Origin of the sequence: Mesorhizobium sp. B2-3-2 (genome assembly GCF_006442295.1) — a bacterium.
Taxonomy (GTDB): Bacteria; Pseudomonadota; Alphaproteobacteria; order Rhizobiales; family Rhizobiaceae; genus Mesorhizobium.
Window position 1 is genome coordinate 1 of sequence record NZ_VFWA01000011.1, and the last position, 114,324, is coordinate 114,324.

Annotated in this window: 104 protein-coding genes and 3 pseudogenes (1 of these 107 only partly in view); 52 read left to right on the plus strand and 55 right to left on the minus strand. The window is 63.8% G+C overall.

Translation table 11 applies throughout. The features are described from left to right. The 3 genes and pseudogenes from FJ964_RS22005 to FJ964_RS22015 form a co-directional block, all read left to right on the plus strand. Positions 1-122: pseudogene (locus FJ964_RS22005) on the plus strand (molybdate ABC transporter permease subunit); the annotation flags it as partial. Next, positions 115-999: a sulfate ABC transporter permease subunit CysW gene (cysW, locus tag FJ964_RS22010; protein WP_140552357.1), complete on the plus strand. Its 885-nt coding sequence runs from the start codon at positions 115-117 to the stop codon at positions 997-999. The pseudogene FJ964_RS22005 and the gene cysW, both read left to right, overlap by 8 nt. A gap of 125 nt (positions 1,000-1,124) precedes the next feature. Then, positions 1,125-2,273: a sulfate/molybdate ABC transporter ATP-binding protein gene (locus tag FJ964_RS22015; RefSeq protein ID WP_246676209.1), complete on the plus strand. Its 1,149-nt coding sequence runs from the start codon at positions 1,125-1,127 to the stop codon at positions 2,271-2,273. Between the two features lie 308 nt (positions 2,274-2,581). Here the strand turns inward: FJ964_RS22015 and FJ964_RS22020 are convergent, their stop codons facing one another. From FJ964_RS22020 to FJ964_RS22065, 10 genes are all read right to left on the minus strand, one after another. Then, positions 2,582-3,817, minus strand: a complete 1,236-nt coding sequence (locus tag FJ964_RS22020) for a UxaA family hydrolase (RefSeq protein ID WP_140552358.1) — start codon at positions 3,815-3,817, stop codon at positions 2,582-2,584. After that, on the minus strand, positions 3,814-4,110 hold the full coding sequence (locus tag FJ964_RS22025; RefSeq protein WP_140552359.1) for a UxaA family hydrolase: 297 nt from the start codon (positions 4,108-4,110) through the stop codon (positions 3,814-3,816). The genes FJ964_RS22020 and FJ964_RS22025 overlap by 4 nt, the downstream gene beginning before the upstream one ends. Positions 4,111-4,117: 7 nt before the next feature. Then, on the minus strand, positions 4,118-4,807 hold the full coding sequence (locus tag FJ964_RS22030; RefSeq protein ID WP_140552360.1) for an RraA family protein: 690 nt from the start codon (positions 4,805-4,807) through the stop codon (positions 4,118-4,120). A 28-nt stretch (positions 4,808-4,835) separates the two neighbouring features. Then, complete coding sequence (locus tag FJ964_RS22035; RefSeq protein ID WP_140552361.1) at positions 4,836-5,597, minus strand: SDR family oxidoreductase; 762 nt, start codon at positions 5,595-5,597, stop codon at positions 4,836-4,838. Next, positions 5,594-6,625: a zinc-binding alcohol dehydrogenase family protein gene (locus FJ964_RS22040; RefSeq protein WP_140552362.1), complete on the minus strand. Its 1,032-nt coding sequence runs from the start codon at positions 6,623-6,625 to the stop codon at positions 5,594-5,596. Before FJ964_RS22040 ends, FJ964_RS22035 begins: the two co-directional genes overlap by 4 nt. A gap of 7 nt (positions 6,626-6,632) precedes the next feature. Then, positions 6,633-7,742, minus strand: a complete 1,110-nt coding sequence (locus FJ964_RS22045) for an enolase C-terminal domain-like protein (RefSeq protein WP_140552363.1) — start codon at positions 7,740-7,742, stop codon at positions 6,633-6,635. A gap of 70 nt (positions 7,743-7,812) precedes the next feature. Further along, a complete protein-coding gene (locus FJ964_RS22050; RefSeq protein WP_140552364.1) occupies positions 7,813-8,589 on the minus strand; it encodes a transporter substrate-binding domain-containing protein in 777 nt (258 codons plus the stop codon). Between the two features lie 35 nt (positions 8,590-8,624). Further along, on the minus strand, positions 8,625-9,284 hold the full coding sequence (locus tag FJ964_RS22055; protein WP_210243380.1) for an amino acid ABC transporter permease: 660 nt from the start codon (positions 9,282-9,284) through the stop codon (positions 8,625-8,627). Continuing rightward, a complete protein-coding gene (locus FJ964_RS22060) occupies positions 9,281-9,952 on the minus strand; it encodes an amino acid ABC transporter permease (RefSeq protein WP_140552366.1) in 672 nt (223 codons plus the stop codon). Before FJ964_RS22060 ends, FJ964_RS22055 begins: the two co-directional genes overlap by 4 nt. A gap of 15 nt (positions 9,953-9,967) precedes the next feature. Then, positions 9,968-10,651, minus strand: a complete 684-nt coding sequence (locus tag FJ964_RS22065; RefSeq protein ID WP_140552367.1) for a GntR family transcriptional regulator — start codon at positions 10,649-10,651, stop codon at positions 9,968-9,970. 120 nt (positions 10,652-10,771) lie between these two features. Between FJ964_RS22065 and FJ964_RS22070 the strand changes: the two genes are divergently transcribed. Then, entirely contained in the window at positions 10,772-11,518 is a 747-nt protein-coding gene (locus FJ964_RS22070; RefSeq protein ID WP_140498412.1) for an amino acid ABC transporter ATP-binding protein, read from the plus strand. 28 nt (positions 11,519-11,546) lie between these two features. After that, positions 11,547-12,665, plus strand: a complete 1,119-nt coding sequence (locus tag FJ964_RS22075) for a mandelate racemase/muconate lactonizing enzyme family protein (protein ID WP_140552368.1) — start codon at positions 11,547-11,549, stop codon at positions 12,663-12,665. Between the two features lie 241 nt (positions 12,666-12,906). Here the strand turns inward: FJ964_RS22075 and FJ964_RS22080 are convergent, their stop codons facing one another. From FJ964_RS22080 to FJ964_RS22140, 13 genes are all read right to left on the minus strand, one after another. Next, complete coding sequence (locus FJ964_RS22080; protein ID WP_140498410.1) at positions 12,907-13,800, minus strand: carbohydrate ABC transporter permease; 894 nt, start codon at positions 13,798-13,800, stop codon at positions 12,907-12,909. Between the two features lies 1 nt (position 13,801). After that, positions 13,802-14,740 (minus strand): sugar ABC transporter permease, encoded by a 939-nt coding sequence (locus FJ964_RS22085; protein ID WP_140552369.1) that lies wholly within the window; start codon positions 14,738-14,740, stop codon positions 13,802-13,804. Positions 14,741-14,844: 104 nt separating this feature from the next. Then, positions 14,845-16,170 carry an ABC transporter substrate-binding protein gene (locus FJ964_RS22090; protein WP_140498408.1) on the minus strand — a complete coding sequence of 442 codons (1,326 nt, stop codon included), beginning with the start codon at positions 16,168-16,170 and terminating at the stop codon, positions 14,845-14,847. A gap of 38 nt (positions 16,171-16,208) precedes the next feature. Further along, complete coding sequence (ugpC, locus tag FJ964_RS22095) at positions 16,209-17,291, minus strand: sn-glycerol-3-phosphate ABC transporter ATP-binding protein UgpC (RefSeq protein ID WP_140552370.1); 1,083 nt, start codon at positions 17,289-17,291, stop codon at positions 16,209-16,211. A gap of 227 nt (positions 17,292-17,518) precedes the next feature. Continuing rightward, complete coding sequence (locus FJ964_RS22100) at positions 17,519-18,496, minus strand: branched-chain amino acid ABC transporter permease (RefSeq protein WP_140552371.1); 978 nt, start codon at positions 18,494-18,496, stop codon at positions 17,519-17,521. A 1-nt stretch (position 18,497) separates the two neighbouring features. Further along, the gene (locus FJ964_RS22105) at positions 18,498-19,385 is read right to left on the minus strand and encodes a branched-chain amino acid ABC transporter permease (RefSeq protein WP_140498405.1); all 888 of its coding nucleotides are present in this window, start codon (positions 19,383-19,385) and stop codon (positions 18,498-18,500) included. A gap of 7 nt (positions 19,386-19,392) precedes the next feature. Continuing rightward, positions 19,393-20,097 (minus strand): ABC transporter ATP-binding protein, encoded by a 705-nt coding sequence (locus FJ964_RS22110; RefSeq protein ID WP_140552372.1) that lies wholly within the window; start codon positions 20,095-20,097, stop codon positions 19,393-19,395. After that, a complete protein-coding gene (locus tag FJ964_RS22115; RefSeq protein ID WP_181172572.1) occupies positions 20,090-20,890 on the minus strand; it encodes an ABC transporter ATP-binding protein in 801 nt (266 codons plus the stop codon). Before FJ964_RS22115 ends, FJ964_RS22110 begins: the two co-directional genes overlap by 8 nt. Continuing rightward, complete coding sequence (locus tag FJ964_RS22120) at positions 20,887-22,095, minus strand: ABC transporter substrate-binding protein (RefSeq protein ID WP_140552373.1); 1,209 nt, start codon at positions 22,093-22,095, stop codon at positions 20,887-20,889. The genes FJ964_RS22115 and FJ964_RS22120 overlap by 4 nt, the downstream gene beginning before the upstream one ends. 230 nt (positions 22,096-22,325) lie before the next feature. Next, positions 22,326-23,435: an ABC transporter ATP-binding protein gene (locus tag FJ964_RS22125; protein WP_224713297.1), complete on the minus strand. Its 1,110-nt coding sequence runs from the start codon at positions 23,433-23,435 to the stop codon at positions 22,326-22,328. Between the two features lie 13 nt (positions 23,436-23,448). Beyond that, positions 23,449-25,659 (minus strand): iron ABC transporter permease, encoded by a 2,211-nt coding sequence (locus FJ964_RS22130; protein ID WP_224713298.1) that lies wholly within the window; start codon positions 25,657-25,659, stop codon positions 23,449-23,451. 78 nt (positions 25,660-25,737) lie between these two features. Continuing rightward, positions 25,738-26,778, minus strand: coding sequence for an ABC transporter substrate-binding protein (locus FJ964_RS22135; protein ID WP_140552374.1), 1,041 nt, complete (start codon positions 26,776-26,778; stop codon positions 25,738-25,740). 35 nt (positions 26,779-26,813) lie between these two features. Then, entirely contained in the window at positions 26,814-27,650 is an 837-nt protein-coding gene (locus FJ964_RS22140) for an inositol monophosphatase (RefSeq protein WP_140552375.1), read from the minus strand. Positions 27,651-27,850: 200 nt separating this feature from the next. Between FJ964_RS22140 and FJ964_RS22145 the strand changes: the two genes are divergently transcribed. Further along, positions 27,851-28,876, plus strand: coding sequence for a substrate-binding domain-containing protein (locus tag FJ964_RS22145; RefSeq protein WP_140552376.1), 1,026 nt, complete (start codon positions 27,851-27,853; stop codon positions 28,874-28,876). Positions 28,877-28,901: 25 nt separating this feature from the next. Here FJ964_RS22145 and FJ964_RS22150 read toward each other — a convergent pair whose 3' ends face one another. Together FJ964_RS22150 and FJ964_RS22155 are read right to left on the minus strand one after the other, a co-directional pair. Beyond that, positions 28,902-30,233, minus strand: coding sequence for an aspartate aminotransferase family protein (locus FJ964_RS22150; protein ID WP_140552377.1), 1,332 nt, complete (start codon positions 30,231-30,233; stop codon positions 28,902-28,904). Next, complete coding sequence (locus FJ964_RS22155; protein WP_140552378.1) at positions 30,230-31,114, minus strand: MurR/RpiR family transcriptional regulator; 885 nt, start codon at positions 31,112-31,114, stop codon at positions 30,230-30,232. The genes FJ964_RS22150 and FJ964_RS22155 overlap by 4 nt, the downstream gene beginning before the upstream one ends. A 107-nt stretch (positions 31,115-31,221) precedes the next feature. Here FJ964_RS22155 and FJ964_RS22160 point away from each other — a divergent pair, with 107 nt between their 5' ends. The 5 genes from FJ964_RS22160 (at position 31,222) to FJ964_RS22180 (ending at position 35,922) form a co-directional block, all read left to right on the plus strand. Next, entirely contained in the window at positions 31,222-32,451 is a 1,230-nt protein-coding gene (locus tag FJ964_RS22160; RefSeq protein WP_140552379.1) for an ABC transporter substrate-binding protein, read from the plus strand. 77 nt (positions 32,452-32,528) lie between these two features. After that, a complete protein-coding gene (locus tag FJ964_RS22165; RefSeq protein ID WP_140552380.1) occupies positions 32,529-33,428 on the plus strand; it encodes a branched-chain amino acid ABC transporter permease in 900 nt (299 codons plus the stop codon). 10 nt (positions 33,429-33,438) lie between these two features. Further along, positions 33,439-34,419 (plus strand): branched-chain amino acid ABC transporter permease, encoded by a 981-nt coding sequence (locus tag FJ964_RS22170; protein ID WP_140552381.1) that lies wholly within the window; start codon positions 33,439-33,441, stop codon positions 34,417-34,419. Continuing rightward, complete coding sequence (locus FJ964_RS22175; protein ID WP_140552382.1) at positions 34,409-35,164, plus strand: ATP-binding cassette domain-containing protein; 756 nt, start codon at positions 34,409-34,411, stop codon at positions 35,162-35,164. Before FJ964_RS22170 ends, FJ964_RS22175 begins: the two co-directional genes overlap by 11 nt. Further along, positions 35,164-35,922: an ABC transporter ATP-binding protein gene (locus FJ964_RS22180; protein ID WP_181172573.1), complete on the plus strand. Its 759-nt coding sequence runs from the start codon at positions 35,164-35,166 to the stop codon at positions 35,920-35,922. The genes FJ964_RS22175 and FJ964_RS22180 overlap by 1 nt, the downstream gene beginning before the upstream one ends. A 9-nt stretch (positions 35,923-35,931) precedes the next feature. Here the strand turns inward: FJ964_RS22180 and FJ964_RS22185 are convergent, their stop codons facing one another. Further along, a complete protein-coding gene (locus FJ964_RS22185; RefSeq protein WP_181172574.1) occupies positions 35,932-37,347 on the minus strand; it encodes an amidase in 1,416 nt (471 codons plus the stop codon). An 80-nt stretch (positions 37,348-37,427) separates the two neighbouring features. On the opposite strand from FJ964_RS22185, the gene FJ964_RS22190 reads away from it, so the two are divergent. From FJ964_RS22190 to FJ964_RS22205, 4 genes are all read left to right on the plus strand, one after another. Further along, the gene (locus tag FJ964_RS22190) at positions 37,428-38,261 is read left to right on the plus strand and encodes a 3-keto-5-aminohexanoate cleavage protein (protein WP_210243381.1); all 834 of its coding nucleotides are present in this window, start codon (positions 37,428-37,430) and stop codon (positions 38,259-38,261) included. 215 nt (positions 38,262-38,476) lie between these two features. Beyond that, on the plus strand, positions 38,477-39,097 hold the full coding sequence (locus FJ964_RS22195) for a (2Fe-2S)-binding protein (RefSeq protein WP_140552386.1): 621 nt from the start codon (positions 38,477-38,479) through the stop codon (positions 39,095-39,097). 1 nt (position 39,098) lies between these two features. Beyond that, the gene (locus FJ964_RS22200) at positions 39,099-40,118 is read left to right on the plus strand and encodes a xanthine dehydrogenase family protein subunit M (RefSeq protein WP_140552387.1); all 1,020 of its coding nucleotides are present in this window, start codon (positions 39,099-39,101) and stop codon (positions 40,116-40,118) included. 2 nt (positions 40,119-40,120) lie between these two features. Further along, complete coding sequence (locus FJ964_RS22205; protein ID WP_140552388.1) at positions 40,121-42,400, plus strand: xanthine dehydrogenase family protein molybdopterin-binding subunit; 2,280 nt, start codon at positions 40,121-40,123, stop codon at positions 42,398-42,400. Positions 42,401-42,600: 200 nt separating this feature from the next. Here the strand turns inward: FJ964_RS22205 and FJ964_RS22210 are convergent, their stop codons facing one another. Both FJ964_RS22210 and FJ964_RS22215 read right to left on the minus strand, forming a co-directional pair. Continuing rightward, positions 42,601-44,493 (minus strand): ABC transporter ATP-binding protein, encoded by a 1,893-nt coding sequence (locus tag FJ964_RS22210; RefSeq protein ID WP_140552389.1) that lies wholly within the window; start codon positions 44,491-44,493, stop codon positions 42,601-42,603. Then, positions 44,493-46,349 carry an ABC transporter ATP-binding protein gene (locus FJ964_RS22215; RefSeq protein ID WP_140552390.1) on the minus strand — a complete coding sequence of 619 codons (1,857 nt, stop codon included), beginning with the start codon at positions 46,347-46,349 and terminating at the stop codon, positions 44,493-44,495. The genes FJ964_RS22210 and FJ964_RS22215 overlap by 1 nt, the downstream gene beginning before the upstream one ends. 373 nt (positions 46,350-46,722) lie before the next feature. On the opposite strand from FJ964_RS22215, the gene FJ964_RS22220 reads away from it, so the two are divergent. The 3 genes from FJ964_RS22220 (at position 46,723) to FJ964_RS22230 (ending at position 49,419) form a co-directional block, all read left to right on the plus strand. Continuing rightward, positions 46,723-47,742 (plus strand): isopenicillin N synthase family oxygenase, encoded by a 1,020-nt coding sequence (locus FJ964_RS22220; protein ID WP_140552391.1) that lies wholly within the window; start codon positions 46,723-46,725, stop codon positions 47,740-47,742. A gap of 326 nt (positions 47,743-48,068) precedes the next feature. Then, complete coding sequence (locus tag FJ964_RS22225; protein ID WP_140552392.1) at positions 48,069-48,758, plus strand: SDR family NAD(P)-dependent oxidoreductase; 690 nt, start codon at positions 48,069-48,071, stop codon at positions 48,756-48,758. 409 nt (positions 48,759-49,167) lie between these two features. Further along, positions 49,168-49,419, plus strand: coding sequence for a DUF768 domain-containing protein (locus FJ964_RS22230; RefSeq protein WP_140498383.1), 252 nt, complete (start codon positions 49,168-49,170; stop codon positions 49,417-49,419). 52 nt (positions 49,420-49,471) lie between these two features. On the opposite strand, the gene FJ964_RS22235 is transcribed toward FJ964_RS22230, so the two are convergent. The 3 genes from FJ964_RS22235 to FJ964_RS22245 all read right to left on the minus strand — a co-directional run bounded on the left by FJ964_RS22235 (position 49,472) and on the right by FJ964_RS22245 (position 53,264). After that, a complete protein-coding gene (locus tag FJ964_RS22235) occupies positions 49,472-50,590 on the minus strand; it encodes a P1 family peptidase (RefSeq protein WP_140552393.1) in 1,119 nt (372 codons plus the stop codon). Positions 50,591-50,599: 9 nt separating this feature from the next. Next, a complete protein-coding gene (xseA, locus tag FJ964_RS22240) occupies positions 50,600-52,231 on the minus strand; it encodes an exodeoxyribonuclease VII large subunit (RefSeq protein WP_140552394.1) in 1,632 nt (543 codons plus the stop codon). Positions 52,232-52,307: 76 nt separating this feature from the next. Next, entirely contained in the window at positions 52,308-53,264 is a 957-nt protein-coding gene (locus tag FJ964_RS22245; protein ID WP_140552395.1) for a LysR substrate-binding domain-containing protein, read from the minus strand. Positions 53,265-53,498: 234 nt separating this feature from the next. Here FJ964_RS22245 and FJ964_RS22250 point away from each other — a divergent pair, with 234 nt between their 5' ends. After that, entirely contained in the window at positions 53,499-53,789 is a 291-nt protein-coding gene (locus tag FJ964_RS22250; RefSeq protein ID WP_140552396.1) for a DUF1127 domain-containing protein, read from the plus strand. Positions 53,790-53,953: 164 nt separating this feature from the next. Here the strand turns inward: FJ964_RS22250 and FJ964_RS22255 are convergent, their stop codons facing one another. From FJ964_RS22255 to FJ964_RS22270, 4 genes are all read right to left on the minus strand, one after another. Continuing rightward, positions 53,954-54,970: a DUF937 domain-containing protein gene (locus tag FJ964_RS22255; RefSeq protein ID WP_140552397.1), complete on the minus strand. Its 1,017-nt coding sequence runs from the start codon at positions 54,968-54,970 to the stop codon at positions 53,954-53,956. Between the two features lie 98 nt (positions 54,971-55,068). Continuing rightward, positions 55,069-56,442 (minus strand): glutamate--cysteine ligase, encoded by a 1,374-nt coding sequence (locus FJ964_RS22260; protein WP_140552398.1) that lies wholly within the window; start codon positions 56,440-56,442, stop codon positions 55,069-55,071. A gap of 237 nt (positions 56,443-56,679) precedes the next feature. After that, positions 56,680-57,414 (minus strand): 16S rRNA (uracil(1498)-N(3))-methyltransferase, encoded by a 735-nt coding sequence (locus tag FJ964_RS22265; protein ID WP_140552399.1) that lies wholly within the window; start codon positions 57,412-57,414, stop codon positions 56,680-56,682. 31 nt (positions 57,415-57,445) lie between these two features. Continuing rightward, positions 57,446-58,093, minus strand: coding sequence for a hypothetical protein (locus tag FJ964_RS22270; RefSeq protein WP_140552400.1), 648 nt, complete (start codon positions 58,091-58,093; stop codon positions 57,446-57,448). 88 nt (positions 58,094-58,181) lie between these two features. On the opposite strand from FJ964_RS22270, the gene FJ964_RS22275 reads away from it, so the two are divergent. Together FJ964_RS22275 and FJ964_RS22280 are read left to right on the plus strand one after the other, a co-directional pair. Beyond that, entirely contained in the window at positions 58,182-58,880 is a 699-nt protein-coding gene (locus FJ964_RS22275; RefSeq protein ID WP_140552401.1) for a type 1 glutamine amidotransferase, read from the plus strand. A gap of 282 nt (positions 58,881-59,162) precedes the next feature. After that, positions 59,163-59,303, plus strand: a complete 141-nt coding sequence (locus FJ964_RS22280; protein ID WP_181165325.1) for a hypothetical protein — start codon at positions 59,163-59,165, stop codon at positions 59,301-59,303. A gap of 41 nt (positions 59,304-59,344) precedes the next feature. Here the strand turns inward: FJ964_RS22280 and FJ964_RS22285 are convergent, their stop codons facing one another. Genes FJ964_RS22285 through FJ964_RS22295 form a run of 3 tightly spaced genes read right to left on the minus strand, consistent with a single transcriptional unit; the run spans position 59,345 to position 62,117 of the window. Then, positions 59,345-60,112 carry a metallophosphoesterase family protein gene (locus tag FJ964_RS22285; RefSeq protein ID WP_140552402.1) on the minus strand — a complete coding sequence of 256 codons (768 nt, stop codon included), beginning with the start codon at positions 60,110-60,112 and terminating at the stop codon, positions 59,345-59,347. Positions 60,113-60,151: 39 nt separating this feature from the next. Then, a complete protein-coding gene (locus FJ964_RS22290; RefSeq protein WP_140552403.1) occupies positions 60,152-61,288 on the minus strand; it encodes an alpha-hydroxy acid oxidase in 1,137 nt (378 codons plus the stop codon). A 25-nt stretch (positions 61,289-61,313) separates the two neighbouring features. Further along, the gene (locus FJ964_RS22295) at positions 61,314-62,117 is read right to left on the minus strand and encodes an FCD domain-containing protein (protein ID WP_140552404.1); all 804 of its coding nucleotides are present in this window, start codon (positions 62,115-62,117) and stop codon (positions 61,314-61,316) included. A 210-nt stretch (positions 62,118-62,327) separates the two neighbouring features. Here FJ964_RS22295 and FJ964_RS22300 point away from each other — a divergent pair, with 210 nt between their 5' ends. The 4 genes from FJ964_RS22300 to glcF all read left to right on the plus strand — a co-directional run bounded on the left by FJ964_RS22300 (position 62,328) and on the right by glcF (position 68,078). Beyond that, a complete protein-coding gene (locus FJ964_RS22300) occupies positions 62,328-63,650 on the plus strand; it encodes a DUF3422 family protein (RefSeq protein ID WP_140552405.1) in 1,323 nt (440 codons plus the stop codon). Positions 63,651-63,809: 159 nt separating this feature from the next. Next, on the plus strand, positions 63,810-65,306 hold the full coding sequence (locus FJ964_RS22305; protein WP_140552406.1) for an FAD-linked oxidase C-terminal domain-containing protein: 1,497 nt from the start codon (positions 63,810-63,812) through the stop codon (positions 65,304-65,306). Between the two features lie 225 nt (positions 65,307-65,531). Then, positions 65,532-66,737, plus strand: coding sequence for a glycolate oxidase subunit GlcE (glcE, locus tag FJ964_RS22315; protein WP_140552407.1), 1,206 nt, complete (start codon positions 65,532-65,534; stop codon positions 66,735-66,737). A gap of 12 nt (positions 66,738-66,749) precedes the next feature. Beyond that, positions 66,750-68,078 (plus strand): glycolate oxidase subunit GlcF, encoded by a 1,329-nt coding sequence (glcF, locus tag FJ964_RS22320; RefSeq protein ID WP_140552408.1) that lies wholly within the window; start codon positions 66,750-66,752, stop codon positions 68,076-68,078. A gap of 165 nt (positions 68,079-68,243) precedes the next feature. Here the strand turns inward: glcF and FJ964_RS22325 are convergent, their stop codons facing one another. Together FJ964_RS22325 and FJ964_RS22330 are read right to left on the minus strand one after the other, a co-directional pair. Next, entirely contained in the window at positions 68,244-69,164 is a 921-nt protein-coding gene (locus FJ964_RS22325; RefSeq protein WP_140552409.1) for a bifunctional 5,10-methylenetetrahydrofolate dehydrogenase/5,10-methenyltetrahydrofolate cyclohydrolase, read from the minus strand. Between the two features lie 252 nt (positions 69,165-69,416). Further along, positions 69,417-70,160: a L,D-transpeptidase gene (locus FJ964_RS22330; RefSeq protein ID WP_140552410.1), complete on the minus strand. Its 744-nt coding sequence runs from the start codon at positions 70,158-70,160 to the stop codon at positions 69,417-69,419. Positions 70,161-70,373: 213 nt separating this feature from the next. On the opposite strand from FJ964_RS22330, the gene FJ964_RS22335 reads away from it, so the two are divergent. Continuing rightward, the gene (locus FJ964_RS22335; RefSeq protein ID WP_140552411.1) at positions 70,374-71,012 is read left to right on the plus strand and encodes a DNA-3-methyladenine glycosylase I; all 639 of its coding nucleotides are present in this window, start codon (positions 70,374-70,376) and stop codon (positions 71,010-71,012) included. Positions 71,013-71,014: 2 nt separating this feature from the next. On the opposite strand, the gene FJ964_RS22340 is transcribed toward FJ964_RS22335, so the two are convergent. After that, entirely contained in the window at positions 71,015-71,266 is a 252-nt protein-coding gene (locus tag FJ964_RS22340; RefSeq protein ID WP_140552412.1) for a hypothetical protein, read from the minus strand. Between the two features lie 251 nt (positions 71,267-71,517). Here FJ964_RS22340 and hisS point away from each other — a divergent pair, with 251 nt between their 5' ends. The 7 genes from hisS (at position 71,518) to FJ964_RS22380 (ending at position 79,642) form a co-directional block, all read left to right on the plus strand. Next, positions 71,518-73,023: a histidine--tRNA ligase gene (gene hisS / locus FJ964_RS22345; protein ID WP_140552413.1), complete on the plus strand. Its 1,506-nt coding sequence runs from the start codon at positions 71,518-71,520 to the stop codon at positions 73,021-73,023. Positions 73,024-73,198: 175 nt separating this feature from the next. Next, positions 73,199-74,320 (plus strand): ATP phosphoribosyltransferase regulatory subunit, encoded by a 1,122-nt coding sequence (locus FJ964_RS22355; RefSeq protein WP_140552415.1) that lies wholly within the window; start codon positions 73,199-73,201, stop codon positions 74,318-74,320. After that, entirely contained in the window at positions 74,317-75,015 is a 699-nt protein-coding gene (gene hisG, locus FJ964_RS22360; RefSeq protein WP_140552416.1) for an ATP phosphoribosyltransferase, read from the plus strand. The genes FJ964_RS22355 and hisG overlap by 4 nt, the downstream gene beginning before the upstream one ends. A gap of 260 nt (positions 75,016-75,275) precedes the next feature. Next, positions 75,276-77,048 (plus strand): AMP-binding protein, encoded by a 1,773-nt coding sequence (locus FJ964_RS22365; RefSeq protein WP_140552417.1) that lies wholly within the window; start codon positions 75,276-75,278, stop codon positions 77,046-77,048. 385 nt (positions 77,049-77,433) lie between these two features. Continuing rightward, complete coding sequence (locus FJ964_RS22370; protein ID WP_140552418.1) at positions 77,434-78,105, plus strand: amino acid ABC transporter permease; 672 nt, start codon at positions 77,434-77,436, stop codon at positions 78,103-78,105. A 9-nt stretch (positions 78,106-78,114) separates the two neighbouring features. Continuing rightward, a complete protein-coding gene (locus FJ964_RS22375) occupies positions 78,115-78,765 on the plus strand; it encodes an amino acid ABC transporter permease (protein WP_140552419.1) in 651 nt (216 codons plus the stop codon). A gap of 55 nt (positions 78,766-78,820) precedes the next feature. Further along, positions 78,821-79,642, plus strand: coding sequence for a transporter substrate-binding domain-containing protein (locus tag FJ964_RS22380; protein ID WP_140552420.1), 822 nt, complete (start codon positions 78,821-78,823; stop codon positions 79,640-79,642). A gap of 257 nt (positions 79,643-79,899) precedes the next feature. Here FJ964_RS22380 and FJ964_RS22385 read toward each other — a convergent pair whose 3' ends face one another. Together FJ964_RS22385 and FJ964_RS22390 are read right to left on the minus strand one after the other, a co-directional pair. Then, the gene (locus tag FJ964_RS22385; RefSeq protein ID WP_140552421.1) at positions 79,900-80,772 is read right to left on the minus strand and encodes an NmrA family NAD(P)-binding protein; all 873 of its coding nucleotides are present in this window, start codon (positions 80,770-80,772) and stop codon (positions 79,900-79,902) included. A 45-nt stretch (positions 80,773-80,817) separates the two neighbouring features. Continuing rightward, positions 80,818-81,240: a DoxX family protein gene (locus FJ964_RS22390; protein WP_140552422.1), complete on the minus strand. Its 423-nt coding sequence runs from the start codon at positions 81,238-81,240 to the stop codon at positions 80,818-80,820. A gap of 118 nt (positions 81,241-81,358) precedes the next feature. On the opposite strand from FJ964_RS22390, the gene FJ964_RS22395 reads away from it, so the two are divergent. Beyond that, positions 81,359-82,264 carry a LysR family transcriptional regulator gene (locus FJ964_RS22395; protein ID WP_140552423.1) on the plus strand — a complete coding sequence of 302 codons (906 nt, stop codon included), beginning with the start codon at positions 81,359-81,361 and terminating at the stop codon, positions 82,262-82,264. A gap of 193 nt (positions 82,265-82,457) precedes the next feature. On the opposite strand, the gene FJ964_RS22400 is transcribed toward FJ964_RS22395, so the two are convergent. From FJ964_RS22400 to FJ964_RS22410, 3 genes are all read right to left on the minus strand, one after another. Then, the gene (locus tag FJ964_RS22400) at positions 82,458-83,375 is read right to left on the minus strand and encodes an NADP-dependent oxidoreductase (RefSeq protein WP_140552424.1); all 918 of its coding nucleotides are present in this window, start codon (positions 83,373-83,375) and stop codon (positions 82,458-82,460) included. 120 nt (positions 83,376-83,495) lie between these two features. Further along, positions 83,496-84,197 carry a nitroreductase family protein gene (locus FJ964_RS22405; RefSeq protein ID WP_224660392.1) on the minus strand — a complete coding sequence of 234 codons (702 nt, stop codon included), beginning with the start codon at positions 84,195-84,197 and terminating at the stop codon, positions 83,496-83,498. A 129-nt stretch (positions 84,198-84,326) separates the two neighbouring features. Beyond that, entirely contained in the window at positions 84,327-85,283 is a 957-nt protein-coding gene (locus tag FJ964_RS22410) for an AraC family transcriptional regulator (RefSeq protein WP_140552425.1), read from the minus strand. Positions 85,284-85,542: 259 nt separating this feature from the next. Between FJ964_RS22410 and FJ964_RS22415 the strand changes: the two genes are divergently transcribed. Next, positions 85,543-86,502, plus strand: coding sequence for an EamA family transporter (locus tag FJ964_RS22415; protein ID WP_140552426.1), 960 nt, complete (start codon positions 85,543-85,545; stop codon positions 86,500-86,502). A 12-nt stretch (positions 86,503-86,514) separates the two neighbouring features. Here the strand turns inward: FJ964_RS22415 and FJ964_RS22420 are convergent, their stop codons facing one another. Further along, positions 86,515-87,951 (minus strand): PLP-dependent aminotransferase family protein, encoded by a 1,437-nt coding sequence (locus FJ964_RS22420; RefSeq protein WP_140552427.1) that lies wholly within the window; start codon positions 87,949-87,951, stop codon positions 86,515-86,517. An 891-nt stretch (positions 87,952-88,842) separates the two neighbouring features. Between FJ964_RS22420 and FJ964_RS22430 the strand changes: the two genes are divergently transcribed. Beyond that, positions 88,843-89,829, plus strand: a complete 987-nt coding sequence (locus FJ964_RS22430; protein ID WP_181172575.1) for a methyltransferase — start codon at positions 88,843-88,845, stop codon at positions 89,827-89,829. 187 nt (positions 89,830-90,016) lie between these two features. Next, positions 90,017-90,475 (plus strand): c-type cytochrome, encoded by a 459-nt coding sequence (locus FJ964_RS22435; protein WP_224713312.1) that lies wholly within the window; start codon positions 90,017-90,019, stop codon positions 90,473-90,475. 157 nt (positions 90,476-90,632) lie between these two features. Here the strand turns inward: FJ964_RS22435 and FJ964_RS22440 are convergent, their stop codons facing one another. After that, positions 90,633-92,177, minus strand: a complete 1,545-nt coding sequence (locus FJ964_RS22440; RefSeq protein WP_140552429.1) for an alpha/beta hydrolase — start codon at positions 92,175-92,177, stop codon at positions 90,633-90,635. Positions 92,178-92,495: 318 nt separating this feature from the next. Between FJ964_RS22440 and FJ964_RS22445 the strand changes: the two genes are divergently transcribed. Continuing rightward, positions 92,496-93,275, plus strand: a complete 780-nt coding sequence (locus FJ964_RS22445; protein ID WP_224713300.1) for a class I SAM-dependent methyltransferase — start codon at positions 92,496-92,498, stop codon at positions 93,273-93,275. Here the strand turns inward: FJ964_RS22445 and FJ964_RS22450 are convergent. Both FJ964_RS22450 and FJ964_RS22455 read right to left on the minus strand, forming a co-directional pair. Beyond that, entirely contained in the window at positions 93,262-94,356 is a 1,095-nt protein-coding gene (locus tag FJ964_RS22450) for an ROK family transcriptional regulator (protein ID WP_140552507.1), read from the minus strand. The genes FJ964_RS22445 and FJ964_RS22450 overlap by 14 nt on opposite strands. A gap of 57 nt (positions 94,357-94,413) precedes the next feature. Next, positions 94,414-95,064 carry an SGNH/GDSL hydrolase family protein gene (locus FJ964_RS22455; RefSeq protein WP_140552430.1) on the minus strand — a complete coding sequence of 217 codons (651 nt, stop codon included), beginning with the start codon at positions 95,062-95,064 and terminating at the stop codon, positions 94,414-94,416. Positions 95,065-95,384: 320 nt separating this feature from the next. On the opposite strand from FJ964_RS22455, the gene FJ964_RS22460 reads away from it, so the two are divergent. From FJ964_RS22460 to FJ964_RS22480, 5 genes are all read left to right on the plus strand, one after another. Next, entirely contained in the window at positions 95,385-96,464 is a 1,080-nt protein-coding gene (locus tag FJ964_RS22460) for a substrate-binding domain-containing protein (protein WP_140552431.1), read from the plus strand. A gap of 68 nt (positions 96,465-96,532) precedes the next feature. Beyond that, positions 96,533-98,044 (plus strand): sugar ABC transporter ATP-binding protein, encoded by a 1,512-nt coding sequence (locus tag FJ964_RS22465; protein WP_140552432.1) that lies wholly within the window; start codon positions 96,533-96,535, stop codon positions 98,042-98,044. 9 nt (positions 98,045-98,053) lie between these two features. Then, a complete protein-coding gene (locus FJ964_RS22470; protein WP_140552433.1) occupies positions 98,054-99,016 on the plus strand; it encodes an ABC transporter permease in 963 nt (320 codons plus the stop codon). A gap of 3 nt (positions 99,017-99,019) precedes the next feature. Then, entirely contained in the window at positions 99,020-99,973 is a 954-nt protein-coding gene (locus FJ964_RS22475; RefSeq protein ID WP_140552434.1) for an ABC transporter permease, read from the plus strand. Positions 99,974-100,065: 92 nt separating this feature from the next. Beyond that, positions 100,066-100,749, plus strand: a complete 684-nt coding sequence (locus FJ964_RS22480) for an SGNH/GDSL hydrolase family protein (RefSeq protein ID WP_140552435.1) — start codon at positions 100,066-100,068, stop codon at positions 100,747-100,749. 224 nt (positions 100,750-100,973) lie between these two features. On the opposite strand, the gene FJ964_RS22485 is transcribed toward FJ964_RS22480, so the two are convergent. Further along, the gene (locus FJ964_RS22485; RefSeq protein ID WP_140552436.1) at positions 100,974-101,882 is read right to left on the minus strand and encodes a hydrogen peroxide-inducible genes activator; all 909 of its coding nucleotides are present in this window, start codon (positions 101,880-101,882) and stop codon (positions 100,974-100,976) included. Positions 101,883-102,010: 128 nt separating this feature from the next. Between FJ964_RS22485 and katG the strand changes: the two genes are divergently transcribed. Further along, complete coding sequence (katG, locus tag FJ964_RS22490; protein ID WP_140552437.1) at positions 102,011-104,209, plus strand: catalase/peroxidase HPI; 2,199 nt, start codon at positions 102,011-102,013, stop codon at positions 104,207-104,209. A gap of 76 nt (positions 104,210-104,285) precedes the next feature. Here the strand turns inward: katG and FJ964_RS22495 are convergent, their stop codons facing one another. Beyond that, complete coding sequence (locus FJ964_RS22495) at positions 104,286-104,963, minus strand: MIP family channel protein (protein ID WP_140552438.1); 678 nt, start codon at positions 104,961-104,963, stop codon at positions 104,286-104,288. Positions 104,964-105,281: 318 nt separating this feature from the next. Between FJ964_RS22495 and FJ964_RS22500 the strand changes: the two genes are divergently transcribed. From FJ964_RS22500 to guaA, 4 genes are all read left to right on the plus strand, one after another. Continuing rightward, a complete protein-coding gene (locus tag FJ964_RS22500; protein ID WP_140552439.1) occupies positions 105,282-106,571 on the plus strand; it encodes an RsmB/NOP family class I SAM-dependent RNA methyltransferase in 1,290 nt (429 codons plus the stop codon). 128 nt (positions 106,572-106,699) lie between these two features. Further along, positions 106,700-107,158, plus strand: coding sequence for a PaaI family thioesterase (locus FJ964_RS22505; protein ID WP_027146613.1), 459 nt, complete (start codon positions 106,700-106,702; stop codon positions 107,156-107,158). 179 nt (positions 107,159-107,337) lie between these two features. After that, positions 107,338-108,006, plus strand: a complete 669-nt coding sequence (locus tag FJ964_RS22510; protein ID WP_140552440.1) for a 5'-methylthioadenosine/S-adenosylhomocysteine nucleosidase — start codon at positions 107,338-107,340, stop codon at positions 108,004-108,006. A 55-nt stretch (positions 108,007-108,061) separates the two neighbouring features. Then, positions 108,062-109,624 carry a glutamine-hydrolyzing GMP synthase gene (gene guaA, locus FJ964_RS22515; protein WP_140552441.1) on the plus strand — a complete coding sequence of 521 codons (1,563 nt, stop codon included), beginning with the start codon at positions 108,062-108,064 and terminating at the stop codon, positions 109,622-109,624. Positions 109,625-109,697: 73 nt separating this feature from the next. Here the strand turns inward: guaA and FJ964_RS22520 are convergent, their stop codons facing one another. Together FJ964_RS22520 and FJ964_RS31050 are read right to left on the minus strand one after the other, a co-directional pair. Next, entirely contained in the window at positions 109,698-110,345 is a 648-nt protein-coding gene (locus FJ964_RS22520) for a TetR/AcrR family transcriptional regulator (RefSeq protein WP_140552442.1), read from the minus strand. A gap of 29 nt (positions 110,346-110,374) precedes the next feature. After that, positions 110,375-110,626 (minus strand): hypothetical protein, encoded by a 252-nt coding sequence (locus FJ964_RS31050; RefSeq protein ID WP_181172576.1) that lies wholly within the window; start codon positions 110,624-110,626, stop codon positions 110,375-110,377. Here FJ964_RS31050 and FJ964_RS22530 point away from each other — a divergent pair. Then, positions 110,625-111,518, plus strand: a complete 894-nt coding sequence (locus FJ964_RS22530) for an NAD(P)/FAD-dependent oxidoreductase (protein ID WP_140552443.1) — start codon at positions 110,625-110,627, stop codon at positions 111,516-111,518. The two genes, FJ964_RS31050 and FJ964_RS22530, sit on opposite strands and share 2 nt — an antisense overlap. A gap of 46 nt (positions 111,519-111,564) precedes the next feature. Beyond that, positions 111,565-111,954, plus strand: a pseudogene (locus FJ964_RS22535) (LysR substrate-binding domain-containing protein); the annotation flags it as partial. Between the two features lie 267 nt (positions 111,955-112,221). Here the strand turns inward: FJ964_RS22535 and FJ964_RS22540 are convergent. Then, the gene (locus FJ964_RS22540) at positions 112,222-112,800 is read right to left on the minus strand and encodes a TetR/AcrR family transcriptional regulator (protein ID WP_140552444.1); all 579 of its coding nucleotides are present in this window, start codon (positions 112,798-112,800) and stop codon (positions 112,222-112,224) included. A gap of 106 nt (positions 112,801-112,906) precedes the next feature. Between FJ964_RS22540 and FJ964_RS22545 the strand changes: the two are divergent. Both FJ964_RS22545 and FJ964_RS22550 read left to right on the plus strand, forming a co-directional pair. Next, a pseudogene (locus FJ964_RS22545) lies at positions 112,907-113,554 on the plus strand (NAD(P)-binding domain-containing protein); the annotation flags it as partial. Between the two features lie 46 nt (positions 113,555-113,600). Beyond that, positions 113,601-114,324, plus strand: partial view of an SDR family oxidoreductase gene (locus tag FJ964_RS22550; protein WP_140552446.1) — the 5' portion only. It continues 230 nt past the right edge of the window; 724 of the gene's 954 nt are visible here — the first part of the coding sequence; its start codon is at positions 113,601-113,603; the stop codon falls past the right edge of the window.

Sequence of the window (114,324 nt, forward strand, 5' to 3'; positions counted from 1 at the left end):
GGCTGGAGGAGTACAATTACCCGGCGGCGACCGCCATCGCCGCGATCATGCTGGCCTTGTCATTCCTCATGCTGCTCGTCGTCAACCTGGCGCAGACATGGAGCCGCAAGCGCTATGGCTGATCCGGAGATCAAATCCTACGAGCCGCATCACGACAGCCGCTCGGCGGCGGTGACCGAAAGCCGCCCGGCGCAGGCCGTGCTGATGGCGATCGCCTTCGCCTTCCTCGGCATCTTCCTGCTGTTGCCGCTGATCATCGTCTTCAACGAAGCCTTCGCCAAGGGCGTCGGCGCCTACACCGAGGCGCTTGCCCATCCCGACACGCGCTCGGCGATCCGGCTGACGCTGCTGGTGGCGGCGATTTCGGTGCCGCTCAATGTCGTCTTCGGCATCTCGGCCGCCTGGGCGATCGCCAAGTTCGAGTTCAAGGGCAAGGCCTTCCTGACCACGCTGATCGACCTGCCGTTCTCGGTCTCGCCGGTCATCTCGGGCCTGGTCTACGTGCTTCTGTTCGGCGCCCAGGGGCTGCTCGGCGCCTGGCTGAAGGCGCACGGCATCGTCATCCTGTTCGCCGTGCCCGGCATTGTGCTGGCCACCATCTTCGTCACCTTCCCCTTCGTGGCCCGCGAGCTGATCCCGCTGATGCAGGAACAGGGCAATGGCGACGAGGAGGCCGCGCTGTCGCTCGGCGCCAATGGCTGGCAGGCCTTCTGGTATGTGACGCTGCCCAACGTCAAATGGGGGCTGCTTTACGGCGTGCTGTTGTGCAATGCGCGCGCCATGGGCGAGTTCGGCGCCGTCTCGGTGGTGTCGGGCCATATACGCGGCCTGACCAACACCATGCCGCTGCATGTCGAAATCCTCTACAATGAATACAACGCCGTCGGCGCCTTTGCCGTCGCCTCGCTGCTGGCCGGCCTGGCGCTGGTGACGCTGGTCCTGAAGACACTGCTCGAGATGCGTTACGGCGCCGAGATCGCCGCAGCGCGTGGACATTGATGCATGTCGCCCAAAAGCGGCAACCGGTTTTGGGATAACGCCATGCAGCCACTACAAAGCATGCCGCCCAAAAGTGGCAACCGGTTTTGGGATAACGACATGCAGCCACTACAAAGGGACTGTTGATGGAAGTTCGCGTTGCCAATGTGCGCAAGGAGTTCGAGCGGTTTCCCGCGCTCCATGACGTGTCGCTCGACATCAAGTCGGGCGAGCTGATCGCATTGCTGGGGCCGTCGGGCTCGGGCAAGACGACGCTGCTCAGGCTGATTGCCGGGCTGGAGCGGCCGACGCGCGGCAAGATCTTCTTCGGCGACGAGGACGCCTCGCAGAAATCGATCCAGGAGCGCAATGTCGGCTTCGTCTTCCAGCACTACGCGCTGTTCCGGCACATGACGGTCTCGGACAATATCGGCTTCGGCCTCAAGGTCCGGCAGGGCTCGACGCGGCCGCCGGCGCAGGAGATCCGCCGCCGCGCCTCCGAGCTGCTCGACCTGGTCCAGCTCTCGGGCCTGGAAAAGCGCTATCCGGCGCAGCTTTCCGGCGGCCAGCGCCAGCGCGTCGCGCTGGCGCGCGCCATGGCGATCGAACCCAAAGTGCTTCTGCTCGACGAACCGTTCGGCGCGCTCGACGCGCAGGTGCGCCGGGAACTGCGCCGCTGGCTGCGCGACATCCATGACGCCACCGGCCACACCACCGTCTTCGTCACCCACGACCAGGAAGAGGCGCTGGAGCTTGCCGACCGCGTCGTGGTGATGAGCCAGGGCCGCATCGAGCAGGTCGGCACCGCCGACGACATCTATGACAGGCCGAACTCGCCTTTCGTCTACGGCTTCATCGGCGAATCGAGCTCGCTTCCGGTCAAGGTCGAGAATGGCGAGGTCTGGCTCGCCGATCGCCCGGTCGGGCTGTCGGCCCCGGACGCCGCCAGCGGCAACGCCACGCTGTACTTCCGCCCGCACGACGTCGAATTGCTGAGCGGCTGCTCCGGCTGCATCGCCGGCACGGTGGTCGCCAGCCGCCGCGTCGCCGGCACCCGCCGGGTGGAACTCGAGATCGGCGGCGAACGCCAGCGCGTCGAGATCGAGCTGCCCGTCGACCATCCCGCCGCGCAGAAGAGCCGGGTAGCGTTCCGCCCGGGCCGCTGGAAGCTGTTTTTTTCCGACCAGGCAGGCAGCTCATTCGCGCCCCCGGAACAGAACCCTCGCCAAAACGAGAAGACGCTTCCCCCCGATATCAGGAAGCGGCGTATGGCTGACGCAGGCCCGCTGATTTGAATTGTCCGCATGGGGGTGAGGCGGTTGCGAGCCGCCAGCCCAATGCTGGTTTGCCGCGACCCTTTTTTGCGCACCTCGTTTCCAATGCACGTTGCCCAAGCAACCTCGGTTCGGTGTAGCGACATGCAAAACAAAACCTAAAGCGGCTCGCATGAATCCGTTTCGGCGTGCCGCGCTTCAAACAAACGAGTGAGCTTGTCGCCAGATTGTTCGGCCCGCCATGCATTGCTCCTGCGCTGGTCAAGGATCGCGCAGCTTCAGCACAGACGCAAACAGCGCTCGCAGGCACACGGCAAACGCCGGCAGCTTCAGCCTCGGTGACCAGCTCTCGGCTGTGCGCCCGGCAGGCATGCGGGCCCGATCGGCTCGAAAGTCTTGTAGGTCAGGATGAATTCGCGGTGCCCGAGTTGTTCGGATTTCGTCGCATGGCCATTGGCGACAGCAAGAACCAGATTGAAGATTTCGTCGCCGACATCCGACAAGGTTGCGGCCCCTTCGAGAATACGTCCGGCATCGACGTCCATGTCGCCCGACAGGCGACGGTATGTTTCGGGATTGGCGCAAATCTTTATGACCGGCGCGACCGCCGACCCCGACACCGAACCGCGGCCGGTGACGAACAGCGTGAGGTGACAACCGGAAGCGATGAGCTCCACGATCTCGGCATTGTCCGAGATGTTGGGGAAGCCAAAACGCACGTCCCCGTCCGGCACGACATCCATGAGGTAGAGCCCGCCGCTAGGAGGAATGTCGCCCGGCTTGATGAGGCCCGAAATCGGCGACGAGCCCGATTTGGCATAAGCACCCATCGATTTCTCCTCGATGGTGGATAGGCCGCCATCGGCATTGCCCGGAGCGAAACTGCCATAGCCTAACGTCGCGTAGTATTGCGCTGCCTTTGCCACGGAGGCGCGCAGCTCGACGCCGAGTTCAGGCGTCACGGCGCGGCTCGCCATGATCTCTTCGCAGCCGATCAGCTCGCCGGTCTCCTCGAAAATACAGGCCGCTCCCGCACGGACCAGCCGATCGAAGGCAAGGCCGGCGGCGGGGTTGCCGGTCATGCCGCTGGTGCCGTCCGACCCGCCGCAGATCGTGCCGACGATGAGTTCACTCGCATCCATTGGCACTCGCGCGACCGCGCCCAACTCTTGCAGGCGTTGCCCGACCCATTCGATGCCGTCGGAAATCGTCGACAATGTGCCGCCGTTTTCCTGGATCGTCAGCGTTGCCACGGGTCGCCCGCTTGCCTCGACGGTGCGGGCGAGCGAGAATTTGTTGAAGCTTTCGCATCCCAGTGACAGCAGCAATACCGCGGCGACATTGGGATGCGTACACAGACGCTCCATCATCCGCTGCGCATAGGGATTGGGAAAGCAGCCTGGAAAGCCGATCAGATGCACGTCCCTGCCGCGGAAATGGGAGACGATTTCGCGACCGACATGATGCGCGCACTCTACCAGATAGGCCACGACCACAATGTTGCGGATGCCCTTGCGACCGTCCGGCCTGAGGTAGCCGAGGATGGTGGGCTGTTCGCCGGTCATGATCCGGTCTCCGCTATTACGTGCGTTTTGGTGTAGTCGCTCTTCAGATTGTGAATATGGACGTGCTCGCCGGGTCCGATCGACTGCGTCGCCGAGCCGATCGGGACGCCGTATTTGACGACCTTCACTCCCGGGGCGATCGGCAGCCGCGCCAGCTTGTGGCCGAGCTCCACGGTCTTGACCAGGATGTGCGGCTCGCCGCCGACGATGATGGTTTCACCGGCTTCGATGCGCCGGCAGGCGACCAGCACATTGTCTTGGTCGCAGAGCAGGAGCAGACGAGGATCGTCCATCGCCGGCTCACATGACGCCGAAGGTACGGAAGGCTTCGCAGGCGCTCATGCCGCCGCGGATCGCGGTTGCGACCTTATTCTCGGTGCTGACCTTCTCGAGCGCGCGCTCGATCGCTTCCTTTTCCGCCTCGCGCGGGATCACAAGCACGCCCTCGCGGTCGCCGAAGATCAGGTCGCCGGGCGTTACCAGGATGCCTTCGATCTCGATTGGGCAGCCATAGTCGATCACCTTGCCTCGCGGGCCCTGGTCCTGGGCATAGATGCCGCGCGAGAAGACCGAAAAGCCAAGCTTTTCGATTTCCCAGGAGTCGCGGATATACCCGTTGAGGACGGCGCCGGCAGCCTTCAGCTTCTGGGCCCTGGTGGACATCAGCCCGCCCCACAGCGCGTAGCGGAAGGAGGAACCGCTGGCGATATAGACATCGTTCTCCGTCAGGCTGTCCAGCGCTTCCATCATGAGGCCGAACGGTTTGTTCGCGAGCGGACCGTGCGCATCCGGCGAACCGTCGGAAAACACGTCCGCCTCCAGCACCGGCATTGCACGGCCGATGACTTTCATCTCCGGCTGCAACGGCGCGATCCCGGCCGGCAGGAACTGCCGGCGGTGGCCCATTACATCAAGCACGTCGCCGACAACGGCCGTGAAGAGTTGCTTGCGGATGACTTCGAAGATCGCCTTGTCAGTATCGGTCGTCATCTGTTTTCTCCCTCGAAAAACTATAGTGTCAGAAGCCGTGCAGCGCGCCGCCGTCGACCACCAGTATATGGCCGGTCACATAGGCCGAGGCGCGTGAGGCGAGATATGTCATGGCCCAGCCGATGTCGGCGCCCTCGCCGAAACGACCCATGGGAATGCGGCTGTTGATCTTGCGCGCCCTTTCCGGATCGGCTGCGGTGGCCTGGCGTAGAAGCGCGGTGTCGATCCAGCCTGGTGCCACACCGTTGACGCGCACCCCGCTAGGCGCAAGTTCGGTCGCCAGCGCCCTCACCATGCCGACATAGGCGGCTTTCGCGGCCGAATAGCCGATGACGTTGGGAATGCCGAGGAAGGAGCTCATCGAGGCGGTGAAAAGAATGCTGCCCTTTGCTTCCGTCACCTGCGGCAGGAAGGCGCGCGAGAGGGCGAAGGCGCCGCCGACATGGACGTTCAGCACCGAATTGAAGTTCTCGACGCTCATCTCGCCGAGCGGCTTCTTGACCGTGTTGCCGGCATTGTTGACGAGGATCGAGACGCGTCCGAATTTTTTTGCCACGTCGCTGGCGAAACCCGTGGCACCGGCAGTGTCGGTCACGTCGAAGACATGGCTCGTGGCGGAAGGCCCCAGCGTCTCGCAGGCGGAAGCGAGCTTCGCGGCGTTGGTGCCGACGATCGTCACCCTGGCGCCGGCTTCGACGAAACAGGTGGCGATCGCAAGGCCGAGGCCGCTTCCGCCGCCGGTCACCAGCGCATGCTGCCCCTCCAGCCCGAAGACATCCTTGATTCTCATGCGTCTTCCTTCGCTTCGATCCGGATCACGATCTTGGTGAAGCCTCCGGGGTTCTTGTCCCAGGCTTGCATGGCCGCACCGGCTTCCTCGATTGGCACGACGCGTGAGACGATGCGGTCGCCGGCGTCCCGATGTTGCTTCAGATAGCCGATGACGTCGTGGAAATCGGCGATCTCGGAGCCGCGTGACCCGCGGATATCCATCTCCTTGAGCAGGAAGAACTTGGTGTCATAGGCGATCTTGTTCTTGGCGTAGCCGACATAGACGACGCGGCCGCAGGACGCCACGAGATCGATCGCCTGCCGAAAGGTCGCATCCGCGCCGACCGCCTCGATGACGACCTGCGGACCGTCCCCATTGGTCAGTTCCAGGACATGCGCCAGGACATCTTCGCGCGACGCATCGATGATGTCAGCGGCGCCGAGCGCCTTGGCAATGGCGAGTTTGTCGGAGCTAAGGTCCACTGCGATAACGCGTGAGCCCCGCCTGACAGCGCCGAGCAAGGCGCCGAGCCCGATGACGCCGCAGCCCAGTATAACGACGGTTTCTCCAGCCGAAAGCTCGGAGCGGCGGACGGCATGGAATCCGACGGCAAGCGGCTCGATCAGCGCGAGGTCCCGCTGGCGCATGCCCTCGACCGGAATGACCTTGCCCGCGGGAACGACGATGATCGAGGCCATCGCGCCCTCGCGCTGGACGCCCATCGTCCGGTTGTCCTTGCAGGCGTTCGGCCTGCCAAGGCGGCAGGCATGGCACTTGCCGCAATTGAAATAGGGAAGAATGGTCACGGACCGGCCGACCGCAAGCGCGCTGACGCCGTCGCCGAGCGCCGAGATGGTGCCGGAGATTTCATGGCCCAGAACGCGCGGGTAGGAGATCAGCGGATTGAGGCCGCGAAACGACGTCAGGTCGGAACCGCAATACCCGACATACTCCATCCGCACCGCGACTTCGCCCGGGCCGGGTTTTGGTTCGGGCAATTCGACCAGCGAGATCTTGCCGGGTTCCTCGAGGCAAACAGCTTTCATATGGCGCTCAGACCTCACAGATCGTGCTGTTGTCGATGGCGTCCCAGTCGATCTCGATGCCGAGGCCGGGGGCTGACGGCGGCGTTGCGTAGCCGTCCTTGATCGGCAGCGGCTGTTTGAGGCCGAAGGCGAAGTTCTCCATCGGATAGAGCACTTCGAAGAAGTCGCAGTTCTTGATCGCCGCGGCGCAATGCAGGTTGACGATCTCCATCGGGTGAAAGATGGCGGTATGGATCTCGCAATTGACGCCGAAGGCTTCAGCGAGGCGGGCCGTCTTCATGACGCCTGTGACGCCGCCCGTCCAGGAAACGTCTGCCCGAACGCGATCGACGACACGCGTCGAGATGCATTCGGCGATGCTGTAAGGGTGCTTCGCAAGGACTTCCGTCCCGACGAGCGGGATTTCGAGGGTGCGGGCGAGCTCCCGCAGCGAATGAACGTCCTCGTCGTATAAAGGCTCTTCCAGCCAGTAGAAGTCGAGCCGTTCCAGTTCGCGGCCGAAGCGGATCGACTGCTCGAGATTGAACATCGAGACCGGGTCCGACATCAGCGTGAAATCCGGCCCGACGGCGGCGCGGACCTGGCGGTGGACGTCGATGTCGTAGTCGAGGTCGAGTCCCGGTGTATGGAGCTTGTAGGCCCGCAACCCTTCGGCCTTGGCGCGCAGCGCCTCGTTCACATAGTCCTGCGGCCCCGACAGGATCATCGAGCTGCCATAGACCGGCACGCTTTCGCGGAAGGCGCCAAGATATTTATAGAGAGGCTGCCCGGCGGCGGTGGCCGACAGCAGCCAGAGGCAGGTGTCGAACGGTCCGTAGGCATAGATCGGCAAATGGCCCCACCAGCGGTCGGCGACCCGGAAATCGTGCCATGCCTTTTCCCGGTCGAGCGGGTCGCGGCCGATGAAGAACGGACGCAGCGTGTCGGCGATCAGCCTGCCGGCGCCTGCCGCCGAACGACCGGCGAACCCGAAGGCGGTTGCCTCGAGCCCGGTGTCCGTCGTCATGGTGACGGTGAGAAATTCGAACTTCGCGAAATCCCCGGTTCGAAACGCGCTGGCGGCAAAATCGCCTGGTTTGCGCTGGCAGCAGCGCACCTTCACATCCGTGATTTTCATGGAAAAACCTTCGATAAACCGATCGCAGCGGCGTGTGTGGATCCGGGGGAGCCCCGGATCCAGGTCATTCTCAGAAGCGGGGCAGGTCGACTTCGACACCCATCCATTTTTTCTGCAGGGCCTGCAGCTCACCTGTCGACTGGAGCATGAAGAGTTCGGTATTAAGCCAGTGCAGGAAGTCCGGGTCGTTGCGGCGCAGGCCTATGCCCATCGGCGCCTGCGCCACGACGAACTGCTTCTTGAGGTTCGGGTCGTGCTCCTCGACGGCGCGGGCAAGCGCGCCGCTAGTCACGATGCCTTCGACCTGGCCTGCGAACAGCGCCTGGGATGTCGACGCGTCATCGTCATAGCGCTGGATCTGTGAGCCTTCGACGGCCTTTTTGGTCATGACGATGTCGTTCGTGCTGGCCCGCGTCACGCCGATCTTCCTGCCGGCCAGATCCTCGATCTTGGTGATCGGCTGGTCGGCGGGACCGACATAGACCTGCTGGTCGACATAGTAGGTGTTGGTGAACGCGATGGCCTTGGCGCGCTCGGCGGTGATCGAGAACGAATAGATCACGATGTCGAGCTTGCCCGAAGTCAGGTTCGGGATGCGGTTGGCTGCCGTGGTGTCGACGATGTTGACCTTGACGCCGAGATCGCGGGCGATTGCCTTTGCCACGGACACGTCATAGCCGTCGGGCTGCATGCTGCTGTCCATCAGGCCATAAGGCGGCGTTCCAAGGCCGACGCCGACATTGATCGTGCCGCGCTGCACGATGGCGTCCAGCGTGCTCTCGGCCTTTGCGGGCAACATCATCGCCAGCATGGCGGCGAGCCCGACAGCAAGTCTCTTCAGTAGCATGATACTTTCCTCCCTGGTGTGATGAACCGGAATCTTCAGTTGGCTGCCTGGTGCAGGCGGCGCTCCAGGCGGCGGCTGGCATGGGACAGTATGGAGCAGATGCAGAAGTAGATGGCCGCGACCGTCAGATAGACGGGCAGCGGCTGGAACGTGGCGCTGGAGACGATCTGTCCTGCTCTCGTCAGTTCGATGAAGCCGACGACCGAAGCAAGCGCGGTGTTCTTGACGACCTGAACGGAGAAGCCGACCGTCGGAGGAATGGCGACGCGAAGCGCCTGCGGGATGATGACGTCGGTCATCGTGTGCCGCCAGCCAAGCGCCAGCACGAACGACGCCTCCCATTGCCCCTTGCTGATCGACTGGATCGACCCGCGCCAGATCTCGCCGAGGAACGCGCTGCTGTAGAGCGTAAATCCAAGGCCGGCCGCGTAGATCGCCGGAAGGTCATAGCCGAGATTGGCGACGCCGAAATAGGCGATGAAGAGAATGACGAGCAGGGGCGTTCCCTGGATGACATAGATATAGGCCTGCGCGATCCAACGCAGCCAGGCGAAACGGGAGAGGCGAATGAGGGCGATAATCGATCCGCCGATGGCGCCGCCTGCAAGCGCAATTCCCGAGAGGACGACCGTCCACGTCGCACATTGCAGCAGAAACCCGACATGATGGAGATTGAATGTCTGGAACATCGTCATCGCCCTGCAAAGCGGAAGGAGAAGAGGGCACGGTCAATCAGCGCGAAGACGCCTTTGAATGCAGCCGTCAGGACAAGGTAGATAGCCGCGACCACGAGATAGGCTTCCAGGCTTCGGAAGGTCAGGCCCTGCACATCATTGGCGACGCCGGTCAGTTCCGGGACGGAGATGACGGAAACGACGCTGGAGGCCAGCATGATCAGGATGAACTGACTGGTCAGTGCCGGGAAGATCGCTGAAATCGCCGGCAGCAGAACGACATAGCGGAAGGTGAGATACGGTGACATGCCAAGCGTGTGCGCCGCCTCACGCTGTCCCTTGCCGATCGTCTGGATGCCGGCACGGACGATCTCGGTGATATAGGCGCCCGCGTAGAGCGTCAGGGAGAGGATGGCCGCCGTCACTTCGGAGATGCGGATGCCGACCGAGGGCAGGCCGAAATAGATGATGTAGATCTGCACCAGAAACGGCGTGTTGCGGATGATTTCCACATAGGCGGCCGCCATTGAGGAGAGGACTTTCGAACTCGAAAGTCTCATCAGGGCGCCGACGATGCCGACGCACATGCCCAGAACCAGCGCGGCGGCCGACAGGCCGACGGTCAGCATGGCGGCGTGCACGAACAGGTCGCCGCGCGCGAATGTCCCGGAAAAATCTAGATACTCCACACTCGTCCCCGGTCTTTAAACAAGGTTCGGTTCGATCGCTCGCGCAAGGACTTTCACCTGGCGCAAGGTGTTCTGCCGGCTTCTCTCGAGATGTCGCTGAAGCGCCGCGAGGATCTGGCTCTTCTTGCCGGCGACGATCGCATCGAGAATATCCTGGTGCTCCTCGACCGAGCGGCTGTAGTCGCCTGGAATCGAGACGAAGACCGTATGCGTCTGGCCGACGATGCGGGAATGAGCCTCGGAGATCATCGGTATTCCCGCCGCGCCGACGAGCGAACTGTGGAAGGCGCGGTCATGGGAGAGCGCCTTGGCCAGGTCGTCGAGCGACGACCCCTTGGCAAAGCGCCTGTGGTTTTCCAGGCTGTCATGGAGCTTCACCCGCAGAGCCTCATCGAGTCGCCCTGCGTCGAAGGCTGCTTCCACGGCCCCTTTCTCGAGCAGTGTCCTGGCCGCGTATAATTCCTCGACGGCCTCCTCGTTGAAGCTGCGGACCACCATGCCGCGCCGCGAGGAATTGACGAGAAGCCCGTCCGCCTCCAGCCGCAGGCAGGCTTCCTTGACAGGCGTGGGACTGATGCCCAGTTCCGCCGCCAATTCGTTTGGCAACAGGCGCTGCCCGCCTGCCAGCCTGCCGCCGACAATCCGCGACCGCAGCTCCTGATAGGCCTGCTCGGCCAATGTTGTCTTGATCATGCTCATGGCCCAAGCATCGATCAGGTTCCGGTTCGGCGCAACAGAAAAATTAAAAATAGAAAATTTTTTATTTTCGAATTGCGATCTTTCGGGTTACAAGCCAGACCTCGCAACAAGGAGGAGTTCATGGACGCCAACGGCAGCGCCTTTGTGAAACTGCGCGATGCGGTGAAAATGTTCGGCGGGTTTCAGGCGCTCGATCACGTCAGCCTTGAGGTGGCGAAGGGCGAAAAGATTGTCGTCTGCGGGCCGTCGGGCTCAGGCAAGTCGACCTTGATCCGCTGCATCAACGGCTTGGAAGACCTGCAGCAAGGCTCGGTGGAAATCGACGGCAAACCGCTGGTCGAGAAGTCCCATGGACGTATGGTTCCGCGCCGGGACATCGGCATGGTGTTCCAGCAGTTCAACCTCTTCCCGCATCTCAAGGTGATCGAGAACTGTACGCTGGCGCCGGTCCGCGTGCTCGGAAAATCCCGCAAGGACGCTTCGGAGAGAGCGCTGGAGATGTTGCACAAGGTACGGATCGCAGATCAGGCGGACAAGTATCCGTCCCAGCTTTCCGGCGGCCAGCAGCAGCGCGTCGCGATCGCTCGCGCGCTCTGCATGCAGCCCAAGATCATGCTCTTCGATGAACCGACCTCGGCTCTCGATCCGGAAATGGTCAAGGAAGTGCTCGACACCATGGTCTCGCTGGCATCCGAAGGCATGACGATGATCTGCGTGACGCACGAAATGGGCTTCGCCAGCCAGGTGGCCGACCGGGTCGTGTTCATGGACAAGGGTCGGATACTCGAGGAGGCCACGCCGAAGGAGTTCTTCGCAGCCCCGAAGCATCAGCGTGCACGCGAATTCCTCTCACAGCTCCTTCATTGACAAAATTCATATCCGCCAGGGATCATAGATGAAAATCGCCTCCGTCCGCCCGTTTATTCTTCATCTTCCACTCACCTCCGACTCCATTTCGGACTCGACCCACAGCATTACCCATTGGGGTGTCGTGGGTACGAAGATCGTCACCACGGATGGGCTGGAAGGTTATGGCTTCACCGGCACGCATGCCCATCTGGCCTCCGACCGGCTGATAACGTCCTGCATCGGTGAGTGTTACGCGCCGCTTCTGTTGGGCGAGGACGCCTCGGACCATCAGCGTCTATGGACCAGGCTTGCGCGCCATCCTTCGCTTCAATGGGTCGGTCGGGCCGGCATCACGCATCTGGCGCTGGCCGCAATCGATATCGCGTTGTGGGATCTGAAGGCGAAACGGGCGGGCCTGCCGCTGTGGAGTTATCTCGGTGGCGCGCGCACCGATGCCCTGGAGGCTTACAATACCGATATCGGCTGGATTTCGTTCGATCTGGACACGTTGCTGCGCGGTTCCGCGAAAGCCGTCGAGGAGGATGGATTCACGCGCATCAAGATCAAGGTCGGCCATGACGACCCAAATGTCGACGTCGAGCGCCTGGCGGCTGTGCGCAAACGTGTCGGATCAAGGATCCGGATCGCGATCGACGGCAACGGCAAGTGGGATCTTCCGACCTGCCAGCGATTCTGCGCGCTGGCGCGCGACCTCGACATCTACTGGTTCGAGGAGCCGCTCTGGTATGACGACGTCGCCAGTCACGCCACGCTCGCGCGCAATACATCGATCCCGATCGCGCTCGGCGAGCAGCTCTACACGATCGACGCGTTCCGCTCCTTTGTCGATGCAGGAGCCGTCGCCTACGTCCAGCCGGACGTCACGCGGCTCGGAGGAATAACCGAATACATCCAGGTCGCGGACCTGGCACTGGCGCATCGGCTTCCCGTCGTTCCGCATGCAGGCGAGATGAGCCAGGTGCATGTGCATCTGAGCTACTGGCACCCTACATCCACGATCCTCGAATACATCCCTTGGATCAAGGATCACTTCGAGGAGCCGATCCGCGTCGAAGGCGGCATCTACAAACGGCCCGAACGGGCCGGTGCGAGCACGACCGTCCTGGCCGAAAGCTTTGCCCGCTACGGCAAAAGCCTGGGCTAGAGCAATTCCAGGAAAAGTGTGGACGGTTTTCCGTCCGGAATTGCGTCAAAACAAAGAGGTAGAGCAGTTCGCCGTTTCCGTGAAAGGGTGAACTGCGCTAGAGCAATTCCAGGAAAAGTGTGGACGGTTTTCCGTCTGGAATTGCGTCAAAACAAAGAGGTAGGGCAGTTCGCCGTTTCGGTGAAACGGTGAACTGCGCTAGGACAATTCCAGGAAAAGCGCCCGCGGCATCGGGACGGCGCTATTCCTTCACCGCGCCGGTCATCGAGGAGACGTAGTGCTCGACGAAGAACGAATAAAGCACGACGACCGGCAGGGATCCGATCAGCGCGCCCGCCATCAGGGCACCCCACTCATAGACGTCGGAGCGGACGAGTTCGGTGAGCACCCCGACCGGCACGGTCTTGTTTTCGGACGACTGAATGAACGTCAAGGCATAGATGAATTCGTTCCATGACAGGGTGAATGCGAATATGCCCGCCGAGATCAGGCCAGGCACCGACAGGGGCAGCACGATCTTGCTCAGGATCTGCCAGCGGCTTGCCCCGTCTATGAGCGCGCATTCTTCCAGTTCGAAGGGGATGGAGCGGAAGTAACCCATCAGCAGCCAGGTGCAGAAGGGGATCAGGAAGGTCGGGTAGGTGAGGATGAGCGCGAAGGGTGTGTCGTAAAGCCCGAGGTTGAACACCATCACCGATAAGGGGATGAACAATATCGAGGGCGGCACGAGATAGGCGAGGAACACCGCGAGGCCGACCTGCCGTGCCCCGGAGAACCGCAGCCGCTCGATCGCATAGGCCGCGAAAACCGACGCCACCAGCGACAGGAAAGTGGCGGCGGTCGAGATGATGATCGTGTTGAGTAGCCAGCCCGGATAGGACGTCTCGAAGAGAAGATAGCGGATGTGCTCCAACGTCGGATGCACGACCCAAAGCGGGTTGAAATTGGCATAGTCGGTCATTTCGACATTGGGCTTAACCGCTGTGATCGTCATCCAGTAGAACGGGAACAAGAGCACGATGACGAATACGAGCAGGGGGAGATAGACCGTCACCACACGACGCGGCACGCTCTGCAAATAGCCCATGCCGCCTTCGTCGAGCTGCGGCTGTTTTGTCTTCCTGGTCGCAGCCATGTCAGTCTCCGCCCCCCTGCTGCCATTTGCGGCGCTGCAAGCCGAAATAACTGAACAGGATCGCGGCAAGGAGGAATGGGATCATGGCGACCGCGATCGCGGCGCCCTCGCCGAGCTGGCCGCCCGAAATGCCGCGCTGGAACGACAGCGTCGCCATCAGATGGGTGGCATTTACCGGTCCGCCGCGGGTCAGCACATAGATCAGCTGGAAATCCGTGAACGTGAACAGCACCGAGAACGTCATGGTGATGGCGATGATGGGGGTGAGCAGCGGCAGCGTCACATGGCGAAACAATTGCCAGCGGTTGGCGCCATCGAGCGTGGCGGCCTCGTAAAGCGACTGGGGGATCGTCTGCAAGCCGGCAAGCAGCGTGATGGCCACGAAAGGGATGCCGCGCCAGACATTGGCCGCGATCACCGAAGCGCGTGCGTTCTGCGGATCGCCGAGGAAATTGATGCGGTGGTCGATCAGGCCCATCTGCTGGAGCGCCCAGGACAGGATCGAGAACTGCGAATCGTAAATCCACCAGAAGGCGATTGCCGAGAGCACCGTCGGCACCACCCACGGCAGCAGGACAATCGCGCGGAAGAACGATTTGAAGGGAAGGTTCTGGTTGAGGATGAGCGCCAGCCAGAGGCCGAGCGCGAATTTCAGGATCGAGGCGCTGACGGTGTAGAGCAGGGTATTGAAGACGGCGAGCCAGAAGACGGCGTCGCTCCACAGATATTCATAGTTCTCGATGCCGATGAAGATGCCGGGACGGCCGATGCGGGCATCGGTGAAGCCGAGCCAGACGCCAAGCCCGAGCGGATAGGTCAGGAAGACAAGCAGCAATGCCGCTGCCGGCAGCATGAAGCCGAAGCCAAGCGCGTTCCTGCTCTCGGCCAGGCGCGACAGCATCGAGGAACGCGGCTGAGCGGCGACGGACGGCACGGCCATGGGCGGGCTCCCTGCAAGGTCTCGTTGAACGGTCTGGCGGCCGCCCCGCGCTTCCGGAGGGTCCGATAGCGCGGGGCAGAGCCGCCAGGCTCAGCTGGCATGGATCAAACGCGGTAATACCGGTTTGCGCGCTTCTCCGCCTCTTCCATTGCCTCCTGGGGCGTTGCCTGTCCCGTGACGGCCTTGGCGAACATGTCGACCAGGACATAGTCGGCCATGGTCGCCGCGGAGGCATAGCCGAGCGGCCCGGCATAGCCGTTGGGCCGCAGCGTCGCCGAAGCCTTGGCATAAGCGGCATTGTTCGGATCGGCTGTCCACACCGGATTGTTGTCGAACGCCTTGAGCGTCTGGCAGCAGTAACCCGCCGAGGAGGTGATCCAGTCCGGCATTTGCGGGTCCTCGAACATGAATTGCAGATAGGCTTTGGCCGCGTTGGGGTAGGGCGTGTAGTCGAAGATGACGGCCGTGGTCACCTGGAACAGTTCGACGGATTTGCCGACAGGGCCGATCGGTAGGTTGGTGGTGCGTATGTCCTTGGCCATTTCCGCCAGCTTCGGATCATTGTCCTTGTTGATCTTGGCCGTGTTGTAGGCGGAAATGCCATTGGCGATCACACTGAGTTCGCCAGCCAGGAAGGCGCGATTGTTGTTGACGTCGAGCCAGCTTTCGGTGCCTGGAATAAAAGTCTTGTAGAGTTCCTGCGCGTATTCGATCGCCTTGAGGGTCTCGGGGCTGTTGATCGTCACCTTGCCGCTCTCGTCGACCATCTGGCCGCCATGGCTCCACAGCAGCCAGTGCGCATAGTTGTTGCCGTCGCCGACACCATGGCCGTGCGTGAAGCCGGCCGGATGCCCCTTCGCCTGCAGGGCCTTGCAAAGTTCGAGAAAGCCTTTCGTGTCCTTGGGGAACTCCGAAAAGCCGGCCTCTTTTACCCAGCTTTCCCGATAGACGATGGCATTTCCGATGGTGGCCAGCGGCAGGCCGATGAATTTACCTTCCCGCGTTGCATATTGCTTTGGTCCGTCGTGCCAGCCGCCGTATTTCGACCCCAGATACTCGCCCAGTTCCGTCACGTCATGCAGCTTGTCGGGATACTGATGCGGGTCGTCGAACCAGACGAACATCAGATCCGGACCTGAGCCGACATTGGCGGCGACCGCTGCCTTGGGGCGAATGTCTTCCCAGCTTTCCTTGTCGACACGCACCTCCACGCCCGTCGCTTCGGTGAACCGCTTGGTGTTTTTCAGCCACTGGTCCTCGTCGCCCTGCACGAAAGGCGACCAGCGCAGCAGCCTGAGCTTTGCACCGTCCTCCGGCTTGTACTTCAGGCCTTCCTGGGCGAATGCTGGGGAGCCGGCGAAGCGGCTTCCCAAGACGCCAGCAGCAGCGCCGGCCGTCGTGCGGATCACATCACGTCTGGTGAATTTCATGCTCGTTCCTCCTGTTTGTTTCTCTTGCCCTTTGGTCTCTACAGCTTGCTGCGCGTTTGAAGCCGCTGCCCGGTTTCGCCGTGGAAGAGATGAATGAGCCCGGGTTCGGCGGTGAGCCGGATGGTTTCGCCCGGCGTGAAGGAATGACGTTCCCGGAAGTTGGCCACGATCTCTTCACCGCCGGCTGTCCGGCCGATGAGCTGTACCTCCGACCCGGTCGGCTCGATGACCGCGATGGTGACCGCAATGCCCTGATCGGACAGCCGCAAATGCTCGGGCCGTATACCCAGCACCACCGGCTCGCCGCCTTTGACGGACGATGCTGCGTCCAACGGCACGGAAATTCCGCCGGCGCCCCGAAAGGACGGCGACCCGTCCGTCGCGATTTCGCCCCGCAGCAAATTCATGGCGGGCGAGCCGATGAAACTGGCGACGAAGAGATTGTCCGGCCTGTCATAGAGTTCCAGCGGCGGCCCGATCTGCTCGACGATGCCATCGTGCATGACCACGATCTTGTCTGCCATGGTCATGGCTTCGATCTGGTCGTGGGTGACATAGACCGTCGTGGTTTTCAGGCGCTGGTGCAGTTCCTTGATCTCGGCGCGCATCTGCACCCTGAGCTTGGCGTCAAGATTGGACAGCGGCTCGTCGAACAGGAAAACCGCCGGATCGCGCACGATCGCCCGCCCCATGGCAACCCGCTGGCGCTGTCCGCCGGAAAGCTGGCGGGGATAGCGCGCCAGCAGCGGCACGAGCCCCAGAATCTCCGCAGCGCGCTGAACGCCGGCGCCGCTCTCAGCCTTCGAAACGCCCTTGAGCATGAGCGAGAACGCCATGTTCTCGGCGACGGTCATATGCGGGTACAGCGCATAGTTCTGGAAGACCATGGCGACGTCGCGTTCCTTCGGCGCAACGTTGTTGACGACACGCTCGCCAATCGCGATATGGCCCCGCGAAATCTTTTCCAGGCCCGCGATCATCCTGAGCAGGGTTGATTTCCCGCAACCCGACGGCCCGACCAGCGTGACGAATTCGCCGTCGTCGATGTTCACGCTGACGCCGTGCAGAACCTCGGTGGTCCCGAATGATTTGTAAACCTCGCTAATCGCGACAGACGCCATCGATCCTCCTCCCGAACGATTCCCGCGACGTCTTCGAAGGAACCGCTGACCTCTCCCGGCGACGGCCTCCAACCTCCATGTGGTCACGCGGCATGGCGACGGTAGCGCTACCAAACCTGCCTGTAAAGCAGGCGCTTCGATAAACATCCAGGCTGCATTCCCGGTTGCTCACTGGACTGCCCACCACATGGCTGGAGACAGCAGGGAGATCGGCCACGGGATGAATATCAACCACTTGCACCGTCCGCCGGCCTGGGCAGCCGCGCATGGAATTCGCCGACGATGCCGCGCCGGAAGACAAGCACGCAGACCATGAATATCAGGCCGGTGGCGATGGTCACCGGAAAGCCTGAGGTGGCGAGTGTGTTTTCAAGGCCGACGACGAAGCCGGCGCCGACGACCGGCCCGACCATGGTACCGATGCCGCCAAGCAGCGACATCAGGATCACCTCGCCCGACATCTGCCATGTCACGTCGGTCAGCGTCGCGAACTGGAACACGATTGCCTTGACCGCGCCGGCAAGCCCGGCTAGCGCGGCCGACATGACGAAAGCGGCGAGTTTATACCGGGCGACGGAATAGCCGAGCGAGATGGCGCGGTTCTCGTTCTCGCGGATCGAGCGCAGGATCATGCCGAAGGGCGAGTTGACGATCCGCCAAATCGCGAAGACGCCGATCAGGAAGATGGCCAGCACGACATAGTACATGTTGACCGTGGCGTTCAAATCGATGATGCCGAAGAGGTTGCCGCGCGGAACGCCCTGGATGCCATCCTCGCCTTGCGTGAACGGTGCCTGCACGCAGAAGAAGAAGAACATCTGCGCCAGCGCCAGCGTGATCATGGCGAAATAGATGCCTTGCCGGCGGATGGCAAAGAAGCCCATGACCAGACCGAGCAGCGCCGCGCCGGCGGTACCCAGCAGAATGCCTGCCTCCGGCGGCCAGCCCCAGACCTTGACGGCATGCGCGCAGAAATAGGCTGCGCCGCCGAAGAAGGTCGCGTGGCCGAAGGACAGCAGGCCGGTGTAGCCGAGCAACAGGTTGAAGGCGCAGGCAAACAGCGCAAAGCACAGCATCTTCATGAGGAAGAACGGGTAGACGAAGAACGGCGCGGCGATGAGCGCCAATACCGCCAGCGCCACCAGGGCCCGTTCCAGCCGCACGGAGGCCGCGGCGCGCTTTTCGAGAACCGTCAACTCGCTCATCTCAGGCGTCCCTTCCGAACAGGCCGGCCGGCCGCAGCAGAAGCACGATCGCCATGATGACGAAGACGACAAGGTTCGACGCCTCGGGATAGAACACCTTGGTCAGGCCCTCGGCGAGGCCGAGCATGTAGCCGGTGACGATGGCGCCCAGGATCGAGCCCATGCCGCCGACCACGACGACGGCGAAGACGACGATGATCAGATCCGATCCCATCAGCGGACTGACCTGGTAGACGGGAGCAGCCAGGATTCCGGCAAGCCCGGCAAGTGCGGCGCCCAGTCCGTAGGTGAGTGTCAAAAGCAGTGGCACGTTGACGCCGAAAGCCTGGACCAGTTCTGGATTTTCGGTCGCGGCGCGCAGATAGGAACCAAGCCTGGTCTTCTCGATCAAAAGCCATGTGCCCAGGCAGACGAGAAGCGATGCCAGCACCACCCAGCCGCGATAGTTGGGCAGGAACATGAAGCCGAGATTGGTGCCGCCCGCAAGCAGCGCCGGCACGGCATAGGGATTTCCCGAGACGCCGTAATAATAGCGGAAGACGCCCTCGATGACCAAGGCCAGGCCGAAGGTGAAGAGCAGGCCGTAGAGAGGGTCGAGCTGGTAGAGCCGCGAGAGCGCTGCACGCTCGACCACAATGCCGAACAGCCCGACGGCGAGTGGCACCAGGATCAGCGCCGGCCAATAGCCGATGCCGAGATGGACAAGCAGCAGATAGCCGATGAAGGCGCCCAGCATGTAGAGCGCGCCGTGGGCAAAATTGATGATGCGCAGGAGGCCGAAGATGACGGCGAGGCCAAGGCTCAGCATCGCGTAGAAGGAACCGTTGATCAGCCCGACCAGCAACTGCCCCAGAAAGGCCTGGATGGGGATGCCGAAGATCATCGTCATGGCGCCATCATACTCCGAGCACTTCGTGCAGTTGAGCGTCGTGGGCGGCCAGTTCGCCGACAGGAAACCCGCTCAGCACCTTGCCGTGCTCCATCAGGTAGAAGCGGTCGGCAATGCGGGCGGCGAAACGGAAATTCTGCTCCACGAGCAGGATCGTCATGCCGCGCTTCTTCAACGTCGCAAGCAATTCGCCGATGCGCTGCACGATGACCGGCGCCAGGCCCTCGGTAGGCTCGTCGAGGAGCAGCATCCGGACGCCCGTCCTCAGGATGCGGGCGATCGCCAGCATCTGCTGCTCGCCGCCGGACAGCCTGGTGCCCGGGCTGTTGCGGCGCTCCTTCAGGTTGGGGAAGAGCTCGAAGATCTCTTCGACGCTCATGCCGCCCTTGGCCACCACCGGTGGCAGGATCAGGTTCTCGTCGACTGTCAGCGTGGCGAAGATGCCGCGCTCCTCGGGAACGAAACCGATGCCTTGGTGGGCGACACGGTGCAAGGGCAGGCCGATCAAATCATTGCCGTTGAAGACGACACTGCCGGTGCGCTTGCGGATCAGCCCCATGATGGCGCGCAGCGTCGTGGTCTTGCCGACGCCGTTGCGGCCAAGCAGCGTCACGGTTTCGCCGCGGAACACATCGAGGTCGACGCCGTGCAGCGCGTGGCCCTCGCCGTACCAGGCATGGAGATCGCGCACGGCAAGCAGCGGCTCACTCATGCTCGGTTCCCATATAGGCTATCCGGACGCGTTCATCCTGGCTGACCGTCGGATAGTCGCCGGCGGCGAGCACCTTGCCGCGCTGCATCACGGTGATCCAGTCGCAAAGATCGGCAACGACGGTCAGATTGTGCTCCACCATGAGCACGGCCCGATCGCGGGCCAAGGCGCGGATGATCCCGGAGATCATGCTGACATCCTCGTGCCCCATGCCGGCCATCGGCTCGTCGAGCAGCAGCACCTTTGGATCGAGCGCCAGCGTGGTGGCGATCTCGAGCACGCGCTTGCGGCCATAGGAGAGATCGCCGGCGAGCCGGTGCGCCGCGTCGTCGAGGCCGACCGTGCAGAGAAGCTCGCGCGCCCGCGGCGTCAGCTGGTCGAGCGCCGAAAGCGGACGCCAGAACTGGAAGCCCAGCCCGCCTGGCCGCTGCAGCGCGACCCGCACATTGTCGAGCACGCTCAGATGCGGAAAGATCGCCGATATCTGGAACGAGCGCACGAGGCCCATCCGCGCCACCTTGGCCGGCGGTGTCCGGGTAATGTCGGTGCCGAGCAGTTCGATCGTGCCGCTGGTCGGCTGCAGGAACTTGGTCAAAAGGTTGAAGATCGTCGTCTTGCCCGCGCCGTTGGGTCCAATCAAGGCGTGAATCCTGCCGTGGTGAACGTCGAGATCGACATCCTTTACCGCGACGAACCCGGCGAAATCGCGCCTGAGGCCGCGGGCGGAAAGCACCACCCGCGGCACGTTTCCATCGCCGTCAGGCCTGACGGCCGCGGCGGTTGCCGTCGTCACTTGCTGACGAGCGGGCAGCCGCTATCGGTGGCCTTCATGAAGGCCTGGTCGCCCGGAATGGTCGCAAGATAGGTATAGTAGTCCCAATCCTTCTTGCTCTCCTCGGGCTTCTTGACCTGATAGAGGTACATGTCGTGCACCATGGAGCCGTCGGCCTGCACCTTGCCATTGGCGGTGAAGACGTCATTGACCGGCATCGAATGCAATTCCTTGGCCACCGCTTCGGTTTCGTCTGTGCCGGCCTTGTCGATGGCCTTGAGATACTGCGACACCGCCGAATAGGTGCCGGCCTGGATCATGTTCGGCATCCTGCCGGTGCGTTTGAAGAAGCGGTTGGCGAACTCGCGGCTCTTGTCGTCGCGATCCCAGTAAAAGCCTTCGGTCAGCACGACGCCCTGGGCCGCCTGCAGGCCGAGGCCATGCACTTCGGCCAGCGTGAACAGAAGTGCCGCGAGCCGCTGGCCGCCGGCGACGATGCCGAATTCGGCCGCCTGCTTGATCGAGTTGGAAGTGTCGAGACCGGCATTGGCAAGGCCGACGATCTTGGCGCCGGAGGATTGCGCCTGCAGCAGGAAGGATGAGTAGTCGGTCGAGCCGAGCGGATAGCGCACTTCACCAAGCACCTTGCCGCCGCGATCCTTGACGAGCTTGGCGGTCTGCTCCTCGAGCGAATAGCCGAAGGCGTAGTCGACGGTGATGAAATACCAGCTGTCGCCGCCTTGCTGCACCAGGGCACCGCCTGTGCCGACGGCCTGGGAATGGGTGTCGTACGCCCAATGGAAACCGTAGGGCGAGCACTGCTTGCCGGTCAGGTCGGTCGCGGCCGCGCCGGTGACGATGTCGATCTTCTTCTTTTCCTTGGAAAGTCCCTGCACGGCGAGCGCCACCGAGGAGGTGGTCAGTTCCATTATGGCGTCGACCTGCTCGGTGTCGTACCACTGGCGCGCGATGTTGGAGGCGATGTCCGGCTTGTTCTGGTGGTCGGCGCTGATGACCTCGATAGGCGCATTCTGGACCTTGCCGCCGAAATCCTCGACAGCCATCTTGGCCGCCTCGACCGACCATTTGCCGCCGAAATCGGCATAGACACCCGACTGGTCGTTGAGGATGCCGATCTTGACCTTGCCGTCGGAAATTTCGGCTGCTGCCGCTGGCATCGCGGTCCCCACAAGCAGCGCGGCTGAGATGAGATAGGATGCTTTCACTGGTATTTCCTCCCTTGTGGCCACTGTCGAAAACGCCCATCGCGGCCCTGTGACGGCTTCGAGTGCACCGTCTGGTCCCGCGTGAAGAATACGTCCTGTGCTCGCCACAGCTCCAAAGTGCCAGGACACAAGCGCACATTCGGAATGCACAGAGATTGGTAACATCGACATGGAACGTCGAGAACCACTATTTTCGTATCAGGCGCACCGGTAGCGGTGTGCGCTGCTGGCTAGGATTTGTCGCGCGCTATCAGCACGATCTTTGCCGGATCGAAATCGACCGCGACGACGCTGCCTTCGGGCAGGGCGGGTGTGACGATCGGCGACGTCGCAAACAACTCCACCGCCGGATCGTTTATCGCGACGCGGTATTCCATGTGGTCGCCGAGATAAGAACTCTTGACCACGCGCCCTCTCATACCGCCGGCTGCCGGCTGGCCGGCGACGAGGCGCACGGCATTGGGCCGGACGGCCAGCACCGCCGGCCCCGGCGCGATTCCGCGATGCGGCATGTTGAGCCGCAGCGGCCCGACCTTTACCTCGGCATTGGTCCCGTTGTTGGCGAGAACCTCGACATCGAGCAGGTTGGCGTCGCCCATGAAGTCGGCGATGAAAGGGCTCGTGGGTTCGTTGTAGAGGTCGCGCGGGGTCCCGTCCTGGGCGACGCGGGCCGCGTTCATGACGATGATGCGATCGGACACGGCGAGCGCCTCCTCCTGGTCATGCGTCACATAGACCACGGTCAGCGCGAGATCCTGCTGCAGACCGCGGATTTCATCGCGCACGCGCCGGCGCAGCTTGGCATCGAGATTGGACAGCGGCTCGTCGAACAAAAGCACCTTCGGCTCCAGCACGATGGCGCGCGCCACGGCCACGCGCTGCTGCTGGCCGCCCGAAAGTTCACTCGGCTGGCGCTTCTCGTAGCCGGACAGGCCGACCTGTGCCAGCTTCTCGGCGGCGCGCCCTGCGGCCTCGACCTTGCCGAGCCCCGTCGCCCGCAGGCCGTAGCTGACATTTTCCATGACGTTCATGTGCGGGAACAGCGCATAGGACTGGAAGACCATGCTGACGTCGCGTTCGGCGGCTGACAGTAAGGTGACGTCCTTGCCGTCGATGATGATGCGCCCGTGGCTTGCGTGCTCCAGCCCGGCAATCAGCCTGAGCGTCGTCGTCTTGCCGCAGCCGGAGGGTCCGAGCAGCGTCACCAGGCTGGCCGGTGCGATGTCGAAGCTGACATTGTCGACGGCAGTGACGGCGCCGTATTTCTTGGTGACGCCCTCGAAACGCACTGCCGGTCTGTCCATCACGCCGGGGGCAGCGTTCTTCGCCGTTTGATCCATACGCTTCTCCCGATCAGATTGGTGCCACGACGGCTTGCGCTTCGGCCCGGCGCCGGCCAAGCCGGCGTTCCCCGACCAACAGCTGGATGCCGATCAGAATGATCATCATGACGACGATCAGCACCGCCGAATAGACGATGGCGATGCCGTATTCGCCGACATCGGCTCGCCCGACAATGTAGACGGTGGCGAGATTGAAGCGGCCGGTCGCCAGGAAGATGACGGCGCTGACCGCGGTCACCGCACGCACGAAACTGTAGATCATCGCGGTCACGATAGCCGGCTTCAGGATCGGCAGGATCACCCGCCGCAAGGTGGCGAAGGAACGCGCCCCCAGTGTCAGCGATGCCTCGTCCAGGCTCTTGTCGATCTGCCCAAGATTGGCGAGGCCCGCACGGATCGCCACCGGCATGTTGCGGAAGATGAACGAGATGACGATGATCAGTCCGGTGCCGGTCAACTGCACCGGCGGCACGTTGAAGGCGAGGATATAGCTGACGCCGACGACCGTGCCGGGAATGGCAAAGCTCATCATGGCGAGGAATTCGAACATCGTGCGCCCGGCGAAATGCTGCCGGTCGAGCAGATAGGCGGTCAGGATGCCGAGCGCGGCGGTGAATGGCATCGCCACCAGCGCAAGGCCGATGGTCATCAGCAGCGACGGCCAGGCCGACCCGCTCAGGAACCAGCCATTGACGCCTTTCTCGACGGAGAAAGCGGTGAGGAAATATTCGAGAGTCGGCGTGTTGTCGCGCCCGATCGATTGCACGAAGCCGCCGCCCAGGATAATGCCATAGACCACGACGGTCAGAAGCAGCCAGGGAATGACGGCGGCGTAGCAGCCGATGCGCAAGCCCTTGGGCAGCGTGGCCGGCACACCGCCATCGCCCTTGCCGGCGACGGTGACGTAGCTGCGGCTGCCGATCCAGCGGCGCTGGATGACGAAAGCGGCGAGCGTGAATCCCAGAAGCACGATCGCCAGCACCGCGGCACGGCCTTGATCATGCGCAGCGCCCACCACCGCAAAAAAGATGTCCGTCGACAGCACGTTGAAGTTGCCGCCCAGCACCAGCGGGTTGGCAAAGTCGGCCATGCTCTCGATGAACGAGATCAGGAAGGCGCTGGCCAGCCCCGGGCGGATCAGCGGCCAGGTGATTGTGCTGAAAGTGCGCCAACGGCTGGCGCGCAAGGTCTGCGAGGCCTCCTCCATGCTCGGGCTGACGCCCTGCAGCACGCCGGCCAGGACCAGGAAGGCGATCGGCGTGAAGGCCAGCACTTGCGCGATGGTGATGCCGGCCATGCCGTAGATCCAGCGGCTGCGCGGAATACCGAGATGTTCGGACAAAAGGTTGGTGACGATGCCGGCCCGACCGAACAACAGGATCAGCGCCAGGCCGATGACGAAAGGCGGCGTGATGATCGGCAGGATGGAGAGGCCGCGCAGCAGCCATTTGGCCGGCAGCCTGGTGCGCAGCGCAATCAGCGCCAGCGCCAGGCCCAGCGCTGTGCAGAAGAATCCGACCAGCACCGCGATCGCCACCGTATTCCACGCCACGCCGCAGGAACCGTCGCCGTAGAGGCAGCGCAGGCTCCAGATGTTGGCACTGAACAGCTTTTCGGCAAACAGGGCCGGCACGATATTGCCGTCATTGTCCTCGATGGCGGAGGCGAGGATCGACAACAGCGGATAAGCCACGAACAGGATCAGCGAAGCGATCACGATCAACAGCGAGCCGACGACAAACCGGTCGCCCTTGCACCAGCCACGCGCCGCCAGCGCCTCGGCGATGAACATCAGCATCGCCACCGCGTACAGCACGGCACCCCAGCCGAGCCCCGGCTGCACCGGCCCCGGCGTACTGGCGAGATGCCCGAGCCAGGCAAATCCCCAACCCGAATGGATGATGGAAAAACCCTCGATCGCCAGCCAGGCGAGGCCGGCTGCGCCCGCCACCGCCAGGCCGGGGAGGTTCCGGCGCGCGACGAGCCAGCTTGCCAGGAGAAGTGGCAGGATCAAGGGAAGCAGCCAGAGTCGGCCGTTCAGCGACAGCAGGATGGCTGGTGCCGCCTCCGCCGGACGCGCCAGCCAGTCAAAGGAAAGGAAGCCGCCTTCGACTTTGTACCATGGCAGCACAATGAAGCTCGCCCATGCCAACGCCAACCATCCGGCGGCACTGCGCCCGGGGAGATCATTGGCCATGGGATAGGGCGAAGCCCGCGCCATTCGACATCTTCCTTCGGTATGGTCGGGGTTGCGCCGGCTGCCCTGCGGGCAGCCGGCGGATCGGCCGTGCGGACCAGATCAGCCGCCGTTGCGGACCTCATCGGTGAATTTCTTCAACAGCCGCTTGCGCTCCGCTGAGGATCCGTATTTGGCGAAATCGTAGTCGATCAGCTTGATCTTGCTGAGGTCCGGCGCCTCGGGCGGCACCGGGGTGCCGGTGTTCGACGGAATCTGGTAGCTGCCGTTCGGAGCCGCCAGTTTCTGCGCGTCTGGCGTCAGCGCCCAGTCGTAGAATTTCTGCGCCTCGTCGATATGCTTGGCCCCGGCAACAATGCTCATCGACCCGATCTCGAAGCCGGTGCCTTCACAGGGCGAGACCACCTTGACAGCCGGATTCTGCTTGGCGGCGTTGATAACGTCGTGCTGGAAGGAAATGCCGACCAGCGTCTCGCCCTTGCCCACGGCGAGCGCGGGCGCGGCGCCCGCCTTGGTGTATTCGGCGATGTTCTTGTTGAGCTGCTTGAGATAGTCGAAAGCCTTGTCCTCGCCCATCAGCTGCACGATTGTCGCCAGCATCGTCCAGGCAGTGCCCGAGGAATTGGGGTCGGCCATCTCGATCTCGCCCTGGAAATCGGGCTTGACCAGATCCGCCCAGCAGGCCGGCGCCGTCAGGCCGCGCTGTTTCAGGTCTTCCTCGTTGTAGCCGTAGCCAAGCGCGCCGAGATAGATGCCGACGGTGCGGTTCTTGGCCCGTTCGGCCTGCCTCAGCGCCCAGTCGCGCAGGTTCGCCAGCTGCGGCGACTTGTATTCCTGGGTGAGACCTTCTTCCGCCGCCTGAAGATGCGGGTCGCCGGTACCACCCCACCAGATATCGGCTTGCGGATTGTCCTTCTCGGCCCGCAGGCGCGCGTAGATCTCGCCGGCGCTCATGCGGGTCATGTCGACGCTGACGCCGGTTTCCTTCTGGTAGGTCGTGGCCATGGCCCGGCACCAGGCCTCGTCGACGCCGCAATACATCACGAGGCTGCGATCCGCCGCATGGGCGCCGCCGGCCAGCCCGAAAATGGCCAGCACCGCAAGGCCAAGCCATGTCCTGCTGCGATCAAATGGACCTTTCATCGATAATTCCTCCCTTTTATGCTCTTTGGAATTGATTATTCGTCGTCCAACGGCACTCCGATCACCTGGGACAATCTCGCCGCCACGCCCGGCGCCGCAGCAAGCACCGGATTGCCCTTCGCCATGCCGTCGCCGTCGAGAAAGCGGTTCACGCGCCCGCCGGCTTCCTCGACCAGCAGCAATCCAGCCAGACAGTCCCATGCATTGATATGAAGCTCGGCATAGGCATCCGAGCGGCCATCGGCCACATAGGCAAGGCCCAGCGCCCCCGAACCGGAGCGGCGTACATTGGCGCCCAGCGACCAGACCAGGGCCACCTTGTCCAGGTAGTCCCGGTTGGGAATCCGCGGCGACCAGCCGAACTCCACGGAGGCGCGGTCGAAGGCCTGCGTGCGCGAAACACGGATCGCCGCGCCATTGCGCGTCGCACCGTGCCCGCGGCGGGCAAAATAGACCTCCCCGATGGCCGGATTGGCAATCCCGCCGATCTCGCTGCGGCCGTCCTGGACGAAGGCGATCGAAACGCAGAAATGCGGAATGCCGCGCATGAAATTCGCCGTACCGTCGATCGGGTCGACGACCCACATTCGATCAGAGCCGCCGCTGCCGCCGGTTTCCTCGCCCAAAAACCCGTCCTCGGGAAAGGCCGCGGCCAACGTCGTGCGGATGTGATTCTCGACCTTGCCGTCGGTCTCGGTCAGGAAATCCTGCGGCCCCTTCATCTCCACAGGCTGCGCGGCGTCGATTTGGCTGTAGCCCTGCATCGCCATGTTTCCCGACGACAGGAGCAGTTGCCGGCAAACATCGGCGCGCCTGTCGAGTTCGGCTTCGGACATCCGGCTCGCTTTCGACCGCACCGCTACGCTGTTCATGCTGTTCGTCCAGGCAATGGCAGCTCCGATGCGGTCTGCGAAGAAATGGGCAAGGTAGCCTCCGGCGCCGGTTTCATGCACGGCTGTGCAAAGCTGTTTCATTTACGCATGCGTGTCAAGGGTGGCGGTGACACCTGCGACTGGCTTGCGCTATGCCGCACGTGCGTGCAAGGAATCGGCGAACGCCAGTGGGAGTGTGCATGACGACGCCAAGAGGCCGTATTGGCTTTTCCAGTGCCCAGCAGGTCGCGGACCTTGCCGGCGTTTCGCGCTCGGCCGTGTCACGCACCTTCACGCCCGGCGCCAGCGTTTCGGAAGAAACCCGCGAGCGGGTGCTGCTGGCGGCCGAGCAGCTCGGCTATCACGTCAACCATCTGGCGCGCGGCCTGATGCGGGCATCGACGGGCATCGTCTGCCTTGTCGTCGCCGATGGCGACACGCCCTATCAGGCCCGTATCCTGCGGGCGCTGACACAGCATTTGAGGGATGCCGGCAAAGTGGCCATGGTATTCAACACGTCGGGCCCCAGCCACCATGTCGACCAGGCGTTGCGCAACACGCTGAACTATCGTGCCGATGCGACGATCGTGCTGTCCGGCACGCCGCCGCAGGAGCTGATCCGAACCTGCCTCGAGAACGGGCAGCGCCTGATCCTGATCAATCGCGACGACCGGTTCGACGGGCCGCATAACATCGGCGTCGACAACGCCGCCGCCGCCGAGGCGGCACTTCACGCCTTTCTTCGTGCCGGTTGCACCAGGCCTGCCCTGGTGACGTCGGCAGCCGGCACGCCCAGTCTGGTGGCGCGCGAGACGGCGTTTCTTGCCGCGGCGCGCAAGGAAGGGCTGGAGGTGATCCAGTGGCGCGAGGGCCGCACGGGTTATGCGACCGGGGCAGAAGGCGCAAGGCGCCTGCTGTCGGGCCGGCAGCGACCGGATGCGGCATTCTGTGTGACCGACCTGATCGCCTGCGGTTTTCTGGACGCGGCGCGCCACGAGTTCGGTCTCGACGTCCCGCGCGATCTCTGCGTCGCCGGCTTCGACGACATCGAGCAGGCTGACTGGGCTTCCTACCGGCTGACGACCTTTGCGCCGCCGATTGAGGAGATTGCCAAGCACGCCGTGCGACTGGCCACCGGTTCGCGCGAGGAAGCCGGTGTCGGCAGCCGCCTGACCTGCCATGCGCCGATGGTCTGGCGCGGCACTGTGAGGCCGGGTCGGGGCTGATGCCGGTCGGTGAGCGTCTCGTGCGCTAGATAGCAATGCTGCCGATCGCGGCATCGACGGCGTCGCCCAAACGGTCGACGATGATGTCGACCGTGCTGTCGTCGACGATGAATGGCGGCGCAAGCAGGATGTGATCGCCAGCCCGCCCATCAACAGTGCCGCCCATGGGATAAACCATCAACCCCCGCTGCATCGCTTCCGATTTTATCCGGGCGTGGACCTTCAGGCGCGGATCGAACGGGGCCTTGGCCGAGCGATCCGCGACAAGTTCGATGCCCTGGAAGAGGCCGCGCCCGCGAATGTCTCCGACATGGTGATGGTTGCCGAAGCGCTCGCGCAGCCGCCGTTCGAGCGTGGTGCCTCGCGCCGCGACGTTGGCAAGCAGACCATCACGCTCGATGACCCGCTGGACGGCGAGGCCGGCCGCGCAAGCGAGTGGATGACCGACATAGGTGTGACCGTGCTGGAAGTCGCTGCCTTGCGAAAAGGCATCGAATATGCGCTCGGACGCCAGCACCGCGCCGAGCGGGGCGTAGCCCCCGCCGAGCCCTTTGGCGACCACCATGATGTCGGGTGCGACGCCTTCCTGCTCGCAGGCATGCAGTGTTCCGGTGCGACCCATGCCGCACATGACTTCGTCGAGGATGAGCAGCACGCCGTGGCGATCGCAAATCTCGCGGATGCGCCTGAAATAACCGGGTGCGGGTGGCACGGCCCCGAGAGTAGCCCCGACCACGGTCTCTGCGACAAAAGCAATGACCATTTCCGGCCCGAGTTCCTGCAGCTTCGTCTCAAGCGCATCGGCGGCGCGCAGGCCGTAGGCCTCGCTGCCTTCATCCAGCCGCTGATGCCGATAGGCGTAGCATGGTTCGATATGATGGTTTTCGATCAGCATGGGTTCGAACGGCGCTTTGCGCCAGGCGTTGCCTCCCACCGAAAGCGCGCCCAGCGTATTGCCGTGATAGCTCTGTTGACGGGCCACGAAGCGGCGGCGCTGCGGCTCGCCGCGCTCGACGAAATATTGCCGCGCCATCTTCAGGGCGGTCTCGATGCCTTCCGAGCCGCCGGAGACGAAATAGACGTGATGAAGATCGCCCGGCGCGTGAGCGGCAAGTTCGTCCGCCAGTTCCTCCGCCGGCCGGGTGGTGAAGAAGCTGCTATGCGCATAGGCGAGCCGGTCGAGTTCGGTATGCATCGCGGCAAGAACGGCCGGATGCTGATGGCCAAGGCATGAGACGGCCGCGCCGCCGGAGGCGTCGATATAGCGGCGTCCCTCGCTGTCGATGACGGTGACGCCATCGCCGCCGACGGCAACGGGATAATCGTGGTGGATCTGGCGATGGAGAATGTGTGTCATGACCGCTGCCTGGTTTCGTAGATATGCGTGGAAAGGGTGTCGAACTGACGTTCGACGTCGCGCATGGCGGCCAGCGCGCGATCGCCGGCGGCGGCCGCCAGGATCGCGGCCAGCGTTTCGGCGATGGCAAAGGCCGGTGCCATGGTGTGGAAAAAGGACGGGCTCTCGGTCGGCACGATGATGACGGCGCCTGCCCGGTTGACGAGCGGCGAGACGACGCTGTCGGTAATCGCCACGATTTCGAGCCCACGGCTGCGTGCATAGTCAACGAGTTCGACGGCCGCGCGCGTATAGGGCTTTACGCTGATCGCCAGAAGCACGTCGCCCGCTCCCGCTTCCCACAAAGGATCAGGTCCGGTTCCGCCGACCCCGTCAAGCAGACGCACCGCGCCGCCGGCGAGACCATAGATGTAGGCGAAATGGCAAGCGACGGGGTAGCTCGACCGATAGCCCAGCGCATAGATGCGCTTGGCGCCTGCCAGCACCGCGGCCGCCCGGGTCACCGTCTCCAGCGTCGCCGCATCGCAAAGCTTCGCCATATGGCGCTCGAGCGTTTCGGCCAGCTCGAAGGCCAGAGCGCCGTCTCCTCCGCGCTTGCGCCGCGCCATCAATGCTTCGGCCTTGCCCAAAAACTCCTTCTCGCCGCGGCGAAGTTGCTCGGCGTAGAGATCGCGCAGGCTATCGTAGCCGTCGAAGCCCATGCGCTGGGCAAGCCGCGTCATCGATGCCGGGGTCACCCCGGCGCGCTGCGCCTGGACGCGCATCGACAGGAGGGCAACGTCACGCGGATTGTCGAGCACCCATTGCGCCGCCGCGCGAAGCTGGCGCGGCATCGTCTCGAAACTCTCGAGCAGGCGCGAGCGGAAGGCGGGTTCCAACATGGGGCGAATTTACGCCGGCCGTTGACGAGCTGCAATGAATATTTCAATCTGCTATAAATGAGCGTAGTGTTTCATTCAATCAGAAAACAAGAACAGGGGAAATTCGCATGAAACAGACCATATCCAGTCGTTTGGGAGCGCTGGCGGCACTCGCGCTGGCTTCCTTGCCGTTCGCAGCCGCACCGGCTCTGGCCGAGGATCCAATCGCGCTGGGCTGGGTGGGGCCGCTGTCGCCGCCCGGCAACTATTCCGGCGGCCAGGAGATGCAATGGGCGGTGCAGCTCGGCGTTGACGAGGTCAACAAGGCCGGCGGCGTTCTCGGCCGTCAGCTGAAGGTGAGCTACGAGGACACCAAAGGGCAGCCGGCCGACGGCAGCGCGGCGGCGGTTCGGCTCATCACCAAGGACAACGTCGCCGCGATCTTCGGCGAATTCCATTCCTCGGTCGCTCTCGCCGAAATCGAGGAGGCGCACAAATACGGCGTCGCCTGGGTCGGCACCGACGTATGGGCGGATGCCATCACGGCCAAGCAGTATCCGGAAGTCTATCGTCTCGCTCCGGCCAACTCGCTCGTTTACGTCAAGGCAGCCGACTGGACGGTCGAGCAAGGTTTCAAGAACATCGCCATTATCGCCGAAAACACGGATTTCGGCCAGGGCGGGGCCAAGGTCATCGCCGATGAGCTCAAGGCCAAGAACGTCCCCTATACGCTGGCGACGATCGACCTCAACCAGCAGGATTTCACGCCCGCGCTGCTGCGCCTGATGAACCAGAGCCCGAGGCCTGACGCGATCCAGATGGTGATCGCCGGACAGGCACAGTATCAGCTCGTCAAGCAGGCCTGCCAGCTCGGCCTCGCACCGACTGCCGACACGGCCCTCATCGGCTCCTCGGGTCTGCTGCAAAAGGAAGTGTGGGAAGTCGACGGCGAATGCGCCAACAATCTTCTCATCGTCAACGTCGCACAGCCCAAGTCGCAATGGAACGACAAGGCCAAGGCATTCGTGAAGGCCTTCACCGAACGCTACAACAGGGCGCCGACCGGCGTGGCCATGGAGGCCTATGACACGTTCGGTGTCGTCGTCGAAGCGATCAAGAAGGCAGGCTCGGCCGACCGCGCGGCGATCGTGAAGGCACTGGAAGAGATCAAATATGAAGGGGTGAATGCCACCTACACCTTCCCGACCACCAAATCTCCCGACTGGGCTTTCCATCAGTTCGTCGACGTGCCGTTCACGATCATCCAATACACGGCCGTGGACCAGGCGCCGGAGGACGCTGCGATCGTCTATCCGAAGAAGTGGGCCACCACCGACAAGGTCATGCCCGGCAAATGAACGGCACGCCGGCGGCTCCATGGCCGCCGGCGGCCGCTTCGCTGGACAGGCGGCCGACAACGAGGTGATGTGAACCCATGAGCTATTTCCTCCTCCTGGCCGTCAACGGCCTGGTCATCGGCCTCATTTTCGCGCTGACGGCGGCGGGGCTCACTTTGGTCTTCTCGGTGCTGAAGGTCGTCAATTTCGGCCACGGATCGCTCTATATGCTGGGCGGCTACGCGTCCTACTACATCATTGCGTGGTTCCACGCGCCGCCGCTTGTCGGTGTCGCCGGCGCGATGGTGGTCCTGTTCATCTTCGGCGTCCTCTTCGAGAGGCTCGTCATAGCGCCGATGTACACCGACAAGGTCGAGCGCAAGGACGAATATGCCATTATCGTCACCTTCGGCCTCACCATTCTGATCACCAATCTCGGCCTCGTCGTCTTCGGTCCCTTCGCCAAGGCGCCGCCGTCCTTCATGACGGGAGCGCTGATCCTCGGGCCGTTGATCCTGCCTTACGACCGGCTGATCGCGGCGGTCGCCGCCGTCGTCCTGCTTGTTGGTCTGACGTTTTTCCTGAAACGCACCTCGCTTGGCCAGGCGCTTGATGCGGTCAGCCAGAGCCGCGAGTCCGCGGCGGTCATCGGTATCGATCCACGCCGCATGTACACCATCGCCTTCGGCATCGGCTCGGCACTTGCAGGCGGGGCAGGGGCGTTGATCGCGCCGATCTTCGCCCTGTCGCCTTCGATGGGTGAGTTGCCTGCCGTGCAGGCCTTCATCATCATCGTGCTCGGCGGCATGGGTTCTGTCGGCGGAAGCATCACCGGCGGCATCCTGCTCGGCCTGGTGCAAGGGCTGGGTGTCGGCTATCTGCCGGACCCCAATCGCGCGCTTGCCTATACGCAGGCGTTCGGAGCGCTGCTGCTCGTCATTGCGTTGCTCTTCCGGCCAACCGGCCTGTTCGGCCGCTCGCATCTGCGGCTGGAATAGGATCACGGCAATGATCCGTCCAACATTCTCGCAATCGGCCCAGGCGATTCTGCTCGTGGTGGCGTTGCTGGTGCCACTCGGCGTTGGGCCGTACTGGACCCACGTCGGCGCCATCGCCTGGTACTATGCGCTGCTTGCCGCGAGCTGGGCGCTGCTTGCCGGTTTCGCCGGTCAGTTCTCCTTCGCCCATGTGGCTTTTGCCGCGCTGGGCGGATATGCCTCGGCCTTGTTCGTTGGCCAGGTGGGCATGCCGCTGCCGCTTGCCATTCTTGCCGCCATCGCTCTTGCCGTCATGGCCGGCGCCCTGATCGGCGCGCTCGTGCTGAGGCTTTCCGGACCTTATCTCGCCCTCTTCACGCTTGCCATTTCGGAAATCTTCCGCCTCGTGCTGGTCGCGGAGGAAGACATCACACGCGGCATGCTGGGCTTGCCGGTACCAGGCCTCTTTTCCGGCCGATCGGACCTGCCTTATTACTATCTCGGCCTTGCGCTCGTCGTCCTGGCGATATTGGGAATGAATGCCTTGTTGGCGACCCGCGTCGGTCTTTTTCTGCGTGCCATCCGCGAAGACGAGGGCGCCGCGCGCGCCAGCGGCGTGGATACCACACGCTACAAGATCCTCGTCTTCGTGGTAACCAGCGTGATCGCGGCGATAGCCGGCATTTATTACGGCCATTTCATCGGCATCCTGACACCCAACATGGCTATCCTGCCGGAGATGGGTCTGGTCATCGCGATGGCGGTGATCGGCGGTATCGAAAGCCTGCCCGGCGCCGTGGTCGGCGCAGTCGTCGTCTTCCTGCTTTCCGAGACGCTGCGGTCCTACGGCGAATGGCGTTTCGTGCTGATGGGCCTGGCGCTTATCCTGGTGCAACGCTTCGCGCAGAACGGCCTGTATCCGATGGTCGAAAACTGGGCGCGTTTCCGCGCACGGCCGCGGGAACAAGCTCCTGTTCCTGCCGCTACCACCGAGGAACCCCATGCCGGTTGAGAGGGACACCAGTTTTTTCTCGGTCAGCGGGCTTGCCAAGCATTTCGGCGGCATCCATGCCGTTGAAGGCCTATCCTTTGCCTTGGCCCGCGGCGAAATTGTCGGGTTGATCGGTCCCAACGGCTCGGGAAAGACGACCACCATCAACATGGTGACGGGCGCGCTCAAACCCGACGGCGGTGCCATCCTCGTCGAAGGCACCGACATGGCGCGCTCGCCGGCTAATCTTTTCGCGCGCCGCGGTGTTGCCCGTACTTTTCAGGTTCCTCGCCTGTTCCGCCGCATGACCGTGCTGGAAAACCTGATCGTGCCGGCGCTTTCCGACCCGGCTGAACGGCGCGCCGCGGCAGAGGAGCGCGCCCGTGAGGTTCTTACTTTCCTGAGGCTCGATCATCTCGCCGACAATTATGCAAGAGCGCTTTCGGGGGGCCAGCAGAAGCTGCTGGAACTCGGCCGGGCGCTGATGCTGAAACCGAGATTGCTGCTTCTGGACGAGCCCTTCGCCGGCGTCCACCCGCGCCTGCTGGAGGAGATCATCGAGCACATAAGGAGCCTCAATCGCGACGGTCACACCATCGTCGTTGTCGATCACAACCTCGAGGCCATCCAGTCGGTCGTAACGCGCGTCATGGTGATGGCGCGGGGGCGCAAGATCGCCGACGGCGCGGTCGCCGAGGTACTGCGCAATCCCGAGGTCGTGCACGCCTATACGGGATCCCGCGGAACGCATCGGGAAGCACCATGATGGAATCAGCTTCCCTGGCATCGACTCCGCCGCTGGTCGCCTGCGAGAACCTTGTCGCCGGTTATACGCGCGACATCGACATATTGCGCGACGTTTCGGTCAAGGCCTGGCCTGGCCGCATTTCCTGTGTGGTCGGGCCGAACGGCACCGGCAAGTCGACGCTTCTCAAGGCGTTGTTCGGCTTTCTGAAACCGAGTGCCGGCCGGGTGCTTCTGCGAGACGTGGACATCACCGGAAATCCGCCTTTCCGGATGCTGGGCCTTGGCCTGGCCTACCTGCCGCAGCGGCCGAGCCTTTTTCCTCATCTCTCGGTCGAATCGAACCTGAAACTCGGTCTCTGGCATGCAAGGCCGAAGAAGACGGTGCTGACCGAGAAACTGGAACATGTCTATGAGCGGTTCCCCGTCGTTCGCGAGAAACGCGCGCAGCCTGCGGGCCAGCTATCGGGGGGCCAGCAGCGGCAGGTCGAGATCGCGCGCAGCCTGATGGCCGATCCGTCGGTCTACCTGATCGACGAACCGACCGCGGGCGTCGATCCGCAGACCAGCGAGACGATCTACGACATCGTCCGCGATCTTGCCCGCGAACTCGGCAAGGCCGTGCTGCTGGTCGACCAGGATATTCGCGCAGCGCTTGCCATCACCGACTACGTCTATGTGGTCAAGAACGGCACGGTTTTTTCCGAAGGCGCGCGCGCGGATTTCGGTGCCGACACCGACGCTCTCGTCGCGCGTTGGCTGTATGCGAGCGGTGAATGAACGGGCAGCTTACGGCGTGGCGTAGCCCGGCGGCTGTTCGAACAGGCCGCCGCGCCGGATCTCGAGCGCCCGCCCGATCCTCAGCGCCAGCGGATCCTGGAAGCGGCGAACCGCGATCTGCAATCCTGCGGGCAGACCATTGACGAGACCGATGGGGACGCTGAGCGCTGCCATGTCGAGGAGGTTCACCATGCGGGTAAACGTCCCGAGCGAGGTCGTTGTCTCATCGATGTCGGCCAATGGCGGCGCCGTAATCGGCGCCGTCGGCGTCAGGAACGCATCGGCGCCCTCGAGGTCGCGATGAAACTCGATCTGCGCGGCCCGGCGCCTTGCGATCAACTCGTGATAAGCCGCAAGGCCGATTTCCCTGCCCTTGAGAACCCGCATGCGGATCGCCGTGCCGACGACGCTGTCCGTCGGTTCGACGTAGCGGCCGAGATGATGCCAGGCTTCGACGGCCATGATGTCGCCGGCCAGGGCCTTGTAGGTGTCGCAAGATTGCGGCATCGGCATCCGATCGACCTTGGCGCCGAGCGCCTCCAGTTCGGCGACCGTGGAGCCGAAGCGGTCCAGTATGCCGGGGTCTACACCGGCAAGGTCTGCGTCCGAGGGGATGCGCAGGCGAACGCCCGATATGCTCCGCTCGAGTCCTTCGAGCGGCAAGGTCGGCGCCACCCCATAGGTTGCCGGATCGCCGGGATCGGGACCCTCGAGCGCGGCCAGCAGAAGCGCTGCATCCTCCACCGACCTGGTCATGGGACCGATGCTGTCGAAGGACATGGCAAGCGGCAGCAACCCGCCGCGCCCGACAAGGCCGAAGGACGTCTTCAGGCCCACGATACCGCACATGGCGGACGGATTGCGGATGGAGCCCGTAGTGTCGGTGCCGAGCGCGACCGGCACCAGTCCGGCGGCGACCGCCACGCCCGAACCGCTCGACGATCCGCCCGGCGCGCGCGGGGTGACGCTGTCACGCGGGTTCAGGGGCGTGCCGGCGACCGGATTGGTCCCCCAACTGCCGAAAGCAAATTCCACGGTGTGGACCTTGCCCAGCAGGATCATCCCGGCCGCGACAAGGCGTTCGATAGCCGTTGCCGTAGTGGTTGCGGGTTCGCCGGCAAGCGCTTTCGAACCTGCCAGAGTCGGATAGCCATCGACGTCAAGCAGGTCCTTGGCCGCGAAAGGGATACCGTCCAGCGGCCCTTTCGAGGCGCCTCGACGGCGACGCTCGTCGGCTTCACCGGCGGCCTGGAGCGCAGCTTCGGGAAACAGCCGGACGAACGCATGCAGCGAATTGTCATGAACGCCGACACGATCCAGCGCGCGCCGGACGATCTCGGTCGAGGATGTGTTGCCGTCGGCGAGCGCGCGGCCGAGTTCGGCGGCGGTGGCGAAGGCGGAAATCCCTTGGGCGGTGGCGTTCATGCTGTCCTGCCTATGCGAGTCGGTGAAATGAAGCATGGAAAACCAGCTTACGGGAGAGCCAATTGGGCCCGGAGATGAAATTGAAGCCGTTGCTGATCATGGTTGCGCCGAACGGAGCGCGCAGAACGAAGGCCGATCATCCGGCTCTGCCGATGACCGCCGACGAACTTGCCGAAACAGCGAGGCAGTGTCTCGCCGCCGGCGCCGCCGCCATCCATGTGCATGTCCGCGATGCTTCAGGCCGGCACACGCTTGACGCCGCGCTCTACCGGGATGCCATCGCGGCGATCCGGGAGCGGACGCAGGGCGTCATGGCGATCCAGATCACGACCGAAGCTGTCGGGCTCTATTCGCCACGCGAACAGATGGACCTTGTTCGGGCGCTTCATCCGGTCTCCGTCTCGATCGGCTTGCGTGAGATAATCAGCGATGGCGAGGCGGAGCCGGCCCGCTTCTTCGCATGGGCCGGCCGGGAAGGCATCGCGGTCCAGCACATTCTCTATGATCGGGCCGATCTCGACCGTTTCATCGATCTGCGGCGGCGAAGCATTCTGACGGAGCCCACAACCCCACGGCTGCTGTTCGTCCTCGGGCGCTATGCCGCCGATCAGGAAAGTCGGCCCGAAGACCTCGATGTCTTCCTTGAAGGGCTCGACGCGCATGGTCTTGAAGGCGCCGTATGGTCGGTCTGCGCCTTCGGACGGGGCGAAACCTTGGCGCTGACGGCGGCGATCGCGGCGGGAGGGCACGTGCGGGTCGGCTTCGAAAACTCTCTCTGGCACGCCGATGGCAGCCTCGCCCGCGACAATGCCGAACGGGTCGCCGCAATCGTCGAGGCCGCCGGTCGCACCGGACGCCCGATCGCTTCTGCCGCGCAGGCGCTTGATATTCTCGGAATTGCCCGCCAGCAGTGAGGGTCCTCGCACCTTGTTAGGGGATCGGCCATACGCCGAGAGTTCTGCAATTTCGCAAGGACGGGCACGGTCTCGAACGGAGCGCTCCGATCCTGCACCCAAATCGGGCGGCTTGCCCTGCGAGCCATCTTCCTTTTTGCGTTTTATCGTGGATGCCCGGAACAATGGCCCCAATGAGGGGTTTGGTCGCGACGTAGCCAGCGACGGAGCCAGCGATGTCCAAGCATGTTCCCCCAAACTCCTCCGGCCTCAGCAGACGAAGCTTCATGACCGCGACCGTTTCCGCGGCTGCGGTGACTCCGCTTCTGGCCTCGACAGCTAGCTCCGAGGAGCCCCCGGCTGCTGCCGGCAAGCCATACGAGCCTGTCATGACAACACTGACCATCAACAAGCAGCCATACAATCTGGCTCTCGACAGCCGAACCAGCCTGCTCGACGCCTTGCGCGACCATGTCGGCCTGACGGGCACGAAGAAAGGCTGCGACCATGGCCAATGCGGCGCCTGTACGGTGCTGGTCGACGGCCATCGCGTGCTCTCCTGCCTCAGCTTCGCGGTGATGAACGAGGGCAAGGCGGTAACCACCGTCGAAGGCTTGGCGTTGACGGACGGCAGCCTGCATCCGATGCAGCAGGCCTTCATCGATCACGATGCGTTCCAGTGCGGCTATTGCACGCCCGGCCAGATCATGTCCGCGATCGGCTGCGTCGACGAAGGACATGCCGGTTCAGAGGACGACATTCGCGAATATATGAGCGGCAATCTTTGCCGATGCGCGGCATACCCGAACATCGTCGCGGCAATCGTCCAGGCCCGCGACCAGATCAGGAGAGCCTGAGATGCATCCTTTCGTCTATGAGAGGCCCGCCAGCCTCTCCGCGGCGGTCGCCGTCGCCTCGCGCTCGGCCACCAGGCATCCGCCGACGCAAGCCCCCGCGCAGTTCATCGCCGGCGGCACCAATCTCGCCGACTATATGAAACTCGGCGTCGCCCGGCCGGAACGCTTGCTCGATCTGAATGGTCTCTCCGAACCGGCACTGCGGCGGATCGAGACCGGCGGTGAGGGTCTGCGCCTTGGCGCTCTTGTGCGGATGGGCGACGCGGCCGAGAATGCCGAGATCAAGCGTCGGTATCCGGTGATCGCGGAAAGCCTGCAACTGGCGGCAAGCGGCCAATTGCGCAACATGGCAAGCCTTGCCGGCAACATCCTGCAGCGGACCCGCTGCGAATATTTCCGCGAAACCTCATGGCCATGCAACAAGCGCGAGCCCGGCTCGGGCTGCGCGGCGATGGAAGGGTTCAACCGCCAGCATGCCGTGCTAGGGACCAGTGAGAACTGCATCGCCACCTATCACGGTGATTTTGCCCAGGCTCTGATCGCGCTTGACGCCACGGTTCATGTACAGGGGCATGGCGGGCGACGAAAGATCCCATTTGCCAGCCTGCATCGCCTGCCAGGAGACAGCCCTCACATCGAGACCGACCTGGCGCCCGACGAGATCGTAACCGCCATAGAGGTGCCCGCCGGCGCATGGACCAGGCGTTCGCGCTATCTCAAGATCCGCGATCGGCAATCCTACGCCTTTGCCCTTGCATCGGCCGCGGTCGCCCTCGACCTCGATGGCGAGACCGTGAACGAGGCGCGCATCGCGCTTGGCGGCGTCGCGACCGTACCCTGGCGGGCGAGAGCGGCGGAGGAGACCCTGCGCGGCAAGGTGCTCGACGAGACAGCGGCGGCCGAGGCGGCCGAAGCCGCGTTCGCCGAGGCCCAGCCGCGTCGGCACAACGCGTTCAAGATAGAACTCGGCAAGCGAACCTTGATCAGGGGGCTGCTCGAAACCCGTGACATGAAGGTGTGATCATGAACGTCGCCGCTCCACAGCCGAAGGAAAATATGGGACAGCCGCTGCCGCGTATCGATGCGCGGCTGAAAGTGACCGGGCAGGCCGAATATGCGGCGGATCTCCCTGCCGCCAACATTGCGCACGCCGTGCTCGCGACGAGCAGCATCGCCAGGGGCAAGGTCGCCAGGCTTTACCTGGATGACGCGCGCTCGGTGCCCGGCGTGCTCGACATCGTCACCTATGGCGACCTCGACAAGGTCGAGACGCCGAAATTCGGAAACACCGGCGCGAGTTCTATCGGGCCGCTGCATGACAAGGCGATCTTCCACGACGGTCAGATCATTGCGCTGGTGGTCGCCGAGACCTTCGAGGCGGCCGAGGAGGCGGCGCAAAGAATCCGCGCGGACTATGCCGAGGAAAAACCGACTGCCGGTTTCGACATGCCGGGGACAAAGACCATCGACGCCGCCGGCAAAAGCCCGTTGTTCAAGGAGGACGTCAAGGCCGGCGACTTCGATGCCGCTTATGAATCGGCCCCGCTGAAGATCGATGCGCGGTATTCGACGCCGACCCAGCATCACAACCCGATAGAGCTGTTCTCGACCACCGCTGTTTGGCAAGGCGACCAGCTGACCGTTTACGAGCCCTCCCAGAACGTGACCGGCTGGAAGGTCGAGTTGGCGCGGCAATTGAGGCTCGACCCCGCGAATGTGCGCATCGTCTGCCCTAACGTAGGCGGCGCGTTCGGCTCGAAGGGGCCGATGACGGCGCGAACGGCCATCGTGGCTGTGGCCGCCAGGCGGCTTGGCCGGCCGGTGCGCTGTGTGGTCAGCCGCATGCAGGCGTTCGGCACCCAGACCTATCGGGCCGAAACCCGGCACCGCATCCGCATCGGCGCCGGCAAAGACGGCCGCATCACTGCTTTCGGCCATGAAGGCTGGGAGGTGACCTCAAGACCCGATTCCTATGTCGTCGGCGGGACTTCGGCCACCGGTCGCATGTATGCCTATGGCTCGGTGCTGACGCATGTCTCGCTTGTGCAGGCGGATCGCAACACGCCCGGTTATATGCGCTCGCCGCCCGAGACGCCCTACGTCTATGCGCTCGAGAGCGCCATGGACGAAATGGCCGTCGCGCTCGGCATGGATCCGGTCGAATTTCGCCGGGTCAACGAGCCCCAGAAAGAGCCGATCGGCGGCAAGCCGTTCTCCAGCCGGTCGCTGATGAAATGCTACGATCAGGCCGCCGATGCCTTCGGCTGGTCGAGACGGGATGCGAAAGTCGGCTCGATGCGTGACGGCGACTGGCTTGTCGGCATGGGATGCGCGACGGCAGTCTACCCGACCGCGGCCGCGCCATGCGCGGCCCGCGTGCGCCTGACGGCCGAAGGAGACGTGCGCGTGCAGTGCGGCTCGCATGAAATCGGCACCGGTGTGCGAACCGTTGCCGGCCAGATGGCGGCGGAACGCCTCGGTGTCGACATCGGCAAGGTCGCCGTCGAGATGGGCGACAGCGCCTTGCCGCCGGCACCAGTATCGGGAGGTTCGATTTCCACCGCCAGCGTCTGTTCCGCAGTGCTCAAGGCGTGTGATGCTGTGCGCACGAAATTGTTCGCGGCAGCGGTCGGGGAGGACGGGCCTCTTGCAGGCTCGCACAATGAGGATCTGGACCTCAACGAGGGACGGATCCGCACCAAGGGCGGGGCATCGGCAAGCACTGCCGATATATTCAAGGCCATGCAGGTAGGCGCTATCGAGGAATATGCCGAATTCGCGCCGAAGGGCTCGACCCCCGAAGCGCTCAAGAAGCTCTATGCCGGCCAGTCGGAATTCCACGGCGGCGAGTCCGATGAGGATTCGGTGAAATATGCGTTCGGGGCCGAATTCGTGGAGGTGCACATCAACAGTTACACCTGCGAAATTCGTGTGCCGCGCATTGTCGGGGCGTTCGCCGCCGGCCGCATCATGAACACACGCACCGCGCGCAGCCAGTTGATGGGCGGCATGATCTGGGGCATTGGCCAGGCCCTGCATGAGGCGACCGAGATCGACACCCGCTATGCCCGCTACGTCAATCGCGACCTGCAGGATTATCTGGTACCGGTGAATGCCGACATCAGGGATCTCGAGGTCATACTGGTTCCGGAGATCGACCATGAGGTCAATCCGGCTGGTGTGAAGGGCCTGGGCGAACTCGGCAATGTCGGCACCGCCGCTGCCGTCGCCAGCGCCGTCTACCACGCGACCGGCAAGCGGATCCGCGACTTGCCGATCAGAATTGACGATCTGATCGTTTGAAGACCCTGGCGATGAGGAGTGCTGCGGCGCAACAGGCGCGGGTTTGTCCTCGCCCGAGTTCACTGCCTTGCGGATCGGGATGCTGATGCGCCAGGAGACACGACGGTTTCAGGCCAGGGTGATCCGCAACAGCCGGAACCCTTCCCGCCCCATCGGACGGAACTGACCGTAAGAGCGCTCAGCGTTGGGTCAATGCGCGATCACGTCGCCTTGCCGACGGCCACGTCCATTTCCATCTCGCCTTCCGAAATGTCGTCGAACGAGGCGTAGTTCATGTTGTAGAGGCGGGCGTAGAGGCCCTGTCGTTGCATCAATTGGTCGTGGTTGCCGCTTTCGACGATCTCGCCGTTCTGCAGCACGATGATGCGGTCGGCGCCGCGGATGGTGGCCAGCCGGTGGGCGATGACCAGGCCGGTGCGGCCCTCCAGCAGTTTTACCAGCGCCTTCTGGATCAGCATCTCGGTGTAGGAATCGATGCTGGCCGTGGCTTCGTCCAAGACAAGGATCTTGGCATCGGCCACCAGGGCCCGCGCGAAGCTGATCAACTGGCGCTGGCCGAGCGAGAGATTGCCGCCGCGCTGCTCGAGTTCGGTGTCGTAGCCGTCGGGCAGGTCCTCGATGAAGTCGTGCGCGCCAACGGTTTGCGCGGCGCGCACCACCTCTTCACGGGTGGCATCGGTCTTGTGATAGCGGATGTTCTCCAGCACCGTGCCGGAGAACAGGAACGGCTCCTGCAGCACCATCGCCACCTGCTCGCCGAGCGAGTCCTGCGTGAGGTCGCGCACGTCATGCCCGCCGACCAGCACCTGGCCCGACCAGACATCGTAGAAGCGGTGCACCAGCGCCATCGAGCTCGACTTGCCCGAACCGGTCGGGCCGACAAGGGCCACGGTCTCGCCCGGATTGACGCGGAAGGAGATGTTCTTCAGCACCGGCAGGTTCTGCCGGTAACCGAAGGTGACGTTCCTGAACTCGACGGAGCCGTCCATGTCGCCCGACAGCGCGATGGCGCCTTGCCTGTCGCTGACCTCCACCGGCACGTCGAGCACTTCGGAGATGCGCTGCCCCGAGGCCATGGCGCGCTGCATGACGCTGTACTGCATGGTGAGAGAGCGGATCGGGTCGAAGAAGCGCTGGATATAGAACAGGAACGCCACCATGATGCCGACGTCGAGATTGTGCGAGAGCACCATGGAGCCGCCGACGACGATGACCGTGGCCATCGCGATCCCGGTCAGCGTGTCGACGATCGGCACCATCACCTGCGCGTATTTCGCCGACCTCAGATGCGCATTGAGATTGGACAGCACCTTCTCGTCATAGAGGTCGAAATTGACGTGCTGGCGTTCGAGACTCTGCACCGTGCGCACGCCGTGAATGCCTTCGGCCAGTGCGCCGTTGGCGATGGAATTGGTTTCGTGCGCCGCCATGAAGGCGACCTTGGCGCGCGGCAGCCAGAACAGGCGCACGATGAACAGCATCGGCATGGTCGACAGCGTCAGCAGCCCGAGTCGGAAATCGAGCCACAAAAGCACGCTGACGATGCCGAACAGCAGCACGATATCGCCCACCGACATGACCGACGTTTCGAGGAATTCCTGCATCGAATTGACGTCGCCCTGCAGGCGCGACATCAGGCGGCCGACCTCGGTCTTGTCCATGAAGCTCAGCGAGACGCGCTGGAGGTGGCTGAACATGGCGCGGCGCAGATCCGACAGCACGTTCTCGGCTACCTTGCCGACGACGCTTTCCTGCACATGGCTGGCGGCATAGTTGATGAGGATGATCACGGCGAAGATGCCAGTCGCCCAGATCATCACCGACCGGTCCAGCCTGCCTGGCGCCATGCCATGGTCGATGGCATAGCGGATGACCAGCGGGATCGCTAGTTGCGTCAGCGTGAACACCAGCACCGCCGCGACCGAGATGTAAATTCGCCCCTGATACGGGCTCACGAAGCTCCAGATACGCCGCACGATGCGCGGATCATAGGCTTTGCCGAAAACCTCCTCCTCGTCGCGGTGCGAGCCGACGACCGCCTTTGTCGGCCGCCCGCTTTTGTCTTCCTTCTCGTCATCGTCCTGCGTCGACATCACGCGGCTCCCTCGAGCCGGTCGTCGTCCGGCCGCAGCTGCAGGTCGTGGAGCGCGCGGTAGCGTCCGCCGAGCGCCAGCAATTCCTCATGCGTGCCGCGCTCGACGATGCGGCCGCCCTCGACGAACAGGATCTGGTCGGCATGCATCAGCGAACTCAGCCGGTGCGAGATGATCAGCGTCACACGGTCCCTGGCGAAGCGCTTCATCGCCGCCCGGATCCGCTGCTCGGTGCCGGCATCGATCGCGGCGGTCGAATCGTCGAAAACCAGCACCGACGGTCGCAGCATCAGGCTGCGCGCGATGGTCAGGCGCTGGCGTTGGCCGCCGGAGAGCGACGCCCCGCGTTCGCCGACGACCGTGGTGTAGCCCGCCGGAAGCCCGATGATGTAATTGTGCAGCTGGGCATACTCTGCGGCTTGGCCGATGCGGGTCTCCCGCGCCCAGGGATTGCCATAGGCGATGTTGTTCTCGATCGAGGTCGTGAACAGGAACGCGTCCTGCTGTACCACGCCGACCGCCTTGCGCAGCGATTGCAGCGTGACGCCGCGGATGTCCTGGCCGTCGATGGTAATAGCGCCCGAGGTGACGTCGTAGAAGCGCGGGATCAGGTGTGCGATGGTCGACTTGCCGCTGCCTGGCGGGCCGACGATACCGATCGTCTCGCCGGACCTGGCCTCGAAGGAAATGCCGGAAAGCGTCGGCCGCTCGCCCGCGCCCTCATAGCGGAAGCCGACATCCTCGAAGCGCAGCACGCCGTCGCTGATGACGAGGTCCTTGGCGTCGGGCGCATCCTTGATGTCGAGTTCGGCGTCGAGCAGTTCGAACAGCCGCGTGCCGCAAGTCGAAGCGCGCGCGAAGGAGTTGACCATCAGGCCGAGCTGGCGAACCGGCATCTGCAAAATGGTCATGAAGGTGAGGAACTGGGCCAGCGTGCCGACGCTGATCTGGCCTGCCATCACCTTCTGGCCGCCGAACCACAGCACGAGGCCCATGGCGGCCAGGAACGAGAAATTCATGGCGCTGGTGTTGCTGACGCGGATATCGACGCGCTCATTGGCGAGGTCCAGCGCGTTTTGCTTGGCCCGATCGAACTTTTCCATCTCATGCTTCTGCGCCGCGAAAGCGCGCACGACACGGATGCCGCCGAGGTTCTCGTCCATCACCCGGCTCAGCACCGACAGCCGCTCCTGCAGCATCAGCCAGGTGCTGCGCAGCCTGAGCTGGGTAACCGAAGACCGCCAGGCGACGAACGGCACGAAGCTCAGGCTCAAGAGCCCGAGCACGAGATCGGTGCTGATCAACAGATAGGCGCCGACGCCGATCAGCACGCCAAGCAGCACCACGCGCAGTATGCCGGTGGAAAAGAACATGCGCACGCCGTCGAGGTCGAGCAGGCCGAGCGTGATGAGGTCGCCGGTGTGGACCTTGTCGTGGAAGGAGAAGCTCAGCCGCTGGATCTTCTCGTAGAAGGCCAGGCGCAGCTCATAGCCGGTCCGATGGCCGACCGCCTCGCCAAAATAGTTCTGTGCCATCGTGAAGAGGCCGCGCAGGATGCTGACGACGAGCAGCGTCAGCGCCGTATTCCACAGCGCCTGCTCGGCCGCGGCATTTGCACCGGCAGCCACCACGCCTTGCGCCTGGTCTATGGCGTGTCCCAAGAGGCGCGGAATGAAAAGCTGCAGCGTCGCGGCGATGAAGGTCGAGACGATGGTAATGGCGACCTGCCAAGGGTGACGCAGCGTCATGCGCATGATGCGCAGCAAGGTGCCGAGGCCCTTGCCCCAGGAGGCTTGCGCCACATGGGCAAACGATTTGCCGCGCCCCGCCGCGCTGCCGATTGCTTGCGTGTTCAAGGAAATTATCCAAACCGATCCGGACTTTAGCCCGGACGAATGAAACAGACTCAAATTCAAGTGGCGTGATGTTACGCGCCTCCCGCGCGGCCGTTCAAGGGCCAATGACGGCTTCGCACTGTGCCTGAAATGACGCACCGGTGTTTCGCGCAATGATCGCGCTCATCGTCAGGCTGCCCGCCCAAATAGAAAAATTGTTCGTCCCGGTGGCATCGAAAAGCCGATCGTTCCTTTCCCGGCGCACTGAACTCCGTGAGATTTGGGACATCGATGGTGGCTTCGGCCGCTGGAAAAGGAGCAGCACATCCACGGGCCCGGTTTTCCGGGCGACGTTTTCAAGCAGCGCCCGGAAAGAACCCGGAAAGGAGCTGACATGCCCAGAATAGTGCCCGTGCTCGATCTGAGCCGTCTCGACCAAGGCGCGTCGGAGCGCCGGACGTTTCTGGCGGATCTGCGCTCCGCCTCGCGCGATATCGGTTTTTTCTATTTGGCCGGCCACGGCATCCCATGGGCCGACATCAGCGAGACTCTCGCCGCTTCGCGGGGTTTCTTTGCCTTGCCGGAAGCCGACAAGCTGTCGATAGAGATGGTCAATTCCTCGCAGTTCCGCGGCTATACCCGCGCTGGCGGCGAACTGACCAGGGGCAGTGCCGACTGGCGCGAGCAGCTCGACATCGGCGTCGAGCGCCCGCCCATCGCGCAAGGTCCGGGAATTCCTGCCTGGACGCGGCTGCAGGGCCCGAACCAGTGGCCGTCGGCGTTGCCGGAGCTGAAGCCGGCGCTGCTGGCCTGGCAGGTCAAGGCGACGGCCGTGGCCATTCGTCTGCTCAAGGCCTTCGCGCTGTCGCTCGACCAGGCCGAGGACGCTTTCGATCCGATCTATCGCGGCGAACCCAATCATCGCATGAAGATCGTGCGCTACCCCGGCCGCGAAGCGACCGGCGGCGACCAGGGCGTCGGCGCGCATAAGGATGGCGGCTTCCTAACGCTGCTGCTCCAGGACGAGAACAAGGGCCTGCAGGTCGACTATGACGGAAGCTGGGTGGACGTGGAACCGATTCCCGGAACGCTCGTCGTCAACATCGGCGAGCTGCTGGAACTCGCCTCGAACGGCTATTTGAGAGCCACCGTGCATCGCGTCGTGACGCCGCCCGCCGGCGTCGAACGCATCTCGGTGCCGTTCTTCTTCAGCGCCAGGCTCGATGCCACGATACCGCTGCTGGAGCTTCCCGAGGAATTGGCGGCGCAGGCGCGCGGGCCGGCCAGCGATCCCGACAATCCGCTGTTTCGCGATGTCGGAACAAATGTGCTGAAGAGCAGGCTGCGCTCCCATCCCGACGTCGCGCGGCGTCATTATGCCGATCTGCTTGAGCCCGAGACCCGGGCAGGCTGAGCCATTCGGCAGGTAGAAATTTTTGTAGGACAGCACGATTTTAGGATCCTATTCGTCGCCAGCGCGCGAAAATGGGCTCAAGATAAAATTATCGTTCGAGGTTTCCTCCCATTCCTCCGAACGGTGTTCCCCTCTGAAGGTTATGACCTTCTTTCTGGCCGGGCCGTCTTCGCGCCCGGCCATTTTTCTTTGCCGGGAGCAGTTTTGGCGGCCTGGGAAGCGCGCCACGACGACACGCGATTTTCTTGGAGTGCTTTCTCTTGCGTTCCACTTGGGAAGGCGCAACCCTGTCCAAATCCAGTCACCACCGCGAAAGAGAGATGCTCATGACATCCAATGTCGCCGTCATTGCCGGAGCGGGATCCGGATTGAGCGCCTCGCTTGCGCGCCTTCTTGCAAGGGAAGGGTTTCGTGTCGTGCTGGCCGCCCGCAACGTCGAGAAGCTCGACCCATTGCTGGCGCAGACCGGCGCCCAAGCCGTGGCAACCGATGTCTCCGATGCCGCGTCGGTGCAGCGCCTGTTCGAGATAGTTGACAAGGCCGGGCCGCTGTCGCTCGTGGTCTTCAATGCCAGCGGACGCGCCCGTGGCCCGATCGCCGAACTCGATCCAGAGGCCGTCAGGCAGGCTTTGCTGGTGGGGGCCTATGGCGGCTTCCTGGTTGGCCAGCAAGCGGCCAACCGGCTGCTTTCGCAAGGCTCGGGCTCGATCTTCTTCACCGGCGCGACGGCAAGCGTCAAGGGATTCGCCGGCTCGGCCGGTTTCGCGATGCCCAAGTTCGGCTTGCGTGGACTGGCGCAATCCATGGCTCGCGAACTGGCCCCCAAGAACATCCATGTCGCGCATTTCGTCATCGATGGCGCCATTGCCTCGACCGCGCCGGGAGAGGCTCCCGACCCGCAGGAGCGACGGCTGTCGCCGGACGCGATCGCCGATGCCTATCTCGGCATCCATCGCCAGAACCGCAGCGCCTGGACCTGGGAACTCGAGCTCAGACCCTGGGTCGAGACCTTCTGATCGGCACGGTGACCTATGCGGCTTTCGCGGGGCTTCCATGCAAGGCGGCGGGGAGAGTCGACATTGCATGGCGATGTCACTATATAGCGGCGGCTTCGATGGCTTGTGCCTGGAAACGGCAACGTCATCGGGCAGCTGTTGTGACAGCCATTGAGATGCAAACGGACCTGAAAACCGTAAGAAGCAAGTAGAAGCAGCCTCTCGAGGCGGGACAGGATTCCCGCCAATCGATACCCGCCCCCCAGAAACAGAAAATGTTCTTCAATCCTCTATTTCCTTTGGCTCTGTGGACCTTGGACGACATCGGCTTGCCGTCCGGTGGCGACTCGGCTGGAATGGGGACATGCATCCTTCACCGGATGCCGACGTTTATGATTACCAACCGGCTTCGCCGCCAGGGAAAAGCAATATGAGTGAGCACGCCATCGAATTCTTGCAGGGATGGATTGGCGAAAAAGTCCATTGCCAGTCCCACGCCAGGATCGAGAAGCAGGCCGAAACACTGGCCAGGGAATGCGCTGCCAAGGCGGCCGAGGTCGGCATACCGCTGGAGGATATCCAGGAAGAAGTCGGCGATATCCAGGAACTCATTGCCTCCCGGCTCGAGGAAGCGGCCGAGGCCGACGAGCACCAGCAGGCCGCGAGCAAGGCCGCGGAATAATTCAGAAGCAATCCTGTATGAGTACGCGGACCATTCGGTCCGCGTATTTGTCTCAGCCGAATTTCTCCTTCAGCCACGCCTTCGGCAGCGCCGGCACGAAATTGCCGTCGCGCCCGGTCATGTCCTCGTTGGCGATCATCGCATTGAGGACGGCTTCCTCGACGCCCTGGACCACGGCATCGAAGAACGGATCGATGTCGGTGTCTGGGATGAACTCGGCGCAAGCGATCCGGCCCGGCGGCGCCAGGGCCGCGTCGGGATTGGCGGTAGAGAAGGCAAGGAAGATGTCGCCGGAACTGTGATAGCCGAAGCCGCCGGTCATGGCGACGCCGAGCGGCACGCGACGGGCCAGCCGCTTCATCTGATGCGGCAGGAACGGTGCGTCGGTGGCAATGACGGCGATGATCGAGCCTTTTTCGGCACGTGGCGTGCCTTCGCGGATCGCCGGTTCGACGAGCTCCGGCCCGGCGCGCAGGCCGCGAAGCGTGAAATTGCGCCGCTTGCCGAAATTCGCCTGCACGAAGGCACCGACAGTGTAGGCACGGCCTTGCCATTCGGTGATGCGCGACGCGGTGCCCGAACCGGCCTTGAAGCCGAAGGCGATCATGCCGGTGCCGCCGCCGACGCTGCCTTCCTCGATCGGTCCGCTGGCGGCACCGTCGAGCGCCTCGGCAACATGCCCTGATGTCACATGGTGGCCGTTGATGTCGTTGAGGAAGCCGTCATAGGTTTCCGCTGCCACCGGCAGTCCCCAGCCGCTGTCGAGTGCCGCCGGCAGCACCTGGCTCATCCAGCGCAGCGTGCCGTCGCGCGAAACGCCGCAGGAATGCGTGTTGGTGACGGTGATGGGGAAGTTGAAGGCGCCGGTCTCCTCGACGATGTGCGAGCCGGTCAGTTCGCCATTGCCGTTCTGGCTGAAGATGCCGGCAAAGACCGGCGTGGCGAGCTCGCTGCGCGGCCTGGGCAGGACCGCGGTCACGCCGGTGCGCACCGGTCCCTGGCCTACGACGAGCGGGCCGTCGCCTGAAATCAGCGTGGAATAACCGACCGACACGCCGGCCACGTCGGTGATCGCGTTGAACGGGCCAGGCGTGCCGTCGAAGCCGATGCCTAAGCTTCGCGCGCGCGGCTTGCCGGAGGGCGTTTTCCGATGATGCGGATTGTCTGTCATGTCACGGCTTCAGAATAGAGAGCCCTGGCTGCCGGGCTCCTTGGCCTTGGCCGCGGGTTTGGCGACGGGTCTTGGCCGCGCCGAGCCGCTGGTCGCGACCGCATCCGCCGTGCCGTCGGCGAACTCCAGGGAGAGCGCCATCCCCGCCGACAATTCCGCCGCACGCTTGACGACGGCGCCGTCGGCATCCTTCACCAGGGCGAAGCCGCGTGCCAGCACGGCCTTGTGCGACAGAGTCGCCAACAAGCGGTCGGCCTGGGCGACGCGGCTGCGCAGTCGCTCAAGCCTCAGCGATGCCGCATGCGTGCTGCGCCGCGTCAGCGCGGTCAGGAAATCCCTTTGGGTCCGCTGCCGCCGCGCCGTAGGCTCTATGGTGATGCGGCCCTGCAGCGCCGCCAATTGCTGCCGGTGCCGCTGCAGCGACGCCCGCGCGCATTTCGGCAACCGATCGGCGGCGCGATTGAGTTCCGCGCGCCGGGCTCTCGTCAGCGTGCGCAACGCGCCCTGTGCCCGCAGGAGATTGCGCTCGTTGGTCCGCCGTGCCTCGGCAATTCGCTGCGACAGCATTGCCGGCGTCAGTTTCAGGGCAAGGAAGCGTCCCCGCTTGCGCTCGGTCGAAACCATGAGGCCACGTCCGAGCCGGCTCGTCGCCTCGTCGAGGCGGCGCCGTGGCAGCGCCAGCAATTGATCGGGCGAGGGCAGCGCACGTGCCGCCGCGCGGACAGCCTGGCGCTTGCGCTCGAAATTGCGCGAAACCGCCGCCTTGAGCCGTGCGCCGAGACTGGCGAGCGTCGCTTCGAGGTCGGCCTTCACCGGGACGGCGATTTCGGCCGCCCCCGTCGGCGTCGGCGCCCTCACATCCGCGACGAGGTCGATCAGCGTCCAGTCGGTTTCGTGGCCGACGGCCGAGATCACCGGAATGGCGGAGGCGGCGACGGCGCGGGCCAGCGCCTCGTCGTTGAAGCCCCACAGGTCCTCGAGGCTGCCGCCGCCGCGCGCCACGATCAGCAGGTCCGGGCGCTCGATGACGCCGTCCCATGCCAGCGCGTTGAAACCGGCGACGGCGGCGGTCACTTCGGCGCCCGCGGTCTCGCCTTGCACCCGCACCGGCCAGACGAGCACATGCAGTGGAAAACGATCCTTGATCCGGTGGATGATGTCGCGGATGACGGCACCCGTCGGCGAGGTGACGACGCCGATGACCCGCGGCATGAAGGGCAGCAACCGCTTGCGGCCCCCCTCGAACAGGCCTTCGGCCTGCAGCCGGCGCTTGCGCTCTTCCAGCAGCGCCATCAAGGCTCCGGCGCCGGCCGGTTCCAGATTGTCGATGACGATCTGGTAGTTGGATTTGCCGGGATAGGTGGTGAGCCTGCCGGTGGCGATCACCTCCATTCCTTCTTCGGGGCGGAATTTCAGCCGGCCCATCGTGCCTTTCCACACCACGGCGTCGAGCCGCGCGCGGTCGTCCTTCAGCGTGAAATAGGCATGGCCGGAGGAGTGCGGCCCGCGATAACCCGAGATTTCACCGCGCACCCGCACATTGCCGAAGGCATCCTCGACCGTGCGCTTCAGCGCGCCTGATATCTCGCTCACCGTATATTCGGTGGCGTTGCTGCGTGATTCGGATGCTGCTTCGCTCATCGGCCGATTGGGGGCTGGTTGCGCGCCGGCGTCAAGCTGGCTGTTTTCAGGTCAGCGTTCAGTTGCGTCTGATCGCCTACCAGCCCGGCAGGATCTGGTTCGGCTTGGTTCGCCGCATCTTGCTGAAGGCGAGTGCCGCGAAATCGAACGTTCCCGTCTCTTCGCCAAGCGGCACCGAGATGTTGTCCAGGCTTTCCGAAATGTGCCGGGCCAGCGCATCGACGATCTCCGGCCGCGAGGTTTGGCCGCGCATGATGCCGATGCGGCAGTCGGGCAGGGCGCCGAAGCCATCGGCCTCGCCCAGCACCCGCATGCCGGGCCGCAAGGCGCATTCCGGCAGCACCGAGATCGCCAGGCCCGACAACACCGCTGCGGTGATGACCGTTGCGGAAAAACTGGTGAACAGGATGCGATAGTCGCGGTTCTGCTGGTCAAGCACGTCGACGGCGGCGCGCCGCCAGATACAGTTTGGCCGACCAAAGGCCATCGGCAGCGTTTCCTGCTCGTGCGTGGCGTGGTTGGCCGAGGTGACCCACAGCAGCGGTTCGCGCCGCACCACCTCGGACTGGCCGCGCACGTCGTTATGCGTCACCAGCGCCAGGTCGAGATTGCCGCGCTTGATGTGTTCGACCAGCCCCGGCGTCGGCTCGCAGACGACGGTCAGTTCGACGCGTGGATTGGAACGTGTGAAGCGCGCCATGATCTCGGGCAGGAAACGGTCGGCGTAGTCGTCCGGCGTACCGATGCGGATGGTGCCTTCGAGCCGCCGGTCGTCGAAGGCGGCCAGCGTTTCGCGGTTGAGATAGAGCAGCCGTCTTGCGTAGGAAAGCAGCTTGTCGCCTTCCTCCGTCAGTCGGTTGCTGCGCCCTTCCTTTTCGAACAGCGGCTTGCCGATCCGCTCCTCCAGCCGGCGCATCTGCATCGACACCGCCGACTGGGTGCGGTGCACCTCTTCGGCCGCACGCGTAAAACTGCCGGTATCGGCAATCGAGATGAAGGTCTGCAACTGATCGAGATCGAGCGGCGCTTTCATCGGTTCAATCCATCATTGATGTTGATGCTAAAGATTAGAAACATTCGTTGGATTAATCAATCGCGTGGTGGCAAATTGGCATTGTCCACATGAAACCAATGCATGTCGCCCAAAGTGGACACCGGCTCTGGGCCAAAGACATGCATTTCTTGAAGTGAATCGAAACCGGAACGGTCGCTGTTTGCTAAGCGCCGATTGCCTGGTTTTGCCCGTTCGAGTCTGAAGGAGACCGACATGGCCACGTTTGATTTCGCCACCGAGACCTCGCGCATCACCACGCGTCCGGCCGTTGCGACGCGCGTGGCAAATACCGTCTCCAACGCTTACCGCGCCTGGAAAAACCGCCGTGCCTTCTATCGCCTAGGCGAGATGTCGGACGCCGAGCTCGCCGATATCGGCCTCACGCGCGCCGACCTGCACGTCGCCATCGACGTGCCGTTTGGCCGAGATCCGACGGCGATGTTGCGCGAAATCGCCAGCGATCGCGTCGAAACCATCGAGGACATCGCCCGCAGGGTGGCCTGATCGGTTGAGTTTCGGTTCCGCTGAACCTTTCAGCAATCAGCGCGACCAAGGTTCATGCAGGCTTCCCACTCCCTGCCGGTCCCCCGCCGGCCTGCCTGCACGCTGCCCGGTCCTCCCAAGGACCGGGCTTTCTTTTTGGATTGGGTAAAGCCAACTTGCGACGGCTATCGCCGATCCATGCCGCGCTTGAACTGGTCGAAAATCGACTCCATGCCCTTTTGGTAGTCGTCGCGCTGCTGCGCTCCGGTCTCGAACATCTTGCCGAACAGATCGTCGAATGGGTTCCTCGGCCTGCCGCTCGGATTGGTCTGCGGCTGCGGCGCCTGGGGCTGCTGCCGAGCTTGAGGCTGCGGCGCCGGCTGCCCGCCGGATACACCGCCGCCGCCCTGGCGCAGCATCTCCTCGAAGATCTTGCCTAGCGGACTGTCGCCATAGGGGCTCTGGGTCTGCTGCGGCTGGGGCCGGCCTTGCGGCTGCGGCGCGCCACCGCCGAACATATCCTGCAGCACCTTGCCGAGCGGATTGTCGCCATAGGGATCGGGAGGCGGCTGAGGCTGGCTTTGTGGCTGCGGCGTTCCGCCACCGAACATGTCCTGCAAGACCTTGCCGAGCGGATTGTCCACCGGGGCCTGCGGCTGTGGTGCCTGGCGCGGTTGTGGCGCCGGGGCTTGCACGCCCCCGCCTTGCCGCATCATCTGCTCGATGATCTCGCCCAGAGGATTGTTGCCGCCACCCCCGAAACCGCCGGCCGCCTGCATCTGACTTGTCGTCTGCTTGAACAGCCCGCCCATCAGCATCGAGGCCAGGGCCGGCAGCATCTGCTGCAGCACCTGCTGGCTCACGCCGCTCGCCTGCGCCGCCTGACTGGCAACGGCGCGCGACAGATCCTTGGAGCCGAACAGATGCCCCAGAATGCCGTTGCCCTCATCGACGCCTTGCGGCGAGAAGGCCCGGGTCGCGTCCTCGAAATATTTGGCGTGCTGGCCGCTTGCCATCGCCGTCATGAAGGCGCCGAGCCCATAGAGGTCTGCGGTGTTGCGCTGCAGACCCTGCGAAAAGGCCGGCAGCAGCGCGGCGACCGCCGCCTGCGTCTGCTGCATGGAAAGCCCATATTGTTGGGCAAGCGCCTGCATGCCGTTGCCGTTCTGGGCCTGCGCCAGCATGTCGAACAAGGAAGGCATTGGTCTCTCCTCCGGAAATCCCGCCGGAGGAGCCTAATTCGTTTCCACTGCCGATTGAAGCGCCTTTTGGAGGACCCCGGCCGCCTCGAAGCCGAGGGTCAATAGGCGTATTCCATGAACACCGGCTCGATCGAGCCGCCCCAGCGCGTGTGGTAGGCCGACAGCAACTCCTCGGCGCTGGTGGTGCCGCGCGCCACGACTTCGTCGAGCGTGTTGAGGAACGAGGTCTCGTCATAGCCGTCGCGGTTCTTCTTGCCGCGGTTCTTCAGCCCCATGCGCGAGATGGTGAGCACGTCGCGCGCGATGTCGCGAAGCGTGGTGTTGCGGAACGGCGCCGAAATGCCTTGTTCGGGCACGGCGTTGCGCATTGCCAGCACTTCCTCATAGGTCCAGCTCGAGGTCAGCGCCTCGGCCGCATCGAGCGCAGCCTCGTCATAGAGAAGCCCGACCCAGAAGGCCGGCAGGGCGCAGATGCGTCGCCACGGCCCGCCGTCGGCGCCGCGCATCTCGAGAAAGCGCTTCAGCCGCACGTCGGGGAAGAGCGTCGACAGATGGTTCGCCCAGTCGCCCATCGTCGGCAATCCGTCCGGGATTTCATTGCGGGCGGCCCCGGCCATGAACTGACGGAAGGTGACGTGCGTCATGTCGTGGTATTGTCCGTCGCGGATGACGAAATACATCGGCACGTCGAGCGCCCACTCGACATAGTCGGCGAAGCCGAAATCAGGCGAGAAGCAGAATTCGAGCAGGCCCGAGCGCTGGTTGTCGGTGTCGCGCCAGATGTCGCCGCGCCAGCTCTGCAGGCCGTTCGGTCGGCTCTCCGTGAAGGGCGAGTTGGCGAACAGCGCCGTCGACAGCGGTTGCAACTTCAGCGACACCTGCATCTTGCGCCGCATGTCCACCTCGCTCTCGAAGTCGAGGTTAACCTGGATCGTGCAGGTGCGGTACATCATGTCGAGGCCCTTGGTGCCGACCTTGGGCATGTAACGCGTCATGATCTCGTAGCGCGACTTCGGCATTTTCGGCGTCTCGGCCAGCGACCATTTCGGGCTGCCGCCAAGGCCGAGGAAGCGGATGCCCATCGGCTCGGCGATCTCGCGCACCTGGGCCAGGTGGGCGTTGCCCTCGCGGCAGGTCTGGTGGATCGTCTCCAGTGGCGCGCCGGAGAGTTCGAACTGGCCGCCGGGCTCCAGCGAAATCGCGCCCTGGCCGGTCGGCTCGACCAGGCCGATGATGCGGCCGTCATCGATGATGGGATCCCAGCCGAGCTTTGACTGCATGCCTTCGAGGATGGCGCGTATGCCGCGCTCGCCGCCATAGGGCACGGGCTCGTTGCCGTCGACGTAGAACGGGAATTTCTCGTGCTCGGTGCCGATGCGCCACTTGTCTCGCGGTTTGTTGCCCTCGGCCAGGTGCTCGACGAGTTCGTCCATGCCTTCGATCGGCCGGAAATCGGTTGTGTCGCGCGCCATCATCAAGCCCCTGCGGCACACGACCGAAATCGACCTCGATTTCCGGGATATGCGCCAAAATCAAAGTACTACAGCAGCCTTTGCGCGTCGACGCGCGGCACTGCAGGGCGGCCGGACGACCGCCGGCGCTAGATGGACGAAATGTCAGTAGCCGATCAAGCGAAAAATCCTGAGCCAGAGGTCAACAGGAATTGAACGATGCGGCTCTTCCATTTCCAGAAAAGAGAAGGAAGAACCCTACCAATCCCCGATCGTGGCCTGCATCACCGCCAGTGCGGCGACGGCGGCCGTATCGGCGCGCAGGATGCGCGGGCCGAGCGGAATGGCGGTGACGAAGGGCAAAGCGCGCAGCACCTTGCGCTCCTCGTCGGAAAATCCGCCTTCCGGCCCGACCAGCAGGCCGAGCTTCCTTTCGCTCAACGCTTGCAGCGCGGGCAAGGGATTGTTGGTCGAAGCGTCCTCATCGCAGAAGATCAGCCGCCGCTCCTTGTCCCAGCCGGTCAGCAGGCGTTCGAACCTTTCCGCTTCCCGCACTTCCGGCACCGCAAGTATGCCGCATTGCTCGGCCGCCTCCACGACGTTGGCGCGCAACCGGTCGATGGAGGGTTTGGCCACTTGCGTGTGCTGGGTAATGACCGGCTGCAGCACTCCGGCGCCCATCTCGACCGCCTTCTGCACGAGATAGTCGAGCCGGCCTTGCTTCAGCGGTGCGAAGCAGTAGACGAGATCGGGCAGCGGCGGTTGCGGCCGTTGCCGCGCCAGCACCCTCAGCTTCACCGCCTTCTTGGATTTGGCCGCGATGGCCGCCGACCATTCGCCGTCGCGGCCGTTGAACAACAGGATCTCGGCGCCCTCGCCAAGCCGCAGCACATGCTGGAGATAATGGCTTTGCTGCTGACCGGCATCGAATTCGGCGTCCGGCCCGAGATCGTCGGGCACGAACAGGCGTTGCATCTTGTAGTTGGCGCGCATCGCCGAGGAATGGGCGAGGCGGCGGTTGGCGTCAAGTCTTGGCGGAAGGATGCCAGACGGGTTCGTAGCCTTGCCTCAGCACGCGCACGGTGGTCGGCGGCGTTAACAGCCGCAGTGTCCGGCCAGCGAGGCCGTCGAAATCCCGCGCCCCGCAATATCCTGCGAACGACCAGCGCAGCGCCCTGCCGCGACGCAGGGCGTAGGCATCGCCGTCGCCGTCGATCATCGTGCCGTCGGGCAGGCCTGCAAGCTCGTCGGCCGCCACCACCGGAGGCTTGCCGCCCGAAGCCAGCCGTTCCTTGTGCAGCCGCTTGTCGACCTGCGGCGCGCGCGGCTCGGCAATGGCGAAGGCTTCGCCGAAGCGCTGGACAAAGTCCTTGGCCCGTTCGCGCCGGCAAAAGAAGCAGGGGCGATGCCCGGCGGCCAGTGCCGTCACCTCGTCGAGGAAGAACAGCTCGGTCCAGCCGGCCTTTCCTCCCGGCCGGTTGCGGCCCATCGGCTCGCGCCGCGCGCCGCGGAAGTCGCAGACGCAGATGATCCAGGCGTGAAGCGCCCAGCGTTTTTTCAACAGCGTCCTGGTCTCGGGATCGTGGATGATGCCGCGATTGCCCGTGAACAGGCCGCGCTCGGGCACGGCGTGGATGGCGCCGAACGGATCGACCCGGTTTTGCAGTGGCATAGTTTTCTCCGCGCGCCCGCATCTTGGCTGAAATGCCGGCGCCATGATATCGCTCGCCGCACCGTTTTCATGTCAGCAGGGTTTTGCGATGCGGGTGCTGGTGGTCCAGAACTACGACAATACCGGCCTCGGCCAGGTCGGCGCGGCTCTGGCGGAAGCCGGTGCCGATCTCGACATCCGCCTTCCTTACAAGGGCGATCCGCTGCCGCACGATGCGAACGGCCACGACGCCATGGTAGTGCTCGGCGGCGGCCAGAACGCTCTGGCCGACGATGAATATCCCTATTTTCCGGCGCTGCTCGAACTTATCAGCGATTTCGCCGGCAAGGACCGCGCCGTGCTCGGCATCTGCCTCGGCAGCCAGCTGGTGGCCCGCGCCTTCGGCGGCGAGAACCGCATCGGCGGCGCCAACGAATTCGGCTGGCGCGGCGTGTCGCTGACGCCGGACGCCAAGGCCGATCCGGTGCTGGCCGAGCTTCCGGAAAAGTTCCCGATCTTCCAATGGCACGACGACACTTTCGTGCTGCCCGAAGACGCCGTGCGGCTCGCCGGCAATGATGTCGCCGAGAACCAGGCGTTCCGTGTCGGCCGCGCCGTCTACGGCTTCCAGTTCCATTTCGAGGCCGACCGGCCGCTGATAAAGGACTGGAGCACCTCTTTCGCGCCGATCATTGCAGCGCGCCACCCCGACTGGGCCGGCAAGCTCGATGGCGAAATGGCCCGTAACGGACCGGATGCCGATGCTGCCGGCCTGGCCATCGCCCGCGCATGGGTGGCGACGATCTGAGCATCATCTCTGCGGACCAGGGCGTGGCAAAATTGGCACGCGGCGGTGAATCCGCCTGGGGAAAACCGGTTTCGTGCTTGGCTTGCGTACGCCCGCCATCCTAGAAGGCGCGCGCTCTGCATCACCGGTGCAACCGCGATGGGACCTTGGTGTGGCCCGTGCGACACACCGCCGATACAGAACATGCCTAGAAGCGCGAAATCGTCGAAACTTTGAGACGTATTTTCCGTTTCAACGCATTGGTAACCGCCTCGTGCACAGATGCAGGAAGCTCAACAAGAGATGACGTCCGTGAAAGCAGCGCTTCTGTCCTTTGCCATGATGTCCGCCATCGTGATTTGCGGTCTCGGCATCTATGCGGCCGATGCCGCCAACAACCACAACGCCGTCGACGGCTACGGGGTCACCGCTTCGCTGCGCTGAAACAGCCGGACCGGTCGCATCGTATCCGCGGCGCGCGCCACTCAAGCTTCCCTTATTGTCATTGTCAGAATGCGTTTGTCGGCGCCCTCGACAACGAGCGCGCTCAGCATGCCTGATTGCCAGGCGAGCGTATCGACATTGACGCGGTTGGCCATGACTTCCGCCTCGGGAACGGGCGTATGGCCGTGCACCACGATCTTCGGGAAAAGGCCGGCGTGATCGTGGAAAACGTCGCGGATCCAGATCAGATCCTGCGGATTCTGGTTCTCCAGGGCAATTCCTGGCCTGATGCCGGCATGGCAGAAGAAGAAGTCGCCGAAGCTGATTGAGAAGGGTAGCGAACGCAGGAAGTCGATATGGCGTTGCGGTACGGCTTCGAGCAGAGCCTGATGTCCCCGTCTCATCGTCTCCATCCTGCCGAACCACCCGGCGTCGGCAGCGAGCGGCACACCGTAGGATAGCGCCGTCTGGACCCCGCCATAGCGCATGAAAAGCCCGTCCGGGTCAGGGGTATCGAGAAAATCGAGAAAGCCGAGATCGTGATTGCCGGCGAGCATCACGTTTCGCGGATCGCGTTTGCGCGCCTCGATCAGGAAATCGACAACGTCCTTGGAGTCCGGCCCGCGGTCGACATAGTCGCCGAGGTGGATGACGCGCCAGTCGCGAGCCGGCTTCCATTCGAGCTCGCTCTCGATTCGCTGATGCATGGCGGCCAGCAGATCGAGCCGGCCATGGACATCGCCGATTGCGTAGAGCCGCATGCCGTCCGGGCCGCGCGCGTCCAGGAAATGAATGTCGGGTTCTGCCAACGTATCGCTGTCTCCGTGATCAGGCCGTCGCCGACCTGGCTAGCGCCGGATCTGGTCCTTGCCCATATCGGTCACCAGACGCTTTCCGCACAGCGCCAGCGTGATGTCCATCTCCTTACGGATGATTTCCAGCGCCTTGGTAACGCCTTCCTTGCCGAGCGCGCCCAGGCCGTAGAGAAACGGCCGGCCGATATAGGTGCCCCTGGCGCCGAGGCACAGCGCCTTCAGCACGTCCTGGCCGGAGCGGATGCCGCCATCCATGTGCACCTCGATCCTGTCGCCGACCGCGTCCGCGATTTCCTCCAGCGCCATGATTGACGAGGATGCGCCGTCCAACTGACGCCCGCCATGGTTGGAAACCACGATCGCGTCGGCGCCCGTTTCAGCGGCCATCAACGCGTCTTCCTTGTCGAGAATGCCTTTCAGGATCAGCTTGCCGCCCCAGCGTTCCTTGATCCAGGCGATATCCTTCCATGACAGATGCGGGTCGAACTGCTCCGTCGTCCATGACGCCAGCGAAGCCACGTCGCCGACGCCCTTGGCGTGGCCGACGATGTTGCGGAACGTGCGGCGCTTCGTGCCGGCCATGCCCATCCACCAGCGCGGACGGACCGCGATGTTGGCGATGTTGGCCAGCGTCATCTTGGGTGGCGCCGAAAGTCCGTTGCGGACATCCTTATGCCGTTGGCCGAGGATCTGCAGGTCGAGCGTCAGCACCAGCGCCGAGCATTTCGCCGCCTTTGCCCGGTCGATCAGATCGAGCACGAAGTCCTTGTCGCGCAGCACGTAAAGCTGAAACCAGAACGGCTTCTTCGTCACGGACGCGACATCCTCGATCGAGCAGATGCTCATCGTCGACAGGGTGAACGGCACGCCGAATTCCTCGGCCGCCTGCGCCGCCAGCATCTCGCCGTCCGCATGCTGCATGCCGGTCATGCCGGTTGGGGCCAGCGCCACCGGCATGGCCACCTTCTCGCCGATCATGGTCGATTCCAGCGAGCGGTTGCTCATGTCGACCAGCACGCGCTGGCGGAACTTGATCTTCTGGAAGTCGTCCTCGTTGGCCCGGTAGGTGCTCTCGGTCCATGCACCGGAATCGGCATACTCGAAGAACATCCTGGGCACGCGCCGTCGCGCCAGGTCCTTGAGGTCGGCAATGGTGAGAATGTCGCTCATCGTGTCCCCGCTTGATCGATATCGTTCAGGAGCGTTTGCGCGCCGGCTCGGCATCGCCGGCTTCAGAGCGTTGCCTGAGCCTGAGCCGCGATACGCGCTGCCAGTCGCCGCTGCGCTCGGCTTGCGCCATCGACCGCTCGACATAGATCATGTGGTCCATCGCCGCCTGCCGCGCGCCGGCCGGGTCGCCGGCCTTGACCGCGATGTGGATCGCCCGGTGCTGGGCCAGCAGCGCATCGCGCACGCCGGGCACGGTGAACACCAGCAACCGGTTCTGGAACACGCCTTCCGACAGCAGCCTATAGCAGGAGCGCAGCGTATGCAGGAGCAGGATGTTGTGCGCGCATTCGCAGATCGCATGATGAAACTCGACGTCGATCTCGGCTTCGTCGTCGAAATCCCCGGTGCGGTGCGCTTCGTCCATGCGTGCCATGATGCGGTCGAGCAGGGCCAGGTCCTCCGGCGTGGCGCGCCGCGCCGCATATTCGGCGGCGATCCCCTCCACCTCCCGGCGATACTCCAGGTAATCGGCCACCGCTTTGCGATGCGTCGAGATCAGGTCCGCCACCGGCTTGGTGAACAGCTGGCCGATGATGTCGGCGACATATGTGCCGCCGCCCGGCCGCGTCGTCAAAAGGCCGCGTCCCTCGAGCGCCTTCAGCGCGTCGCGCAGGATCGGCCGGGACACATCGAACTGGCGCGCCAGCTCGCGCTCGCCAGGCAGCCGGTCGCCGGTGCGCAGCACGCCTTCCAGGACGAGGCTTTCGATCTGCTGCACCACCTCGTCGGCGGTTCGCGAGTGCTCGATCCTGGAAAAAATGTCGCTCAACGGCATGCCTGCGAGTGTTGGACCGGTGTCGCGCAAGATAAAGCCAGCGTCGCCAACTGGTCAAATTATTTATCCAATTGGTCGAAGCGTGTCGGCTTCCGCGCTCGCGCCCATATCGTCTTCGGCTAAACTTTGCTGTTTGCGTCACCGGCCTATTGGCTCTAGAGGACGCAACTGCAAGAGGGTTCAAAGAAACCCGGGGAACAAGCCGTGTCGCAGGACCCGTCCAATCTCGAATTTCAACCGCGCGCCAAGGGCAGCGTGCTCGGCTTTCCGGCGCATGAGGGACGGCCTGGTGCGCTGGGCGAAGTCCACGCCCGTCCGCACCCGCTGATCGAGAAGCCGCGTGTGCTGATCCAGCTCGCCTTCATGACCGAGGGTGGCGCCGGCGTCGATCATTCGGTGCTTTCCGAGCTGTCGCGCCGGCTCGGCATAGCCGCGCCCGACCGTCAGGCCCGCCATCACGCCATGAGATGGGGCCAGGGCTCGCTGCGCTGGGAGCGGCATACCGAATTCTCCACCTACCTGTGGGAAGGGCCGCTAGTCGAAGGCGGCAAGGGCCAGGAGGATTCGCCGTTCGGCAACGGATTTTCTCCACCCGGAACCGTTATTTCAGGAATCCGGCTCGAGATCCGCAAATGGACGCAGGCGGGCGAGCGCTCGATCGCCGGCTTCGATCCGACCAGCCTCTGCTATTCGCTGGTCGAACGCGGCAATGCTGCGATCGTCACCGATTTCCGCCAGGATGGCGACGGCCTGACCCGTATGCTGATCCTTGACCGCGCCCTGACGCCGGCCAGCACCGGCGCCTTGTCGCAGCGGCTGATCGACATCGAGACCTACCGCACGCTGGCCACGCTCGGCCTCCCGCTGGCGCTGGCCTTGTCCGGCCGCGCCCGCCGCATCGAGGACAGGCTGGCCCAGATCACGCTGGAGATGAAGCTCGCCGAGACCCGCGACAGCCAGAAATTGCTGGCCGACCTGACCGAACTCGCGGCCGAGCTGGAGGCCGACGCGGCGTCGAGCCTCTACCGCTTCGGCGCCAGCCGTGCCTATGACGGCATCGTCGGCGAAAGACTGGAAGCGCTCGAGGAAGAGGCCGTACAGGGATATGACACCTGGGCGGGGTTCCTGCGGCGGCGCATGGCGCCTGCCATGCGCACCTGCCGTTCGGTCGAGGAGCGTCAGGCCAATCTATCGCGCAAGCTGACGCGCGCCACCACGCTGCTGCGCACCTGGGTCGATGTCGAGGTCGAGAAGCAGAACCGCGACCTGCTCGCCTCGATGAACAATCGCGCCCGGTTGCAACTGCGCCTGCAGCAGACCGTCGAAGGCCTGTCGGTCGCGGCCGTTTCCTACTATGTCGTCGGCCTCGTCGGCTATGTCGCCAAGGGCGCCTCGATCTTCGGCCATGCCTTCGCGCCCGAAGTGGTCACGGCGGCGTGCGTGCCGCTCGCCATCCTGCTGGTCTGGTGGGGCGTGCGGCGGGTGCGGCGCATGCATTCCGAGCCGGCGAAACATCCGGGCGAGTAGGCGCGCCTTACTTCCCACAGGATAAGGCCTGCCAGCGGCAGATTGCCGCTGCGGAAGGCGTCCGTTGCGTCCGTGCCCGCTCTCGGTCAAAGCGGGGTTTGCAACCGACGCGCTTCACTGGTAAAAGATTTTGACCAGTCAAGCGAGATGAGGCTGCCGATGTCCGGCCTTGCCATGCCCAAGCCAGACGACGCCACGATGCGCCGGCGCGGCGAGATCGTCGCCGACATGCGCATCATCGTGCCGGGCGAGGGCGTGGTCGACGCGACCAACGAAATGCGCGCCTTCGAAAGCGATGGCCTGACCGCCTACCGGCAATTGCCGTTGGTCGTGGTGCTGCCCGAAACGGTGGCGCAGGTTTCGCGCGTGCTGAAATACTGCAACGACCGCAACATCCGTGTCGTGCCGCGCGGCTCCGGCACCTCGCTGTCGGGCGGCGCGCTGCCGCTGGAGGACGCGGTGCTCCTGGTCATGAGCCGCTTCAACCGCGTTATCGAGATCGATTTCCCCAATCGCATCGTCGTCGCCCAGCCGGGCGTCACGAATCTCGGCATCACCACCGCCGTCGAGCAGGAGGGTTTTTACTACGCCCCCGATCCATCCTCCCAGATCGCCTGCTCGATCGGCGGCAATGTCGCGGAGAATTCCGGCGGCGTGCACTGCCTCAAATACGGCCTGACCGCCAACAATGTGCTCGGTATCGAGATGGTGCTGATGAACGGCGAGGTGGTGCGGCTCGGCGGCAGGCATCTGGACGCGGAAGGCTATGACCTGCTCGGCGTCATGACCGGCTCCGAAGGCCTGCTGGGCGTCGTCACCGAAGTCACGGTGCGCATTCTGAAGAAGCCGGAGACGGCACGTGCGCTGCTGATCGGCTTCCCGACCAGCGAGCAGGGTGGCCAATGCGTCGCCGACATCATCGGCGCGGGCATCATTCCGGGCGGCATGGAGATGATGGACCGCCCGGCGATCCATGCGGCGGAGGATTTCGTCCATGCCGGATACCCCCTGGATGTGGAGGCGCTGCTGATCGTCGAACTCGATGGGCCGGGCGTCGAGGTCGATCATCTCATCACCGCGGTCGAGGCGATCGCCATCCGCAACGGTTCGACCACCTGCCGCATTTCGCAGTCGGAGCAGGAGCGGTTGAGCTTCTGGGCAGGGCGCAAGGCGGCCTTCCCCGCGGTCGGCCGCATCTCGCCCGACTACTATTGCATGGACGGCACCATCCCGCGCAAGGAACTGCCGCGCGTGCTGGCCGGCATGCGTGAGCTCTCCGAGAAATACGGGCTTGGCGTCGCCAACGTCTTCCATGCCGGCGACGGCAATCTGCATCCGCTGATCCTCTATGACGCCAACGTGCCGGGCGAACTCGACAAGGCCGAGAGTTTCGGCGCGGACATATTGCGACTGTGCGTCAAGGTCGGCGGCGTCTTGACCGGCGAACATGGGGTCGGGGTCGAGAAGCGCGACCTGATGCCGGAAATGTTCAACCAGGTCGACCTCGACCAGCAGATGCGCGTCAAATGCGCCTTCGATCCCAATCATCTGCTCAACCCGGGAAAAGTGTTCCCGCAGCTTCGCCGCTGCGCGGAGCTCGGGCGAATGCACGTGCATCGCGGAGAGTTAGCGTTTCCGGATATTCCGAGGTTTTGAGGGATCTATGTTGGCGCGTGAACACCCCCCTCTGTCCTGCCGGACATCTCCCCCTCAAGGGGGGAGATTGGATGCCGCGCCGGGTTTCGCCAATCTCCAGCGTTGGCGGAAGGGCGAAGCGACGAAGCTGCCAATCTCCCCCCTTGAGGGGGAGATGTCCGGCAGGACAGAGGGGGGCGCGAAGGAACGCGGCATCTCCGCATTTGCATGTGGCGCATCGGCGCCATGACCACCTTCACCCCCACCACCCCTGCCGAAGTCCTCTCCACCGTCGCCTGGGCGGCGGCGGAAGGCTCGCCGCTCGAAATCCTCGGCCATGGTTCCAAGCGCGGCATCGGCCGTCCGCTGCAGACCGAGCACACGCTCGACCTGTCGAAGCTCGCCGGGGTGACGCTCTATGAACCGGCCGAACTGGTGCTGTCGGCAAAGGCCGGCACGCCGCTGGCCGAAATCGAGACGCTGCTGGCTCAAAACGGCCAGCAACTCGCTTTCGAGCCGATGGATTACGGCCCGCTGCTCGGCGGCGAGCCGGGCAAGGGCACGCTTGGTGGTGCGCTTGCAGCGAACCTCTCCGGCCCGCGCCGGCTGAAGGCGGGGGCGGCGCGCGACCATATCCTGGGCATCCACGTGGTTTCCGGGCGCGGCGAGGCTTTCAAATCCGGGGGCCGCGTGGTGAAGAACGTCACCGGTTACGATTTGTCCAAGCTGATGGCCAACAGTTGGGGCACGCTGGCCGTGTTCACCGACGTCACCTTCAAGGTGCTGCCGTCGGCCGAGACCGAGGTTACGCTCGCCGTCCGCGGCCTGCTCGACGATGCGGCCGCCGCGGCCATGGCCCTGGCGCTCGGCTCCAGTGCGGAAGTATCGAGCGCCGCGCACCTGCCGGAGCGGATTGCCGCACGGGTTGCCGCAGGCGTGCTCGGCAATGATGCGGCCACGCTGCTGCGGGTGGAGGGTTTTGGCCCCTCCGTCGCCTATCGCATCGCTGCGCTGAAGGCGTTGCTCGGAGATGCCGGACCACTGGAGGAGATTTCCAGCGAAGCGTCGGCCGCCCTGTGGCGTGACGTGCGCGATTGCAGGCCTTTCGCGGACAACAGCGACAAACCGGTCTGGCGCGTATCGATGGCGCCTGCCCAAGCGCACCAGATGGTTTTGACGCTGCGCATGCAGGCCGCCGTCAGCGCCTTCTATGACTGGCAGGGCGGACTGGTATGGCTGCGCATGGAGCAGGGCGATCCCGAAGCGGCGCTGCTGCGCGGACTTCTGAGAAAACATGGCGGCGGCCATGCGACGTTGGTGCGCGCGGCTCCTTCGCACCGCGCCGCCTTGCCGGTGTTCGAGCCGCAGGCTCCCTCACTGGCGGCGCTCAGCCAGCGGCTGAAGCAGGAATTCGACCCCAAGAACATTCTCAATCCCGGCCGCATGGCCTAGGACTAGAACGCGATGCAGACCAATTTCTCATCTGCCCAGCTTGCCGATCCGCATGTCGCGGAATCGGAGAAGATCCTGCGCAAATGCGTGCATTGCGGCTTCTGCACCGCCACCTGCCCGACCTATGTGACGCTGGGCAACGAGCTCGATTCACCGCGCGGGCGCATCTACCTGATCAAGGACATGCTGGAAAACGGCCGCCCGGCCGACAGGGAGATCGTCACCCATATCGATCGCTGCCTGTCCTGCCTCGCCTGCATGACCACCTGCCCGTCCGGCGTCAACTACATGCATCTGGTCGACCATGCCCGCGCCCATATCCAGCAGACCTATAGGCGGCCGCTGCTCGATCGCCTGACCCGCGCCATGCTGGCCTTCGTCCTGCCCTATCCCCGGCGTTTTCGCGCCGCGCTCAAACTGGCGAAACTGGGCAAGCCGTTCATCGGCCTGTTCGAGAAGATCCCGGCATTGAAGCCGCTTGGCGCAATGCTCAAGCTCGCGCCGGAATCGATCCCGGGAGGATCGCCGATGACTTCGCCGGGCACCCATACCGGGCAAGGGGCGAAGAGGGGTCGCGTCGCCATCCTCACCGGTTGCGCGCAATCGGTGCTCGATCCCGCCATCAACGACACGACCATTTCGTTGCTGACGCGGCTTGGCGTCGAGGTCGTGGTGCCGCCGGGCGAGGGCTGTTGCGGCGCGCTCGTCCATCACATGGGCCGCGAGCAAGCCGCCCTTGCTTCGGCAAGGCAAAATGTCGATGCCTGGACCCGCGCCATCGAACAGGGCGGGATCGATGCCATCATCGTCACCGCGTCGGGCTGCGGCACGACCATCAAGGATTACGGTTTCATGCTGCGGCTCGATCCGGCCTACGCCGAAAAGGCTGCACGTGTCTCCGCGCTGGCCAAGGACATCACCGAATACCTGGTCGCCATCGACCTGCCCGAACCGGTGCGCAAGCCGGGCACGGTCGTCGCCTATCATTCGGCCTGCTCGATGCAGCACGGCCAGAAGATCACCCGACAGCCTCGGGAATTGCTGGCCAAAGCCGGTTTCGTCGTGCGCGAGCCGCGCGAAGGGCACTTGTGCTGCGGTTCGGCCGGAACCTACAACATCCTGCAGCCGGATATTTCGGCCAGGCTGCGCGACCGCAAGATGAAAAACATCGAGGCTACCGGCGCTTCGGTCGTCGCCACCGGCAATATCGGCTGCATAACGCAGATCGCATCCGCCGCGAAGCTGCCGGTGGTGCATACGATCAAGCTGCTCGACTGGGCCTATGGCGGGCCGAGGCCGGAAGGTGTCGCGGAACCCGGTCTCGTTGCCGCGGAGCGATAAGACGGTCGTAGGCGCCAGCCCCCTCATCCGGCCGCTTCGCGGCCACCTTCTCCCCGCTGGGGAGAAGAGGTTGGCGCAGTTGTGGGAAATCTCCTCTCCCCTCGGGGAGAGGTCAGCCGAGCGAAGCGGAGGCTGGGTGAGGGGGCCTGGCGCCCCCCTGCGCCCTTACTCCGCCGCCAGCCTGTCGATCGTGCCGTAGGTCGCCTCGTAGAGCGCGCGCTGGCGGCTGAGCGCCACCATCGTGTTGCGCAGCAGGATCGCAACGGTAATCGGGCCGACGCCGCCCGGCACCGGCGTGATCCAGGAGGCCACGTCCTTCACGCTGTCGGTGTCGACGTCGCCGACGATACGGGTGGAACCGTCCGGGAGCGTCTCGGAATTGATGCCGATATCGATGACGGCAGCACCTGGCTTTACCATGTCGGCCTTGATCAGGCGCGGCTTGCCGACGGCGACGAACAGCGCATCGGCGCGGCGCGCATGCGCGGCGACCGAGCGCGTCATGTGATGGCAGACCGTGACCGTCGCGCCCTCGCTCATCAAGAGGAAGGCGATCGGCTTGCCGACGATCTCGGAGTGGCCGACGATCACCACTTCCAGGCCCTTGAGGTCGAGGCCGGTTTCCTTGAGCAGTTCGACCGAGGCGGCCGCCGTGCAGGGCGCCAGATCGAGCTGGTTGTAGACGATGTTGCCGATCGAGGCCGGATGCATGCCTTCGACGTCCTTCAGCGGATGCACCGCCGCCTGCAACGTCCTGATCGGGATATGTGCCGGCACCGGCCGCTGGATGATGATGCCGGTAACGCGCGGATCGGCGTTCAGGCCGTGGATCGCCGCTTCCAGTTCGCCCGCGGTAATGGTGGCGGGAAAGCGCCGTTCTTCGAAATCGATACCCGCCAGCTCCGCCTTGGCGCGCTGGTTGCGTACGTAGACATCCACCGCCGCCGTATCGCCGACGGTGATCGACACCAGCTTGGGCGGGAAACCTTCGGCTCTCGCGATCGCCGCATCCTCGCGCACGGCGGCGATGATGCGCCGGGCAACCGGGCCGCCCTTGAGATAGCGGCTGTCGTCGGACAGTGACATGATCGGACTCTTCTGACCTGAGCGTTGCCTTGCCATAGCAAAAGAACAGCGGCAATGGCAGCACGAATGCGAACCGTCATGCCTTTTGCGCGACGTGCGGGCGCGGCAGTGCTTCGCCCGAAACGGAAAGGGCAGCACGGTTTCCCGTGCCGCCCTTTCTGACCGGCCGCATCCCCATACGGCCCGTCCCCCGTTATTTCTTCCGATCCGGGGAAGCGCTGCGCTTCCGGATCGGGTGATTCGCAGCAACTATTATATCACCTCGACAGTGGTTCCGACATTGACCCGTTCGTAAAGGTCGACGACATCCTCGTTGCGCATGCGGATGCAGCCCGACGACACGGCGCCGCCGATCGTCCAGGGCTGGTTGGTGCCGTGGATGCGATATTCCGTACTGCCGAGGTAGAGCGCGCGCGCGCCGAGCGGGTTCTCCATGCCGCCGGCCAGGTAGGTCGGCAGGTAGCGCCCCTTGGCGGCCTCGCGCTTGATCATCGCGGCCGGCGGGCGCCAGTCCGGCCACTCGCGCTTGTTGGTGATCTTGTGCGTACCCGACCATTCGAAGCCGGGCTTGCCGGTGCCGACGCCATAGCGCCGCGCCTTGCCGTTCTTCTCGACCAGATAGAGGAAATTCTCGCGGGTATCGATGACGATGGTGCCCGGCTTCTGCGTGCCGTCATAGGCGACTTCCTGCGGCAGGTAGATCGGGTTGATCTGCGGGCGCATTACCATGCGCTTGGCCGGTGCCTGCACGGCCGCCGTCTGCACGCGGTCGGGCCGCGCCGGCTGCGCATAACGCGGGCGCGGCTGCTGCGTGACCTGCCGGTTCTGCCGCACGATGCCCGGCGCGTGGCCAAGCTGCAGCACCCAGGGGGCGGAAAGGTCGGGGCTCACCATCACCGGCGGTCTGTCGGCATAGCGGTCTCCGGCCGTGGAAGGTGTGACGCCGGCAGCAAACGCAGCCACGGCGCCGAGCACGGGAAACAAAACTCTCTTCATCGGGAACGCACCTTGATCGTCTGACAAACCGGGTGGAAACGGCCTCCCGGTTCAGCGATCATTGGCGCGGGAACAGCAACCGAAACATGAATCGGAATGTGTAAAATGCGGAACTGTCAGTAAACCTTTCGGTGTGGTTACCGCCGCGTTCAGGAATCTGGTAAAGCCAAGGTAAAGCAGCGCAACCAGCGCGTTAACGAATGGATTCTCGCCATGGACAATGAAAAAACCGGCCTTCTCGCCGGCCCCGACGGTGTCGCGCGCTGCTTCTGGCACGGCAATCTGCCCGACTATCTGCATTACCATGACCATGAATGGGGCCGCCCGGTGGCGGACGACCGCCGGCTGTTCGAGAAGATCTGTCTCGAAGGGTTCCAGTCGGGCCTGTCCTGGCTAACCATCCTGCGCAAGCGGGAGAATTTTCGCGCCGCTTTCGCCGGCTTCGATTTCGACAAGGTCGCCGCCTTCACCGAGAAGGATGTCGAGCGCCTGCTCGGCGATGCCGGCATCATTCGCCATCGCGGCAAGATCGTCTCGACCATCAACAATGCCAAACGCGCCCGCGAAATGGTGGACGAATTTGGCTCGCTGGCTGCCTGGTTCTGGAAGTTCGAACCCGGCAAGGAGGAACGGCCGCAGGTCGTCGACCTCGCCCATCTGCGCGCCAATCCGACCACGGCGGTCTCGATCCGCATTTCCAAGGACCTGAAGAAGCGCGGCTGGACCTTCGTCGGCCCGACCACGGTCTACGCCTTCATGCAGGCGATGGGTCTGGTCAACGATCATCTCGAGGGATGTGTGTGCCGCAAGCAGGTCGAAAAGGAGCGGAAGGCTTTTAAACGGCCGAGATAGCCTCAGCTGCCATTGGCACTTCCCAGAAACAGGCCGGCGACGATCGCGACCACGGTGGCGACCGTCGGATAGATCACCAGCAGGCCGGTCACCAATGCATCGCGCATGGAAGGCCCCTTGCCGGTATCGGCGGAAACCTCGAACGGTCCGGCCGGCTGGCCGATCATCCTGGGGGCATGGACATCTGCCGCGCGCAGGCGTGCCGGCATGTCGCCCGCATCCCTGTTATCCTGAAATTCCACCGCGCTGATCATGTCCCGACCCCTTCATTGCGGTGCGCTGTATCGGCCTCGATTATGTCGGCACGATGCCGCGCCGATGGCGGGATTGTTTCATTTTCGGTGCGTTTTTGTTTCAGCGAACGCCCGTGCGTGTCTCCTCGCACGCATGGATACCGTGTCCGCCGCCGGCCTTGCCGCATACGGCCTCATCAGTTAGGACACGCCCGTTGCGAAAATCGCAACGCTGTTGAGTTTTCAGCAACACGAAATACCGGGCGAATCCCATGGCCGACAAATCGGAAAAGACGAAAGCGCGGCTGCCGCGCGGTTTTGCCGACCGCAGCGCCGAAGATATCCGCGCCGTCGAGAAGATGATGGCGACGATCCGCTCGGTCTACGAACTCTACGGTTTCGAGCCGGCCGACCAGCCGCTGATCGAATACACCGATGCGCTCGGAAAATTCCTGCCCGACCAGGACAGGCCGAACGAAGGCGTGTTCTCCTTCCAGGACGACGACGACCAGTGGCTGTCGCTGCGCTACGACCTGACCGCGCCGACGGCGCGTTTCGTCGCCGAGAATTTCGAGCGCTTGCCAAAACCCTATCGCAGCTATCGTTCCGGCTGGGTGTTCCGCAACGAGAAGCCCGGTCCCGGCCGCTTCCGCCAGTTCATGCAGTTCGACGCCGACACGATCGGTACGCCGGGCGTCGCGGCCGACGCCGAGATGGCGATGATGATGGCCGATGTCATGGAAGCGCTCGGCATCAAGCGCGGCGACTACGTCATCCGCGTCAACAACCGCAAGGTGCTGGACGGCGTGCTCGAGGCGATCGGCCTCGGCGGCGAAGAAAATGCCGGCCGCCGGCTTACCGTGCTGCGCGCTATCGACAAGCTGGACAAGCTCGGGCCGGAAGGCGTCCGACTACTGCTTGGCCCGGGGCGCTGGGACGGCGGCAAGGAAGGCGAGGGCGACTTCGCCAAGGGCGCCGGGCTGGATGATACGCAAGCCGAGGCGGTTCTTCAGGCGACCGCTCGAAATGCGCAGGCCGGCCAGGATGCCAGCGTCAGTGCGAACGCCGTCTACCAGGAGGGCGTTGGCGAACTCGCGACCATCGAGGCCCTGGTCAGGGCGGCGGGATACGGCGAAGATCGCGTCGCCATGGACCGCTCCGTTGTGCGCGGCCTCGAATACTACACCGGTCCGGTCTTCGAGGCCGAGCTCCTGGCCGAGATCCCCAACGAGGACGGCCAGATCGTGCGCTTCGGTTCGGTCGGCGGCGGCGGACGCTATGACGGGCTGGTGTCGCGCTTCCGCGGCGAACCGGTGCCGGCGACCGGCTTTTCGATCGGCGTTTCCAGGCTGATGACGGCGCTGAAGAACCTCGGCAAGCTCGACAGCGCCGACGTGATCGCGCCGGTCGTCGTGCTGGTCATGGACAGGGACACCGAAAGCCTCGGCCGCTACCAGAAGATGGTGGCAGAGCTTCGCGCCGCCGGCATCCGCTCCGAAATGTATCTCGGCGGCGCCGGCATGAAGGCGCAGCTCAAATATGCCGACCGCCGCGGCTGCCCGGTGGCCGTCATCCAGGGCGGCGACGAGCGCGCCAAGGGCGAATTGCAGATCAAGGACCTGATCGAAGGCGCGCGCCTGTCGGCCGAGATCACGGACAACGCCGAATGGCGCGCCGCACGCCCGGCGCAGGTCACGGTGGCGGAAGGCGAGCTGGTTGCGCAGGTGAAGAAAATCCTGGCGGCGCAGACCTCCGATCATGCGAAGGATGGCGCTTGAGCGCCCCCCTCTGGCCTGCCGGCCATCTCCCCCTCAAGGGGGGAGATTGGACGTCGTTTGGGCTTTCGCCAATCTCCAGCGTTGAAGAGGCGCCAAGCCTCAAGCTGCCGATCTCCCCCCTTGAGGGGGAGATGTCCGGCAGGACAGAGGGGGGGGCCTCGCGCCCAACCTATCAATGACCACCCGCTATCCCGCCATCTCCGCCGACATCACCAACCTCTTCGCCGCCCGCGACACGCACGCCGTCGAAGTGGCCGTGCTGCAGCCGGCCGATCCCTTCCTCGACATGGCCGGCGAGGATTTGCGCCGCCGCATTTTCCTGACCGAAAGCGAGACCGGGCAGACGCTTTGCCTGCGGCCGGAATTCACCATTCCCGTCTGCCTCGACCATATTGCCAGCCAGGCCGGCACGCCGCGTCGCTACTCCTATCTGGGCGAGGTGTTCCGCCAGCGCCGCGAAGGCGGCAACGAGTTCTTCCAGGCCGGCATCGAGGATCTCGGCGACCGCGACACGGCCGCGGCCGATGCCCGTTCGGTGGCCGATGCGCATGCGCTGCTGTCCCTGGCGTTGCCGGACCAGAAGCTGGCGATCACGCTCGGCGATCAGGCCGTCTTCGAGGCGGTGCTGGCGGCGCTCGGCCTGCCGCGCGGCTGGCGCATGCGGCTCGCCCGCGCCTTCGGTTCGGCGCCGATGCTGGAGGCAGCCCTTGCCGATCTCGCCAACCCGCCGCGCAACAGCCAGCTCTCGGGCCCGGTCGCGGCACTCGTGCTCGACGGTGACCTGGACGGTCTCTCCGCGCATATAGCCGGCGGCATGGAAGAGGCCGGCCTGTCGGCTTCGGCTGGACGCGCGCCGGCCGATATCGCGCGGCGGCTGATCGAAAAGGCCGAGCTGCGCAGCGTGCGGCTGTCCGACGAAGCCTTCGCGGCGTTGAAGACCTTTCTGGCGATCGACGTGCCGCTCGGCGCGGCGACACGGGCGCTGGAGAGCTTTGCCGCCGACGCGGGCCTATCGCTGGGTGCCGCGCTGGAAAAATTCGCGGCGCGCGCCAAGGCAATCGAGGCACATGGCTTGCCGGCGCAAGGAATCCGCTACGATGCCGCCTTCGGCCGTCCGCTCGATTATTACACCGGCCTCGTCTTCGAGATCGCGGCACAGGATGCCGACCGGCCGCTGGCCGGCGGCGGTCGTTACGACCGGCTGCTGACGCTGCTCGGCGCAAAGACGCCGATCCCCGGCGTCGGCTTCTCGGTCTGGCTCGACCGCATCGAGGCATTGCGGGAGGACGCGCGATGATCACGCTGGCGATCCCGTCCAAGGGCCGGTTGAAGGAGCAGGCGCTGGAGGTGCTGGCGAAAGCCGGCCTCGCCATCAGCCTGCCCGGTGACGAGCGCAAATATCACGCCCGCGTCGAAGGCACGGACAATGTCGAAGTCGTTTTCCTGTCCGCCTCCGAAATATCGGGCGAGATCGGGCAAGGGGCCGTCGATCTCGGCATCACCGGCGAGGACCTCGTGCGCGAGAACCTCGCCGACTGGGAGGCGCGCGCCGAGATCGTCGCCCGTCTCGGCTTCGGCCATGCCGATGTCGTGGTGGCCGTGCCCGACATCTGGCTCGATGTCGAGACCATGGCCGACCTCGATGATGTCGCCGCCGATTTCCGCCAGCGTCACGGAAGGCGGCTCAGGATCGCCACCAAATACTGGCGGCTGACCCAGCAATTCTTTTCGCAAAAGCACGGCATCCAGGTCTATCGCATCGTCGAGAGCCTGGGCGCCACCGAGGGCGCGCCGGCGGCCGGCCTTGCCGACGTCATCGTCGACATCACCACCACGGGCTCGACCCTGCGCGCCAACCATCTCAAGGTGCTGGCCGACGGCGTCGTGCTGCGGTCGCAGGCGTGCCTTGTCGCGTCGCGAAAGGTGCGTTCCACGGCCGACGAGGCGATCCTGCGCGACATAGCGGCGAGCATGGCCTCGGTGAAGGCATAGCCCGTCCAGCATGCCTCGGCGATCGTCGTGCCTGGCGGCGGACAAATTTTGTTCTTGCTTTGTGCCGGCAACTATGCTACAAATATCGGTATGGTGATGATTTGCGCCACCCGCCCGACGAGGCGGGTTTTTCGTTTCTGCGCCATTCTCACGACCCTGGAAGGCGGCGCGGCCCGCCTTCCGAAGCCCGCCCTACCTTCGGCGGGATTTCCACCGTCCCGGCAGGCTGATAGGCTCGGATGTTCTGGGAGGAGAGAGCGATGCCGGTCAATCTCGACGAGCTGAAGAACGCCACCAATCTGCGCGGACGCGGCGCGTACGCCGGCAGCGTCTTTGTCGCGCCCGTCGACGGCAAGGCGCATGTCTCCGGTGAGCGCGCCGTGCCGCTGCTCGACAAGACCATCCCCGCGCTGTTCTCCGACACGGCCGTCAAATACGCCACGCTCGATGCCGCCGTCTTCGTCGGCCAGGACAAGCGCTTCACCTGGAGCGAGCTGTCCGACACGGTGGACGCGCTGGCCGCCGGCTTCCTGGCGCTGGGCCTCGAAAAGGGCGATCGCGTCGGCATCTGGTCGCCCAACCGCTGGGAATGGCTGGTGACGCAATTCGCCACCGCCCGCATCGGCCTGATCCTGGTCAACATCAACCCGGCCTATCGGCTCACCGAGCTGGACTATGCGCTGAACAAGGTCGGCTGCAAGGCTCTGGTCACCGCGGCCAGTTTCAAGAGCTCGGATTATCTCGGCATGATCGAGGCGCTGGCGCCGGAGATCGCGAAGGCGACACCCGGCAAGCTCAAGGCGCAGAAGCTGCCGGCGCTCAGGATCGTCATCCGCATGGGCGAGGAGAACTCGCCAGGCATGTTCAATTTCGCCGACGTGCTGGCGATGGCGGGGCGCGACGAGCATGACAGCCTCGACCGCATCTCCGAAGGGCTGAAGCCGGACGACGCCATCAACATCCAGTTCACCAGCGGAACCACGGGCGCGCCCAAGGGCGCGACGCTGACCCACAACAACATCGTCAACAACGGCAATTTCGTCACCTCGGCGATCAGGTTGACGGCCGACGACCGGCTTTGCATTCCCGTGCCGCTCTACCATTGCTTCGGCATGTCGATGGGCACGATGGGCTGCGTCACCAAGGGCGCGACAATGGTCTTTCCCGGCGAGGGCTTCGATGCCGGCGCGACATTGAACGCCGTGGCGCAGGAGCGCTGCACCGGTCTCTACGGCGTGCCGACCATGTTCGTCGGCCTGCTCGACCATCCCGATTTCGCCGCCTTCGACCTGTCCAGCCTGCGCACCGGCATCATGGCCGGCTCGCCATGCCCGATCGAGGTGATGAAGAAGGTGGTGTCGTTGATGCATATGTCCGAAGTGACCATCGCCTACGGAATGACCGAGACCAGCCCGGTCTCGTTCCAGAGCAGCGTCGACGATCCCCTGGAAAAACGCGTCTCGACCGTCGGGCGCGTTCATCCCCATGTCGAGGTCAAGGCCATCGATGCCGATGGCGCAACCGTCGCGGTCGGTGCGCCGGGCGAACTCTGCACGCGCGGCTATTCCGTGATGAAGGGCTATTGGGACGACGACGACAAGACCCGCGAGGCGATCGATGCCGACGGCTGGATGCATACGGGCGACCTCGCCACGATCGACGCCGAGGGCTATTGCAACATCGTCGGCCGGGTCAAGGACATGGTCATCCGCGGCGGCGAGAATGTCTATCCGCGCGAGGTCGAGGAGTTCCTCTACCGCCATCCCAAGGTGAGGGAAGTGCAGGTGTTCGGCATTCCCGACGCCAAATATGGCGAGGAGCTCTGCGCCTGGATTGTGCTCAAGCCCGGCCAGATCGCCACCGAGCAGGAGATCAAGGCCTTCTGCGCCGGCCAGATCGCGCATTACAAGGTTCCGCGTCACATCCGCTTCCGCACGGAATTGCCGATGACGGTGACCGGCAAGGCGCAGAAATTCCTGATGCGCCAGGCGATGGTGGAGGAACTGGGGCTGGTGACGCAGAAGACCGCGTGAGAACGTTTCCGGGCGCCGGATTGGGCTGCGCGGTTGCCAAGACAATTGTGAAATGTCGCGTTTGGGGCCGAGAGTGGTCAGTCGGGCTACAGGATGCATGAGCCAGAAAGCTGACATTTCGCCGGCGACCCACTGCGGGCACGCAATTTGACTTACACGGACACAATGCCCCAAATCCATGACGAGATGGACGTCCATATGGATGGATCGGGACCTCAATGGCAGCTTATGAGATTTTCGACGTAGATATCAGTGATCCGGTCGGTACCAAGAATTCATGACGGGCGTGAAGTCTGCTTGGAATTAGCCGGAGCCGAATCTCTGGCGCAAGGTCGAGCACGACTATGTGTAGTTTGCGAAATTAGCTTGTACATGGATATATACGATGAGCTATGAGTTTGATTTCGCGGACGTCTTTGCCGCATGGCCAGAGCTAGCACAAGGCGCGCTCAATACTCTTGTCATGTCCGGTCTTGCAATGGCCATAGGCATGGTCGTTGCGGTTGCCGGCGCGCTCGGCAAGACCTCCGGCCCAAAGCCGTTACGTATCGTCATAGATGCCTATATCGAGTTGATCCGGAACACACCCTTCCTCATCCAGATTTTCATGATCTTCTTCGGCCTGCCGTCGCTAGGCATTCGTCTATCTTCCAATACGGCGGCGGTGATAGCGCTGGTCGTCAATGTCGGCGCCTACGGCATCGAGATCATCCGCGCCGGCATTGAAAGTATAGGCAAGGGACAGATCGAGGCAGGCCGGGCGCTCGGCCTGAAGCCGCTGCAGATTTTCCGCCTCATCGTACTCAAACCCGCGATCCAGGCGATCTATCCTTCGCTCACCAGTCAGTTCATCCTGCTCCTACTGAATTCCAGCGTCTGTTCGGCTATTGCCGCTACCGAATTGACGGCCGCCGCCGGCGACATCCAGTCGCGGACTTTCCGCTCGTTCGAGGTGTATTTCGTCATCACCTGTATGTACTTCGTCATGTCCCTGTTCTTCTGGGGCGTGTTTGGCGCAATCGAGAGAGCCCTGCTGCGCAAGCCGGCGCGGCAATAGGAGGCGACCGTGCGCGAACTTAGTTCCGGCGACATTCTCTATATTATCGGCGCTGTCCGCTGGACGCTGCTTCTGTCGATCATCGCTTTTATAGGCGGTTCCATCGGTGGCGTGCTTGTCGCACTCGCGCGTACCGGCGAGTTCCCGTGGCTGCGAATGCTCGTCTCTGGCTACATCAAGGTCTTTCAGGGCACACCGCTTCTGATGCAGCTTTTCCTCGCCTTCTTCGCGCCCGGCATCTTCGGTATCTCCGTCGATCCCTGGACGGCGGCTGCGCTTGGCCTGTCGCTCCACGCCAGCGCCTTCTTAGGCGAAATATGGCGGGGCGCCATCGAGGTCGTCCCGGGGGGCCAATCTGAAGCCGCGACGGCTCTGGGGCTGCGTTACTGGCCGAGAATGATGCTGGTCATCGCACCGCAGGCTGTACGGATCGCCATTCCTCCAACCGTCGGCTTTTTGGTACAGCTCATCAAAGGGACTTCGCTTGCTTCCATCATCGGTTTCGTCGAACTGACGCGCGCTGCGCAGGTAGTGAACAATGCAACCTTTCATCCATTCACGATTTTCGGGCTTGTGGCACTGGCCTATTTTGTCGTTTGCTGGCCGCTGTCGGCCTACAGCAGACGCATGGAGCGTAAGCTTGGCGTCGCCGGACGCTGAAACGGCAAACGCGGATCGCAGAGCAGTCGAAACTAACATCCTGGGAGAAATGTGTATGACGATCTTGAACTCGATCACGCGACGCGGTTTCGCCACACTCTTCGCCGCCGGCATAACCACGGCGTTTCTGAGCACTGGCACAGCCAGCGCCGCAACTCCCGACGAAATCAAGCAAAGCGGCACCCTCCGAGTTGGCGTTCTAGTCGACTATCCGCCGTTTGGCGGCACCGATGCCAACCAGCAGCCTGCGGGCTACGACGCCGATGTCGCAGCGCTTCTGGCGAAATCGCTCGGCGTGAAACTAGAGCTTGTTCCCGTCACTGGCCCCAACCGCATTCCCTATCTTTTGACCAATAAGATCGACGTGCTGATCGCTACCTTCGGCATCACAGCCGAGCGAGCTAAGCAGGTGCTGTTTTCCAAACCCTATTCCGCGCTGACGATCTATGTGCTTGCCCCGAAAAGTCTGAAGGTTAAAGGTCCGGAAGATCTCAAATCCGTCAGCATCGGCGTCGCGCGCGCATCGACGCAGGATACAGCTATTACGGCGATGGCCCCGCAGGGGACAGAAATCAAGCGCTTCGACGACGACGCCACTGCACTGCAGGCGCTCATTTCCGGACAAGTGCAGGCGCTCGGCGCTTCCAACACCATCCTGGCGCAACTCACCAAAGACTATCCGAAAATGGAGATCGAGCCGAAGATTACGCTGAAGTCCCAGGCGAACGGCATGGCATTCAGCAAGTCCAATACGGCGCTGCAGGAATACGCGAACACATTTATTGCCGAGATCGAAAAGAATGGCGAGCTGTCTAAAATCAACGAACGCTGGTTCGGCGCTCCCCTTGGCGAGTTGCCGCCGATGCCCAAACTCTAGTCAACGTGATCGGCACGATCTGAATCACGGACGGGCATCTGGCGTTTTCTCCTTATCGTCATCAAGGGCGCGTGGACCGTGAATACTGGGACACGCGTCACGTACCCACCACCGCATGCATGCAGCAGGAAACAGAAACGACTAAATCCTCCCGGAGATACGAAAAGTCAGGGGGGAGTGCTTCACGTTACTTTGAATGTTGAGACTTCCCGCGCCGCGTCCAACGCAGAAGCGGGAAGTCTCCGTCTCTCCCGGACTTACGCCTTGGCGGCGTTCTGTGCAGCCTCGAATACATCGCGCGCGGACGTCGTACCCGCTACGTGCTCCGTTCCCTCGACTCCGAGGTCCATCCACCCTGCATTCACGGCTTCGAACATTTCTTCGGCAGGTCCGGAGCGGCCTTTCGGGATGCCGAATTGCTCGAAGGCTTCCGCCCACCCTGCGCGCGGGATCGCAAAGGCTTTCACGTCGCGATTCAGGACTTCGCCTAACTGCCCCGCGAGGTCATCCGCGGTGACCATGGAACCAAGCTCGATGACGCGCCGCCCTGACCACGCCGGTCCGGCCAGAAGGGTTGCGACCGCCGCGCCTATGTCGTTCGTTGCGACCATGGTCGATTTCCGGTTTGTCGGATTGTAGTAGACCGGTAGCGTTCCGCCCTGCGCAACCTGCAAGCCGTAGAGGAAGTTTTCGAAGAAACCGCCGGCGCGCACAAATGCGACTGGCGATTTCAGTTCGCGAAACCCTTGCTCCAGAAGCGACAAGGCCGCGATCACCCCGTGCCCGCTGGTTCGGTTCGCACCCATCGACGAAAGCGCAACCACTCGCGGCGGCGCTGCCTTGGTGAGCGCCTCGACATAGTTTGCAATCACGCCCTTTGCTTCCTTGTAATCGGGCGACGGCGCCCAGACAGGGGGCAACATGACGAACGCGCCTTCGACGCCTTTGAGCGCTCGCTCGATGGCTGCCGGATCATTCCAATCGCCATCAACCAGCTCCACGCCCTGGTTCGCCCAGTTAACCGCCTTCTCGCGGTCGCGGACCAGCGCGCGCACCTTCTTGCCTTGCGCCAGCAAATGCCTTGCCGTTGCGCCACCAACTTTTCCCGTGATTCCCGTTACTAGAAACATGTGTTTTCTCCTGATGTTGAGGGACGGGGCACTGCCCCGGTTGGTTCAATGGATGAGCGGTAGAATGGCCCGGACTCGGGGATCGCGCAGATAGAGGCCGCCCCATGTCAGCGCGCCCAGAAGCAGCGAAATGATCTCCGGCGGCGACCCCAACTCACCGATGCGGACATGGGCGCAGATGGCACCACCCAAAAAGCCCGTCACCAGGATCGCGCCGAGGACGGCTGTGGCCGGAATGGCGTAAAGGATGGCGCAGGCGAGGATGATTGGACCCACGACACGGGTCAGGTCCATCGCGAACCCGGTTTCCTGCAACATGCTCGCGATCTGTGCCGGCGCGAAAACCTGAATGGCGCCGTCTGCCATCAGGACGATGACGACAAACGCGCTCATGATCCGGCCGGCCCACAGGGCGCGATGCAAGGTCATGGTTTCGGCTGTCTGGCGCTGGTTCATGGTTTCGGACATTTGTCGTTCTCTGATGGGGAGATCCCATGTCCGAAACTTACTGTGCCTCCTGAGTGTGATAAACACCGAGGAAATGAACCAACTGTTCTCATTCTAGAAAACAATACGAGGCACGAAGATGCAGAATCTCGAACCCGTCCTCATTTTCATAACGGTAGCGGAAATGGGGAGCTTCACCCGCGCGGCCGATAGCCTGGGCATCCAAAAGGGGAGGGCCTCGACGGCGGTCCGGAAACTGGAAGAAGATGTCGGTGTCAGGCTCCTGCACCGCACGACGCGCAGCGTGCGGTTGACGGAGGACGGGCGCGCATTTCATGCCCGTGCCCGCGATCTGCTTGCTGAAGTCGATGATCTGCACTCGATGTTCGCAGGCGATCGCGTGGCGCTTCGCGGGCGTTTACGGGTCGATCTTCCGACCGAAGTGGCGCGCACGACGATCGTCCCGGCCTTGCCGGATTTCATGGCGGCTCACCCCGAGTTGGAGATGGAGGTGTCGAGTACCGATCGGCAAGTCGATCTGGTTCAAGAGGGGTTTGACTGCGTGTTGCGGCTTGGTCCCATCGGGGACGAGACGCTGATTGCCCGCCCGTTGGGCCTGTTGCGCATGGTCAACGCCGCCAGTCCCGCCTATTTGGCGCGCTATGGCATCCCTCGATCGCTGGACGATCTCCGGCGCCAGGGACATCGGACAATTCATTTTTCGACGATGCTGGGCGCGAGGCCCCATGGATGGGAATATCCGGACGGCGACAGCTACGCGACGCTTCGCTTGCCAGGCGCGCTACACGTCAACAGCGCGCAGACCTACGATGCTGCTGCCGTCGCCGGCCTTGGCCTGATTCAGGCGCCACTCCTGGGGATTGGCCAATACTTGAAAAGTGGAGCGCTGGTGGAGGTCATGCCCGATTTGCGTCGCCGGGCGATCCCCGTGTCCTTCGTCGTCGCGCATCGCAGCAATCTGTCGCGCCGAGTCCGCGCATTCATGAAATGGATCGAAGATGTGCTGACGCCGTATCTGGAATAGCGAGACGAACATCTTCGTCCGGCCTCGAAATCACCATTCCGAGTGTGTCTGCCGGTCGGCGGTCGGCGGCCCAACAGAATGCGACACCTAAGCCGGCGAGCCAGACATCAGGTCTCGCCGCTCGCAACCTATCCGGGGCCGCCCTCCTAGACGAAATCGGGGAGGGAGGAACCGTCCTCTCTCCCCCAAATCCTCACGGGCGAACACGGATGACCGTTTTCCCCGCGCGCCGCTCGGTCGAGTTGAAGGCGGCGATCGCTTCATCGAGGGTCGCGACTTTGCCGATGTTCGTCCGCAGCCGTCCGTCCCGTACCCGCTGGACGATCTCGCTCAGCTGGGCACGATCGGACTCGACGACGAAGTCGACCGCCAGGCCATCCACGGGCCGCGCGTCGGTCGGTCCGACGACGGTCACCAGTGTACCTCCGGCTCGGATCAGCGCCGCGGACCGTTTCTGGATGTCGCCGCCAATGACATCGAACACCAGATCGATGCCGCGCACGTCTTCCAGGGCGTCGTTCTCGAGGTCGACGAATTCATTCGCGCCGAAATCGAGCGCCTTCTGACGGTCGGCAGAGCGTCCGGTACCGATGACGTAGGCGCCGGCCTCTCGTGCGAGCTGCGTCACCATCGACCCGACGGCGCCGGCCGCACCATGCGCAAGGACGCTCTGCCCCGCCTGAAGGCGGCCATGCTGAAACAGTCCCTGCCACGCGGTCAGGCCCGAGATCGGCAGGCTCGCGCCCACCGTGAACTCGACGTCGCCCGGCAATGGCGCGAGGTTGCGAGCCTCGATGGCTATATACTCGGCAAGGGTGCCGTCGCGATGCCAGTCCGCGATGCCGAACACCCGCTGACCGATTGAAAGCCCCGTGGTGCCGTAGCCGAGCGCAGTGACCACACCGGCCAGCTCATGGCCGAGGATCGACGGCGTCCGGTCGCGGAAGGCTCGATCGGCCCAGGTCGAGGGCCACTCCAGTTCGGTGTTGACGAATCCCGCCGCATGAACCTGTACGACGACATCGTTTATCGCTGCCTGCGGCTCGGGCCGCTCCACCAGCTTCATCCCGGCCGTTCCTGCGGCTTGGTCCGTCACTACGATCGCTTTCATGGGAATTGTCTCCTCAGACATTTGTTGGTTCGGGGTAATTTACGGGCGTGGAAGGACTTTTCGATCTCTCACGCAGTTCTTGCCTTTGTAGCCTCCGTAAGATCTTGACTTGGCTGGCGATTATGCAAAGTCCAGCACATCGGCCACCGGCATGCGCGGCTTCTGCGGCCAGTTGCCGGCTCGCTCCGGCCCTACGGTCAGCAGCATGACCGGCACTTCGTCTTCGGCCAGGCCGAACTCGCGGTGCACCGCCTCGGCGTCGAAACCGATCATCGGCGTCGAACCCAGGCCCAGCGAACGGGCCGCATAGATGATCGCCGCGGTGCCGAAGGTCGCCGAGCGCACGGCTTCGTCGCGCTGGCGCTGCGGCTGATCGTCATACAGACCGCGAGCGGGGATCTCCCATTCCGGCACCAGCTGCGCCGGCATGATACCGGCTTCCACCACGGGCGCCAGACGGTCGGGGACGGTGCTGGCATCGGCCAGCCTGCCGATGATGATGAAAGCCACGGCCGCTTCGGTGATCGCGGGCTGGTTCCAGGCGATCGGACGCAGCCGCGCCTTGGCTTCTGCCGAGCGTACGGCAATGAAGCGCCAGTTCTGCAGGTGGAAGGAGGTTGGCGCGGACGTGCCGATACGCACCAGGTCGCGGATCTGGTCGTCGCTCAAGGTGGCAGCAGGGTCGTAGTACTTGGCGGCACTGCGGCTCAGGATCGTTTCGATGACGGCATTCGTCGCGAATGCGTTTTCGCTCTTCCCGGTCTCCCCGAGGCTTTCGGCGGCTACGCGGGTTGCGGGTCCGGTGGTGGCGAGGCAGTTCATTGGATGGCTCCCTTATCAAGTGATTGCGGAGCCTAATTTACGAGGAGGAGTGATTATTTCGAGACTGAATTGGCTCAATCTAATGCGTGAAAGGATCAAACTTTGCCTTCCCGACTCCAGGTCGCGGTCTTACTCGCCCTTGTGCGTCAGCCGCCGCCACTCCCCCGGCGTCATTCCCATCCTTTCGGCGAAGACACGCCGGAATGCCGAAACGGATTGATATCCAACGGTCTCGGCCACGGCCTCGGTGCTGATCGCCGGCTTCTTCAACTCGTTGGCGGCCAGGCTCATGCGCAGATCGGTCAACAAATCGAGAGCGGAGCGACCCAGCTTGTCCTGAAACTGGCGCATGAACGTAGCGCGCGACATCCCGCACAAATCGGCCAGATCGGGCAGTTTCCAAGGCCGTGCCGCATCGGCGAACATCGCGGAAATGGCTGGAGCAAGTCGTGGATTGCCGGCCAGGGCCAACAAGCCTTCGGGGGCTTTCCCGGATTGGCTCGCCGCGCGCAGCACCAGTGTGAACAGGGCCGAAGAAAGCGCGTTGAGAATGGCGCGTCCTCCGGCTCTGTCACCGACGGACTCCAGTCGCATCAGCCTCACCAGACCGGCCAGTTGGCTGGAGGCGGAGCCGATGCCGTTTTCTTCATCGCCGTCCATGGACCGCGCCACCAGATCCGCAGGCAGGTAGTTGCGGACCAGCCGATCATGGGGCGGCGCGATAAAAAATCGCCCGCACAGCAGATCCAGTTGCTCGCCCCGGCCATCGTTCTCGCTCAGCGTCCATCCGGCAGCCCCCCGGCGTTGCTGGGTAGGGATTGGTGTTTGCCCGCTGCCGTCGTGCAGTACATGCGCCGCGCCGTGAGGCAGCAGCACAATATCTCCACTCACCAGCTCCCTTGCTGCTCTCGTGTCCGGATCCTCCAAAATGGCCCGGCCCTTGACTATGACGTGGTAGGGAATTTCGTTGGCGGCAGCCTTGCTCCAGGCAACGCGCCACGGCGCACCGTAGGCGCAGCGGACCTCGAGCTGGCCGGTGACGGTGATGATTTGCAAGAGATGGCTGAGCCAGTCCACTTCAGACATTGGACCTCGAAAACCGGAAATGGTGAAACACCTTATCGCAATTGTGCACCGGTTCTATCTGTCACTCACATTTCCAACCTGGCTCCGACCGCGTCTGGGTCGAGAGCGAGCCATCGAGCGCCCCACGATCGGACAGGGGCCTGTATCAGACGCCGCGATCGAGCGCAGATGCCTTTCGCCTTTCAAAACGGATGCACGACCCAACCGCGCAGGCTATATTGTCCCATCGGGCCGACGTCATCGAAGGGGAGGGCATGACATGCAGGCAATGCCGATAGCGCATCACGCTGCGCAACCCGAGCTCGGGCCCATATCCTCCTTGGCCGGCTATCCCGCCGCCGTCCTGTGCTGGCTGCTTTCGGCCGGTGTCTATATCGCGGCCAAATGGGTGGCGCCTGAAATGCCGCCCTGGGGCCTGTGCTTCTGGCGGCTGACGCTTGCTTGCGCCATCCTGCTGCCGATCGTGCACCGTCATCACGACGCGATGATCGGGCTGTTGCGAACGCGCGCCGTGGAGGTCGTCGCCGTCGGGGCAATCGGCCTCACCCTGTGCCAGGGCATGATCTACCATGGCCTCAACGACACCGACGCCACCACCGCCGGCATCATCATGGCGCTGTCGCCTGTGATGACGATGGTGCTCGCCCGTTTCGTGCTTGGCGAGCCGCTCGGGCTGTGGAAGTCGCTTGGCGCGCTGGTTGCGCTCGCCGGAATGATCTTCATCGTTGCCCACGGAAACCTGACGGCGCTGCTGCAACTCAAGTTCAACGCCGGCGAGCTCTGGATCGTCGGCAGCGCGTTCTGCTGGGGCCTGTACACCGTACTTTTGCGGCGTGCCAAATTCGGCATCGAACTCCTGCCGATGGTCGTGCTGCTGCTCGGCGCCGGTGCGCTGGTCGCCTTGCCGTTCCATGTCTGGGAATTGTTCAACGACGAACGCTCCGCCATGGACGTCCGCAGCATTCTCGCGCTCGCCTATCTGGCCGGTCCGGGCGGCGCCCTGATGTACTATCTCTACAACAAAAGCGTGGAAACGCTTGGCGCGAGCCGAGCGAGCATGCTGCTCTACCTGCAGACGGTGTTCGTCGCTGTGCTAGCCTATCTGCTGCTCGGCGAGGGCTTGCACGATTACGATCTGGTCGGGGCGGCCTTCATCGTCGCCGGCATCGTCCTCGCCACCGTGGTCAAACCCAGGCCAGCCCAGCCACGCGTGGCGTAGACAAATTGAAGGTCAGGGCGATTCACTGTCGAAACAGGCGCGCAGCAAATGCAACCCTTCTTCGATGTGGGGCGTCGGAATGGCGCCATACCCCAGCATGATCCCGGCCCGCGGGATGGCGTTCACGGCGAACCGTGACAGAATCTGGACGGCGACGCCGCGATCGGCTGCGCGGCGGGCGACCTCGGCGATCCGGTCCGCCGACATTTTCCGGGCAAGGGCGGTGAGATGGAGCCCCGTTGTCGATGGGATGAGCTCGAGATGCTCGGCAAAATCATTGGCGATGGCTTTCGCGATGATCTGGTGCCGTTCCCGATAGATTGCGTTCACCCGACGGATGTGACGCGCAAAAGCGCCCTCATCGATGAAACGCGCGAGCGCTGCTTGCGCCGGGGTCGACGAATGCCAGTCGCTGACGAATTTCGCTTTGTGCACTGCCGCTCGCAGCGATGGCGGCGTCAATATGAAGCCCAGCCGAAGCGTCGGCAGCATTGTCTTCGAGAAGGAGCCGACGTAGATGACCCGGCCTTTTGCGTCGAGCGTCTGCAACGGCTCGAGGGGACGGCCCCCGAAACGGAACTCGCTATCGTAGTCGTCTTCGATGATGGCCGCGTTATTTCGCTCGGCCCAGGCCAGCAGCGCCTGCCGGCGCGGCAGCGTCATCGTTACCGAAAGCGGAAATTGATGAGACGGCGTGACATACACGGCTCGGATTCCGCGCGGTAGCGCATCAACGACCAGCCCCTGGCGATCCACCGGTACACCGACCACACGAATACCCAAGGCCTTGAACAAATGCCTCGGAGGGCCGTAGCCCGGATCCTCGATGGCAATTGCATCGCCCGGTGCCAGCAGGACGCGTGCCAGGACATCCAGTGCCTGCTGGGTGCCGTTTGTGACAATGATGTCGTCCGCAGCCGCCCCGATCCCTCGGGAGATGCCTATGTGCCTGGCGATTGCGACCCTGAGATCGTGATGTCCGGCGGGATGCTCGTAAGTGCCGGCGGTCGCTTCGCCCGAACGCAGCGCCCAAACCACCGACCGCCGCCATGCCCCGTGCGGAAACAGCGAAGCATCGCAAAACCCGGCGTGAAAGTCGAAACGAACCGGCTCGAATGCGGGTGGTGGGGCTATCGCCTCCCAGATCTGGCGTGGCTGGAGCACGCCGGTAGATCGGCGTCCGGTCTTTTCTCGCCCGGCCGGCATCACCAATTCGCCGATGAACGTCCCGGACCCCTGCCTGGATGTCACGAACCCTTCGGCGGCGAGCCGTTCATACGCCACTGTCACGGTGGCACGCGACACGGCAAGCGTCCGCGCCAGTTCGCGGCCAGGCGGCAGAGGATCGCCGGGCCGCAGCCGTCGATCCAGAACGGCGCGCCGTATCTGACGATATATCTCGCCGCTGAGATTCTTGCGCCCGACCAGGCTTATGTGAAAGGCCGTCATTGTTCAGCAACTGGAATTGGTCTGACGCAGGCACCGGAATTCGGCCTGCGACCAGTCCTCCAGCGTCCTGCGCCGCCTTAGCGGCAGGACCTTGCAAGTGTCACTATGCCAACCGGAATTGGACTGGCCAAGAATCCCTGAATTGGCACTTCTGTCGGTCCTCTAGCCTCCTTACCATTGCTTCGGCGGCAAGGGAAGAAGCGGATGGCCGGCAACGGGAGGCTGAAATGCCTCGAGCGGAAACTCGAATCCATCACCCGTCGAGGGTGCGACTATCTCGGTCTGTGCTGAAAACCACAGTCGCGGCCCTCAAGACCTGGCAATTATCCGTCTCAAGACGTCGGGCAATCGCGGATTTGTCCCCCGAACTGTTGAGGGACATCGGTCATGGCGAGGCCCCCGTGCCAGTGGTGGAAGTAAAGCCAGGTTTAGTCACGAACTTGATGTCGATGAGGTAACGCGTGATGCGGTTCCTGCCCGTTCATGGCGGATGGCACGGCGGCTGGTGCTGGGGAAGGGTGACGGCGCCCGAAGAGAGCGGACATCGGGTCCATGCCATCGATCTGTCGGACCACGGGGCCGACCCGACACCGGCCGCCACGGCTGACCCTATTGCGCCATCGGCGCGGCCTTGCGAGCACAAGGCGGCCGTCGCGTGCTGGTGGACCCTTCGATCGGCGGCATTTTCGAAACCCGCGCCGTCACCGCGCGGCTCAAAAGCTTCGACCACCCGTCAACATTTGGGAGAGTGCCATGCCCAACCATCAGCGCGCTGCTACGCCCATGACAACGCTTGCCCACCAGCCCGGTTCGATCCCGGGCGAGACAGGGCTGCGCGCGGCCGACCGACCGATCGTCACCATGCAAGAGCTTCCTTCCGCTGTCCCGCTAATGGCGCTTTCGACCGGTTTCTGGGCCTTCAAGACTCTGGCCGCCGCGCATGAGTTGGACCTCTTCAGCCGCCTCGCGAGCGGCGCCGGCATCACGGTTGCGGAGCTGGCGGAAGCGCTCGGCCTGCATCAACGCCCGGCAGAGATGCTGTTGACCGGCTGCGCTGCACTTGGGCTCCTGGAGAAAGCCGGCGGCCGCTATCGCAACACGCCCTTAAGCGAAACCTATCTCGTGAAGGGTAAGCCGTATTACTTCGGCGGCTTCGTGCAGATGGCCGACAAGCGGCTCTACGCGGGCTGGGGAAGGCTTGCAGAGGCGCTGCGCACGAACCGGCCAACCACATGGAATCCGGCAGTGCAATCCTCGATGTTCGAGGGCGCGGATCCTACGATGCTGGCGCTTTTCTGGGAGGCAATGCATTCGCTTTCCACGATGACCGCGCGCAAGCTCGGCGAAGCCGTGGATCTCGGTCAGTTCCGCCGCCTCCTGGACATCGGCGGCGGATCGGGCGCGTACGACATCGAGCTTTGCAAACAGTATGAGGCGTTGCGTGCGACCGTGTTTGACCTGCCGCATGTCGCCGCGATCGCCGCGGGCAAGATCGCCGAGGCCGGCTTGACCGACCGCATCGAGACCGCGGGCGGCAATTTCTTTGAACAGCTTCCCGGGGATCACGACGTGCATCTCCTGTCGATGATCATGCACGATTGGGACGAGGCGAAGAACCGCGCCCTGCTGCGCCGGTCCTTCGAGGCTTTGCCAAGCGGCGGCGCGGTCGTCATCAGCGAGCTTCTCGTCAATGATGAAAAGACCGGACCGGCGCCGGCCGCGCTGATGAGCCTCAACATGCTGATCGAGACGGAAGGACGAAACTACACCCCGGCCGAGTATTCGGAGTGGCTCGAGGAAGCCGGATTCAGGCACGTCGAGACGGTCTGGTTCGATGCTCCCGCCGCGAATGGCGCCGTGATCGGCCGCAAACCGTAAGGCGCAACGTGGAGCGGATCAGGTGCGCCGCAATCGGCTGGGGGGCTGCGTCGGCAGCCCCCGACGGGAGCACGACAAGGCCATAGGAGAAGCCAAGAACAAACCAAGGGAGGAAATCATGTTTCCAGCGTCAGTTCGTCTCGCATTGCTCACAGCCTCGGTCGTCGCCCTTCCATCATACGCCGCCATGGCCGACGACGCGCAGGTTGCGCGTGGCGAGTACCTGGTTACGATTGCCGGCTGCAACGACTGCCACACGCCCGGCTACTTCTTCGGCAAACCCGATATGTCGCGCTTTCTTGGCGGCTCGGATGTGGGCTTTGAGATACCTGGCGTCGGTGTCTTTCCCGGTCGAAACATCACGTCCGACAAGGAGACCGGCATCGGCAGCTGGACCTCGGAGCAGATCGTCGCTGCGATCCAGACCGGCCAGCGGCCGGACGGCCGCACCTTGGCGCCGATTATGCCCTGGCCTGCTTTTGCCCATCTCACAGCGGACGATGCCATGGCGATCGCGGCGTTCCTGCAAAGCGTGAAGCCGGTAAGCAACAAGGTCCCGGGCCCGTTCAAGCCTGGCGACATGGTGTCGACACCCATGATGCGGATCATACCGCCGGGCGGAACCGCTGCCGCTGCACCGAAATAGGCCGGAAACCGGCCTTCCACCGGACGTCATGTTCGACGCCGCCCGGCGTCGTCCCGGAGCATGGCCAAAATGGCATCCGCGCCGGCCTCGCTATTCGCGGCCAGTCCCACGGCCATTTCCACAGCGGAACTGACGGCGGCTGACGCCGCATCGCGCGTCAGCTGCTTCGTGCAAGCGCGCCGATGCTTTCGAGCAGCGGCTGTTGGTCGCCGACCCAAAACCAGTGGTCGTCACCGGCCAGCTCGATGAACCGCGCGCCCGGGATTCCGGCCGCCAGGAGCCGCCCCGCCTCGACGCGCACGGCGCGGTCGCCGGAGCGGTGCAGAACCATCGTGGGGGCCGAGACCTTTGCGAGCAGGGAACGGACATCGGTATCACGCAGCGCTTCGAGCAGGCCTGCGACCGCGCCGGGGCTGGAGGCTGCCCTGAGCAATCCCGCCCACCAGGTCTCCGCCTGGCGGTCTCCGGAGAGGCTCGGGGCGAACGTCTCGATTTCCGCCGGGCCGCCCCAGCCGGCGATCAGCCGCTGCTTCCACAGATCGTATTGCGCGGCGGTCAAGGCGAAGGGATAGTCCGACGCGCGGCTGCCTTTCGCGAGCGAACCCCACAGGACAAGGCCGATAAGCCGATCGGGATGATCGATAGCAAAACGGACACAACCCGGCCCGCCCTCCGACGCGCCGATGAGCAAGGCCCGGCGGCTGCCGGCCGCATCCATGACTGCCAAGATGTCCTGCGCAGTCGTTTCGACGGTGGGGCGCACGCCGACGCGGTCGGAAAGTCCCATGCCGCGCCGGTCGAACAGGATCAGGCGGCCCAGGCGCGAAACCGCTGATATCCAGGCGCGGCAGCGACTGTCTTCCCAGATACGCTCGACATGCGAAATGAAGCCGGGAACAAGCACGATGTCCGTCGGTCCGCTGCCGACGGTCTGATAGGCGAGATGGATGCCGTCCACTTCGACGTAGCGCGTCCTGGGCACGTCCAAGGTGACATCTTGAGTTGGCTCCCGCACCAGGGCAAGCGTGGCCGGGTCCGGCGCTACGCCGAGTTCGTCTCGTAACAGCCGTACGCAGCTTTCGGCCTGGCGCTCGGCTGCCGCCCTGTTCCCGGCCGCCAGGTGCGCACGGATCAGGTGACGGTGCGCACTTTCGCTCAAGGGGTCGAGTGCCGCCAGGCGCGTTGCATGCACGACCGCGCTGCGTGGCTCGCCCCCGGCGATCTTCGCTTCGATGGTACGCTCCAGCGCCTGCACCAACCGGCTACGCAAGGCCTCGCGCCTGAAAAAGACCCATTCGTCGAATTCCGGACAGTCCGGAAGTGAGAAGCCGTCGAGGTAGTCGCCCTTATATATGTCGGACGCTTCGTCGAGAGGGCCGACATTGCAGGCATGCTCGAAAACCTTGGAGTCGAGCTCGACGGCAAGCGCCGGGTGCAGGCTGAGGGATGCCCCCGTGGCGGCGATGACCTCCGTGCCGAACGCGATGCGGATTTTATGCAATGTGCGCCGGAGGCGCGCTCGTGCCGCTTCTTCGTCGGTTTCGGGCCACAGAAGCGTGGCGGCGACCTCGCGGCCCACGGGACCACCGGCCTCGGCGAGATAGATGAGGAGCGCGGCCGCCTTGCGCAAGGCGAGTTCCACCCGCCGCCCGTTCAAACGGAGCTCCGGAAACCCCAGAAGTCGGAACTCCAATCGCTCCATCGACCAGTACGCGGCCGCCCCGGGATATTGAGAGGACGTTCAGGGGACGCCGGCCTTCTATCCATCCCACGACGTCGGGCCGATCGGGCCCGATCAGGAGACTCCTTGGAGCGAGAAATGTCACCGGTCAATACTCTATCCCACCATTGCATGTCCAAGCCAGTTGCCGGGGACAGCGCCCCTGTCGGCTTCAAGAGCGCAGGGCAAGGAGGCTGAGACATGTGCCAATCCTGTCTCTCTTGGTATGCACGCTGCATTGCTCCCTATCTCGTCCACGCCGGCTGTTCGGCAAACGTGTTCGCGCGCATGCGAAGGCGCATGATCCCGCGGGCGCAGGGCATTGTCGTCGAAGTCGGCTTCGGGTCTGGCCTGAACCTTCCCTATTACGACGCCGCCAGGGTGGAGCGGCTGGTCGGCATCGATCCCGACGGCACGATGCTCGGCCTGGCCGAACCGAAGATCCGTTCGCTGCCGTTCGACGTCGACTGCATCCGTGCCAGCGGCGAAAGGCTGCCCTTGATCGATGGCCTCGCCGACACGGTCGTCGTCACTTATGCCTTCTGCACCATTCCCGACCCTGACGCGGCGCTGACCGAGATCCGCCGCATCCTGAAGCCCATGGGCCGGTTGATCTTCATCGAGCACGGCCAGGCCGAGGGGCCGCGCGGCCGCAGATGGCAGGAGCGGCTGAACAAGCCGTGGGGACGGCTCGCCGGCGGCTGTCATCTCAACCGCCAACCGCTGCACTTGATCCGCGCGGCAGGCTTCCGCATCGTTGAAGAGGAGCGCGGGCGGTTCCCGCTGCCCTTCTGGCAACTGGGAAGCCACTACGCCGGCGTCGCGGTGCTCCGACAGGCTGACGAGTCGTTGCCGCAGGCCAGATCGTGCATTACAAGGTCCCACGCACATCCGCTTCCGCGCGGAATTGCCGATGATGGTCGCCGGCATCCCGTTGCTGATGCGCGAGGCCACAGAAGACGGCGTGAGGGACAGCTTCTTCCACCGGAGTTAGCCGACATTCAAACGGGGGTGCATCCAACGTCTCGGATGGGGCTCTGCACCCCTTCTGTTGTTAGCGTTCCGATCATTGGATCATGAACCGCGAGCTGAACGGCAGGCTGGCCGCGCCGACGGCTTTCGGGCTGATGGTCACCCGCGCTGGCAATGCTTGGACAGCGGCAAATTCCTGGCCGATATCGGCGCATAAGGTCTTGGCGATTTTCTGCGGCGCATAGCTGGACAGGAGGACCGTCCTGAACTCGACAAACTGGGCCAGCGCCGAGATCGATGCTTTCAGGCGGTTTGAGCATTCCCCCAGCCATTCGGTGTAGGCCTCTCCAAGATCAGGCCACTCAGGGCTGCTGCTCCAGATGATTTCGGACGAGCGTCCGCGCATGGTCAGTTCGCTTTCCAGGCGCATGAGGCCATGATCGAAGCTGGCGCTGGAGTTTCCCTTATAGATCTGGTGGTTGAGGATGAGCCTGCTCTGCAGTCTAGCTCCGAGATAGAAGAACAAATAGTCGTTCAGCGGCTTTGCGACGCCGAACATGCTCTCGCCGCCGGCCGCCGCGGTGATGTCGTTCTGCACGAAGACCGGCAGCTTGATCTGCTCTTCGATCTCGCTTTGCAAAGCCTTCAGAGACGTGCTCGATCCGTTGCGGGTTGCAGCCATGGCGTCGACCTCATCGGGAACGGCCAGCCCGATACCCGCGACCCGGCTGCGCGCCTCGACGGGCAGGCTCGTCATGGCTTGCCTGATCGCCCCCAGCAAATCGCTGCTTTGTGGAAAGGGATTGGCTTCGTCCGCAGTTAGCTGCGTATGGAAGCGCACGGTGCCGATGAAGTCGATGAGCGCGATGTCGATCCTGCGCCGGCTGAAGCCGACGCCGACCGCGTAGGCGCCTTCCGGGTTGAGCGAAAGCGGGATGGTGGGGGGCCCGACACGGCCGCGCTGCGCCTCGCCCTGCGAGACCAGGCCTTCCCGTTCGAGGGAGCGGACGATGACCGAGGCCGTCTGCGCCGACAGACCGGTCTTCTCGCCGATTTCCATCCGCGATATGCCCTCGTTCTGAAGCAGCAGCGAGAGCACCAGACGCTCGTTGTAGCTGCGCACGCTCAACGCGTTCAGCCCGCTCGCACGATCGGCGATGCGCAAGGGATTGGGTGGTGCGAATCTCATGTCAGGCAAGGGCCGCCCCGTCGGTAAGAGGGCATTGCCTGGCGGCGGGCTGGTTGCTCATGTCGAGCGGCTCCAGCCGATCGCATCGACCGCGCGGGCGATTGCGGTGCCAAGTAGTCTGTGCGCTTCGGCATCGATGTGAAATCCGTCCGCTTCGCTGCAGGACACCACCGAGCCGGCATCGAAAAAGTGCAGTTCGAGCGAATCCGCCAGCACCTCGAACTCAAGCGCAAGCAGGCGCGATTTCTCAGGTGCGCCGGCGAAGATGGACTTCCACTCCTTGACGTCGTCCTGCATCGGCGGCGGCGCGACGATCATGATTTCGGGTGTGGTGCCGCCCGGACCGGGCGCCAGTTCCTTAATGTCGTAGACAAGGCAGCCGATGCCCATAGCCACTTCCGACGGCGGTTTGTTGAAGCGAATCTTGAGGTCATTGGTGCCGAGCATGATGATGACGAGGTCGAGCGTCGCATGGCTCTGCAGACAGGGGCGAAGATAGGTTCTGCCGTTCTTGTGTGCCCCCTCGATCGGATCGTCGTGGACGGTGGTTCGGCCGCTCAATCCTTCCTCGATGACATACCAGTCGGGGCCTAGCTGAGCGCGCAGTATGCCCGGCCAGCGCTCAGCCGGACCATAGCGCTCGAGCGGCCCCTTGCCGGGGATCTGGCCGTGTGTGTTGGAGTCGCCGTAGCACAAGACTGATCGCATGTTTTTTCCCGCCGGACCGACCGCGCGCCGGTTCGGCGAGCGCTCTTCATGATGAATAGCGGAGTGGTGAAAGGCAAGCAAAGGAATAGTCATTCAACATGACTAACTATTGACAGGCCGAATCCACTGTGCTTCTAAAGTGCCCGGAGGAGTTCTCGACCGTCATCATCGTCCAGCCGAAATTGGGCCTCGATACACATGTGTTCGGGGGCGGGAGAATTGCGTTCGTAGGTCGGTTCGCGACGACAAGCATGCATCGGGAGAGCGTCTCGCGGTCCGTGCGCGTCCGTACGGCCGGAGCAACCACAAGGAGGAGTTCAATGTTAGGATTGCTGAAAACCGTCGGGCTGGGAATGCTCGTTGTATCAGCGCTTGCCGTGACGTCGCCGGCGCATGCGGAAGATGTCAAGCTGATGGATGGCGTCACGCCGCGCGCCGACGACACGCGCATGACCGCGGCCGGCGCATTCAAGAAGGATCCCCCCTGGGTCATCGGAATGAGCGACTTCGGCGTCAACGCCAACACCTGGACCGTGCAGGTCGCACATGAGGCGGAAAATGCCGCGGCGAAGGACAAGCGAATCTCGAAGTTCATCCTGCTCGATGCCGGCTTCGACCAGAAGAAGCAGGTAGCCGATATCGAGGATCTGATCGCCCAGCATGTCGACGCGATCATCGTTCAGCCGGTGACCAGCACGTCGGCCAACGCCAGCATCGCCAAGGCGGTCGCCGCCGGCATCCCCGTCATCCTTCACACCGGCCGCATCGATTCCGATGCCTACACCACCGAAATCCAGGGTGGAGCCGAGCACTTCGGCAAGGTGATGGGTGACTGGCTGGTGAAAACCGTTGGCGACAACGGCAAGATCTGGGTCCTGCGCGGCCTTGCCGGCCACCCGGAAGACACCAACCGCTACAACGGGCTACTGGAATCGCTCAAGGGCACGCATGTGCAGATCATCGCCGAGGAGCATGGCGACTGGCAGTACGACAAGGCCAAGAAGCTGTGCGAGACCCTCTATCTGAACAATCCGCAGGTCGACGGCATCTGGTCGTCCGGCGCCGACATGACGCGCGCCTGCGTCGATGTCTTCAAGCAGTTCGGCACGCCGATCCCGCCGATTTCGGGCGAGGGCAACAATGGCTATTTCGGCCAGTGGATCACGGATGGATTCAAGTCGATCTCTCCGGAATACAGCCCGGCCCAGGGTGCTGCCGGCGTGCGCGCCGCTGTGGCCCTGCTCGAGGGCAAGCAGCTCTACAAGCGCTATGTCTACAACCCCGACGGCTGGGACAAGGACAAGGCCGCGAAGTACTATCGCGACGACCTGACGGCCAATGTCTGGTGGCCGAGCGAACTCCCCGAAGACAAGCTCAAGGAATATTACGGCAAGAAGTGACACGCGTGGCCGGCGGGGAGTGGACAAGGATTCCCCGCAGGCCCTTCATATGGTGAAGCGAGGATTTCGTGGCCAATCTTATCGAGATGTCGCAAATTTCGAAGGCATTCGGAGGGAGCAAGGCGCTTCACTCCGTTTCCCTCGAGCTGAAGGCCGGCAGCGTTCACGCCCTGATGGGCGAGAACGGCGCCGGCAAATCGACCTTGATGAAGATCCTGGCGGGCGTGTACCAGCCCGATTCCGGCGAGATCTTCATGAATGGGGAAAAGCTCGATCTGAAGTCACCGCGCGCCGCGCTCGATGCCGGCATCTCGACCGTTTTCCAGGAACACTCGCTGCTGCCCAATCTGTCGATCGCCGAGAACATGTTTCTCGGCCGGGAGCCGACGAACCGGTTCGGCTCGATCGACTATTCCGCGATGAACAGCCGAACCGCCGAGGCACTCGGCGAACTCGGCCTCACCCTAGACCCCTCGCACCTCGTTTCCAACCTGACCATTGCCGAGCGGCAATTCGTCGAGATCGCGCATTGCATCCAGGCTGACGCCGGCGTGCTTATTCTCGACGAGCCGACGGCGGCTCTCAACGCGGCCGATGTCGATGTGCTCAATCGCAACATCCGCCGCCTGCGCGATAAGGGAAAGGCAATCGTCTACATCTCGCATCGCATGGAAGAAATCTTCGATTTGTGCGACACCGTAACGGTGCTGAAGGACGGCGCACTGGTCGGCACCAGGACGGTGTCCGAGATCACCACCGACGAACTCATCGCCATGATGGTCGGGCGCGAACTCCAGGACCTGTTCCCAGATCGCACGGGCGAGAAGGGCGGCGAAATCCTGCGCGTCGAGAATGTTAGGATCACCGAGACATCGCAGCCTCTGTCGCTGACGTTGCACAAGGGCGAGATCGTCGCCCTCGCCGGGCTTGAGGGACAGGGCCAGCAGCGCTTCCTGCGCTCCCTCATCGGCCGCTACCATCCTTTTGCCGGGACGATTTCCATCAACGGCAAAACGCTCGACATGCCGCTCTCGACATCATCAGGCGTTCGCCATTTGCAGCAGCTGAAGGTCGGTTTCGTCCCCGAAGACCGCAAGGAGGAGGGGCTCTTTCTCGCTTTGCCGATCGCCCACAACATCGCCATCGGATTGCATTCGAGGCGCCGCGAACTTGCGCCGGCGCGGCCCTACCGAAGCGTTATCGCCCGCATGATGGAGGTCATGAACATTAAGGCGACAGGGCCCTCCGCTCCGGTCGGTTCGCTGTCGGGCGGCAATCAGCAAAAAGTGCTGCTCGGCCGCTACCTCGCCGCGGATCTCGATCTTCTCCTGGTGGAGGAGCCGACCCGCGGCGTCGACATCGGCGCCAAGTCCGAGATCTACCATCTGCTGCGCGACTTCACCCGCAAGGGTGGCGCGGTGCTGGTGCTGTCGCGCGAGACGATCGAGCTGATCGGGCTGTGCGACCGCATCTATGTCGTCCACCACGACACAATCGTGGCCGAAATGCCGGCAGCACAGGCGACGGAGCACAAGATCCTCGACGCGGCCCTGACGGGCGGCCCGGCGCGCCGGCACTAGGGGCCTGCCATGTATCGTAGCCTGTCCAATATCCTGGGTGGCCGGAACACACGGCAGGGCCAATGGGGTCTGCCATTGTTGGTTGCCTTACTCATTTCGCTGTGGCTGTCTGTTCAGACGACGCAGTTCGCAACGGCCGAAAACCTGTTCAACCTGGTTGCGCAGGCGATGCCGCTGGTCATCGCGGCGGTCGGACAACTCGTCGTCGTGCTCGTCGGCGGGCTCGATCTGTCGGTCGGCTCGGTCATCAGTTTCACGACGGCGGTGCTGGCGCTCGACCAGCCGGCGATCGTGCTGATCCCGGCAGTCTTCGTGCTGGCCGCATTCATCGGGCTGATCAACGGCCTGGCGATCACCCGTTTCAACGTCCATCCAATCATCGCCACGCTATCAACGCAGTACATTGTCCTTGGCATCACGCGCATCTTGCGTCCCGTCTCCGGCGGCACCGTTCCGGAGATCGTCATTGCTGCCGTCTCAGGCAGTTTCCTCGGTATTCCTTATCCGGTCTTTTGGGGAATCGTCGTGATGCTGTTGGCCTGGAAGCTGCTCTACGGATCGCGATACGGCCTGCATCTGTTTGCGATCGGCGGCGGCATCGCGTCGGGGGCCGAAAGCGCTGCCCGCAATTTCGGCGTCTCCGATCGCCGCAACATCATCCTCGCCTATGTGGTCTGCTCCTGTTTCGCGGCCGTTGCCGGTGTCTTCCTGGCCGGGCGCATCGTGTCGGGTGATCCAAATGTCGGATTGCTTTTCGAACTCGACACGGTCACCGCCGTCGCACTTGGAGGCACCCAGCTTTCAGGCGGAATCGGCAGCCTGCACGGCACGGTGATCGGCGCGCTTGTGATGGCACTGCTGGCCAATGGCATGAACCTCGCCAACGTCTCGCCCTTTGTCCAGACGGCGATCAAGGGCGGCATCCTCTTGGCGGTGGTCGGGCTGCAATCCCGCAAGAAGATGGGGCTCTGAGCGATGACTGCCGTTCTCGCAAACCCGATCGCCCGGCGTCTGCTTCGCATACCGCCGTCCTACTTTGTCTTCCTCGTGCTTCTGGCCACGCTGTGGATCGCACGGCCGAACATGCTCAACCTCAACATCATGGGCATCTTCATCAGGCAGATCGTTCCGCTCGGCATTCTCGTGCTGGGGCAGCTCGTCGTCATGCGCGTGAAGTCGATCGACCTCTCCGGCGGCGGCATCATCCTGCTGATCAACTATTTCATCTCGTCGGGCAGTTTCCCGGGCGCGTCGCTGCCCTTCTTCGTCGTACTGGCGCTCGCTACGGGCCTCGTCATCGGCTTGTTCAACGGCTTCATGATCGGTATCCGGCGGGTGTCGGCCGTCATCGTCACGCTGGCCGTCAGCATCATCCTGGTCGGACTGGTGCAGTTCCTGTCGAGCGGCAATCCACCCGGCGATGTGCCGAAACTGTTCAACGACCTCTACAACACGAAGTTCCTGTCGGTTCCGACGCCGGTGCTGTTCTGGATCATGCTGACCGCCGCGGTGTGGCTGCTTCTGTCGCAGACCGTATTTGGCCGCTACGTGGCCTCGGTTGGCGAGAATGCCGAAGCCGCCCATTTTTCCGGCGTGCCCGTCCAGCGCACGGTCATCCTGGCGCATACGCTCGCCGGCCTGATCGCGGCGATCGCGGCCCTGGTACAGACCGGTTCGATCGCCGTCGGCAGCGTGCGCGTCGGTCTCGACCTGCCGATCCTGGCAGTCGCGGCGACGATCCTTGGCGGCGTCGCCTTCGGTCGCGGCGACGGCGGCGTCTGGGGACCTTTCTTCGGCTCGCTGTGCTTCGCGCTTTTGTTCGTCGTGATGACGGTGCTCGGCATCGACGAACCCGGCAAGCTCATCGCCCAGGGCGCCATCATCCTCGGCGCGGCGATCTTCTATGGAGTGCGCGTGCGAACCCCATAAATCGAAACAGCCAAAGGCAAGCCGGCACCGGCGTTCGCCTGGATCGATAAATCTGCACCTTCAGACAACTGCAAACAGATGGAGAAACATGGATGTCACCGCCAAAAAACATCATGTGCTACGGCGACTCACTGACCTGGGGCTGGGTGCCGGTCAAGGAAGGGTCGCCGACCTACCGCTACCCCTATGATCAACGCTGGACGGGTGTGATGGCGGCGGCGCTGGGAGCAGGCTACCACATCATCGAAGAAGGTTTGAGTGCGCGCACGACCTGTCTCGACGACCCCAACGATCCGCGCCTCAATGGCGCCAACTATCTGCCCTCGGCCATCGCCAGCCATCTGCCGCTGGATCTGGTCATCGTCATGCTCGGCACCAATGACACGAAGTCCTATTTTCGCCGGACACCCTACGAGATCGCCAACGGAATGGCGAAACTGGTGGGGCAGATCCTGACGAGCGCCGGCGGTATCGGCACGCCTTATCCAGCTCCGAAGGCGCTGGTCATCGCGCCGCCGCCGCTGACCCCGATGCCAGATCCCTGGTTCGAGGGCATGTTCGGCGGCGGCCACGAAAAATCCAGGGATCTGGCGAGGCAGTACAAGGCGATGGCGGATTTCATGAAGATCGACTTCCTGAATGCCGGCGATTTCGTCACCACGGACGGTGTCGACGGCATCCATTTCACCGCTAGCAATAACGCCGATCTCGGGCGCGCGGTCGCCGACAAGGTCAAGTCTATTCTTGAGCCAAGCCGCGCCAGCACCGTTGCCTGAAGCCGCAACACCCGCCGGCTTGCCGCACAGACCGGGTCGCTTGTCGCATTTGCGATACACATTGCGGACCCAACGATGAGTTCGGTCCGTAATTCTGCCCAATGCGTAGCGTGGCACTTGATCCACTTGCTTGGGATGAAGACGAGTTATATCCGCTCGAGCCGTCCAACAAGCACACATTCGAGGTTTGCCTTGGCCGATAGCAAGCTTGGGCTCGTCGTCCTTCACGCCGCCTGCACCGCCGACCCCAACCCTCGAATGATCCTTGCCAGCTCCATGCACTCATTGTGCAAGGTGCTGTTGCGCCGCCAGGCAAAGCAGATCGTGCGCTGCGGCATGGGTTCCTGGAACGGCACGATCTTGAGGTCGGGGATAGTGCCGGCAGGTCCCGCGGCCATTTCGGGGATCAGCGTCACGCCGAGCCCGTGCGCCACCATCTGCAAGAGCGTGGTCAGGCTGGTGGCGCCGTAGCTTGCCATCGCCACCGGCCGCACATTGCCGCAGACAGCCAGCGCCTGTTCGCGCAGGCAATGGCCTTCCTCCAGCAGCATCAGCCTTTCCAGGGCCGGGCTTTCAGGCGGCACCGGTGGCGAGGCGAAAGCCGGATCGCCTGACGGCACGGCCAGGAAAAACCGGTCCGGGAATAAAGCCTCCGTTACCAGGCCGGGATGGTCGAGCGGAAGCGCGGCGATGAAGGCGTCGAGTTTTTGCGACGCGATGTCCTCGACGAGCGAGGCGGTCACCGCCTCGCGCAGTTCGAGCAGCAAGTCCGGGAAACGCGTCTTCAGTTCGGGCAAGGCGCGCGGCAGGAGATAGGGCGCGACGGTCGGGATGATGCCCAGCCGGAAGCGTCCTCCCATGGCCGGGCGGCCGCGCCGGGCCATCGTCTCGACCTCGCGTATGTCGGAAAGGATGCGTTCGATGCGCGGCAAAAGGGCTGCCGCCTCGTCGGTCATGCGCACCGATTTGCCGCCGCGCTCGAACAGCCGGCAATTCAGCCGCTGCTCCATTTCCGCGATCTGCGAGGACAGCGCCGGCTGGCTGACGCCTGCGAGTTTTGCCGCACGCCCGAAATGCAGCGTCTGCGCAAGAGCGTCGAAATAATGCATCTGCCGGACGGTCAGGCCTATCATAAGGAAATCCTATTGAAATGAACAGGAAAGGCAATTTGTTTTTATCGGCAGCCTGGCCTAGTCTGGAATCATTCCAGGATGGCGGCCGCTGGCTGCCCCGGAACCCTCGGCAAAAATTGGAGTGCAAGATGGACGCGAAAACCGACGACAACAGCGCGGGCAAATGCCCTGTCGCGCATGGACCCGGTGCCAGGACCAACCGTGACTGGTGGCCCAACCAGCTGGACCTCGGCGTTCTCCACCAGCAGTCGAGCCTCTCCGACCCGATGGGCCAGGACTTCGACTATGCCAAGGAATTCGCGAGCCTCGACCTCGACGCGGTGATCAAGGACCTGCACCATGTCATGACGGATTCGCAGGATTGGTGGCCGGCCGACTTCGGCCATTACGGGCCGCTGTTCATTCGCATGGCCTGGCACAGCGCCGGCACCTACCGCATTGGTGACGGCCGCGGCGGCGCCGGCGCCGGCCAGCAGCGTTTCGCGCCGCTCAACAGCTGGCCCGACAATGCCAACCTCGACAAGGCGCGCCGCCTGCTGTGGCCGGTCAAGCAGAAGTATGGCCGCAAGATCTCCTGGGCCGACCTGTTGATCCTCACCGGCAACGTCGCCCTGGAATCGATGGGCTTCAAGACCTTCGGCTTCGCCGGCGGCCGCGCCGACGTCTGGGAACCCGAGCAGGACGTCGATTGGGGATCGGAAACCAAATGGCTGGGCGACGAGCGCTACTCCGGCGACCGCGAACTTCGCGGCCATCTCGGCGCCGTGCAGATGGGCCTGATCTATGTCAATCCGGAGGGCCCGAACGGCAAGCCTGATCCGCTGGCCTCGGCACGCGACATCAGGGAAACCTTCGCCCGCATGGCGATGAACGACGAGGAGACCGTGGCGCTGATCGCCGGCGGCCACACCTTCGGCAAGACCCATGGCGCAGGCGATGCCTCGCTGGTCGGCGCCGAGCCGGAAGGCGCCGGCATCGAGGCGCAGGGGCTCGGCTGGTCGAGCAAGCACGCGTCGGGCATTGCCGGCGATGCCATCACGTCGGGGCTCGAGGTCACCTGGACCACGACGCCGACCAAGTGGAGCAACAACTTCTTCGACAACCTGTTCAACTACGAATGGGAACTGACGAAAAGCCCGGCCGGCGCCCATCAGTGGACGCCCAAGGGCGGCGCCGGTGCCGGCACGGTGCCGGACGCGCATGATCCCTCCAAGCGCCGCGCGCCGGCCATGCTGACCACCGATCTCGCGCTGCGGGTCGACCCGGCTTACGAGAAGATCTCGCGGCGGTTCCACCAGAATCCTGATCAGTTCGCCGACGCCTTCGCCCGCGCCTGGTTCAAGCTCACCCATCGCGATATGGGCCCGGTCGTGCGCTACCTTGGCCCGTTGGTGCCGAAGGAAGAGCTGATCTGGCAGGATCCGATCCCGGCCCTCAACCATGAACTGGTCAGCGAACAGGATATCGCATCGCTGAAGGCCAAGATCCTGGCCTCGGGCCTGTCGGTTTCCGAATTGGTCTCGACCGCCTGGGCTTCGGCGTCGACGTTCAGGGGTTCCGACAAGCGCGGCGGCGCCAATGGCGCCCGCATCCGGCTGGCGCCGCAGAAGGACTGGGACGTCAACCAGCCTGCTGAATTGGCCAAGGTGCTGGCCACGCTCGAATCCATCCAGAAGGCGTTCAACGCGGCACAGACCGACGGGAAAAAGATCTCGCTGGCCGATCTGATCGTGCTCGGCGGCGTCGCCGCGATCGAGAAGGCGGCGAAGGACGGCGGCAACGAGGTGAAGGTGCCGTTCACGCCTGGCCGCATGGATGCCTCGCAGGAGCAGACCGATGTCGCCTCCTTTGCCGCGCTCGAGCCGAAAGTCGACGGCTTCCGCAACTATGTCCGGGGGCCGCAGCCAATGTCGGTCGAAGCGATGCTGGTCGATCGCGCGCAGTTGCTGACGCTGACAGCGCCGGAGATGACGGTGCTCGTCGGCGGCCTGCGAGTGCTCGGCGCCAACACCGGCAAGTCCAGGCACGGCGTGTTCACCGACAGGCCGGGCACGCTGACGAACGACTTCTTCGTCAACCTGCTCAGCATGAGCACGGTCTGGGATCCGGTCGCGGGTTCGGATGAGATCTACGAAGCGCGCGACCGCAAGACCAAGGCGGTCAGGTGGACCGGCACCCGCGCCGACCTGATCTTCGGCTCGCACGCGCAACTGCGTGCGCTGTCGGAGGTGTACGGGTCAGCGGATGCCGGGCAGAAATTCGCCAGGGATTTCGTCGCGGCGTGGACCAAGGTGATGAACGCCGACCGCTTCGATATCGCCGCCTGATCCAGGCGGATTTTCCACCCGATAAAAAAGGCGCGAGGCTCGGCCCCGCGCCTTTTCCCTGTCCAGGCTTTCGAAATCAGTCCTTTTCGAAGACGCGCGCCTTGGCGACGACGCCGGCAATAGCGCCGCCGATCAGCGGCGCGACGATGAACAGCCAGAGCTGGCTGATCGCTGCGCCGCCCGAGAACAGCGCCGGGCCAATGGAACGGGCCGGATTGACCGAGGTTCCCGTCACCGGGATCATGGCGAAGTGGATGCCCGCCAGCGTCAGGCCGATGACCAGTCCGGCGAAGGCCGTGGCATGCCTTTCCGCGGTGACGCCGAGGATCACGGTGACGAAGGTGAAGGTGCCGATCAGCTCCCACAGGAACGCCGAAGAGACGCCCCATTTCGACTCGTCCCAGCCATTGGCGCCGAAGCCGCCAGTGTGTCCGCCGGCCTGGCCGGAGACGATGATCCACAGCGCCAATGAGGCCAGGATGGCGCCGATGATCTGTGCGATCCAGTAGGGGATGACGTCCTTGGCCGGCAACCGGCCGGCAAGAAACACGCCGAGTGTCACAGCCGGGTTGAGATGCGCGCCCGAAATGGGGCCGATCGCGTAAGCGGCCGCGATAAGGCCGATGCCGAAGGCCAGTCCGATGCCTTCCTGCCCGAGCGGCAGCGCGCCGCCGAAGCCGCCCGTCACCACTGACGCCGTACCGATGAACACCAACAGAAATGTGCCTAGAACTTCCGCCAGATAAGTCTTCATTGCCCTCTCCTCGTGACGATCCGTCGGTCCACGCTTTTCGCGCCGCGAATCATGGCCGCAAGAGTATTCCCAACCGAAAAACTTGGAAAGCTGAGCTGTCGCACCCCTGCCGTGCTTGCAGCTGCCAGTTACGAACATTAGAGATCTTGCATCTATTGACGGTTTGCTGTTGACCGCACCGGCAGATTCATTGCTCGGGCAGTTTTCGCCGATCGCCAACAGGCTGCCTGTCGTCGCAAAACGGAGCGGGGTTCAATCTCGGCGTGAAAGGCTCTAAGAGCAGGCCGAGATGATGCGTTCGATTTGGTGGACTGAAGAATGCGACTAGGCGGACGGCTGGCTGCGGCCATCGAAGTGTTGGAAGACATTGGCCGGCGTCACCGGCCGGTGGCCGATGCGCTGAAGGACTGGGGCCTGTCGCACCGCTTTGCCGGCGGCGGCGACCGCGCGGCGATCGGCAACATCGTCTACGATGCGCTACGCCGCAAGCGCTCGGCAGGCTGGCTGCTGGGCGGCGACACGCCGCGCGCCATCGGCTTCGGCGCCCTGCTGCTCGAATGGGGCCAGACCGCGCGCTCGCTCAACGAAGCGCTCGACGGCGACAGGTTCGCGCCGCCGCTGCTGACGGCCACGGAGCTCCAGGCAACCGACGAGCGGCGGCTTGCCGACGCGCCGCCCGCGGTGCGCGCCGACATACCGGATTGGTGCGAGCCGCTTTTGCAACGCGCGTTTGGCGAGACTTGGGTCGAGGAGGGCGCAGCGCTCGCCACCCGCCCGCCACTCGACATCCGCGTCAACACCTTGCAGGCGGATCGGGCCAAAGTGCTGGCGGAACTTGCCGAAACAGGCGCCAAGGCAGCTCACATCGCCCCACAAGGCATTCGCATTCCGCCGATCGACGGTGACGGCAGGCATCCCAACGTGCAGGCCGAGCCGGCTTTCCAGAAAGGCTGGTTCGAGGTCCAGGACGAGGGATCGCAGATCGCCGCCGCCCTTGCCGGCGCCGAGCCTGGAATGCAGGTGCTCGATTACTGCGCTGGTGCCGGCGGCAAGACACTGGCCCTGTCGGCGGCGATGGCCAATACAGGCCAGGTCTTCGCCCATGATGCCGAAAAGGCGCGGCTGGCGCCCATCTTCGACCGCATCCGCCGCTCGGAAAACCGCAACGTGCAGATCGTCACAAGGCCGGCGGAGCTGTCGCCGCTCACCGGCCATATGGACCTTGTCCTGGTCGACGCGCCTTGCACCGGCAGCGGCACCTGGCGACGGCGCCCGGACGCCAAATGGCGGCTGACGCAAAGGCAGCTCGACGCCCGCAAGGGCGAGCAGATGGCGATCCTCGATACCGCCAGCAGCTTCGTCAAGCCGGGTGGCCTGCTGGTCTACGTCACCTGTTCGGTGTTCGACGAGGAGAATGGCGAACAGGTCGCCGCGTTTTGCCAGCGTAATGGCGGTTTTGCCCCGGTCGATCATCGCCGGCTCTGGGACAGCCGTTTTCCCGGCCATGAAACGGCGATGCGGCTTGGCGCTTTGGGTGGTATCTGCCTGTCGCCGGCGCTGAGCGGCACCGACGGTTTCTACGTCTGCGCGCTGCGCAGGGCAGCCTGAATGAAGCGGAAAGCGAAGCCGTCCTGCGCGCCCTCGGGGTCAAATTGCTGCAGTGCAGCATCGGATGATTGCTTGCCGGTCACGCCTCTGCAATAAGCTTTTCGGCAAAGGTGAAAGCAGCGACGGCCATGGCAGCAAAGATCGTACCCGCCCCGGATTATGAAGACCGCGTCAGGGCGTCCTTCGCGCGCCAGCAGGCGATGGCGACCATCGGCGCCGAATTGACGCTGGTGACGCCCGGCATCATCGAAATCGAGATGCCCTATTCGGCCGCACTTACGCAGCAGCACGGCTTCCTGCATGCCGGCGTCATCTCCACCGCGCTGGACTCGGCCTGCGGCTATGCCGCCTTCTCGCTGATGCCGGAGAATTCCGGCGTGCTGACCATCGAGTTCAAGGTCAATCTGCTGGCGCCGGGCAGGGGCGAGCGCTTCCTGTTCCGCGGTTCGGTGACCAAGCCCGGCCGCACCATCATCGTCGCCGACGGCCAGGCCTATGCCTTCGCCGCCGACGGCGAAGCCAAGCTGATCGCCACCATGACCGGCACCATGATGACGATGGTCGGCCGCGACGGGATTGCTGGGTGAGGAGCGGCCCGCGTAGCGGGCGAAAGCCCCTAAATGGGCTTTTCGAGCGACGAACGCCCGGAGCCATAGCGGAGGGCCGGGCGCGGGTGAGGACACATCACCCCCTTTATCGCAAGCATCGGCGGTCGGGCAGAGCAGGGCAGGGCAGGGCAGGGCAGGGCAGGGAGGAGTAGATCATCATGACCGCTAAAGTGTCGCGACTGTCCGGCAAGGATGTCCTCTTCGTCATGGCGGCGCAGGCCGAATACGGGCCGCATTTGCAGCGGCTGTTCACCCCGCTGATGACCGGTGTCGGCCCGGTCGAGGCAGCCGTCCGGCTTGGCGCCGAATTGTCCTGGCTGAAGTCGCAAGAGGCGCTGCCGGACCTCGTCGTATCGCTCGGCTCCGCCGGCAGCCGGACCTTGGAGCAGACTGAGATCTACCAGGCCATCTCGGTCAGCTATCGTGACATCGACGCTTCGCCGCTTGGCTTCGAGAAAGGCGCGACGCCGTTCCTCGACCTGCCGGTCACGGTGCCGCTGCCGTTGCGCATCCCTGACGTCAAGGAGGCGACGCTGTCGACCGGCGGTGCGATCATCACCGGCGCGGCCTTTGATGCAATTGCCGCCGACATGGTCGACATGGAGACCTTCGCCTGCCTGCGCGCCTGCCAGCTGTTCGACGTGCCCCTGATTGGGCTGCGCGGCATTTCCGACGGTGCGGCTGATCTCAGGCATGTCGGTGACTGGACAGAATATCTGCACGTCATCGACGAAAAGCTGGCGGATGCCGTCATGCGCCTCGAACAGGCGATCGGATCGGGCTTGCTTCGGAAGGGTTCTCCTGGTGACGTGGCAGGACCGGTCTGAAAGTCAGGCTTCGCAACCCATTGCGCCGACTCGTTTCTTTCTCTAAACGCTCGCCATGAAAACAGCCAATCAACCCGACACCGTCCTGATTGTCGATTTCGGCAGTCAGTTCACCCAGCTCATCGCCCGCCGCATCCGCGAAGCCGGCGTGTTTTCCGAGATCGTGCCGTTCCAGTCGGCCGAGGCGGCATTCAAGCGCATCAATCCAAAAGCCGTGATCCTGTCCGGCGGTCCGGCCTCGACCATGGATATCGGCAGCCCGCGGGCGCCGCAGATCGTCTTCGACGCCGGCGTGCCGGTGCTCGGCATCTGCTATGGCCAGATGGCCATGTGCGTGCAGATGGGCGGCGTCGCCGAAAGCTCCAACCATCGCGAATTCGGCCGCGCTTTCGTCGAGATCGAGAAGGAAAGTCCGCTGTTCGACGGCCTGTGGGCGATCGGCCAGCGCCACCAGGTGTGGATGAGCCATGGCGACCGCGTCATCTCCTTGCCCAAGGGGTTCGAGGTGTTCGGCAAGTCGGAAGGCTCACCCTTCGCCATCTTCGGCAATGTCGAGCGCAGGATGTATGGCATCATGTTCCATCCGGAAGTGGTGCATACGCCCGACGGCGCCCGGCTGCTCAGGAATTTCGTTCACAACATCGCGGGTATCGAGGGCGACTGGACGATGCGCGCCTACCGCGAGCACGCGGTCGAAGCGATCCGCAAGCAGGTCGGCAAGGGCAAGGTCATCTGCGCGCTGTCGGGCGGTGTCGATTCTTCTGTCGCGGCGCTGCTCATTCATGAGGCGGTCGGAGATCAGCTCACTTGCATCCTCGTCGACCATGGTCTGATGCGCAAGGACGAGGCCGCCGGCGTCGTTGCGATGTTTCGCGAACACTACAATTTGCCGCTCATTCTGGTGAATGCGTCGGATCGTTTCATCGGTGCGCTCGAAGGCGAGGCGGACCCCGAGAAGAAACGCAAGACCATTGGCCGGCTGTTCATCGAGGTGTTCGAGGAGGAGGCCAAGAAACTCGGCGGCGCTGATTTCCTGGCGCAAGGCACGCTCTATCCCGACGTCATCGAAAGCGTCTCCTTCACGGGCGGCCCGTCCGTGACGATCAAGTCGCACCACAATGTCGGCGGCCTGCCCGAGCGCATGAACATGAAGCTGGTCGAGCCGTTGCGCGAACTGTTCAAGGACGAGGTCCGCGCGCTGGGCAAGGAACTCGGCCTGCCCGAAAGTTTCATCGGCCGCCACCCGTTCCCGGGCCCGGGTCTTGCAATACGCTGCCCCGGCGGCATCACGCGCGAGAAGCTCGAAATCCTGCGCGAGGCCGACGCCATCTATCTCGACGAGATCCGCAAGGCGGGGCTGTACGACGCCATCTGGCAGGCCTTCGCGGTGCTCTTGCCGGTGCAGACGGTCGGCGTCATGGGCGACGGCCGCACCTATGAATTCGTCTGCGCGCTGCGCGCCGTCACCTCGGTCGACGGGATGACCGCGGATTTCTACCACTACGACATGGCCTTCCTGGGCGCCGCCGCCACCCGCATCATCAACGAAGTCCGCGGCATCAACCGCGTGGTCTATGATGTGACCTCGAAGCCGCCGGGGACAATCGAGTGGGAGTGATGGGGCGCGCCGAAGGCGGGAGTTCTGGTCCTACTTCGGCACCAGCAAGTACTCCTTCGCGGCCTCCTCTAGGCTATTCGCCCGCGGGGTCGTTGCCACCGTGCGCGGCGATGAACATGGCGACGGCCGACCGGCAATAGGATTCGATTTCGTTGTCGTCCTCTGCTCTCGCCTGATCGAAGCGCGCGATGATCAGGAGATCGGATCCTTTGAAAAGCGCGGCAAACAAGCGGGCGGACCGGAGAGGATCGGGCACGTTCAGAACCGCTTTCGCGTGCAACTGACGCAACAGGGCCTCGATTTCGGCGATGACATGGGCGGGGCCGGCTTCGTAATGGAGCCTGCTTAACGACTTTTGATTCGTCTTGTCGGCCATGATCATGGCTTCGACATTGCGGACGTCCGAACTCAACAGCGTGCGAAGCAGGGATGATCCCGCCGCCATGAGCTGATCTTCGGCCGAACCGTCGACGCCTTCAAAAAGGGCCCGTGGTGCAAACTGATGGCAGCGGGCCGCGATGGCCGCGCTGAACAGCGCCTCCTTGTTCTCGAAGTGCCGATAGATGCTGAGCTTGGATATCTTGGCCCGCCGGGCGACCTTGTCCAACGTCGTCGCTTGAAAACCCAATTCCACAAAGAGTTCGCACGCGGCGTCGACTATCGTTTGGCCAAGCGCCTCGTTGGCGGGCCGGCCGCGCCGGCCCTGGCTGTCTTCGGTCACGAGAATTCCAGTACTTGACAGTATCCTAATTATTGCATTACGATACCATGTAGTATCTGAAATGTGCAAGCCGATGGGTAGGTGTCCTCCAAATCAAGTTTCCTCGGGCCGCCCGGCGATATCGATGCGGCATTGTCCGGCCGGCCAAAACAGTGATGGGCGACTTTCTCGTCGATGCCGAAGCCCTGCTCGCTGCCCGTCTCGAGCGCGTATCGCTGGACGATATTTCGCGCCAGGCCCAGCCCCAACCCCTCCATCCGCAACACGGAGCCCATCATCATGGATGACGTCATCATCATCGGCGGCAGCTTTGCCGGTCTCGCCGGCGCCCTGCAGCTCGGCCGTGCCCGCCGCAAGGTCACCGTTCTCGATACCGGCCTGCCGCGCAACCGCTTCGCCGGCCATTCGCATGGCCTGCTCGGCCACGATCACAAGCCACCGCTGGACATCCTGGCCGAGGCGCGGCAGCAACTGGCGCGTTATCCCACGATCAGGCTGGTCAATGCCCGGGCCGACAGCGTCTCCGGTGCCATCGACGATTTCTCCGTCCTCACTGGCGATGGCGAAAGCCTTGCGGCGCGCCGCCTGATCCTGAGCTATGGCATCGCCGACCAGATGCCTGATGTTCCGGGCTTTGCCGAAGGCTGGGGCACGTCCATCGTGCCCTGCCCCTATTGTGACGGCTTTGAAGTCGCCGGCCGGCATTGGGGCCTCGTCTGGTCCGGCCCGCAGTCGCCCAATCATGTCAGGCTGTTCCACGATTGGACCGACACGTTGACGCTCTTTGCCGATGGTCACGACATTCCCCCCGATGTCCGGGCTGATCTGGCGCGCCGCAACATACCTGTCGTCGATGGCCGGATCACCGGGATCGCCCATCCCGGGGGCCATATCGCCACCGTCAATCTCGATACCGGCCGCAATGTCGCGGTCGACATCCTGTTCGCCCATCCGCGTAACAAGCCCTCCGCAAGCCTGCATGAATCACTGGGCCTCGCTACGGTCGATACGCCCGGCGGCATCGCCCTCAAGGTCGACGAGCGCCGCGAAACCAGCATGCCCGGCATCTACGCCGCCGGCGACCTCGCCACCCCCGGAATGCCCTCGGTCACCACGGCATCATGGCAAGGCGCCATGGCAGGCATCTTCGCCCAACAGTCGATGCTGGTTTGAGAGCACAGATTCCCTTCTCCGGTTACCGCGGACAATCATATTCTGACTGGCCGCATGGCATGCGGGCGCGCCTGATCCCATCCGGTGGATCGTCATAAGCATTCATGGAATTCCGGACTGGGCCGGCGAGGGCGAGGTTCGCACCACGGGGGTTCCATTCAGGACCACGGACGCCGAGGCGCAGATCGTTGCTGTACGGCAAGGGCTCGGGATCACGACACTGCCGTGCTTCGTCGGAGATGCCGACCCCCTGCTGGTGAGGGTGCCGGACACCGACCTGCACATGTACGGAACGCTCTGGCTTCTCACGCAGGAGGAGACACGCAAGACGAAGCGCGTGCGGCTCTTCACGGAATTCGTATCCCGCAGGCTCGCGGCGTACGCTCCGCTTCTCGCGGGACTGTCCATATCGCGCGACCGACGCTTGGCGGGTTGACGGCGACGCTTGCCATAATCCGGTCGAAAGCCGAGCTGCGTCCGCTTGAAGCAGCGCCGTTCAATTCGCGAATGTTGCGCGCAACCGGCGCGAGGGCCACGCTACCGACGCGACGGACTTCACCATCGCTGACGGCCTCTGTGCGCGGGGACCAGTCTGCGTCAGCTGCTACGGCTGGAACAAGGTGGACCCATTTATGGACGGATGGCGCTCAGCCGGTTTTTCGCCTGCTTCCGGGCGACGATCGACTATCCGATGCTATCGAATTCACCGCGTCGCCTTTTTGACGTCCTTGCTCGACGGGTTCGCCAGGATGGCGCCCGTAATGATGCGAAAGAGATGATCGGCCCGCAGCGCAAATGAGGGTTGGTCGACCACCCAGCCGAGCGCCGTCATCAGGGCGAACAGGTCATCCCCATTCATGTCGGGCCGCGCCGCGCCTTCGGCCTGTGCGCGGACCAGCAGTCGCGCGCTCGCCGAGTGCACCGCAGCGCATGAAGCATAAAGAGCGGAGTCCGGGTTCGTGTGGGCGGCGGCCATCATGGCGACGACGCCCCTGTAGCTTTGGGCGAACACCAACCATTCCTGGAACCAGGAGATGAGTGCCTGGTCAGGTGAGTTCGACGTTTCGAGTTCATCTGCCTTCTGCGTCAGTGCGTCCAGATTCGTACACAGTAGCGCCTCGAACAGGGCTTCTCGCGTCGGGAAATGACGAAGCAGTGTGGCTAGCCCGACCTCGGCTCGACGGGCGATATCGCGCATCGATGCGTCGGCGCCGTGCTGGGTGACGACCTCGCGCGCGACCGCAAGGATGTGGCTGTAATTTTTTTTGGCGTCGGCTCGCATAGTTCACCTTGACAATCGGATCAGTGATCCAGATATACGGATCACTGATCCATAAGTATATGGAGCCGAAGGCGCTTTCCGGCAACCCGAAAAGCGAAGTCATGGGAACACGAACATGAGCACTATCAGCATCATCGGGTCAGGCGGTATGGCCGCAGCGATCGGCGGCCTTGCCGCCGCCAAGGCCGGACACGCCGTCCAGGTGATGAGCCGCGACGCCGCCAAGGCGCGGGCGCTGGCCGAGCAGGTTGGAGCCGGCGCGACGACCGGAACATTTGGCGCCGCCCCGGTCGGGGACATCGTCATCCTGGCGGTTCCTTATTCGGCCGTTCTCGACGTGGTGAAGCAGTACGGCAAAGCACTGGCAGGCAAGCTCCTCGTCGACATCACCAACCCCATCAACTCCGACTTCACGGGTTTCCTGACTCCTGAAGACAGTTTCGGCGCGCAGGAGATCGCCAAGGTTGCTCCTGCAAATGCCACTATCGTCAAGGCGTTCAACACCCAGAACGCCCATGTCCTGGCTGCCGGCCCGATCGGGGGCCATCCATTGGACGTGTTCATCGCCGGGGACGATGCTCAGGCTAAGGCGCGCGTCTCGGCGTTCATCGACAGCCTCGGACTGCGCCCGATGGATGCCGGGCGGCTGATTATGGCGCGGACGCTGGAGCACGCCTGCATGCTGTGGCTGGGCCTCATGACCCGCTCCATCAAACACACCAACTTCTCAATCCGCGTCAGCCTCCTCGGCTGAGCCCGCGGCACCACGCCTCGCATCACATTACCCAAGGAGCAGCAGTATGCGCGTTTTAGTTACTGGCGGGACCGGCCATATCGGTTCGCACATCATTCCCGAGCTCATCGCGTCCGGCCATGAGGTCATTGGCCTGGCCCGGTCGGACACGTCCGCGACCGCGGTGTCGGCGCTCGGCGCCAAGGTACGTCGCGGAGATATCACCGACCTCGACAAGCTCAAGGCCGCGGCGGCGGAGTCCGACGGCGTCATCCACGTCGCACACCGGCAAGACCTGCTGCCCTCTGGCGGGATCGACGCCGTGGCCGCCGCGGAGCTCCAGATCATGCTCGCCTACGGCGAGGCGCTGGCGGGGACCGGAAAGCCGCTCGTCGTCTCGGGGAGCATCGGCTCGCCGGGGTGGGAAGGCCTGGGCCGGCCAGCCACCGAGGAAGATCCGGCTCTTCCCGGCGGCGAAGCATACAAGGGCACCCTGCGGGTTCGTAACGCCGTGGAGCTCGCCGTGATCGGCCTCGCGGAGCGGGGCGTGCGGTCTTCGGTCGTCCGAATTCCTCCCATCGCGCACAGCACGACCGATGCCGGCTTCCTCCAGCTGCTGATCGGTCTCGCGAAGGAGAAGGGCGTTATCGGTTACCCCGGTGACGGCGCGAACCTCTGGCCAGCCGTGCATGCCCGCGACCTGGCCTCCCTGTTCCGCCTGGCGCTGGAGAAGGGGCCGGCTGGCAAAACTTGGCACGGGATTGAGGGCGACGGCATCCGGTTCCGCGAGA

Coding starts and splice junctions, on each gene's coding strand:
- guaA (WP_140552441.1), top strand. CDS start 108,062: ATGAAAACAGCCAATCAACCCGACACCGTCCTGATTGTCGATTTCGGC.
- glcF (WP_140552408.1), top strand. CDS start 66,750: ATGCAGACCAATTTCTCATCTGCCCAGCTTGCCGATCCGCATGTCGCG.
- FJ964_RS22175 (WP_140552382.1), top strand. CDS start 34,409: ATGCCGGTTGAGAGGGACACCAGTTTTTTCTCGGTCAGCGGGCTTGCC.
- FJ964_RS22235 (WP_140552393.1), bottom strand. CDS start 50,590: ATGACAGACAATCCGCATCATCGGAAAACGCCCTCCGGCAAGCCGCGC.
- FJ964_RS22255 (WP_140552397.1), bottom strand. CDS start 54,970: ATGCCTTCCTTGTTCGACATGCTGGCGCAGGCCCAGAACGGCAACGGC.
- FJ964_RS22075 (WP_140552368.1), top strand. CDS start 11,547: ATGAAAATCGCCTCCGTCCGCCCGTTTATTCTTCATCTTCCACTCACC.
- FJ964_RS22230 (WP_140498383.1), top strand. CDS start 49,168: ATGAGTGAGCACGCCATCGAATTCTTGCAGGGATGGATTGGCGAAAAA.
- FJ964_RS22080 (WP_140498410.1), bottom strand. CDS start 13,800: ATGGCTGCGACCAGGAAGACAAAACAGCCGCAGCTCGACGAAGGCGGC.
- katG (WP_140552437.1), top strand. CDS start 102,011: ATGGACGCGAAAACCGACGACAACAGCGCGGGCAAATGCCCTGTCGCG.
- FJ964_RS22185 (WP_181172574.1), bottom strand. CDS start 37,347: ATGAACGCCACCGCCCAAGGGATTTCCGCCTTCGCCACCGCCGCCGAA.
- FJ964_RS22270 (WP_140552400.1), bottom strand. CDS start 58,093: ATGCCACTGCAAAACCGGGTCGATCCGTTCGGCGCCATCCACGCCGTG.
- FJ964_RS22170 (WP_140552381.1), top strand. CDS start 33,439: ATGATCCGTCCAACATTCTCGCAATCGGCCCAGGCGATTCTGCTCGTG.
- hisS (WP_140552413.1), top strand. CDS start 71,518: ATGGCCGACAAATCGGAAAAGACGAAAGCGCGGCTGCCGCGCGGTTTT.
- FJ964_RS22100 (WP_140552371.1), bottom strand. CDS start 18,496: ATGAGCGAGTTGACGGTTCTCGAAAAGCGCGCCGCGGCCTCCGTGCGG.
- FJ964_RS22090 (WP_140498408.1), bottom strand. CDS start 16,170: ATGAAATTCACCAGACGTGATGTGATCCGCACGACGGCCGGCGCTGCT.
- FJ964_RS22475 (WP_140552434.1), top strand. CDS start 99,020: ATGACTGCCGTTCTCGCAAACCCGATCGCCCGGCGTCTGCTTCGCATA.
- FJ964_RS22480 (WP_140552435.1), top strand. CDS start 100,066: ATGTCACCGCCAAAAAACATCATGTGCTACGGCGACTCACTGACCTGG.
- FJ964_RS22150 (WP_140552377.1), bottom strand. CDS start 30,233: ATGACACACATTCTCCATCGCCAGATCCACCACGATTATCCCGTTGCC.
- FJ964_RS22380 (WP_140552420.1), top strand. CDS start 78,821: ATGACGATCTTGAACTCGATCACGCGACGCGGTTTCGCCACACTCTTC.
- FJ964_RS22220 (WP_140552391.1), top strand. CDS start 46,723: ATGCCCAGAATAGTGCCCGTGCTCGATCTGAGCCGTCTCGACCAAGGC.
- FJ964_RS22140 (WP_140552375.1), bottom strand. CDS start 27,650: ATGAACAGCGTAGCGGTGCGGTCGAAAGCGAGCCGGATGTCCGAAGCC.
- FJ964_RS22105 (WP_140498405.1), bottom strand. CDS start 19,385: ATGACGATGATCTTCGGCATCCCCATCCAGGCCTTTCTGGGGCAGTTG.
- FJ964_RS22055 (WP_210243380.1), bottom strand. CDS start 9,284: ATGACGATGTTCCAGACATTCAATCTCCATCATGTCGGGTTTCTGCTG.
- FJ964_RS22355 (WP_140552415.1), top strand. CDS start 73,199: ATGACCACCCGCTATCCCGCCATCTCCGCCGACATCACCAACCTCTTC.
- FJ964_RS22130 (WP_224713298.1), bottom strand. CDS start 25,659: ATGGCGCGGGCTTCGCCCTATCCCATGGCCAATGATCTCCCCGGGCGC.
- FJ964_RS22225 (WP_140552392.1), top strand. CDS start 48,069: ATGACATCCAATGTCGCCGTCATTGCCGGAGCGGGATCCGGATTGAGC.
- FJ964_RS22400 (WP_140552424.1), bottom strand. CDS start 83,375: ATGAAAGCGATCGTAGTGACGGACCAAGCCGCAGGAACGGCCGGGATG.
- FJ964_RS22180 (WP_181172573.1), top strand. CDS start 35,164: ATGGAATCAGCTTCCCTGGCATCGACTCCGCCGCTGGTCGCCTGCGAG.
- FJ964_RS22275 (WP_140552401.1), top strand. CDS start 58,182: ATGCGGGTGCTGGTGGTCCAGAACTACGACAATACCGGCCTCGGCCAG.
- FJ964_RS22045 (WP_140552363.1), bottom strand. CDS start 7,742: ATGAAAATCACGGATGTGAAGGTGCGCTGCTGCCAGCGCAAACCAGGC.
- FJ964_RS22020 (WP_140552358.1), bottom strand. CDS start 3,817: ATGACCGGCGAACAGCCCACCATCCTCGGCTACCTCAGGCCGGACGGT.
- FJ964_RS22155 (WP_140552378.1), bottom strand. CDS start 31,114: ATGTTGGAACCCGCCTTCCGCTCGCGCCTGCTCGAGAGTTTCGAGACG.
- FJ964_RS22330 (WP_140552410.1), bottom strand. CDS start 70,160: ATGAAGAGAGTTTTGTTTCCCGTGCTCGGCGCCGTGGCTGCGTTTGCT.
- FJ964_RS22085 (WP_140552369.1), bottom strand. CDS start 14,740: ATGGCCGTGCCGTCCGTCGCCGCTCAGCCGCGTTCCTCGATGCTGTCG.
- xseA (WP_140552394.1), bottom strand. CDS start 52,231: ATGAGCGAAGCAGCATCCGAATCACGCAGCAACGCCACCGAATATACG.
- FJ964_RS22460 (WP_140552431.1), top strand. CDS start 95,385: ATGTTAGGATTGCTGAAAACCGTCGGGCTGGGAATGCTCGTTGTATCA.
- FJ964_RS22470 (WP_140552433.1), top strand. CDS start 98,054: ATGTATCGTAGCCTGTCCAATATCCTGGGTGGCCGGAACACACGGCAG.
- cysW (WP_140552357.1), top strand. CDS start 115: ATGGCTGATCCGGAGATCAAATCCTACGAGCCGCATCACGACAGCCGC.
- FJ964_RS22260 (WP_140552398.1), bottom strand. CDS start 56,442: ATGGCGCGCGACACAACCGATTTCCGGCCGATCGAAGGCATGGACGAA.
- FJ964_RS22505 (WP_027146613.1), top strand. CDS start 106,700: ATGGCAGCAAAGATCGTACCCGCCCCGGATTATGAAGACCGCGTCAGG.
- FJ964_RS22410 (WP_140552425.1), bottom strand. CDS start 85,283: ATGTCTGAAGTGGACTGGCTCAGCCATCTCTTGCAAATCATCACCGTC.
- FJ964_RS22205 (WP_140552388.1), top strand. CDS start 40,121: ATGAACGTCGCCGCTCCACAGCCGAAGGAAAATATGGGACAGCCGCTG.
- FJ964_RS22530 (WP_140552443.1), top strand. CDS start 110,625: ATGGATGACGTCATCATCATCGGCGGCAGCTTTGCCGGTCTCGCCGGC.
- FJ964_RS22125 (WP_224713297.1), bottom strand. CDS start 23,435: ATGGATCAAACGGCGAAGAACGCTGCCCCCGGCGTGATGGACAGACCG.
- FJ964_RS22200 (WP_140552387.1), top strand. CDS start 39,099: ATGCATCCTTTCGTCTATGAGAGGCCCGCCAGCCTCTCCGCGGCGGTC.
- FJ964_RS22340 (WP_140552412.1), bottom strand. CDS start 71,266: ATGATCAGCGCGGTGGAATTTCAGGATAACAGGGATGCGGGCGACATG.
- FJ964_RS22370 (WP_140552418.1), top strand. CDS start 77,434: ATGAGCTATGAGTTTGATTTCGCGGACGTCTTTGCCGCATGGCCAGAG.
- FJ964_RS22065 (WP_140552367.1), bottom strand. CDS start 10,651: ATGAGCATGATCAAGACAACATTGGCCGAGCAGGCCTATCAGGAGCTG.
- FJ964_RS22540 (WP_140552444.1), bottom strand. CDS start 112,800: ATGCGAGCCGACGCCAAAAAAAATTACAGCCACATCCTTGCGGTCGCG.
- FJ964_RS22395 (WP_140552423.1), top strand. CDS start 81,359: ATGCAGAATCTCGAACCCGTCCTCATTTTCATAACGGTAGCGGAAATG.
- FJ964_RS22415 (WP_140552426.1), top strand. CDS start 85,543: ATGCAGGCAATGCCGATAGCGCATCACGCTGCGCAACCCGAGCTCGGG.
- FJ964_RS22145 (WP_140552376.1), top strand. CDS start 27,851: ATGACGACGCCAAGAGGCCGTATTGGCTTTTCCAGTGCCCAGCAGGTC.
- FJ964_RS22390 (WP_140552422.1), bottom strand. CDS start 81,240: ATGTCCGAAACCATGAACCAGCGCCAGACAGCCGAAACCATGACCTTG.
- FJ964_RS22495 (WP_140552438.1), bottom strand. CDS start 104,963: ATGAAGACTTATCTGGCGGAAGTTCTAGGCACATTTCTGTTGGTGTTC.
- FJ964_RS22025 (WP_140552359.1), bottom strand. CDS start 4,110: ATGGACGATCCTCGTCTGCTCCTGCTCTGCGACCAAGACAATGTGCTG.
- ugpC (WP_140552370.1), bottom strand. CDS start 17,291: ATGGCGTCTGTCGCGATTAGCGAGGTTTACAAATCATTCGGGACCACC.
- FJ964_RS22485 (WP_140552436.1), bottom strand. CDS start 101,882: ATGATAGGCCTGACCGTCCGGCAGATGCATTATTTCGACGCTCTTGCG.
- FJ964_RS22385 (WP_140552421.1), bottom strand. CDS start 80,772: ATGTTTCTAGTAACGGGAATCACGGGAAAAGTTGGTGGCGCAACGGCA.
- FJ964_RS22250 (WP_140552396.1), top strand. CDS start 53,499: ATGGCCACGTTTGATTTCGCCACCGAGACCTCGCGCATCACCACGCGT.
- FJ964_RS31050 (WP_181172576.1), bottom strand. CDS start 110,626: ATGATGATGGGCTCCGTGTTGCGGATGGAGGGGTTGGGGCTGGGCCTG.
- FJ964_RS22335 (WP_140552411.1), top strand. CDS start 70,374: ATGGACAATGAAAAAACCGGCCTTCTCGCCGGCCCCGACGGTGTCGCG.
- FJ964_RS22195 (WP_140552386.1), top strand. CDS start 38,477: ATGTCCAAGCATGTTCCCCCAAACTCCTCCGGCCTCAGCAGACGAAGC.
- FJ964_RS22325 (WP_140552409.1), bottom strand. CDS start 69,164: ATGTCACTGTCCGACGACAGCCGCTATCTCAAGGGCGGCCCGGTTGCC.
- FJ964_RS22110 (WP_140552372.1), bottom strand. CDS start 20,097: ATGAGTGAGCCGCTGCTTGCCGTGCGCGATCTCCATGCCTGGTACGGC.
- FJ964_RS22365 (WP_140552417.1), top strand. CDS start 75,276: ATGCCGGTCAATCTCGACGAGCTGAAGAACGCCACCAATCTGCGCGGA.
- FJ964_RS22015 (WP_246676209.1), top strand. CDS start 1,125: ATGGAAGTTCGCGTTGCCAATGTGCGCAAGGAGTTCGAGCGGTTTCCC.
- FJ964_RS22040 (WP_140552362.1), bottom strand. CDS start 6,625: ATGAAAGCTGTTTGCCTCGAGGAACCCGGCAAGATCTCGCTGGTCGAA.
- FJ964_RS22420 (WP_140552427.1), bottom strand. CDS start 87,951: ATGACGGCCTTTCACATAAGCCTGGTCGGGCGCAAGAATCTCAGCGGC.
- FJ964_RS22430 (WP_181172575.1), top strand. CDS start 88,843: ATGGCGCTTTCGACCGGTTTCTGGGCCTTCAAGACTCTGGCCGCCGCG.
- FJ964_RS22160 (WP_140552379.1), top strand. CDS start 31,222: ATGAAACAGACCATATCCAGTCGTTTGGGAGCGCTGGCGGCACTCGCG.
- FJ964_RS22405 (WP_224660392.1), bottom strand. CDS start 84,197: ATGAACTGCCTCGCCACCACCGGACCCGCAACCCGCGTAGCCGCCGAA.
- FJ964_RS22245 (WP_140552395.1), bottom strand. CDS start 53,264: ATGAAAGCGCCGCTCGATCTCGATCAGTTGCAGACCTTCATCTCGATT.
- FJ964_RS22030 (WP_140552360.1), bottom strand. CDS start 4,807: ATGACGACCGATACTGACAAGGCGATCTTCGAAGTCATCCGCAAGCAA.
- FJ964_RS22440 (WP_140552429.1), bottom strand. CDS start 92,177: ATGGAGCGATTGGAGTTCCGACTTCTGGGGTTTCCGGAGCTCCGTTTG.
- FJ964_RS22265 (WP_140552399.1), bottom strand. CDS start 57,414: ATGCGCGCCAACTACAAGATGCAACGCCTGTTCGTGCCCGACGATCTC.
- FJ964_RS22500 (WP_140552439.1), top strand. CDS start 105,282: ATGCGACTAGGCGGACGGCTGGCTGCGGCCATCGAAGTGTTGGAAGAC.
- FJ964_RS22135 (WP_140552374.1), bottom strand. CDS start 26,778: ATGAAAGGTCCATTTGATCGCAGCAGGACATGGCTTGGCCTTGCGGTG.
- FJ964_RS22290 (WP_140552403.1), bottom strand. CDS start 61,288: ATGAGCGACATTCTCACCATTGCCGACCTCAAGGACCTGGCGCGACGG.
- FJ964_RS22210 (WP_140552389.1), bottom strand. CDS start 44,493: ATGTCGACGCAGGACGATGACGAGAAGGAAGACAAAAGCGGGCGGCCG.
- hisG (WP_140552416.1), top strand. CDS start 74,317: ATGATCACGCTGGCGATCCCGTCCAAGGGCCGGTTGAAGGAGCAGGCG.
- FJ964_RS22165 (WP_140552380.1), top strand. CDS start 32,529: ATGAGCTATTTCCTCCTCCTGGCCGTCAACGGCCTGGTCATCGGCCTC.
- glcE (WP_140552407.1), top strand. CDS start 65,532: ATGACCACCTTCACCCCCACCACCCCTGCCGAAGTCCTCTCCACCGTC.
- FJ964_RS22305 (WP_140552406.1), top strand. CDS start 63,810: ATGTCCGGCCTTGCCATGCCCAAGCCAGACGACGCCACGATGCGCCGG.
- FJ964_RS22435 (WP_224713312.1), top strand. CDS start 90,017: ATGGCCGACGACGCGCAGGTTGCGCGTGGCGAGTACCTGGTTACGATT.
- FJ964_RS22455 (WP_140552430.1), bottom strand. CDS start 95,064: ATGCGATCAGTCTTGTGCTACGGCGACTCCAACACACACGGCCAGATC.
- FJ964_RS22280 (WP_181165325.1), top strand. CDS start 59,163: ATGACGTCCGTGAAAGCAGCGCTTCTGTCCTTTGCCATGATGTCCGCC.
- FJ964_RS22050 (WP_140552364.1), bottom strand. CDS start 8,589: ATGCTACTGAAGAGACTTGCTGTCGGGCTCGCCGCCATGCTGGCGATG.
- FJ964_RS22450 (WP_140552507.1), bottom strand. CDS start 94,356: ATGAGATTCGCACCACCCAATCCCTTGCGCATCGCCGATCGTGCGAGC.
- FJ964_RS22510 (WP_140552440.1), top strand. CDS start 107,338: ATGACCGCTAAAGTGTCGCGACTGTCCGGCAAGGATGTCCTCTTCGTC.
- FJ964_RS22445 (WP_224713300.1), top strand. CDS start 92,496: ATGATCCCGCGGGCGCAGGGCATTGTCGTCGAAGTCGGCTTCGGGTCT.
- FJ964_RS22070 (WP_140498412.1), top strand. CDS start 10,772: ATGGACGCCAACGGCAGCGCCTTTGTGAAACTGCGCGATGCGGTGAAA.
- FJ964_RS22035 (WP_140552361.1), bottom strand. CDS start 5,597: ATGAGAATCAAGGATGTCTTCGGGCTGGAGGGGCAGCATGCGCTGGTG.